The 112,156-nt window shown below is 64.8% G+C and carries 111 protein-coding genes and 2 tRNA genes (2 of these 113 running past the window's edge); 68 read left to right on the top strand and 45 right to left on the bottom strand.

Features of this window, described 5'->3' with window-relative positions; translation table 11 throughout:
- On the top strand, positions 1-152 hold the 3' portion of the coding sequence (locus M2335_RS11385; RefSeq protein ID WP_264594756.1) for an FAD-binding oxidoreductase. Its footprint begins 1,288 nt before the window's first position; the window shows 152 of its 1,440 coding nt (coding positions 1,289-1,440); the start codon falls outside the window, past its left edge; its stop codon occupies positions 150-152.
- A gap of 86 nt (positions 153-238) precedes the next feature.
- Positions 239-1,018, top strand: coding sequence for a SapC family protein (locus M2335_RS11380; protein ID WP_181559273.1), 780 nt, complete (start codon positions 239-241; stop codon positions 1,016-1,018).
- 258 nt (positions 1,019-1,276) lie between these two features.
- Here M2335_RS11380 and M2335_RS11375 read toward each other — a convergent pair whose 3' ends face one another.
- On the bottom strand, positions 1,277-2,110 hold the full coding sequence (locus tag M2335_RS11375; protein WP_264594755.1) for an N-formylglutamate amidohydrolase: 834 nt from the start codon (positions 2,108-2,110) through the stop codon (positions 1,277-1,279).
- A 210-nt stretch (positions 2,111-2,320) separates the two neighbouring features.
- Between M2335_RS11375 and cpdR the strand changes: the two genes are divergently transcribed.
- Together cpdR and M2335_RS11365 are read left to right on the top strand one after the other, a co-directional pair.
- Complete coding sequence (cpdR, locus tag M2335_RS11370) at positions 2,321-2,698, top strand: cell cycle two-component system response regulator CpdR (RefSeq protein WP_181561372.1); 378 nt, start codon at positions 2,321-2,323, stop codon at positions 2,696-2,698.
- A 53-nt stretch (positions 2,699-2,751) separates the two neighbouring features.
- Positions 2,752-2,826: transfer RNA gene (locus M2335_RS11365), tRNA-Val, on the top strand.
- 91 nt (positions 2,827-2,917) lie between these two features.
- Here M2335_RS11365 and M2335_RS11360 read toward each other — a convergent pair.
- Positions 2,918-3,349 carry a DOPA 4,5-dioxygenase family protein gene (locus tag M2335_RS11360; protein ID WP_264594754.1) on the bottom strand — a complete coding sequence of 144 codons (432 nt, stop codon included), beginning with the start codon at positions 3,347-3,349 and terminating at the stop codon, positions 2,918-2,920.
- Positions 3,350-3,535: 186 nt separating this feature from the next.
- Between M2335_RS11360 and M2335_RS11355 the strand changes: the two genes are divergently transcribed.
- From M2335_RS11355 to bioB, 3 genes are read left to right on the top strand one after another with little or no spacing between them, the layout of a single operon-like run.
- Positions 3,536-4,810: an O-acetylhomoserine aminocarboxypropyltransferase gene (locus M2335_RS11355; RefSeq protein WP_264594753.1), complete on the top strand. Its 1,275-nt coding sequence runs from the start codon at positions 3,536-3,538 to the stop codon at positions 4,808-4,810.
- 31 nt (positions 4,811-4,841) lie between these two features.
- Positions 4,842-5,660: a DUF3445 domain-containing protein gene (locus tag M2335_RS11350; protein ID WP_264594752.1), complete on the top strand. Its 819-nt coding sequence runs from the start codon at positions 4,842-4,844 to the stop codon at positions 5,658-5,660.
- Between the two features lie 16 nt (positions 5,661-5,676).
- The gene (bioB, locus tag M2335_RS11345; protein WP_264569965.1) at positions 5,677-6,708 is read left to right on the top strand and encodes a biotin synthase BioB; all 1,032 of its coding nucleotides are present in this window, start codon (positions 5,677-5,679) and stop codon (positions 6,706-6,708) included.
- 27 nt (positions 6,709-6,735) lie between these two features.
- Here the strand turns inward: bioB and M2335_RS11340 are convergent, their stop codons facing one another.
- Entirely contained in the window at positions 6,736-7,419 is a 684-nt protein-coding gene (locus tag M2335_RS11340; RefSeq protein ID WP_264569966.1) for a CDP-alcohol phosphatidyltransferase family protein, read from the bottom strand.
- A gap of 179 nt (positions 7,420-7,598) precedes the next feature.
- Here M2335_RS11340 and M2335_RS11335 point away from each other — a divergent pair, with 179 nt between their 5' ends.
- The 7 genes from M2335_RS11335 to M2335_RS11305 all read left to right on the top strand — a co-directional run bounded on the left by M2335_RS11335 (position 7,599) and on the right by M2335_RS11305 (position 16,100).
- Positions 7,599-8,960: an exopolysaccharide biosynthesis polyprenyl glycosylphosphotransferase gene (locus tag M2335_RS11335; RefSeq protein ID WP_181559278.1), complete on the top strand. Its 1,362-nt coding sequence runs from the start codon at positions 7,599-7,601 to the stop codon at positions 8,958-8,960.
- 129 nt (positions 8,961-9,089) lie between these two features.
- The gene (locus M2335_RS11330; protein WP_264594751.1) at positions 9,090-10,229 is read left to right on the top strand and encodes a glycosyltransferase family 2 protein; all 1,140 of its coding nucleotides are present in this window, start codon (positions 9,090-9,092) and stop codon (positions 10,227-10,229) included.
- Between the two features lie 66 nt (positions 10,230-10,295).
- Positions 10,296-11,036 carry a class I SAM-dependent methyltransferase gene (locus tag M2335_RS11325; RefSeq protein ID WP_264594750.1) on the top strand — a complete coding sequence of 247 codons (741 nt, stop codon included), beginning with the start codon at positions 10,296-10,298 and terminating at the stop codon, positions 11,034-11,036.
- Between the two features lie 16 nt (positions 11,037-11,052).
- Positions 11,053-12,393, top strand: coding sequence for a hypothetical protein (locus M2335_RS11320; RefSeq protein WP_264594749.1), 1,341 nt, complete (start codon positions 11,053-11,055; stop codon positions 12,391-12,393).
- On the top strand, positions 12,390-13,574 hold the full coding sequence (locus M2335_RS11315; RefSeq protein WP_264594748.1) for a glycosyltransferase family 4 protein: 1,185 nt from the start codon (positions 12,390-12,392) through the stop codon (positions 13,572-13,574). The genes M2335_RS11320 and M2335_RS11315 overlap by 4 nt, the downstream gene beginning before the upstream one ends.
- A 5-nt stretch (positions 13,575-13,579) precedes the next feature.
- The gene (locus tag M2335_RS11310) at positions 13,580-14,344 is read left to right on the top strand and encodes an FkbM family methyltransferase (protein WP_264595405.1); all 765 of its coding nucleotides are present in this window, start codon (positions 13,580-13,582) and stop codon (positions 14,342-14,344) included.
- The gene (locus M2335_RS11305; protein ID WP_264594747.1) at positions 14,328-16,100 is read left to right on the top strand and encodes an MFS transporter; all 1,773 of its coding nucleotides are present in this window, start codon (positions 14,328-14,330) and stop codon (positions 16,098-16,100) included. The genes M2335_RS11310 and M2335_RS11305 overlap by 17 nt, the downstream gene beginning before the upstream one ends.
- Positions 16,101-16,108: 8 nt before the next feature.
- Here the strand turns inward: M2335_RS11305 and M2335_RS11300 are convergent, their stop codons facing one another.
- Together M2335_RS11300 and M2335_RS11295 are read right to left on the bottom strand one after the other, a co-directional pair.
- A complete protein-coding gene (locus M2335_RS11300; protein ID WP_264594746.1) occupies positions 16,109-16,726 on the bottom strand; it encodes a YceI family protein in 618 nt (205 codons plus the stop codon).
- A 115-nt stretch (positions 16,727-16,841) separates the two neighbouring features.
- Positions 16,842-17,591: a sulfite exporter TauE/SafE family protein gene (locus M2335_RS11295; RefSeq protein ID WP_264594745.1), complete on the bottom strand. Its 750-nt coding sequence runs from the start codon at positions 17,589-17,591 to the stop codon at positions 16,842-16,844.
- Between the two features lie 280 nt (positions 17,592-17,871).
- On the opposite strand from M2335_RS11295, the gene M2335_RS11290 reads away from it, so the two are divergent.
- The 3 genes from M2335_RS11290 (at position 17,872) to M2335_RS11280 (ending at position 19,685) form a co-directional block, all read left to right on the top strand.
- Positions 17,872-18,051, top strand: coding sequence for a hypothetical protein (locus M2335_RS11290; protein ID WP_264594744.1), 180 nt, complete (start codon positions 17,872-17,874; stop codon positions 18,049-18,051).
- Positions 18,052-18,054: 3 nt separating this feature from the next.
- Entirely contained in the window at positions 18,055-19,056 is a 1,002-nt protein-coding gene (locus M2335_RS11285; protein WP_264594743.1) for a TerC family protein, read from the top strand.
- A 92-nt stretch (positions 19,057-19,148) separates the two neighbouring features.
- Entirely contained in the window at positions 19,149-19,685 is a 537-nt protein-coding gene (locus tag M2335_RS11280; RefSeq protein ID WP_264594742.1) for a mismatch-specific DNA-glycosylase, read from the top strand.
- Positions 19,686-19,745: 60 nt separating this feature from the next.
- Here the strand turns inward: M2335_RS11280 and ilvC are convergent, their stop codons facing one another.
- The 6 genes from ilvC to miaA all read right to left on the bottom strand — a co-directional run bounded on the left by ilvC (position 19,746) and on the right by miaA (position 26,123).
- Positions 19,746-20,765 carry a ketol-acid reductoisomerase gene (gene ilvC / locus M2335_RS11275; protein ID WP_181559289.1) on the bottom strand — a complete coding sequence of 340 codons (1,020 nt, stop codon included), beginning with the start codon at positions 20,763-20,765 and terminating at the stop codon, positions 19,746-19,748.
- A gap of 156 nt (positions 20,766-20,921) precedes the next feature.
- On the bottom strand, positions 20,922-21,434 hold the full coding sequence (gene ilvN, locus M2335_RS11270; protein WP_181559290.1) for an acetolactate synthase small subunit: 513 nt from the start codon (positions 21,432-21,434) through the stop codon (positions 20,922-20,924).
- Between the two features lie 49 nt (positions 21,435-21,483).
- Entirely contained in the window at positions 21,484-21,846 is a 363-nt protein-coding gene (locus M2335_RS11265) for a hypothetical protein (RefSeq protein WP_264576072.1), read from the bottom strand.
- On the bottom strand, positions 21,846-23,591 hold the full coding sequence (locus tag M2335_RS11260) for an acetolactate synthase 3 large subunit (protein ID WP_264594741.1): 1,746 nt from the start codon (positions 23,589-23,591) through the stop codon (positions 21,846-21,848). Before M2335_RS11260 ends, M2335_RS11265 begins: the two co-directional genes overlap by 1 nt.
- Positions 23,592-23,834: 243 nt before the next feature.
- Positions 23,835-25,040, bottom strand: a complete 1,206-nt coding sequence (locus M2335_RS11255; protein WP_264594740.1) for a collagen-binding domain-containing protein — start codon at positions 25,038-25,040, stop codon at positions 23,835-23,837.
- Positions 25,041-25,169: 129 nt separating this feature from the next.
- Positions 25,170-26,123 (bottom strand): tRNA (adenosine(37)-N6)-dimethylallyltransferase MiaA, encoded by a 954-nt coding sequence (miaA, locus tag M2335_RS11250; protein WP_264594739.1) that lies wholly within the window; start codon positions 26,121-26,123, stop codon positions 25,170-25,172.
- Here miaA and serB point away from each other — a divergent pair.
- The 4 genes from serB (at position 26,122) to M2335_RS11230 (ending at position 29,837) form a co-directional block, all read left to right on the top strand.
- Positions 26,122-27,030 carry a phosphoserine phosphatase SerB gene (gene serB, locus M2335_RS11245; protein WP_264594738.1) on the top strand — a complete coding sequence of 303 codons (909 nt, stop codon included), beginning with the start codon at positions 26,122-26,124 and terminating at the stop codon, positions 27,028-27,030. The genes miaA and serB overlap by 2 nt on opposite strands.
- Positions 27,031-27,130: 100 nt before the next feature.
- Positions 27,131-27,838: a ParA family protein gene (locus M2335_RS11240; protein ID WP_181561377.1), complete on the top strand. Its 708-nt coding sequence runs from the start codon at positions 27,131-27,133 to the stop codon at positions 27,836-27,838.
- A complete protein-coding gene (locus tag M2335_RS11235; protein WP_264594737.1) occupies positions 27,835-28,395 on the top strand; it encodes a hypothetical protein in 561 nt (186 codons plus the stop codon). The genes M2335_RS11240 and M2335_RS11235 overlap by 4 nt, the downstream gene beginning before the upstream one ends.
- A 5-nt stretch (positions 28,396-28,400) precedes the next feature.
- A complete protein-coding gene (locus M2335_RS11230; protein ID WP_264594736.1) occupies positions 28,401-29,837 on the top strand; it encodes an SPOR domain-containing protein in 1,437 nt (478 codons plus the stop codon).
- A 21-nt stretch (positions 29,838-29,858) separates the two neighbouring features.
- Here M2335_RS11230 and M2335_RS11225 read toward each other — a convergent pair whose 3' ends face one another.
- The 5 genes from M2335_RS11225 to M2335_RS11205 are packed head-to-tail and all read right to left on the bottom strand — an operon-like array spanning position 29,859 to position 33,998.
- Positions 29,859-31,082, bottom strand: a complete 1,224-nt coding sequence (locus tag M2335_RS11225) for a dihydroorotase (RefSeq protein ID WP_264594735.1) — start codon at positions 31,080-31,082, stop codon at positions 29,859-29,861.
- Complete coding sequence (locus M2335_RS11220) at positions 31,073-32,062, bottom strand: aspartate carbamoyltransferase catalytic subunit (RefSeq protein WP_264594734.1); 990 nt, start codon at positions 32,060-32,062, stop codon at positions 31,073-31,075. The genes M2335_RS11225 and M2335_RS11220 overlap by 10 nt, the downstream gene beginning before the upstream one ends.
- 49 nt (positions 32,063-32,111) lie before the next feature.
- Complete coding sequence (locus tag M2335_RS11215) at positions 32,112-32,402, bottom strand: DUF1294 domain-containing protein (protein ID WP_264594733.1); 291 nt, start codon at positions 32,400-32,402, stop codon at positions 32,112-32,114.
- A 7-nt stretch (positions 32,403-32,409) separates the two neighbouring features.
- Positions 32,410-32,886, bottom strand: coding sequence for a Holliday junction resolvase RuvX (gene ruvX / locus M2335_RS11210; RefSeq protein WP_264594732.1), 477 nt, complete (start codon positions 32,884-32,886; stop codon positions 32,410-32,412).
- Positions 32,886-33,998 (bottom strand): DUF3089 domain-containing protein, encoded by a 1,113-nt coding sequence (locus M2335_RS11205; RefSeq protein ID WP_264594731.1) that lies wholly within the window; start codon positions 33,996-33,998, stop codon positions 32,886-32,888. The genes ruvX and M2335_RS11205 overlap by 1 nt, the downstream gene beginning before the upstream one ends.
- A 178-nt stretch (positions 33,999-34,176) precedes the next feature.
- Between M2335_RS11205 and M2335_RS11200 the strand changes: the two genes are divergently transcribed.
- The 4 genes from M2335_RS11200 to gatB all read left to right on the top strand — a co-directional run bounded on the left by M2335_RS11200 (position 34,177) and on the right by gatB (position 39,398).
- Complete coding sequence (locus M2335_RS11200; protein ID WP_264594730.1) at positions 34,177-35,997, top strand: DUF4153 domain-containing protein; 1,821 nt, start codon at positions 34,177-34,179, stop codon at positions 35,995-35,997.
- 33 nt (positions 35,998-36,030) lie between these two features.
- A complete protein-coding gene (gene gatC / locus M2335_RS11195) occupies positions 36,031-36,318 on the top strand; it encodes an Asp-tRNA(Asn)/Glu-tRNA(Gln) amidotransferase subunit GatC (protein WP_264594729.1) in 288 nt (95 codons plus the stop codon).
- Entirely contained in the window at positions 36,318-37,799 is a 1,482-nt protein-coding gene (gene gatA / locus M2335_RS11190) for an Asp-tRNA(Asn)/Glu-tRNA(Gln) amidotransferase subunit GatA (protein ID WP_264594728.1), read from the top strand. The genes gatC and gatA overlap by 1 nt, the downstream gene beginning before the upstream one ends.
- Positions 37,800-37,895: 96 nt before the next feature.
- The gene (gatB, locus tag M2335_RS11185) at positions 37,896-39,398 is read left to right on the top strand and encodes an Asp-tRNA(Asn)/Glu-tRNA(Gln) amidotransferase subunit GatB (protein ID WP_264594727.1); all 1,503 of its coding nucleotides are present in this window, start codon (positions 37,896-37,898) and stop codon (positions 39,396-39,398) included.
- 58 nt (positions 39,399-39,456) lie between these two features.
- On the opposite strand, the gene M2335_RS11180 is transcribed toward gatB, so the two are convergent.
- Positions 39,457-39,648 (bottom strand): hypothetical protein, encoded by a 192-nt coding sequence (locus M2335_RS11180; RefSeq protein WP_181559302.1) that lies wholly within the window; start codon positions 39,646-39,648, stop codon positions 39,457-39,459.
- Between the two features lie 129 nt (positions 39,649-39,777).
- Between M2335_RS11180 and M2335_RS11175 the strand changes: the two genes are divergently transcribed.
- The 6 genes from M2335_RS11175 (at position 39,778) to clpX (ending at position 46,174) form a co-directional block, all read left to right on the top strand.
- Positions 39,778-39,862 (top strand) — tRNA-Leu (locus M2335_RS11175).
- 68 nt (positions 39,863-39,930) lie between these two features.
- Complete coding sequence (gene tig / locus M2335_RS11170; protein ID WP_264594726.1) at positions 39,931-41,517, top strand: trigger factor; 1,587 nt, start codon at positions 39,931-39,933, stop codon at positions 41,515-41,517.
- A gap of 198 nt (positions 41,518-41,715) precedes the next feature.
- Positions 41,716-42,648, top strand: coding sequence for a glycosyltransferase family 2 protein (locus tag M2335_RS11165; protein ID WP_264594725.1), 933 nt, complete (start codon positions 41,716-41,718; stop codon positions 42,646-42,648).
- 70 nt (positions 42,649-42,718) lie between these two features.
- The gene (locus tag M2335_RS11160; RefSeq protein ID WP_264594724.1) at positions 42,719-43,912 is read left to right on the top strand and encodes an acyltransferase family protein; all 1,194 of its coding nucleotides are present in this window, start codon (positions 42,719-42,721) and stop codon (positions 43,910-43,912) included.
- Between the two features lie 11 nt (positions 43,913-43,923).
- Positions 43,924-44,556 (top strand): ATP-dependent Clp endopeptidase proteolytic subunit ClpP, encoded by a 633-nt coding sequence (gene clpP, locus M2335_RS11155; protein ID WP_181559305.1) that lies wholly within the window; start codon positions 43,924-43,926, stop codon positions 44,554-44,556.
- 349 nt (positions 44,557-44,905) lie between these two features.
- Positions 44,906-46,174, top strand: a complete 1,269-nt coding sequence (gene clpX / locus M2335_RS11150; protein WP_181559306.1) for an ATP-dependent Clp protease ATP-binding subunit ClpX — start codon at positions 44,906-44,908, stop codon at positions 46,172-46,174.
- Between the two features lie 85 nt (positions 46,175-46,259).
- Here clpX and M2335_RS11145 read toward each other — a convergent pair whose 3' ends face one another.
- The 3 genes from M2335_RS11145 to M2335_RS11135 form a co-directional block, all read right to left on the bottom strand.
- Positions 46,260-46,748: a DUF3237 domain-containing protein gene (locus M2335_RS11145; RefSeq protein WP_181559307.1), complete on the bottom strand. Its 489-nt coding sequence runs from the start codon at positions 46,746-46,748 to the stop codon at positions 46,260-46,262.
- A gap of 94 nt (positions 46,749-46,842) precedes the next feature.
- A complete protein-coding gene (locus M2335_RS11140) occupies positions 46,843-47,334 on the bottom strand; it encodes a DUF3237 domain-containing protein (RefSeq protein ID WP_264572533.1) in 492 nt (163 codons plus the stop codon).
- Positions 47,335-47,362: 28 nt separating this feature from the next.
- Positions 47,363-47,761 carry a nuclear transport factor 2 family protein gene (locus M2335_RS11135; protein ID WP_264569994.1) on the bottom strand — a complete coding sequence of 133 codons (399 nt, stop codon included), beginning with the start codon at positions 47,759-47,761 and terminating at the stop codon, positions 47,363-47,365.
- A gap of 261 nt (positions 47,762-48,022) precedes the next feature.
- Here M2335_RS11135 and M2335_RS11130 point away from each other — a divergent pair, with 261 nt between their 5' ends.
- The 6 genes from M2335_RS11130 to M2335_RS11105 all read left to right on the top strand — a co-directional run bounded on the left by M2335_RS11130 (position 48,023) and on the right by M2335_RS11105 (position 54,409).
- Positions 48,023-48,940, top strand: a complete 918-nt coding sequence (locus M2335_RS11130; RefSeq protein WP_264594723.1) for a MarR family winged helix-turn-helix transcriptional regulator — start codon at positions 48,023-48,025, stop codon at positions 48,938-48,940.
- Between the two features lie 74 nt (positions 48,941-49,014).
- Entirely contained in the window at positions 49,015-50,478 is a 1,464-nt protein-coding gene (locus M2335_RS11125; protein WP_264594722.1) for an aldehyde dehydrogenase family protein, read from the top strand.
- 1 nt (position 50,479) lies between these two features.
- Complete coding sequence (locus tag M2335_RS11120; RefSeq protein ID WP_181559312.1) at positions 50,480-50,986, top strand: nuclear transport factor 2 family protein; 507 nt, start codon at positions 50,480-50,482, stop codon at positions 50,984-50,986.
- Positions 50,986-52,086, top strand: a complete 1,101-nt coding sequence (locus M2335_RS11115; protein WP_264594721.1) for an NAD(P)-dependent alcohol dehydrogenase — start codon at positions 50,986-50,988, stop codon at positions 52,084-52,086. The genes M2335_RS11120 and M2335_RS11115 overlap by 1 nt, the downstream gene beginning before the upstream one ends.
- Positions 52,083-52,931, top strand: a complete 849-nt coding sequence (locus M2335_RS11110) for an alpha/beta hydrolase (protein ID WP_264569998.1) — start codon at positions 52,083-52,085, stop codon at positions 52,929-52,931. The genes M2335_RS11115 and M2335_RS11110 overlap by 4 nt, the downstream gene beginning before the upstream one ends.
- Positions 52,932-52,954: 23 nt before the next feature.
- The gene (locus M2335_RS11105; protein WP_264594720.1) at positions 52,955-54,409 is read left to right on the top strand and encodes a carotenoid oxygenase family protein; all 1,455 of its coding nucleotides are present in this window, start codon (positions 52,955-52,957) and stop codon (positions 54,407-54,409) included.
- Positions 54,410-54,534: 125 nt separating this feature from the next.
- On the opposite strand, the gene M2335_RS11100 is transcribed toward M2335_RS11105, so the two are convergent.
- Complete coding sequence (locus M2335_RS11100; protein WP_264594719.1) at positions 54,535-55,893, bottom strand: MFS transporter; 1,359 nt, start codon at positions 55,891-55,893, stop codon at positions 54,535-54,537.
- 642 nt (positions 55,894-56,535) lie between these two features.
- On the opposite strand from M2335_RS11100, the gene M2335_RS11095 reads away from it, so the two are divergent.
- Complete coding sequence (locus M2335_RS11095; RefSeq protein ID WP_264594718.1) at positions 56,536-59,049, top strand: TonB-dependent receptor; 2,514 nt, start codon at positions 56,536-56,538, stop codon at positions 59,047-59,049.
- A gap of 124 nt (positions 59,050-59,173) precedes the next feature.
- Here the strand turns inward: M2335_RS11095 and M2335_RS11090 are convergent, their stop codons facing one another.
- From M2335_RS11090 to M2335_RS11075, 4 genes are all read right to left on the bottom strand, one after another.
- Entirely contained in the window at positions 59,174-61,336 is a 2,163-nt protein-coding gene (locus M2335_RS11090; protein WP_264594717.1) for a S46 family peptidase, read from the bottom strand.
- 126 nt (positions 61,337-61,462) lie between these two features.
- The gene (locus tag M2335_RS11085) at positions 61,463-63,088 is read right to left on the bottom strand and encodes a GMC family oxidoreductase (protein WP_264594716.1); all 1,626 of its coding nucleotides are present in this window, start codon (positions 63,086-63,088) and stop codon (positions 61,463-61,465) included.
- 3 nt (positions 63,089-63,091) lie between these two features.
- Positions 63,092-63,472 (bottom strand): nuclear transport factor 2 family protein, encoded by a 381-nt coding sequence (locus M2335_RS11080; protein ID WP_264594715.1) that lies wholly within the window; start codon positions 63,470-63,472, stop codon positions 63,092-63,094.
- Complete coding sequence (locus tag M2335_RS11075) at positions 63,469-65,118, bottom strand: GMC family oxidoreductase (RefSeq protein ID WP_264594714.1); 1,650 nt, start codon at positions 65,116-65,118, stop codon at positions 63,469-63,471. Before M2335_RS11075 ends, M2335_RS11080 begins: the two co-directional genes overlap by 4 nt.
- A 135-nt stretch (positions 65,119-65,253) precedes the next feature.
- Here M2335_RS11075 and M2335_RS11070 point away from each other — a divergent pair, with 135 nt between their 5' ends.
- The 3 genes from M2335_RS11070 (at position 65,254) to M2335_RS11060 (ending at position 68,160) form a co-directional block, all read left to right on the top strand.
- Entirely contained in the window at positions 65,254-66,765 is a 1,512-nt protein-coding gene (locus M2335_RS11070) for an aldehyde dehydrogenase family protein (protein ID WP_319801197.1), read from the top strand.
- A 160-nt stretch (positions 66,766-66,925) separates the two neighbouring features.
- A complete protein-coding gene (locus M2335_RS11065; RefSeq protein WP_264572545.1) occupies positions 66,926-67,354 on the top strand; it encodes a MarR family winged helix-turn-helix transcriptional regulator in 429 nt (142 codons plus the stop codon).
- Entirely contained in the window at positions 67,351-68,160 is an 810-nt protein-coding gene (locus M2335_RS11060; RefSeq protein ID WP_264594713.1) for a nuclear transport factor 2 family protein, read from the top strand. The genes M2335_RS11065 and M2335_RS11060 overlap by 4 nt, the downstream gene beginning before the upstream one ends.
- Positions 68,161-68,163: 3 nt before the next feature.
- On the opposite strand, the gene M2335_RS11055 is transcribed toward M2335_RS11060, so the two are convergent.
- Entirely contained in the window at positions 68,164-68,346 is a 183-nt protein-coding gene (locus M2335_RS11055) for a hypothetical protein (RefSeq protein WP_264586003.1), read from the bottom strand.
- A gap of 109 nt (positions 68,347-68,455) precedes the next feature.
- Here M2335_RS11055 and M2335_RS11050 point away from each other — a divergent pair, with 109 nt between their 5' ends.
- Positions 68,456-69,187 carry an extensin family protein gene (locus tag M2335_RS11050; protein WP_264594712.1) on the top strand — a complete coding sequence of 244 codons (732 nt, stop codon included), beginning with the start codon at positions 68,456-68,458 and terminating at the stop codon, positions 69,185-69,187.
- Here M2335_RS11050 and M2335_RS11045 read toward each other — a convergent pair whose 3' ends face one another.
- On the bottom strand, positions 69,188-70,186 hold the full coding sequence (locus tag M2335_RS11045; protein WP_264594711.1) for a DNA topoisomerase IB: 999 nt from the start codon (positions 70,184-70,186) through the stop codon (positions 69,188-69,190).
- A 156-nt stretch (positions 70,187-70,342) separates the two neighbouring features.
- Between M2335_RS11045 and fumC the strand changes: the two genes are divergently transcribed.
- The 5 genes from fumC to M2335_RS11020 all read left to right on the top strand — a co-directional run bounded on the left by fumC (position 70,343) and on the right by M2335_RS11020 (position 73,442).
- Entirely contained in the window at positions 70,343-71,719 is a 1,377-nt protein-coding gene (fumC, locus tag M2335_RS11040) for a class II fumarate hydratase (protein ID WP_413716145.1), read from the top strand.
- 25 nt (positions 71,720-71,744) lie between these two features.
- The gene (locus M2335_RS11035) at positions 71,745-71,870 is read left to right on the top strand and encodes a hypothetical protein (protein ID WP_264594709.1); all 126 of its coding nucleotides are present in this window, start codon (positions 71,745-71,747) and stop codon (positions 71,868-71,870) included.
- Between the two features lie 87 nt (positions 71,871-71,957).
- Positions 71,958-72,326, top strand: a complete 369-nt coding sequence (locus M2335_RS11030) for a PRC-barrel domain-containing protein (RefSeq protein ID WP_181559327.1) — start codon at positions 71,958-71,960, stop codon at positions 72,324-72,326.
- Positions 72,327-72,384: 58 nt separating this feature from the next.
- Positions 72,385-72,567 carry a DUF3008 family protein gene (locus M2335_RS11025; RefSeq protein WP_264572550.1) on the top strand — a complete coding sequence of 61 codons (183 nt, stop codon included), beginning with the start codon at positions 72,385-72,387 and terminating at the stop codon, positions 72,565-72,567.
- A gap of 23 nt (positions 72,568-72,590) precedes the next feature.
- The gene (locus M2335_RS11020) at positions 72,591-73,442 is read left to right on the top strand and encodes an SDR family oxidoreductase (RefSeq protein ID WP_264594708.1); all 852 of its coding nucleotides are present in this window, start codon (positions 72,591-72,593) and stop codon (positions 73,440-73,442) included.
- Positions 73,443-73,444: 2 nt separating this feature from the next.
- Here the strand turns inward: M2335_RS11020 and M2335_RS11015 are convergent, their stop codons facing one another.
- On the bottom strand, positions 73,445-75,337 hold the full coding sequence (locus tag M2335_RS11015; RefSeq protein ID WP_264594707.1) for a hypothetical protein: 1,893 nt from the start codon (positions 75,335-75,337) through the stop codon (positions 73,445-73,447).
- A gap of 187 nt (positions 75,338-75,524) precedes the next feature.
- Here M2335_RS11015 and M2335_RS11010 point away from each other — a divergent pair, with 187 nt between their 5' ends.
- From M2335_RS11010 to ccoS, 13 genes are all read left to right on the top strand, one after another.
- Positions 75,525-76,175: an HAD family hydrolase gene (locus tag M2335_RS11010; protein WP_264594706.1), complete on the top strand. Its 651-nt coding sequence runs from the start codon at positions 75,525-75,527 to the stop codon at positions 76,173-76,175.
- Positions 76,176-76,186: 11 nt separating this feature from the next.
- The gene (locus M2335_RS11005) at positions 76,187-77,086 is read left to right on the top strand and encodes a phosphotransferase (RefSeq protein ID WP_264594705.1); all 900 of its coding nucleotides are present in this window, start codon (positions 76,187-76,189) and stop codon (positions 77,084-77,086) included.
- 17 nt (positions 77,087-77,103) lie between these two features.
- Positions 77,104-78,159 carry a hypothetical protein gene (locus M2335_RS11000; protein ID WP_181559333.1) on the top strand — a complete coding sequence of 352 codons (1,056 nt, stop codon included), beginning with the start codon at positions 77,104-77,106 and terminating at the stop codon, positions 78,157-78,159.
- A gap of 133 nt (positions 78,160-78,292) precedes the next feature.
- Complete coding sequence (locus M2335_RS10995; protein WP_264594704.1) at positions 78,293-78,901, top strand: NAD(P)-dependent oxidoreductase; 609 nt, start codon at positions 78,293-78,295, stop codon at positions 78,899-78,901.
- Positions 78,902-79,010: 109 nt separating this feature from the next.
- Entirely contained in the window at positions 79,011-79,709 is a 699-nt protein-coding gene (locus M2335_RS10990; RefSeq protein ID WP_181559335.1) for a Crp/Fnr family transcriptional regulator, read from the top strand.
- 147 nt (positions 79,710-79,856) lie between these two features.
- Complete coding sequence (gene ccoN, locus M2335_RS10985) at positions 79,857-81,524, top strand: cytochrome-c oxidase, cbb3-type subunit I (protein WP_264572558.1); 1,668 nt, start codon at positions 79,857-79,859, stop codon at positions 81,522-81,524.
- 12 nt (positions 81,525-81,536) lie between these two features.
- Positions 81,537-82,271 (top strand): cytochrome-c oxidase, cbb3-type subunit II, encoded by a 735-nt coding sequence (gene ccoO, locus M2335_RS10980; protein ID WP_264576039.1) that lies wholly within the window; start codon positions 81,537-81,539, stop codon positions 82,269-82,271.
- Complete coding sequence (locus M2335_RS10975) at positions 82,268-82,456, top strand: cbb3-type cytochrome oxidase subunit 3 (RefSeq protein WP_181559338.1); 189 nt, start codon at positions 82,268-82,270, stop codon at positions 82,454-82,456. Before ccoO ends, M2335_RS10975 begins: the two co-directional genes overlap by 4 nt.
- A complete protein-coding gene (gene ccoP, locus M2335_RS10970) occupies positions 82,449-83,396 on the top strand; it encodes a cytochrome-c oxidase, cbb3-type subunit III (RefSeq protein ID WP_264594703.1) in 948 nt (315 codons plus the stop codon). The genes M2335_RS10975 and ccoP overlap by 8 nt, the downstream gene beginning before the upstream one ends.
- A gap of 151 nt (positions 83,397-83,547) precedes the next feature.
- Positions 83,548-85,008, top strand: coding sequence for a cytochrome c oxidase accessory protein CcoG (ccoG, locus tag M2335_RS10965; RefSeq protein ID WP_264595403.1), 1,461 nt, complete (start codon positions 83,548-83,550; stop codon positions 85,006-85,008).
- Positions 85,005-85,460, top strand: a complete 456-nt coding sequence (locus M2335_RS10960) for a FixH family protein (RefSeq protein ID WP_264570021.1) — start codon at positions 85,005-85,007, stop codon at positions 85,458-85,460. The genes ccoG and M2335_RS10960 overlap by 4 nt, the downstream gene beginning before the upstream one ends.
- Complete coding sequence (locus M2335_RS10955) at positions 85,457-87,613, top strand: heavy metal translocating P-type ATPase (protein ID WP_264594702.1); 2,157 nt, start codon at positions 85,457-85,459, stop codon at positions 87,611-87,613. The genes M2335_RS10960 and M2335_RS10955 overlap by 4 nt, the downstream gene beginning before the upstream one ends.
- Positions 87,610-87,765, top strand: a complete 156-nt coding sequence (gene ccoS, locus M2335_RS10950) for a cbb3-type cytochrome oxidase assembly protein CcoS (RefSeq protein WP_264594701.1) — start codon at positions 87,610-87,612, stop codon at positions 87,763-87,765. Before M2335_RS10955 ends, ccoS begins: the two co-directional genes overlap by 4 nt.
- A gap of 163 nt (positions 87,766-87,928) precedes the next feature.
- Here the strand turns inward: ccoS and M2335_RS10945 are convergent, their stop codons facing one another.
- Positions 87,929-88,606 carry an OmpW/AlkL family protein gene (locus tag M2335_RS10945; RefSeq protein ID WP_264586998.1) on the bottom strand — a complete coding sequence of 226 codons (678 nt, stop codon included), beginning with the start codon at positions 88,604-88,606 and terminating at the stop codon, positions 87,929-87,931.
- 134 nt (positions 88,607-88,740) lie between these two features.
- Between M2335_RS10945 and hemN the strand changes: the two genes are divergently transcribed.
- From hemN to fghA, 6 genes are all read left to right on the top strand, one after another.
- Entirely contained in the window at positions 88,741-90,063 is a 1,323-nt protein-coding gene (hemN, locus tag M2335_RS10940) for an oxygen-independent coproporphyrinogen III oxidase (RefSeq protein ID WP_264594700.1), read from the top strand.
- A 3-nt stretch (positions 90,064-90,066) separates the two neighbouring features.
- Positions 90,067-90,765, top strand: coding sequence for a sulfite exporter TauE/SafE family protein (locus tag M2335_RS10935; protein ID WP_264594699.1), 699 nt, complete (start codon positions 90,067-90,069; stop codon positions 90,763-90,765).
- Between the two features lie 98 nt (positions 90,766-90,863).
- Positions 90,864-91,976 carry an S-(hydroxymethyl)glutathione dehydrogenase/class III alcohol dehydrogenase gene (locus tag M2335_RS10930; protein ID WP_264594698.1) on the top strand — a complete coding sequence of 371 codons (1,113 nt, stop codon included), beginning with the start codon at positions 90,864-90,866 and terminating at the stop codon, positions 91,974-91,976.
- A gap of 38 nt (positions 91,977-92,014) precedes the next feature.
- Positions 92,015-92,404 (top strand): VOC family protein, encoded by a 390-nt coding sequence (locus M2335_RS10925; RefSeq protein ID WP_264594697.1) that lies wholly within the window; start codon positions 92,015-92,017, stop codon positions 92,402-92,404.
- Between the two features lie 46 nt (positions 92,405-92,450).
- Positions 92,451-92,834: a VOC family protein gene (locus tag M2335_RS10920; RefSeq protein ID WP_181559349.1), complete on the top strand. Its 384-nt coding sequence runs from the start codon at positions 92,451-92,453 to the stop codon at positions 92,832-92,834.
- A 3-nt stretch (positions 92,835-92,837) separates the two neighbouring features.
- Complete coding sequence (fghA, locus tag M2335_RS10915) at positions 92,838-93,683, top strand: S-formylglutathione hydrolase (RefSeq protein WP_264594696.1); 846 nt, start codon at positions 92,838-92,840, stop codon at positions 93,681-93,683.
- Positions 93,684-93,710: 27 nt separating this feature from the next.
- On the opposite strand, the gene M2335_RS10910 is transcribed toward fghA, so the two are convergent.
- Entirely contained in the window at positions 93,711-94,022 is a 312-nt protein-coding gene (locus tag M2335_RS10910; protein WP_264594695.1) for a DUF3817 domain-containing protein, read from the bottom strand.
- Positions 94,023-94,172: 150 nt separating this feature from the next.
- Between M2335_RS10910 and M2335_RS10905 the strand changes: the two genes are divergently transcribed.
- Positions 94,173-95,168, top strand: coding sequence for a MarR family winged helix-turn-helix transcriptional regulator (locus M2335_RS10905; RefSeq protein ID WP_264594694.1), 996 nt, complete (start codon positions 94,173-94,175; stop codon positions 95,166-95,168).
- 11 nt (positions 95,169-95,179) lie between these two features.
- On the opposite strand, the gene M2335_RS10900 is transcribed toward M2335_RS10905, so the two are convergent.
- From M2335_RS10900 to M2335_RS10835, 14 genes are all read right to left on the bottom strand, one after another.
- Complete coding sequence (locus tag M2335_RS10900; protein WP_264594693.1) at positions 95,180-96,535, bottom strand: VOC family protein; 1,356 nt, start codon at positions 96,533-96,535, stop codon at positions 95,180-95,182.
- The gene (locus tag M2335_RS10895) at positions 96,532-97,824 is read right to left on the bottom strand and encodes an N-succinylarginine dihydrolase (RefSeq protein WP_264594692.1); all 1,293 of its coding nucleotides are present in this window, start codon (positions 97,822-97,824) and stop codon (positions 96,532-96,534) included. The genes M2335_RS10900 and M2335_RS10895 overlap by 4 nt, the downstream gene beginning before the upstream one ends.
- Positions 97,821-99,239, bottom strand: a complete 1,419-nt coding sequence (gene astD / locus M2335_RS10890; protein WP_264594691.1) for a succinylglutamate-semialdehyde dehydrogenase — start codon at positions 99,237-99,239, stop codon at positions 97,821-97,823. The genes M2335_RS10895 and astD overlap by 4 nt, the downstream gene beginning before the upstream one ends.
- 35 nt (positions 99,240-99,274) lie before the next feature.
- Complete coding sequence (locus M2335_RS10885) at positions 99,275-100,324, bottom strand: arginine N-succinyltransferase (protein ID WP_264594690.1); 1,050 nt, start codon at positions 100,322-100,324, stop codon at positions 99,275-99,277.
- Positions 100,317-101,585: a hydrolase gene (locus tag M2335_RS10880; protein ID WP_264594689.1), complete on the bottom strand. Its 1,269-nt coding sequence runs from the start codon at positions 101,583-101,585 to the stop codon at positions 100,317-100,319. The genes M2335_RS10885 and M2335_RS10880 overlap by 8 nt, the downstream gene beginning before the upstream one ends.
- Before the next feature lie 55 nt (positions 101,586-101,640).
- Entirely contained in the window at positions 101,641-101,772 is a 132-nt protein-coding gene (locus M2335_RS10875; RefSeq protein ID WP_264594688.1) for a hypothetical protein, read from the bottom strand.
- A 17-nt stretch (positions 101,773-101,789) separates the two neighbouring features.
- Positions 101,790-102,188 (bottom strand): Na+/H+ antiporter subunit G, encoded by a 399-nt coding sequence (locus M2335_RS10870; protein WP_264594687.1) that lies wholly within the window; start codon positions 102,186-102,188, stop codon positions 101,790-101,792.
- A 3-nt stretch (positions 102,189-102,191) separates the two neighbouring features.
- Entirely contained in the window at positions 102,192-102,461 is a 270-nt protein-coding gene (locus tag M2335_RS10865; RefSeq protein WP_264570039.1) for a K+/H+ antiporter subunit F, read from the bottom strand.
- Positions 102,458-102,949 (bottom strand): Na+/H+ antiporter subunit E, encoded by a 492-nt coding sequence (locus tag M2335_RS10860; RefSeq protein ID WP_181559358.1) that lies wholly within the window; start codon positions 102,947-102,949, stop codon positions 102,458-102,460. Before M2335_RS10860 ends, M2335_RS10865 begins: the two co-directional genes overlap by 4 nt.
- 4 nt (positions 102,950-102,953) lie before the next feature.
- The gene (locus M2335_RS10855) at positions 102,954-104,489 is read right to left on the bottom strand and encodes a monovalent cation/H+ antiporter subunit D (protein ID WP_264594686.1); all 1,536 of its coding nucleotides are present in this window, start codon (positions 104,487-104,489) and stop codon (positions 102,954-102,956) included.
- Positions 104,486-104,836, bottom strand: a complete 351-nt coding sequence (locus M2335_RS10850) for a Na+/H+ antiporter subunit C (RefSeq protein WP_181561385.1) — start codon at positions 104,834-104,836, stop codon at positions 104,486-104,488. The genes M2335_RS10855 and M2335_RS10850 overlap by 4 nt, the downstream gene beginning before the upstream one ends.
- A 5-nt stretch (positions 104,837-104,841) precedes the next feature.
- Positions 104,842-107,691, bottom strand: a complete 2,850-nt coding sequence (locus M2335_RS10845) for a monovalent cation/H+ antiporter subunit A (RefSeq protein ID WP_264594685.1) — start codon at positions 107,689-107,691, stop codon at positions 104,842-104,844.
- A 275-nt stretch (positions 107,692-107,966) separates the two neighbouring features.
- Complete coding sequence (locus M2335_RS10840) at positions 107,967-109,139, bottom strand: acetyl-CoA C-acetyltransferase (protein ID WP_264594684.1); 1,173 nt, start codon at positions 109,137-109,139, stop codon at positions 107,967-107,969.
- Between the two features lie 67 nt (positions 109,140-109,206).
- Entirely contained in the window at positions 109,207-110,076 is an 870-nt protein-coding gene (locus tag M2335_RS10835; protein ID WP_319801196.1) for an alpha/beta fold hydrolase, read from the bottom strand.
- Between the two features lie 259 nt (positions 110,077-110,335).
- On the opposite strand from M2335_RS10835, the gene phaR reads away from it, so the two are divergent.
- Complete coding sequence (gene phaR, locus M2335_RS10830) at positions 110,336-110,890, top strand: polyhydroxyalkanoate synthesis repressor PhaR (RefSeq protein WP_181559362.1); 555 nt, start codon at positions 110,336-110,338, stop codon at positions 110,888-110,890.
- 30 nt (positions 110,891-110,920) lie between these two features.
- On the opposite strand, the gene M2335_RS10825 is transcribed toward phaR, so the two are convergent.
- Positions 110,921-112,156, bottom strand: partial view of an AsmA family protein gene (locus tag M2335_RS10825; RefSeq protein WP_264594682.1) — the 3' portion only. Its footprint extends 627 nt past the window's final position; only the last 1,236 of its 1,863 coding nucleotides appear in the window; its start codon lies beyond the right edge, outside the window; it ends in the stop codon at positions 110,921-110,923.

The raw sequence follows: 112,156 nt of genomic DNA, 5'->3' as shown, positions 1-112,156 counted from the left end.
CGATCTCGGCCGAGCACGGGATCGGCCAGATGAAGATCGCGGAGTTTGCGCGTCTTACGCCACCCGCCCAGCTGAATGCGGTGCGGGCGATCAAGCGGGCGTTCGATCCACAGGGCCTATTCAATCCCGGCAAGCTTGTGCCCCTTGCCTAGGCCCGAGCGGCCCTTTATGGCCGGGCGTCATTCAGCCGGCCCATCGGGAACGGGCTGATCCATGTCCGTTTCAGGAGACCGATGTCATGGCCAGCGCGCCACAAGCCCAGAATTTGCCTCTGCTTTATAACGATCTGGTGCCGCTCAATGTGGAGCAGCACGGCAAGTACACGCTGCGCAACTATGACACCGCGCCGCATATCGTGGGCGTCCACGCCGTCCCGCTGACGCTCGACGAGTTCGCGCAGGCCCAGCGTTTCCTGCCGATCGTCTTCTCCAGCGGCCCCAATCCCGTGCCGCTGGCGCTGATGGGCCTCAACGAGGGCGTCAACACGCTGGTCGACAGCGAGGGCAAGCTGCGCCGCGAGGACGGCTATGTTCCGGCCTATATCCGTCGCTACCCCTGGATGCTGGTGCGCCTGCGTCCGGATTCCGACGAGCTGTCGCTGTGCTTCGATCCGACCAGCGAGATCGTCGGTGAGTATGAGGACGGACGTCCGCTCATCGAAAATGGCGAGGCCAGCGAGCTGACCAAGGAACTGCTCGCCTTCTGCCAGCAGTTCGAGGAAGCGGCGATGCGCACCGGCCAGTTCGTCAAGGAACTGCAGGAGCAGGAGCTTCTGATGGACGGCGAGCTGAGCATCCAGATTCCCGATCAGGAGCAGCCCTTCGTTTATCGCGGCTTCCAGATGGTCAACGAGGAAAAGCTGCGCGAGCTGCGTGGCGATCAGTTGCGCAAGTTCAACCAGAGCGGTGCGCTTCCGCTCATTCATGCGCATCTGTTCTCGCTGCAGGGCATGCGTGAGCTGTTCTTCGCTCAGCGCGCCCTCGGCCTCGGCCCGGTGCCGGCTTACCAGATCAGCTAAATCGCGCCCCTCGCTCAGCCGCTCGATTTTTTCGGCGGGGCGAGGCGATAAGTTGAAAAAATCATCTACCTCTTGCGGCCCGGGCTTGAAAAGGCTCGGGCCGTGCCTTAACTTCGGAATACGTAATGGCTTGTTCCCCCTTTCGAGCCGTTGCGTGGGCGTCCCGCCCTTTCGGGACGTCTCCTCCCTGAACCTGGGCCACCCTGTGCATCGCACGGGGTGGTTTTTTATGGTTAAACGGAGATGGCTCGGTCTGCGCTATTCGGCCGCCAGCGGCCGGGCAAAGTCAATCAGCTCGCGCGAGAGATGCTCGGCCAGTGTCACCAGCAGGCCCTGCACATTGGCAAGGCCAGGCCCCGGTTCGGTCATTGCCGCGTCCAGATAAAGCGACCGATCGAATTCGATCTGAATAGCGTGAACGTCCCGCTCGGGCCCGCCATGTCGCTCGAGAATATGGTTACCCGCATAGGGCGCGTTGATCGCCACCGGCAGGCGGTGCCGGCGGATGACGTCTGCACACAGGTCGGTCAGCCGATCCGTCGCGCTCCGCCCGAATCGGTCGCCGATCACCACGCGCGGAGTCGGTATGTCGGTCGTCGTGGCCTTGAGCGGTGGCATGGAATGAATGTCGAGCAGCAGCGCGATGCCATAGCGCCGGCGCGTCACGTCTAGCGCAGCCGCCAGCGCGGCGTGGTAGGGGCGATGGACCTGCTCGATATGCTGGCACAAGGCAGCGTAGGGCAGAGGATCGCGCCAGAGACCGCCCGTCGTCGCCAGCCGCTCCGGGATCAGCCCCAGGCCACCGCGCAATTTTGCGCTGCTCTGGCCACGAAAGCTCCATGGCGCCCCCTGGATGCCACGCAGATCGACCTCCCGCTCGTCGCGATTGAGATCGATCAGGGCGCGGGGCTGGCGCGCGATCAGCACATGATGGCCTTGCTCGATGAGCCTTTCCACCAGCAGATCGGCATAGCGGTCCTCCAGCCCTTGCAACGCCTTTTGCGAAACGCGGGCCCGCGCAAGCAGGGCGGGGGAATAATCCCGCCCCGCGTGAGGGACGGCGAACACCAGAGGGCCGCGATCACCGGCCACGCCGTAGTGATGAAACGCGTCATGACTCCGGGCAGGCTTGGGTCGCAATGGTCCTCCACAGGGCCGCTTGCGGCTGCGAAATTTTCCGCAATTGGCCGCAACTGATGGAAATTCTTAATCGCTTTTCGCATAAAGCAAGGGGTGACGCCAAGGCCTATCAGGCTTTATGGCGGTGTGATCGACGAGTATCCCGGAGGCTTCGGCACGCGCATGTTTCGCATTTTGTTGGCGGAAGACGATGACTCGATGCGGCAGTATCTCGTTCGTGCGCTCGAACGCTCCGGCTATGAGGTCGTGGCGGTGGACCGGGGCACGGCGGCGGTGCCGATCATCGAGGCCGAGCATTTCGATCTGCTGCTGACCGACATCGTGATGCCGGAAATGGACGGCATTGAGTTGGCCCAGCATGTCGCGTCCGTCTCGCCGCATACGCGCGTGATGTTCATCACAGGCTTTGCAGCGGTGACCCTGCGCGCGGGGCGCGTCGCGCCGGAAGCCAAGGTTCTCTCCAAGCCGTTTCACTTGCGCGATCTGGTGATGGAGGTCGACCGAATGTTCAATCGCACCAGCGCGGAGAACCTTCTCTGATATTTGCGCTTGCGCCGCCCTCGCGCGTTGCGTAAGGGCCTCTCCTCTCAAGTGGGCGTGTAGCTCAGTGGTAGAGCACTGTGTTGACATCGCAGGGGTCGCAAGTTCAATCCTTGCCACGCCCACCATGGAAAACCCCGCCAGGTTCAACGACTTGGCGGGGTTTTTCTATGCTTGTCGCGCCGCTCCGAGAGGCGCTGCGACAGGAATGCTCCTTCGCTAAATGGTGACTCCGGCAACGGGCGCGGAATTGATCTCACCCACATCATTCGGCTCTGCGCCCTCGGTCGGCAGACGGTCTCCCAGGATCGCCTGCGGGGTGCCGATCCACAGCGCGTCCTCCAGATGATCGCGCCGCTGGTTCAGCGTATTGGGATGAATGAGGATGCTCAGTCCGCCGTGGTTGAGCATCAGCCAGGGCACCAGCGTGTCGAACAGGCTGCAGGCGAAGGCGATCTGGAACATGGATTGCGTGTGCGGCCCGACCAGCCGATCGTGCCAACGCCCCAGCCGAACGGAAAATCGATCGGACACGCCCGCGCGCAGGCGCTCCGCCACCGGGCGCGTCGCGGCATCATAATAAATATGCGCATGATAGCTGCCGATCTCGGCGATCTGGCGGGGGCGGGGCGTGGGGTCCTGGATGTGCATGGCGTGTCCTGTCTGTGGTGCCTAGTTGGCGATCGGGAGCCATCTCCGCAAGCAGATGGACGATCATCGGTCTGCAGGCACGCGCTGGCGGTAGGCTTTGCGTTGGCGAGACGCTAAGGAGCCTTCTGTATGGCGGTCCGTGCCGCTGTCGGTCACGCTTCGCGCAACACAAAGGAGAGCAGCCCCGTGAGCCAGAAGATCGATACCCTCGCTGTCCATGCCGGAACCGAGCCCGACCCGACGACCAAGGCGCGGATCACGCCGATCTATCAAACGGCATCCTATGTGTTCGATGATGCCGATCACGCCGCGCGCCTCTTCGCGCTGCAGGAGTTCGGCAACATCTACACGCGAATCATGAACCCCACCAATGGCGTGCTGGAAGGCAAGATTGCGGCGCTTGAGGGCGGTGCTGCCGCGCTGGCCGTGGCCTCGGGTCATGCCGCGCAGTTCCTGGCGTTCCACACGTTGCTGGAAGCCGGCGATCACATCGTCGCGGCCAAGAAACTCTATGGAGGCTCGCTCAACCAGATCGGCCACAGCTTCAAGAAGATGAGCTGGGGCTCGACCTTCGTGGATGCGGACGATCCGGCCAATATCGCCGCGGCGATCACGGACCGCACGCGCGCCGTGTTCATCGAGAGCCTCGCCAATCCCGGCGGCGTGGTGCAGGATATCGAGGCGATCGCGAAGATCGCGCATGATGCCGGCATTCCGCTGATCGTGGATAACACGCTGGCGACGCCGGTGCTGTGCCGCCCGATCGAGCATGGCGCGGACATCGTGGTGCATTCGGTCACCAAGTTCCTTAACGGCCATGGCAATTCCATCGGCGGCGTGATCGTGGATGCCGGCAAGTTCGATTGGGTGAAGTCCGGCAAGTTTCCTGCGCTGACCCAGCCCAACGACTCCTATCACGGCGCCGTGCTGAGCGACGCGGTAGGGCCGATTGCCTTCATCATCGCCTGCCGGGTGCTGGGCCTGCGCGATCTGGGGCCTGCGTTGGCGCCGATGAACGCGTTTCTCGCGCTCACGGGCATGGAGACACTCTCGCTGCGCATGGAGCGGCATTGCGACAACGCGCTGGCGCTGGCGCAGTGGCTGCAGAAGCATCCCAAGGTGGAGTGGGTGCGCTATGCGGGTCTGCCGGACGATCCCTATCATGCGCTCGCGCAGCGTTATCTGGGCGGCAAGGGCGGCGCCGTGTTCACCTTCGGCGTGAAGGGTGGGCGTGAGGCTGGCATCAAGCTCGTCTCGGGCGTCAAGCTGTTTAGCCATCTGGCCAACATCGGCGATACCCGTTCGCTGATCATCCACCCTGCTTCGACCACCCATAGCCAGCTGTCAGAGGCGGAACTGGTCGCAGCTGGTGCCGGGCCGGACGTGGTGCGCGTGTCGGTTGGTATCGAGCATATCGACGACATTATCGCCGACATGGCGCAGGCGCTGGACGCGCTCTGAGGATGGCAGCCGGGCACGGAGGCGGGGCAGCATGACGCTTGGCTTCTCCGTGCCCGATCTGCTGGGCGCAGCGCGGATGGGCCGTGCGATGACCATGGGCCTGCGCCGCGTGCCGGAGGAGGACTGGCTCTGGCCGGACTTCGACCGCGCCGCCCGCGCCGCCGTGTTCGATGCGCACCCGGCGGCGGTGCAGACGCTGCCCGGTGCCTATGGCGCCATCCGCGAACTCGGCGCGATGGTCGGCATTTCAGGAGAGCTGGTCGATATCGCGCGCGGCTGCTGGGAAGACCTGTGCATCATGCAGCAGGCGGAGCCTGGCGGGCCGTGGCAGCTTACCGCCGCTGCGGTGGGCTTCCCGACCGACTGGCGCATTGCGGACAAGATCCGCCGACCGATGGCGCAGATCCATGCGCCCATCCATGGCTATGCCGAGCAATTGGCGCCCGGTGTCGATCATTTCATGAATGGGCTGAAAGCGGGGCCAATTTTCGCGCGGGCCAACTGGTTCATCGTGCCGTCCATGGAGTGGCGCTATCTCCCGACCGTCGATGAGGCCGCCGCGTTTGCGCATGTCACGCCGGACAATGCCGGGCAGACGCTGATCGTCCGCTGCGAACGGCAAACGCTGAGGCGCCTGCCGGAGAGCCGTGCCATCCTCTTCACCATTGGCATCGCTCGAGAGCGGCTGGGCGATCTGCCGGGAGAATGGCCTGTGCGGCTGAGCGCGGCGCTTGCTGCGATGCCCGCCGATGAACAGGCGCGGCGGCTGGTCGGGCGTTATGCGGATGCGCTCAGGCGTTATGCTGATGCCGCCAATGGCAAGAGTAGCTTTTCAAGCGCCTCGGCCTGAGGCAGAGGGGCAGGCTATGACACAGCTTTCATCCGCAGCCGCGCCGGTGACAACCGCCCCCCGAACCGACTGGACGCGCGAGGAAATCGCCGCGCTGTTCGATCTGCCGTTCATGGATCTGCTCTATGAGGCGCAGGGCGTGCATCGGGCCAATCATCCGCGCAACGAGGTGCAGCTCTCGACGCTGCTCTCGATCAAGACCGGCGGCTGCCCGGAGGATTGCGGCTATTGTAACCAGTCCGTCCATGCAGAGACCGGCCTCAAGGCCACCAAGCTGATGGACGTGCGCGCCGTGCTGCAATCCGCCGCCCAGGCCAAGGATGCCGGTTCGGGCCGCTTCTGCATGGGCGCGGCCTGGCGCAACCCCAAGGACCGCGACATGCCCGCGCTCATCGAGATGGTGAAGGGCGTGCGCGAAATGGGCATGGAAACCTGCATGACGCTGGGGATGCTGACGCCGGGTCAGGCCCAGATGCTCGCCGAAGCCGGACTGGATTATTATAATCACAACATCGACACCGCGCCGGAGAAATATGGCGAGGTGATCACGACGCGCAGCTTCGCCGATCGCATCGAGACCCTGGAGGCCGTGCGCTCCGCTGGGATCAACGTCTGTTGCGGTGGCATTGTGGGCATGGGCGAGACGCGGGAGGATCGCATCGGCTTCATCCACGCGCTGGCGACGATGCCGCATCCGGAGAGCGTGCCGATCAACGCGCTGGTGCCGGTGAAGGGCACCGTGCTTGGCGACATGCTCGCCGATACGCCGCTCGCCAAGATCGACGAGATCGAGTTCGTCCGCACGGTGGCGGTGGCGCGGCTCGCCATGCCGCAGGCGATGGTCCGCCTTTCAGCGGGGCGGGAGAGCATGAGCGAGGCCTGTCAGGCGCTCTGCTTCATGGCTGGGGCCAACAGTATCTTTACCGGCGACAAGCTGCTCACCACACCCAATGCCGGCGACGACAAGGATGGCGCGCTGCTCGCCAAGCTCGGCATCGCGGCGATGCAGGCTGCGCCGCATGGTCATCTGGAAGAGGCCGCCGAATAAGGCAGGCCCCGTTCGGCGCGGCGGCGTTTAGCCGCGCCGGGCGTTGTCCGACCGGGACAGTTGACGGCCCGCAACGAGCGTCTGGCTGACGAACAGCACCACGAAGATCACGCCCACGCCGCCGACGATCATGTCGAACGGCGAGATGGCCGGTGCCCGGGTGGGGTCGGTGAGCATCATCCCAATGGTCATACCGATCAGCACGAAGCGCAGCTCCGTCGGCCCGGCAATGCCGTAGGAGAGCTTGAATTCGCCCATCACCCGAGCCGCGAGATAGGCGTGGATGGAGAGCAGCAGATAGCCGACGACCGCGAACATCGCGACGTCCACCCGGACATAGGGACTGAAGCCCATGCCGCCCAGAATGAGCAGGGTCACGATCCCGTCGCAGCTATGGTCGATGAAGTAACCGTAGGACGGCCGCTCGATGTGGCGATAGCGGGCGAGGCTGCCATCCAGCGAGTCGCCGAACCACTGCATCACATAGCCGGCCATCGCCAGCCACAGCCATTGGTCGCCAAAGCTGCTGCCGGCATAGCCGACGAAGGTGGCAAGCCCGCCCACCACGCCCAGCGTCGTGAGCATATCGGGCGTGACCCAGCGGGGCATGATGCTGCACAGCCAGTTCAGCAGACGTCTCTCCGGCGCCGCAAGCAGGTTGTTTTGAATCCTGTTCACGGCTGGCGCTGGTCTGTTGGGGCTATGCTGCATCATCTCTCCGCGGCGTTCTGGGGCGGCCGTCATAAAAGGGTCATACACGATATTCCAGCGATGATCCCGAATTCCTGCCCCGGCGCGGGACATATGTTGCTGGAACTGCGACGGATGCCACCGCGCCGCCCACGCACAATCTCGTTGACGGCCCCCGCGCAGGGGCATAGCGCGCGGCCATGGCAGCCAAACCAGCGCAGTCGAAGGAAGCAGCACGCCTGCGCCTCTATCTGCTGAGCATCATGCTCGACATGCTGGTGCTCGGGCTGGCCTTTGCCTTAGCCAATCTGCTGGTACTGGGGTCCCTCATCGGCGAGCCGGGCAAGCCGCATGGCTTGGTGATGGCCGCGATGATCGTGCCGGTCTACGTGCTCATTGCCGTGCATGGCGGCGTCTACGGGATAAGGATGATCGGCAATCGTCGGGCGAGCGCCGCCAAGGCGGTATGGTCGCTGGCGCAAGCGGTGATGCTGACCCTGTTCATTATCTATCTCGGCAAGATCGCCGAGCAATTGTCGCGTCTCACCTTCATGGTCGGCCTCGCCTTGTCGGCCGGCGGGCTGATCGCGGTGCGTCCGCTGATCGACAGGCTGGCAATCTGGCTGGTCGGCACGGTGCCGCACATCACGGTGCTGCTGGTCGATGGCGTCGAGATCGAAACGCCGCGCGATGCGTGGCGGGTGGATGCGCAGGCGATCGGCTTCGACCCCACCGCGCGGGATGCCAAGATGGCCGAGCGCCTCGCCGATGGTGTCGGCGGCGCCGAGCGCGTGGTCGTCGCGTGCCCGGCCGAACGGATCGCGGACTGGCGCATCGCGCTTACCTCCCTGTCCGCCAAGGGGGAAATTCTGGTGCCGGAGATGCGCCAGTTCGTGCCCGCGAAAGTGAGCGCCTTTGCCGATCATCCGACGCTGGTGGTGGCCGGCGGGCCATTGCTGTTCCGCGACCGGCTGTTGAAGCGGCTGTTCGATCTGGCGATCTGCGTGCCGGCGATCCTGGCGCTCTCGCCGATCCTCATTTTCGGCGCGCTGGCGGTGAAGCTCTCGGGGCCGGGGCCGGTGTTCTTCCGCCAGCAGCGGCTGGGGCGCGATGCGCGGCCGTTCATGATCCTCAAATTCCGCACTATGCATATGGCGCTGAGCGACCTCAAGGCGGACAAGCTCACCGAAAAGGACGATCCGCGCGTGACCCGCATCGGCGCCTTTCTGCGGCGCACGAGTATCGATGAACTGCCGCAGCTTTTCAATGTGTTGAAAGGCGATATGAGCATCGTCGGTCCCCGCCCGCATGCTCCGGCGGCGAAGGCTGCGCAGAGCCTCTATTGGGAGGTCGATGAGCGCTATTGGGCGCGCCATTGCATCAAACCGGGCATGACCGGTCTGGCGCAGGTGCGTGGCCATCGCGGCCCGACCGACCGGCACGAGGATCTCATCAATCGGCTCCAGTCCGATCTTGAATATGTGACCAACTGGTCGATCTGGCGGGATTTGCGGATAATTGTCGCGACGCTGCGGGTGCTGGCGCATGACAATGCATTCTGAGGATGGGCGTTTTGCAGAGAGGCGTTGTACTCCTGCGAAAGCAGGAGCCCAGGGCGGCAAAGTTCATCTGCTGCGCCCTGGACTCCTGCTTTCGCAGGAGAACAGGGAAGCCCGGAGGGGACACATACGATGACGCCCGTCGATGTGATCCTCGCCCTCATCATCGTGCTATGTGCGGTGCTGTTGGTCTGGCCGTTCCTCATCTATCCGCTCATCCTGCGGCTGCTGCCGACCAAGCCGGTCGAGCACGCGGGCGGCGCGGCCCCACCCACCGTCTCGCTGCTCTTCTGCGCTTATAACGAGGCCGCATCGCTGCCCGCGAAGATCGAGAATTTGCGCCTGCTGAAGGCGCGGCATCCGGGTTTGCAGGTTCTCGCCTTCGACGATGGCTCAAGCGATGGGACGGGCGACCTGCTGGCACTGGCTCAGGACGTCCTCACCCTGCTGCGTGGGCCGGGTCGCAGCGGCAAGGCGCACGGGATGAAGCAGCTGGCGGCCATGGCCACGGGCGACATCCTCGTCTTCACCGACGCCAATGTGCTGCTCGATGCGGACGCCATCGATGCGCTGCTGCCTTATTATGCCGATCCGCAGGTCGGCGGCGTGCTCGGCTCGCTGCATTATGATGGCGCGGATCGCAGCGCTTCGGCGTCTGTGGGCGCGCTCTACTGGCGGCTTGAGGAGCATCTCAAGGATCTCGAGTCGCGCACCGGCAATGTGATGGGGGCGGACGGATCGATCTTCTCTATCCGGCGCGCGCTCTATCCTGATTTCCCCGACAGCGTGCTGGACGATCTCACCGTCTCCATGGCCGTGGTCTTCGCCGGCCGCCGACTCATCAAGGCCAAGGACGTGATCGCCCGCGAGGCGATGGTGGCCCAGCGCGCGGACGAATATCGCCGCAAGGTGCGCATCGCCGCCCGCAGTTGGCACACGCACCGGCATTTGCGGCCGGGATTGCGGCGGATGAGCCGGCTCGACCGGTTCAAATATGGCTCGCGCAAGATTGTGCGCTGGTTCGGTGGCCTGTGGATCGCTCTGGCGGTGCTGGCGGCGCTGGCACTGGCCTGGCGGATCACGCCCGTTGCCGCAGTCGCGCTGGTCGCGGCCGGGCTGGTGCTGGCGATGCTGGGCGCGATGGCAAGACGCGGGCCGCTCGCGGCGATCTTCGATCTTTTGCTGGCCTATATGGCGACTTTGAAGGGCGTGCTGCTCGCCATGCGCGGGCAGACCTTCACGCTGTGGACGCCCGCCAAGTCCCGCGACTGAGGCCGTGCACGCAAAGATGTGCGGTTCCTCTCGCTTTCGGGGTGCAGCATTGTATAGGCTCGCGCCATGATCACCATGCAACGCGTGCGCAAGGCCGCAGGTAAGCATCTCTCGAGAGCCGAACTGGCCGTGCGGTCAGCCTTCGGCGCTGCGCGTGACCGGCACTGCCCGGCCTGCCGGCACGATGTGGTGGGCTTCTTCCGCTATGGCGACGAAGCGGAATGGGGGTGCCTCGATTGCGGCGCATCGCCACGCGAACGACTGATGCATCATCTCCTCGATGAAGGCGTCATCACCTTGCCGGCCTGGAGCGCGGTGCTGCATTGCGCGCCGGGCGAGGCGAGCCTGATCGAGCGGTTCGGTGCCCATGCCGGCGATTATGTGCCCGCCGATATCGACCCCTCCCGCTACGCAGTCCCCGGCGTCCAGCACCTGGACCTGATGGCGATGACCGACGAGTCGCGATACGACCGCATCTATGCCAGCCATGTGATGGAGCATGTGCCGGACGACGCCGTGGTGCTGCGCAACCTGCTGCGGGCGCTCAAGCCCGGGGGCGAGGCCTGGCTGCTGGTGCCGCTGTGGGATCGCCCCAGCGAGGATGGCCCGCCGGATCTCTCCGGCCGCGAGCGGGAGCGGCGCTTCGGCCAGTGGGACCATGTCCGCCAATATGGCCGTGACTTTGCCGAGCGCATCCGCGCGGCCGGGTTCGAGGTGGACCTGATTGATGCCGCGTCCCGCCCGCCCGAGGCGGTGAGGCGGGAGGCGCTGGCAGACACGCTGTTCCGCGCCCGTCGTCCGGCATGATGAGCCTGCGGGGGTGATGGCCGGCCTGATTGCGCTGGCGGGGCGTCTTGAGCGTCATTCCGGGCTGCTCGGGCTGGTGAAGCTGGGCAATGTGGCCCTGGCCATGCTGTGGGGCTTCGTCGTCACCTTCGTGTTCGTGCGCATTCTCCCCCTTGAGGAGTTTCGCGGCTTTCTGCTGCTGGTCGCCTTCGCCAACTTCACCGTGTCCGCCGAGCTTGGCCTGAGCGCCATCGCCTATGCCCGGTTGCGGCGCTTGCGGGTGAGCGGGGAGGGCGCGTTCGATCCCGCCGAGCTGGTCGCCCTGCTGTGGATTCTTACTGGTCTCGTGGCCTTGGGCGCCGTGCTGATCGGTGGCGCCATCGCGACGGGCTGGCTGAAGACCGACTATCCGGCGCTGTTCATCACCTTCTATCTCGTCGCCGCCTTCAATCTGCTCACCCTGCTGGCGCGGCGGGCGCTGGCGGCGGTCGATCACAATCTCTGGTGGGAAGCGCTCGACAGCATCCGCCGTATCTCGGGCCTCGCGCTGCTACTGGCCGCGCTCGGGCCGCTGCCGATCCTTGCGTCGGTGCTCATTCAACTGGTCGTCGCGCTCGGGGTGCTGTGCGCCGGGCTTGCGACCTTCCACGCGACATTGGCGATGCGGCGGCGCGACTGGATTGTGCTGGGGCCGGGGCTGGCGGCGGTGCGCGCGCATTATCTCTCCGATTTCGGCCGGACCGGCATTCTCACCCTGTGTGATGTCGGCGCCTATAATGCGCCCTATTTCACCATCGTCGCGGTGACGCCGGACCCACGGCCGCTGCTGCTCTTCGATCTGGTGTTCAAGCTGTCCCGCTCGCTGTCCGCCGTCATTCGCGCGCTTGCGGAGACGGTTCTGCCCGGCCTGACCCGTGCGGCCTATCAGGGCGATGGGGCCGGCGTGCGGCGCGCTGTCCTGCGCTGCCTTGGCTGGTCGCTGGGTGCCACGATGGCAGGCAGCATAGGACTGCTGATCGCGGGAAAGCTGGTCGCCCACATCATATTCGATGGCAATCTCGACCTGCAATATTCTGAAATTGCGATGATGATTGCGCTGCTTTTTGGCCTCAGCCTCATTTGCGTCTCGGTCTATCTGCAGTGGGGACTTGGGCGGTTCGCGGCCTTGCTGCGGCCTTCGATGCTGCTTTTGCTCGGCAGTGTGCTGGCGGTTCCGCTCGCCTTGCCCATGCATGAGAGCCTCGGCTGGACTCTCTCCGCCGGGTTTCTGGCTCTCTACGCCGCTGTTCATGTTTCGCTGGGGCTGGTTCATGGGCGTATGCTGATGCATCTGACAGGAGCGCGGGGCGCAGAGGCGCAGGCAAGGGGCAGCGTGTGAAGATTTCGATGATCGATCCCTCGCTGTTCACGCCGCGCTATGATGATGGGCTGTGCGAGGCGTTGGCCGCGCGCGGCAATGACGTAACGCTGATCGGTCGGCCAATGCGCGAAACCGATGCCATCGTGCCCAAGCGCTACCGCTATGAGCCCCGCTTCTTCCGCATCGGCGAGCGGCTGCGGCCGGTGCTGGGCGATGGCCGGGCCGGGCAGATCGCCAAGGCCGCCGATTATGCGCTGGATGCCCGGCTCGGCCGCCTCGGCTCCCTGGCGGGCGATGTGGCGCATTTCCAGTGGCTGCCACTGGCGATGGTGGACAAGATCCTGCTCGATCGGCTGGCCGGCCGGACGGCACTGGTCCACACCGTCCACAATGCGCGCCCGTTCCATGGCGAGGATCGCTCGGGCGTGCAGGGGCGCGGCTATGAGGCGCTGCTGCGCCAGTTCGATCTGCTGATTGTGCATGGCGAACAGACGCGCGACACGCTGCTCAAGCAGGGGATTGATCCTGCCGACATCGCGCTGGTACCGCATCCGCCGATGACCTTGCGAGAGGCAACGGCGGAAGACCTCGCCGCCGTCCCGCGCGGAACCGTGCCGCGCATTCTCTTCTTCGGCACGATTCGGCCTTATAAGGGGCTGGATTTGCTGGTGCAGGCCTGTCTCGATCTCTGGCGGGACGGGCTTGCCTTCGAACTGGCCATCGCCGGCAAGCCGTTCATGCCGGTCGAGGCGTTTCTGCAGGCCATTCATGGCGGCGGCTTTAGCGAGCGGCTGGTGACCGATCTCGGCTTCCTCACCGAGCATCGGCTCGATGCGCATCTGCGTGCGGCGGACATTCTGGCTTTTCCCTATCGCGAGATCGATTCGAGCGGTGCCTTCCTCTCCGCGCTGCGCTATGGCGCCGCCATGGTGACCAGCGATGCCGGCATGTTCGGCGATCTTCCCGATGCCGTGGCGACGCGCTTTCCGGCGGGCAATGCCCCGGCGTTGGCGGTGGCCCTGCGCCAGCTCATCGTCGATGCGCGCCGTCGGCAGGAGGCGGGGGAGGCCGCGCGCGCCCATGGTCAGGTGATGACGGGATGGGATGTCGCCGCCGCGCAGACGCAGGAGGCCTACCAGACCGCGCGTGAGCGTTTCGCGGCCAGAACGGGGCACACAGTCGGGGAGAGCGCGGGATGATCGACCTGCGCCGCTACCGCCGCGAACTGCGCGACCGCTGGCTGGCCGTGCGGCTGGGCCTTGTCGGCCGCCAGCATCAATATGGCGAGATCGTCTCGCTGCGCCGGCTCATTGCGCATTTCGGCATTGATTGCGTCATCGATGTCGGCGCCAATGCCGGGCAATATGCCACGATGTTGCGCAAGGATGTCGGCTTTCGCGGCACGATCCTCTCGTTCGAGCCGCACCCCGAGGTCTGCGCCAAGCTGGTGGAGATCGCCGGCAAGGATGCGCGGTGGCACGTCCACAATATCGCCCTCTCGGATCGGGATGGGGAGGCGACCTTCCACCTGATGGCCGCCGACCAGTTCAGCTCGCTCAATGCCCCGCAGGACGGCCTCGAGCAGATTTTCGCCGAGCGCAACAAGGTCACGCGCACCGTGCATGTGCCCTGCGCCCGGCTCGATACGCTGCTGCCCGATCTGGAGCCGGCGCGCGATGCCAAGGCGATTCTGCTCAAGATGGATACGCAGGGGCATGACGCGCAGGCCTGGTCCGGGGCCAGCGCGGTCGCCGGGCGGATCACCGCCGCGCAGACCGAACTGTCGGTGCGCCCGCTCTACGATGGCGCGACGGACTATCGCACGATGATCGCGCTTCTGGAGCGCGGCGGCTTCGTGCCCAATGCGGTGTTCGCCAACAACAAGGGCCATTTCCCGCTGCTGGTGGAAATGGACGGCCTGTTCATTCGCGCAGATCTGGCGCGTGAGGGCAATGTCCCGATCGTCTGATCCGGCGCACGGGCGCCCGCTGGCTCTCGCAACGGCGCTGGTGGCGGGCGGTGTGCTGTGCCTCGCGCTGAGCTGGGGCACCTGGATGTGGCATTTGCGCGGCCAGTATGGCCGGAGCATTTCCGAATATCTGTTCGCCCGGCAGGATATGTGGATGCTGGACGCGCAGGCGTTTGGCCTTTTGGTCGCGGGTTTTATCGTTGGCCTCCGGGCGCGGGGCGGTCGGCTGGCTGACCAGCACGCAAGTGGCGGCACCTTCGCCGGGAGGGCGCTGGTTCCCGTCGGCATCCTCATCATTGTCCTGCTCGCCTGGCTAGGGCGAACCTGGGTCTTCCATGGCTACAGCGTTTCGCGCGATGAGGTGATGGTCGAGCTGACGGCGGGCGCGCTCGCCCATGGCATGATCGGCTGGCCGATTCCCGAAGCCTGGAACGCCGTCCGCCATGCGATGCAGCCGGAATTCTACAGTCCCTACGGTTCGGATACGCATTGGACCTCGATCTATCTGCCGGTCCATGCCGCAATCCGCAGCCTGTTTCAGCGGGTCGGGCTGGCTGATCTCGCCGCCCCGCTGACCCTCGGCGCGGGCCTCGTCGCGCTCTGGCATATCACGCGGCACCTCAACCCGGATCGGCGCGATGCTGCGCTGGTGACGATGGTTATGGCGCTCACCTCCGCGCAATTGCTCGTCACCGCCATGACGCCTTATGCGATGACGAGCCATTTCGCGTTCAACATGATCTGGCTGGCGCTGGTGTTGCGTGGCGGGGCGCTGGGGCATGGACTGGCGGCATTGGTCGCAGTTCTGGCCGCGGGGCTGCATCAGTGGCACTTCCCGCTGCTGTTTATCGCGCCGTTCATCCTGTGGATGGCGGCCAATCGCCGCTGGCGTCCGGCGCTGTTCCATATCTGTGTCGCGCTCGCTCTGATGGTGATCTGGGCCCGGCTCTGGCCGATGGCGCTGGCCGAGCTGGTCGGCCCGGCACCGCCAAGCGATGTCCACCGCACCAACAGCATCGTCGACAAGCTGATCAGCCTCTTCGGTCGGCTCGATAATCTCCAGCCGCTGCTGAACATTTCGCGGCTGATGGCCTGGAACAATCTGCTGCTCCTGCCGCTCGCCGGGCTGGCGGTGCTGGGCGTGCGCTGGGGAGGTGTGTGGCGTGACGTGCCGGTGGCTGTACCGCTGCTGCTGGGCGTGATCGCCGGGCTGTGCCTCGCGCTCTATCAGGGCTATGGCTGGGGCTTCCGATACATGCACGGGCAGATCGGTACGCTCTGCCTCCTCGCCGGGCTGGGCTGGCGCGCCGTCGTGCCGCGCGACGCCCGCTACGGCCGTGTGCTGCTGATGGCCGGCGCCCTCTTCGCGCTGCTGGGCACGCTCTGGCAGGCGCGCGATACGGAGCGCTATGTGCGGGGCTATGCCAAGACCATGGCGGCCATTCGCGCGTCCGATGCCGATGTGGTGCTGGTCGATATTCGCGGCGGCTATTTTATGACCGACCTTGTGCGCTTTGGCGCCGATGGCGCGCCGGGCAAGCCGGTGGTGATGGCGCTGCAAATGCTGAAGGGCACCGATCTGGCGGCCCTGTGCGCACACTATGATGTGGCGGTGATGGATTTCCGGCAGTTCCAGCCGCTCGGCGTCTATCCGCTCTCCCCAATCTTCAAGGGTGATGACGGGATCGTCGCGCGGCGCGCCCATCTTGCGCGCATGGGCTGTGACCGGCCGGTGATCGCTTCACCGGCCGGATAGTCTCAGCGCTACTTGGTGAAGCCGGCAACGATCTCGAGCTTCACGGTATCGCCGACCATCGGCAGGCCGTAAGCAACGCCAAAGTCGCTCCGCTTGATCGAGCCGGTGGCGGTGAAGCCGACATTTTCCTTGTTACCCATGCCCATGCCGGCGCCATAGAAGCGTGCGTCGAGCGTGACCGGCTTGGTCACGCCGTTCAGCGTGAAGTTGCCGGTGATCTTGGCAGCCTGACCGTCCACGACGACGCTGGTCGAGACGAAGCGGGCGTCGGCGGGCGCCGGGCCGAAGAAGTCGGCGGCCTTGCCGTCCTTGCCCGCGCGCAGCAGGTGAGCCGTCAGGCCCGCGCTGGCAGTGGTGACCTTGGAGACGGGAATGGTCACATCGACCTTGGCCGCCGAAGGGTTTTTGGGGTCGAGCTGGAGCGTGCCGGTGATGTCACCGAAAATGCCGAAATAGGGCGTGAAGCCCAGATGATCGACCTCCCACTTCACCAGCGTGTGGCCGGGATCGGCGGTGTAGGTGCCGCCGGAAATCGCGGCGGGGTCCGGCTTGCCGGGCTGTGCGACCAGCCCGCCGGTGATGCCGGCAAGAAGAAGAGCGGGGAGGGCAGCGTGAATGAGGCGCATATCTGTGTCTCCTGATCGTCTGCGAGGGGGATTGAGAACGATACGCCTTAGCATAGCGTGCCGCTCGCCGCTGTCATCAGGGGAATGCAAGGGTGCGGCGCGGAGCGCGCCGGACTTAAATCAGCGCATCGGCGAGCAGTTTCACGCCAAGGAGGATCATCAGGACGTAGATCAGCACATAGAAGCGCTCCGGATCGACCTTGCGGACCAGCTTCACGCCCAGCATCGTGGAGATGAGGGCGAGGGGGATCAGCACCCCGGTCGCCAGCAAATTGGCGTGGGTGAACTGGCCGAGCGCGGCATAGGCCGGCACCTTGATCCAGTTCATCACCGCAAAGGCGATGGCGGTTGTGCCGACGAGCGTATCGCGCGGCAGCTTGCGCGGTAGCACCCACATCTGGAAGGGCGGCGAACCGGCATGGGCGACGTGGCTGGTGAAGCCCGATGCGACGCCGAACAGCACGCCCAGCCATGCCGGGGAATTGGAGGGCAGGGTGATCGCATGGCCTCGCTCGACCCACAGGCGCTGCAGCCCGAACAGGATCGAGATCGCGCCGAGCACGCCCAGCACCACATCCGCCGAGACCTGCGCGGAGAAGAAATAGCCCAGCGCCACGCCAATGGTCATGCCGGGGATCATCACCGCGAGCACATGCCCATCCCAGGTGCGGCGGAACGCCCAGACGCCCACCACGTCCTGCACGATCAGGATCGGCAGCAGGATGGCCGCGGCGCGCACCGGATCGATGGCGAGCGCAAGAATGGGCATGGCCAGCGAGCCCGCACCGGAAAAGCCACCCTTGGCAAGGCCGGAAATCACCACGGCGACCACCGCGCACAGAATGTAGAGGGGATCGAGTGGCATGGGGATCGAGACCTCGGGCTTCGCGGCCCGGCAGGCGCGATGTGATCTGGCATAGCGCCTCGGTCGCCGCTCGACGCAAGTTTTTTCGCATCGCCCTCTTGAAACCTGCCGGGATATCTCCAAAATGCGGCCTGCGGACCGGGCCCCTCTGGCGCAGCGCTCAAACATGAGCGCCTCGCGATGTCGGACCGCATCGGGTGATACCGGTGCAGGTTCGGTTTTTCAGGCTCAGGCATCCAGTCATCCGATCACGTGCAAAGCACTTTGGAGGATGACGTTCATGAATATCTTCACGTTCAACTTGATGATCCTGCTGCAACGCGTCGATGATGCGCTGTCCAGTGAACGCGGCAAGGCGCGGCCCGATGGGCGCCTCGTCGCGCGCTTGCGTCTGCGCCGCGACGTGCTGATGAGCCGCTTGCGCCGGTCGCTGGCCGGTCCCCGGGCACTGGGGGCCTAACGCATGGAAGTTCTGGATATTCTCTGGCTCGGCAAGCCGGCGTGGATGTGGCTCATGTTCATGGGCCTTGTGCTGGCCCTGCTGGTCTTCGATCTGGGCGTGCTGCACAAGGAGGAGAAGGAAATCGGCGTGCGCGAGAGCCTCGCCATGTCCGCCTTCTACATCACGCTTGGTCTGGCCTTCGGCGGCTGGATCTGGTGGCAGCTTGGGCCGACGGCGGGCCTGAATTACGTCACGGGCTTCGTGGTCGAGAAGAGCCTGGCGATGGACAATGTCTTCGTCATCGCGATGATCTTCACCTATTTCGGCATTCCGCGCCTGTACCAGCACCGCGTGCTGTTCTGGGGCATTCTCGGCGTCATCGTGCTGCGCGCGCTCATGATCGGCTTCGGTGCCGCGGCCGTTCAGCGCTGGGATTGGGTGCTGTATGTCTTCGCCGCCTTCCTCATCTTCACCGGCATCAAGATGTGGCGCAATGCAGAAGCCGAGTATGATGTCGGCAAATCGCCCGTGCTCCGGTGGATCAAGCGCCGCTTCCGGGTGACGGAGGAGCTGCATGGCCATCATTTCTGGGTGAAGCTGCCTGATGGTGCGACAGGGCGGACGGTCCGTTACATGACGCCGCTGTTCCTGGCGCTGCTGATGGTCGAGTTCGTCGACGTGGTGTTCGCGGTAGACTCGGTCCCGGCGATCTTCGCCATCACCACCGATCCGTTCATCGTCTACACCTCGAACATCTTCGCCATTCTGGGCCTGCGTGCGCTGTATTTCGCCCTGGCGGCGATGGTGCATCGCTTCCACTACCTCAAATATGCGCTCAGCCTGTTGCTGGTGTTCATCGGCTCCAAGATCGTCCTGGCCGATGCGCTCGGCATCGCCAAGATCCCGCCGGTGGTGTCGCTCAGCGTCACCTTCGTCATTCTGGCGGGCGGCGTATTCTACTCTTTGTGGAAGACGCGCGGCGAGCCGGTGGTGCTGCCGCCTGCCGAGGCCAACAACGTCTGACGCGATCCCGAAACGCCTCTCTGCACGACGGGGAGGCGTTTTCATCTCATCCCCTTACCGGGCGGCCCTCTGCGGCCTACATGAGGGGCATGATGGTTTTGCCCAGATCAGGTCCGTTGCCGGATGACTTCACCGTGCCGGACCTGTTGGCGCCGGGCCTGCGGCTGGTCTTCTGCGGCACGGCGCTCGGGCGCCAGTCGGCGCAGGCGCGGGCTTATTATGCCAATCCGACCAATTTGTTCTGGCGCACGCTGCATCAGGTCGGGCTGACACCGGAGCGGTTCTCGCCGAGCGATTATCCGCGATTGCTGGATCTGGGCATCGGCCTCACCGATCTTTCCAAAGGTCATTTCGGCAATGACGCCGAGCTGCCGGCCGACGCCCTGGACGGCGCGGTGCTGCGCGAAAAAATGCTGTGCTATCAGCCCGCTGTCCTCGCCTTCACCAGCAAGACCGGCGCCAGCCGTCTGCTCGATCGCCCGGCGGGCCGGATCGCGCTGGGCGAACAGAGCGAGCGCATTGGGACGACGCGGCTGTTCGTGCTGCCTTCGCCATCCGGCTCGGCGCGGCGCTATTGGAATATCGCGCCATGGCAGACGCTGGCCGATCTGGTGAATGGCAGCGCGTAACAGAAAGGGCGGCGAACCAACGGTCCGCCGCCCCATATCTGGACTAATGCCGGAAAAGGCTCAGTTCTTGGCCTGATCCACCAGCTTGTTGGCGCCGATCCAAGGCATCATGGCGCGCAGCTGGGCGCCGGTCTGCTCGATCGGGTGGGCGGCAGCGGCCTTGCGGCTGGCCTTCAGCTCCGGCTGGCCGGCGCGGTTGTCGAGCACGAAGTTCTTGACGAAGCGGCCGGACTGGATGTCTTCCAGCACCTTCTTCATCTCCCACTTGGTCTCTTCGGTGATGATGCGCGGACCGGTGGTGATGTCGCCATATTCGGCGGTGTTCGAGATCGAGTAGCGCATGTTAGCGATGCCGCCCTCATACATCAGGTCGACGATCAGCTTCACCTCGTGGAGGCACTCGAAATAGGCCATTTCCGGCGCGTAACCGGCTTCCACCAGCGTCTCGAACCCGGCCTGGATGAGGTGGGTCAAGCCACCGCACAGCACAGCCTGCTCGCCAAACAGATCGGTCTCGCACTCTTCCTTGAAGTTGGTCTCGATGATGCCCGAGCGACCGCCGCCAACGCCCGAGGCGTAGGAGAGGGCGATGTCATGGGCATTGCCGGTCGCGTCCTGATGAACGGCGATGAGGCACGGCACGCCGCCGCCCTTCACATATTCGCCGCGCACGGTGTGACCCGGGCCCTTGGGCGCGATCATGATCACGTCGACATCTGCCGGCGGCTCGATGAGGCCGAAGTGGACGTTGAGGCCGTGCGCGAACGCCAGCGCGGCGCCGGGTCGGAGATTGCCCTTGATGTCGTTCTCGTAGATGGCGGCCTGATGCTCGTCGGGCGCGAGGATCATCAGCACGTCGGCCCACTTGGCAGCATCCGCATTCGCGAGCACCTTGAAGCCGGCGCCTTCCGCCTTGGTAGCCGAGGGCGAGCCGGGACGCAGCGCGATCGCGACTTCAGCAACGCCCGAATCGCGCAGGTTCTGCGCATGGGCATGGCCCTGGCTGCCATAGCCGAGGATGGCGACCTTCTTGCCCTTGATGAGGCCGATATCGGCGTCGCGATCGTAATAAACACGCATTTCCCAGAACCCTTCTCTTTCAGTTCGTCGGGCCGACCTGTGTCGGCATCCATGTAAAAATCTCGTGTCGGCCCCCGCCGGCGGACCGCTCCTGCACCTTTCAGCCGGCAAAGCCAAGCCGGTGTCGCGGTTTTCTGCGGGGTGGACTGGCTAAATTCAGGCGGCGGCGCCCCGCAGCATCCCGACAACGCCGGTGCGGCCCACTTCAACGAGCCCCAGCTCGCGCATCAGGCCGACGAACGTATCGACCTTGCTGCTCGGCCCGGTGATCTCGAAAACGAAGCTCTCCAGCGTGGTGTCCACCACCTTGGCGCGGAACACGTCCGCCAGCCGCAGCGCCTCGATGCGCGCCTCGCCAGTGCCGGCGACCTTCACCAGCGCCAGTTCGCGCTCCACGAAGGGGCCGATTTCGGTGAGGTCGGTCACCTTGTGCACCGGCACAAGTCGCTCCAGCTGGGCAATGATCTGGTCGATCACGCGCGGGGGGCCATTGGTCACGATGGTGATGCGGCTGACCTTATGGTCCGCGCTCACGTCCGCGACGGTCAGGCTCTCGATATTATAGCCGCGTGCCGAAAACAGACCCGCGATCCGCGCGAGAATGCCTGCCTCGTTGGTGACCGTGACGGACAGCACATGGCGTTCGCTGTCCTCCTGGCGGATGTGCATCACTCTTCGTCCTCGTCAAGAAATCGCAATGGGTTCAAAATCAGGTCGGTCAGAGACCGGTTGGGTCGTCTGGCGTCCCGGCCGGGCCGTCACTGGCTGGCGGCGCGACCGAGAGCATGCCCGTCATCGCATAATGCCAGCCCTCGGGCGTGCGGTGGGCGATGCGCACCGGTTCGCCCAGCATCGCATCGAACACCCGGCGCAGCGGCTCTCCAACATAGCGGGGCGACACCAGAACGCTGTCATAATCCCGCTCGTTGAATTGAAACCGGCTTTCCAATTCGATCACCCACTCGCCAGCATCCTCGTCGCCATGGTCGCGCGTCGTGCCGAACAGGTCGGCACTCTCATTGTGCCGCTCGAAATCGAACGGTTCGCTGACATGGAGGCGAAGGCGGACGGGCTGGGTCATCAGACCAGCGCCCTGGCCTCGTCGTCCATCGTCCCGGAGACCTGGCTGGGGTCGAGCAGCATATCGGTATGCGCCGCACCAGACGGGATCATCGGGAAGCAGTTGGAGAGCTTGGCCACCCGGCAATCGACAATGACCGGGCCCGGCGTGTCGATCATCCGGCGGATGCCGGGGATCAGTTCGTCCATAGTCTCGATGCGAATGCCGGTCGCGCCATAAGCTTCGGCCAGCTTCACGAAATCGGGCAGGCTGTCCGAATAGCTGTGCGAATAGCGGCTCTCATAGGTCAGTTCCTGCCACTGGCGGACCATGCCCATATATTCGTTGTTCAGGATGAAGATCTTGACCGGCAGGCGATACTGGATCGCCGTGCCAAGCTCCTGGATGTTCATCTGGATCGAGGCATCGCCGGCCACGTCGATCACCAGCGAATCGGGGTTGCCGAGCTGGGCGCCGATCGCGGCCGGGAAGCCATAACCCATGGTGCCGAGCCCGCCCGAGGTGAGCCACTTGTTCGGTTCCTCGAAATGATAGTGCTGGGCCGCCCACATCTGGTGCTGGCCCACTTCGGTCGTGATGATCGTGTCGCGGTCGCGGGTCGCATTATAGAGCTCGGCGATGGCCCGCTGCGGCATGATTTCCTCGCCGGTCTCGACATAATCGAGGCTCTTGCGTGCGCGCCACTCGTCGATCTGCGACCACCAGCCGCTATAATCGGGCTTCTTGAACCCGCGCGCCTTGAGGCCGGCGATGATCGCCTCGATCGCGCGGCCGACATCGGCAACGACGGGCACGTCCACCGGCACGATCTTGTTGATCGAGCCGCGGTCGATATCGACATGGATTTTCTTGCTGAGCGGGGCGAACGCATCCAGCCGGCCGGTCACGCGGTCATCGAACCGCGAACCCAGCGCCAGAATGAGATCGGCCTTGTTCATCGCGAAATTGGCTTCGTAGGTGCCATGCATCCCCAGCATGCCCAGCCATTGCGACGAGGAGGCGGGGTAGGCGCCCAGGCCCATGAGCGTCGAGGTGACCGGCGCGCCGAGCATATCGGCCAGCGCCCGCAGCGCTTCGCTGGCGGCGGGGCCGGAATTGATGACGCCGCCGCCCGTGTAGAGGACTGGCTGCTTGGCATCGAGAATGAGCGCAATGGCCTTGTCGATCATCTCCGCATCCGGCTCGGTTTGCGGCCGGTAGCTGGGATGGGCATTAAGCGAGGGCTTCTCATAGGCGGCGGTGGCAACCTGCACGTCCTTGGGAATATCGATCACGACCGGGCCGGGGCGGCCGGAGGTCGCGATGTGGAACGCCTCGTGCACCGTCGCGGCCAGATCGGCCGGGCTTTTCACCAGATAATTATGCTTGGTGCAGTGGCGGGTAAGGCCGACGGTATCGGCTTCCTGGAACGCGTCCGTGCCGATCAGTGTCGTCGGCACCTGCCCGGTGATGACGACCATCGGGATGGAATCCATCAGCGCGTCGGTGATGCCGGTGATCGCGTTGGTCGCGCCGGGGCCGGATGTGACGAGCACGACGCCGGGCTTGCCGGTCGAACGGGCATAGCCCTCGGCGGCGTGGGCCGCAGCCTGCTCGTGGCGGACGAGAATGTGCTGGATCTTCGGGTGATCGTAGATCGTATCATAGATCGGCAGCACCGCGCCGCCGGGATAGCCGAACACGGTGTCGACCCCCAGATCGAGCAGGCATTGAACCAGAATGTCGGCGCCGCTTCTCTCGGCCACGGGAAACTCCTTGAAAACCATTAGCAGCGCCCTTGGTCGAAAGGAGCTGCCCTGACAAGGTTGGTGCCTCTATGGATTATAAAATGCCGTGTCAAATCAATATTGAGTAATAAAATTACAATAACGGAAAAATTTGCAACATTTTATTGGACGGGCATGTTCTCGCCAGCGGCCCAAATGGAAACGGCGCCGACCGAAGTCAGCGCCGTTCCAGCTTTTCAAGGATGATGAAGATCGTGGCCGTCAGGCGAAGGCGACGGTCTTCGCGCGGCGACGCATCGCCAGACCGGTCAGGCCCAGGCCCATGATCATCATCGCCCACGTGGAAGGCTCGGGCACGGGCACCAGATTGAGGTTGCCGTTGAAGGTGCCGAGGTGGATCTCGCCGCCATTGCCATCAGTATAGCGCCCGACCACGACCGAACCTTCGATCGGGGTGTGGATCAGCAGGCTGGCGCTGGGCGCCAGGACCGAGCCATAAAAAATGTTGCCGGAGAAGTTGAGCGTCTCCGCGTTCACGAAGTTCCAGATGACCTGCTGGTTGTTCGCCTGATTTGCGCCGTTGGAGTTGAAGCCCAGGTTCACATCGGTGCCGAACACATTGATGATGACCGGCGTCGTGCCCGAGAAGTTGTACTTCAGGCTGTTGATCGATGCGAAGTCGGCCGCATTGAAGGAGAACAGCGCATAGCCGGCGCCATTGTCCACGGCGTTCAGCGTCATGGCCGTGCCGGTGATGTCGAAGCCGCTCGGGTTGCTCGCCATGTTGAGCGAGGCGAGTGCGCTCGAGAGCGCGCGCACATCGTCGGAGACCTTGGTCACCGTCGCCGTGATGGGTGCCGAGACCGAGGCCGCATAGCCGGAATTGCCGGAGGCGAGATTGAAGTTGCGCGTGCCGCCGTTGAAGTTGCCAGACGCGGTGCCGCCGACATTCAGCGAGCCGCCACTCTGGTTGATCGTCCCGCCGGAGAAGCTGCCGCCGATCGTATAGACGTCGCCATTGCCGATGTTGGGGTTGCTGCCGGTGAAGTTGCCGCCAACCGTCACGGTGCGGGGCGTCGAGTTCATCGTCAGCCAGCTGTTGCTGACATTGCCGGCGACCGAGGCACTGCCGCCGCTGGCGATGGTGCCGACGCCGCCATTGGATCCGTTATGCACCTTGATATCAGCATTTGAGATATTGCCGCCTACCGTCAGAACGGGAATACCGGCATTCTTTGTCTGGCCCTGGCTCGAATTGCCGATGCCGACTTGGCTCGCGCCGGTCAGGTTGCCGCCGACCAGCATCTTGCCCTCGACATCATGCTTCAGGTTCACGTCACCCAGCACGATGAGATTATAGTTCTTGAGCGCTTCAAGGCCCGCAGCGGCATCGCCGGATGCGAGGGCGGGGGCGCTGGCAAACGCGGCGAGGCCGAGCGCGATGGCAAGGGACGAACGCTTGAGCATGAAACAGGTCTCCGTCGGTGCGGGATGGCGAAAGATGAACGGCCTTTATACCATTTGTCAGAGCGTTGAAGCGTTCATCTTGCACGTCGAAAGCCATGTCCGGTTTTGGTACAGACGAGCAGGTGGCCGTTAATGGCCCTCCGGCGCGATGCTGTTGAAGTCTTCAATGATCACCGCAGCCTGCGGATCGATGGTCGTCCAGCCGGCTTGCCGGCCCCGAGCCCATGTCCGCTGCCGCTTCTGATAGGCGATGGTCTGCTGGAGGATGGCTGCCCGTGCTGTCGCCCGGTCGATTTCGCCCGCCAGCATCGCGGCGAGTTCGCGAACGCCGAGTGCGCGCAGCACCGGTCGATCAGGCGGAATGTCCCGGCGAACGAGCGCTTCGACCTCCTCGATGGCGCCGTGCGCCAGCATGAGATCCAGCCGTTGCTCGGCGCGTTCGGCGAGCACCTCGCGCGGGAGCATCACCACCGCACCGTGAATGCGCATGTGTCCCGCAAGGCCGCCTTCGCGCCGGGCCTGCCATTGGGGGAGCGGCGTCCCGGTCGAGCGGACGACCTCCAGCGCGCGCGCGACGCGCGAGGTATCCGCCGGGTTGAGCCGCCCTGCACTGACTGGGTCTTCCCGTTCCAGCGCGGCATAGCTCTGCGTCACCGGCAGCGCGCGCACGGCCTCGCGGATCGCCGGATCGATGGCCGGGACCGGCGCGATGCCGTGCAGCAGCGTGTGCAGATAAAGCCCGGTGCCGCCCACGAGAATAGCCGGAACGCCTTGCGCATGGGCGGCATCGATTTCTGCCTTGGCGTCCTGCGCCCAGCGCGCGGCCGAGCAATCTTCCATGCCGTCGATATGGCCGAAGAGGCGGTGCGGGGCCTGCGCGAGGTCCTCCTCGGGCGGGCGGGCAGTCAGCACATTCAGGTCCGCATAGACCTGGCTGGCATCGGCATTGATGATGATGCCGCCCGTCGCCCGCGCGAGCCGCATCGCGACTGCGCTCTTGCCGCTGGCGGTCGGCCCGGCAATAAGCGCCACCGGCGGCCGCTCCCGGTCGCGCATTTCGGGCAGGGAATCAGGATCAGGCATGGCTGGCGGCATTTCGAACGGACGGGACATGGTTGCGACCTTAGTCGCGCATGACGGACTTGGGCAGGGGGACGTGACCGCCGCGCGCGATGCGCTGGCGCAGGCGGGTCTCGATGTCGCCGCGCCGGTCTGGATCGAGGCGGGTGAGGCTGTCGACCTGCCCTTCGCCGGTGGCCGGGCCGTTGCGCGCGCGGCGCTGGAAGCGCTGGCGCCGCCCGCCGACCTGTTCGTGCTCGCGGGGGCGAACCGCGATTGCCGTCTGTTCGTGGCGGATATGGATTCGACGATGATCACCGTCGAGTGCATCGACGAGCTGGCCGATTATGCCGGCCTCAAGGAAGAAATCGCGGCGGTGACCGAGCGAGCAATGCGCGGGGAACTGGATTTCGCGCAGGCGCTGACCGGGCGGGTCGCGCTGCTCAAGGGTCTGGACGCGACCATGATCGATCGCTGCCGCGCCGAGCGGGTGCGGCTGATGCCCGGCGCCCGGGCGCTGGTGCAGACCCTGCGGGCACGCGGCGCGCGCACGATCCTGGTGTCCGGCGGGTTCGTGCCGTTCGCGCAGCCGGTCGCGCAGGAGATCGGGTTCGATGTCGCCATTGCCAACACCCTGCACATCGCCGACGGCAAGCTTGCCGGCACGGTCGGCGAACCGATTGTCGATGCCGCACGCAAGCGTGCCGAACTGCTCGGGGCGGCGGAGCAGGGCAGATTGTCGCCCGCGCAATCCATCGCCATCGGTGACGGGGCGAACGATATTCCGATGATCGAGGCGGCCGGGCTAGGCGTTGCCTATCATGCCAAGCCCAAGACACGCGCCGCTGCCGATGCCGCCATCGAGCGGGGTGACCTCAGCGTCCTGCTGCATGCCCTGGGCATCGCTCGGGCGCAGTGGGTGACGGGCTAGCCGGGTCGCGGCCTATGCAGGCCGGGCAGCGCACTTAACCGAATCTTAGAAGGAAGCGTGAGATTTCCTTGCCCGATCCATGATCGAGCGGGGGAATGTCGTGCGGATATTGGCGCTAGCATCTCAGAAGGGCGGTTCGGGAAAGACCACGCTGTCTGGCCATCTTGCGGTTCAGGCGCAGCGCGCTGGCGCGGGGCCGGTCGTCCTTATCGATATCGATCCGCAGGGTTCGCTCTCCGATTGGTGGAACGAGCGCAGCGACGATTATCCCGCCTTTGCTCAGACAAGCGTCGCGCGTCTCGCCGGCGATCTTGAGGCGCTGCGTCAGCAGGGGTTCAAGCTGGCGGTCATCGATACGCCGCCGGCGATCACCATGGCCATTCAGAGCGTCATCGGCGTCGCCGAGCTGATCGTGGTGCCGACCCGGCCCAGCCCGCACGATCTGCGTGCCGTGGGCGCGACGGTCGACCTGTGCGAACGCGCCGGCAAGCCGCTTATCTTCGTGGTCAATGCGGCAACGCCGCGGGCGCGCATCACCTCGGAAGCCGCGATTGCGCTGTCGCAGCACGGCACGGTGGCACCGGTCACCATTCACCAGCGCACCGACTTTGCGTCCTCGATGATCGATGGGCGCACGGTGATGGACTTCGATCCCAAGGGACGCTCGGCGCAGGAGGTCGAGCAGCTCTGGAGCTATGTGGCCGATCGGCTCGAGCGGAATTTCCGGCGGACGGTGTTCTCGCCCACGCATGTCGCAGCGGCGATGTCGCGCCAGACGGGCTTCGGTCGTCGGGTGGTGCAGGGATGAATCGCGATAATTCCATGACCGAGCCGCGCCCTGCGGCATCGCTGACGGCGAGCCTGCTCGCGCGGCGGGGCACTGCGCGCCCGGCCATGCGTCGGCCGGCGCTGCCGGGTCTTTCGACTGCCCCGACCGTCCATGATGACCTTGGCTGGAATGACATGGGGGAGGGCGCTGTCCCTCACATGACAGCGCCGACCACCGGGACGGACGCTGCGGTGCCCATCAACGCCAATGTGTCCGTGGCTGCTGAGAGCGACCCGGCGCCGGTCTCCCCGGCCAAGCAGCAGATGCTGGCTCTCGCCGAGCAAATCAGCCTGCGCGTCACGCCGCCGAAAGTCACTTCCAAGCGCCCGGCCAGTCTGGCGGGCGTCGGCCGCAAGGCGGCGTTCACGCTGCGGATCGATAGCGAGAGGCACCTGCGCCTGCGCCTGCTGAGCGCGGTCTCGAAGCGCTCCGCCCAGCAGCTTCTCATCGAGGCGCTGGATCAGATGATTGCCGCCGACGCGCATGTGCAGGCGCTCGCCGAAGAGATTGAATCCAGCTCGGGACTGGAGGCGTGAGGCATATGGCGCGCTCCGTAAAAATGCCTTTGCTGCTGGTGACGGTGGCGCTCTCCAGCGTGACGCTGGGCGGCTGCGCACAGCTGGGTCTCCAGTCCCATAGCGCGCGCGCGACGCCCTCGGTTGCGCAACTTTCGCCCAAGATCGAGTCAGCGCTCGCGGATCGCAAGTTCGCCCACGCGCTCGACCTTGCCGAGGCGCTGGTCGCCGCCGACCCGGCTACTGCAGGCCATCGCGTCTTGCTGGGCCGTGCCTATCTCGCCAATGGCCGCTATCGCTCGGCACAGGCGGCGTTCACGGACGCCATGGCGCTGGGCAACAGCGATGTCCGCACGATCATCAGCCTGGCCTTGTGCGAGACCGCGCTGGGCAATGACAGCACGGCCCAGGCTTTGCTCGCCGACAACGCTGCCACGCTGCCCGCCTCGGACTATGGTCTCGCCATGGCCATGGCTGGCGACGTGCAGGAAGGCGTGCGCGCGCTCGTTTACGCCGCGCGCCAACCTGACGCCTCGGCACAGACACGGCAGAACCTCGCCTTTGCCTTGGCGCTGGGTGGCGCCTGGGGGCAGGCACGGCTGATCGCCGGGCAGGATCTGTCCGCCAAGGAGGCCGAGCAGCGCATCGGGCGCTGGTCTCAGGCCGTGGCGCAGGCTGAACCCGGCGCGCGGGTGGCTGCCCTGACTGGGGTTGCGCCCCGTGCCGACGATGCCGGGATGCCATCTCGCCTCGCGCTGCGTAGCTTCGAGCTCCCCGCCGTTGCGGAACTGGCACCTCCAAAGGCTGTCGCCCCGTCGCCAGCGAAGACGGCTGAAGCGGCTGCACCAGCGGCAGCGGCCGATGCTACGCGCGCAGCACCCGCCGTTCAATCCGTCGCGATCCCGACCTCGAGCCGGTCCTCAGACCCGGCTGGCCCGGCAAAAGCCAATCCTCCCGTCGCGTCCCCGGCGAACGCGCCCTACGGCGCGCCGTCCGCCGAAATCCTCTCAGCAGCGCCTTTGCTGGTCCTGCAGCCAGGGCCAAGGGCGCCCGACATCGCTCAGATTGCCTTTGCGCCGGCTGCATCCAGCCCGTCGATGGGGGTAAAGATCGCCGCCGCGTCTCGCGCGGTGCCGGCCAGGCCGGGTCACGCTTCGGGCGATTGGGTGATCCAGCTCGGCGCCTTCGACAGCGCAACGATGGCGCGAGTGAAGTGGCAGGATATGCGCCGCAACCCGCATCTGGCTGGCTATCGCGAGATCGTTGCCGCCGCGAGCGTCAATGGGCGCACCTTCCATCGCGTGGCGGTGGGTGGGTTTGCCAGCCGGGGCGCGGCCGGTTCCCTGTGCCAGACTTTGCGCGGCGAGGGGCAGGCTTGTTACGTGCGCCGCGATGACAGCAATGCATCGCGCATGGCGCGCGCTGGCGCCTCGGCCGGCGGGTCGCAATTCGCGTCGCGGTGATGGGGCAGTTGGGCGATCCGCTCAGCGGATCACGCCGCCTTTCATGATCATCCGCGCCCGGCCCTGAACCGGCAGCTTGTCGAACGGCGTGTTGCCGGCCGCCGCTGCCATTTTGGCCGAATCGACGATCCAGGGCGTATCAGGCGCGATGAGGATGAGGTCCGCCGGCGCGCCCGGCGCCAGCCGTCCCGCGTCGAGGCCGAGGAGTGCGGCGGGATTGGCCGCGAGCAGGGCCATCATCCGGGTTTCGGTGATCTTGCTTTCTCGCACCAGGTTGAGCGCAAGGGGCAGCAGCGTCTCGGCGCCGGCGATGCCGGGCAGGGCGTCCGCGAAGGGCAGGCGCTTGTCTTCCGGGCCGCGCGGATCGTGGCCCGAGCACAGCACGTCGACGGTGCCATCCGCGACCGCCTCGATCGTGGCAAGCCGGTCCCGCTCATCGCGCAGTGGCGGGGAGAGCCGCGCGAAGGTGCGGAAATCGCTCACTGCCGCATCGTTGAGGAAGAGGTAGGAGGGGCTGGTGCCGCAGGTCACCTTCAACCCTTCGGCCTTCGCCGCGCGAATGAGCGCGAAGCCCGCCGCGGTGGTGACGAGGCGGACATGCAGGCGTGCGCCCGCCTCCCGCGCCAGCGCGATGTCTCGCGCAATAGCCATCGCTTCGGCACTGGCCGGGGCACTGGGCAGGCCGAGGCGCGAGGCTGTTTCGCCATCCGTCGCCACGGCATTGGCCGTCAGCCCGCCATCCTCGGCATGGGTAATGACCACCAAGTCGAGCGCAGCGGCATAATGCAGGACGCGCAGCATCACGCCCGAGTCGGCAATCCAGCGCCGGCCCGTCGCGATGGCCCGGGCGCCAGCGGACTTCATCAGCGCCATTTCCGCCAGTTCGCGCCCCTCGAGGCCGCGCGTCGCGGCGCCGAGCGGATGTACCCAGAAGTCCGGCTTGCCGGCCCGCGCGGCGTGCTGGATCAGCCCCGGCTCATCGAGAACGGGCGACTGGTCCGGCATCAAAGCGGCGCGGGTGATACCGGCGAAGTGGAAGGCCGGCTTGTCGGTGCGGAACACGCCCAGATCAATGATGCCCGGTGCGAGGATCATGCCCTTGGCATCAACGACTTCGGCGCTGTCAGGCACCTTTACCGCGCCGACCGCAGCGATTGTCGCGTCTTCCACGAGCAGCGTGCCTTCGGAAAGGGTGTTGGCGGTCGGATCGCACAGGCGTGCGTTGATGATCGCGGTCAGGCCCATCCTTCGACTCCCCGGGCTGTGCGGGTGAGGACATCGAGGCAGGCCATGCGCATCGCAACCCCCATCTCGACCTGCTCGGTGATCGCCGAGCGATCCGGATCGTCCGCCACGCTGCTGACGATTTCCACGCCCCGGTTCATCGGGCCGGGGTGCATGATGATCGCGTCCGGCTTGGCACGCTTCAGCCGCTCGGGCGTGAGGCCATAGAGCGCGTGAAATTCGCGCGCGGAGGGGATGAAGGCGCCATCCATCCGCTCATTCTGAATGCGCAGCATCATCACCACATCCGCGCCATCCAGCGCGGCGTTGAAATCATGGAACGGCGTGACCCGATAGCGCTCCACTGCGGGGGGCATAAGCGTCGGCGGCGCGCAGACGCGCACCTGCGCACCCAGTGCGGTGAGGCAGAGCATGTTGGAGCGGGCGACGCGGCTGTGGAGGATGTCGCCGCAGATGGTGACGATCAGCCCCTCGAAGCTGCCCTTGCGCCGCCTTATGGTGAGCGCATCGAGCAGTGCCTGCGTCGGATGCTCGTGGCGCCCATCGCCGGCATTGAGCACGGGGCAGTCCACCATGTCGGCGATCAGTTGCACGGCGCCCGAGCTCATATGGCGGATCACCATCACGTCGGCGCGCATCGAGTTGAGCGTCACAGCGGTGTCGATGAGCGTCTCGCCCTTCTTCACGCTGGATTGGGCAGCGTTCATGTTCACCACGTCCGCGCCCAGCCGCTTGCCCGCCACCTCGAAGGAGAGCAGCGTGCGCGTGCTGTTCTCGAAGAAGGCGTTCATCTGCGTGAGGCCGGCGAGGCGCCCGTCATGCTTGCGGCTGCCGGCGCGGTTGAGCGAGGCCCATTGCTCGGCTTCATCCAGTAAGAAGCGGATTTCATGCGGCGCCAGATTGGCGATTCCCACCAGATGCCGGTGCGGAAAATTGTCCCGGCCGATGAGGCCGGTGGCGGGAGAGGGCGATATTGTCATTAAAGCGCCTCGTTAGTGGAGCGGCGGGGCGGACTCAAGCGCTGATGTATCAGGCATTGACCGTCCAGGCATTGAGATCGAGCAGGATGATGAGCGCGCACTGGGCGGCGGCGATGAGGAACAGCGCGCGGGAGAAGTCCCGCTTGCGGGTCTTGTGCCGGAAAAGCAGCATGGCGAGCCAGGCGCCAATCGTCCCGCCGATCGCCGCCAGGGTCAGCAGATCGCGCTCGCGCATGCGCGGTCCCCCGGCAATGGCGCGCTGCTTGTCATAGCGGAAGGCGGCGAGGGTGATGAGGTTGATCAGCACCAGCCAGCCCCAGATGATGTGCGTTTCCGTCATGCGCCGGTCAGCCCATCGTCAGGCCGTCAATGGCCCCCTGCAGGATGAGGGCGGCGGCGTGGGCGTCGATCTTCTCTGCGCGCTTGGCCCGGCTCATGTCCTGCGCGATCATCGCCCGCTCGGCAGCGACGGTCGACCAGCGCTCGTCCCACAGCAGCACGGGCAGGCCGAGTACGGCGATGTTGCGGGCAAAGGCGCGTGCAGCCTGGCTGCGCGGGCTCTCGCTGCCATCCATATTGAGCGGCAGGCCGATGACGAGGCCCTTGACCGACTGCTGGGCGATGAACTGGGCGAGCACCTCCCGGTCCTTGCTGAACTTGCTACGCTTATGCGTGTGCGCCGGGCTGGCGATGCTCCAGCCGGCATCGCACAGGGAAAGGCCGATGGTCTGCGTGCCAAGGTCCATGCCGAGCAAGCGTCCGCCAGCCGGCAGCGCCTGCGCGAAGGATGCCTTGTCGAGCGTGATCAGCGTTTCCCCGACCATCAGCGCTGCCATGCGGCCAGTCGACCGAGCGCATCGGCGCGGATGTTCGCCCAGAACAGGGGATAGTCGTACACGTGGTAATTGTTGCCCGGGAGCACGAAGGTGCCGAGCTTGGGCGCGCTGTCCAGCATCAGGAAGCCACGGCCAGCGCAGCGCGCGCCGATCTCGCCGGGCGTGAGCAGCACGGTCGACGCCGCCTCGCCATCACCGCGCAGTACGCCCAGATTGGCATCGCCCGGCGCGTCCGGCGCCGCGCCGCCATTGAGCGGATTGGTGCAGAGCATGGCCGACCCGGCGCGCGATTGGCCGTCCAATCCACGCTCGCGGTCGAACGTTGCTTCGACGGCGGAGGTGTCTGCCGGCGCAGCGAAGCTTTGCCAGCTCAGCAGGCAGCCGGTCGTGCCCGGCCCCGTGCAGGCGGGCAGGCCGAGAGCGGGCAGATCATGCTCCACGGAGACTGGCCAGCCGACGACATAGGCTGCGACCAGCCGGGCCTTGAGTGCAGTGTTGCCGGCCTCCTCATGGAGCAGCCGCAGCAGGTGGCGGCTGCCCTGGCTATGGGCGGCGAGAATGACCGGCCCTTGCGGATTGGCGACGAGGAATTGCGCAAAGGCGGCCTTCACATCCGCATAGGCGCGCTCCATCGCCCGCGCGGCATCGGCCTTGTCGGTGAGGAAGGCGCCGAACACCGCCTGCCGGTAGCGTGGCGCCCAGATGTTTCCGGCTGCGGCAAAGGCGCTGGCCTGAATGCGCACGAACCGCCCGGCCTGCGCCTTTGCGATGCGGTCGTTGATCGGCGCGTTCCAGTGGAGCGTCTCAAAGGAGCTGGTGGGATGAACGAAGAAGATCGCGGCCTTCTGGGCAGGCGCCGCTTCGGCCAGTTTTGCAGCCGGTTGCCAGCGGGCGGGATCGTCGGGGCGCCCGTCCGGTCGGCTGATCCATCCATCGCCACTTGCGTAAAAATTCGCGGGCAAGGCAGGCGGTTCGCTGAATGCGACGTGCGGCACCAGCGCCCTCTGCATCAGCCGGGGGCCGAAGAAGGAGAAAGCGATCATTCCCGCGATCGCCAGGGCTGTGAAAAACGCGACGACATACAGGAACTTCCGGGCCAAAGGGGCACGACTCCATCTCTGTGGCAAGCTGGGCAGTGGCATGGCTCATGCCCGCTTGGGTTGCGCGAGGCAAGCGAAGGCAGCACGCGAGGGTCCAACAGGCGAAGGTCCAATTTGCCTTGCGAGCGGATCATGATAGGTCGGACGCGTTCAGGGACGGACGCGGCGGGAGAGCAGGATGATGGCCAGCAACGCATCGAGCGCGCAAACGCTATGGCCGCTGCGCACCTGGGTGCTGTGTGTGCTCGGCGCGCTTGTCGCTCTGGCGATCGACCGGTTTTCCGATCCGGCACCAATCGAGCCTGAGTTTCTGCGGCGCGTGATCGCGGCGCTGCCCATGTTTCTCTCCACCGCCGCGCTCGCCTTTGGCCTCAGTTGGCGCCGGCGGCGACCGGTCGCGGCGCTTGTCGTGGCGCTGATCTGTGGTCTCATCGGCGGCGGCGTCTTTCTGTGGAACGGCGTGCCCGGCCATGGATCGAGCGTCGATCTCTGGCATCTCGTCTGCGGCGCCATTGCCGCGGCTGCGCTGCTGGTGCTGTTTCAGGCGGCGCAGGACCGCAGTGTGGCCGGCGGCGCGCCCTCCGCGCCGGCCGGTGTGTTGCCCCGCGCCGTGCGGGCATGGTCGCGCCAGGCCATCCATTATGAGGATGTTCACGGCCATTTGTGGACGAATGCGCTGCTGATCGGCGCAAGTGCGCTGTTCATGCTGCTCAGCTTCGGCGTCGCCCATTTGCTGGCGCAGATGTTCATGCTGGTGAAGCTCGCGTTCCTGCGCGATGCCCTGCGCGAGTCTGCGGTGGTCGCCATGCTGTGCGGTGCCGCCTTCGGTGCGGCGCTCGGGCTGTTGCAGGATCGCGGGGCGATCATCGCCGCCTTGCAGCGCGTGGCCATGCTGGTGCTGCGCGTGCTGGCGCCGGTGGTGGCGCTGGCGATCGGAGTCTTCTTGGCGGCCTTGCCTGTCACCGGCCTGGCTCCGCTCTGGGCGACAGGCGGCACGACGCCGATCATGCTGGCCGGAGCGGTGCTGGCGCTGTTTCTCGCCAATGCGGTGGTGGGCGACACGGCACTTGAGGAAACCCGCTCAGTGTTGCTGGGCGCCAGCGCGGCGGCGCTCGGCCTGTTCCTGCTGCCGATGGTGGGGATTGCGGTCTTCTCCTCGGGCCTGCGCATCCATCAGCATGGCCTGACGCCGGAACGGCTGTGGGCGCTGGCCTTTTTGGTCGTGGCGAGCATCACCGCCATTGCCTATGCCGCCGCTATCCTCGGTGCACGCGGCTGGTTTGCGCGGCTGCGGCGGACCAATCGAATGCTCGTATTCGTGATCGCCGGCATTGCGCTGCTGCTCTCCACGCCGATCTTCGGCTTCGAGCGGATTGCGACCGCGCATCAGCTCCAGCGCCTCGCGGGCGGGCAGGTGGCGCAGGACAAATTCGATTACCGCGCCCTGTGGTTCGATTTCGGGCCGGAGGGGCGCGCTGCGATTCGACGGTTGGCGAGCGGCTCGGCGGACGCGACGATCCGCCGGCATGCCGCCGAGACGATGAAGCTGACCGACCGCTGGGCCGTGCCGCCCATGGTCGTCGCCGCGCGCAGTGGCGAATTGCTGGACGAGCGGCTAACGATCCTGCCCATCCCGGTCGAATTGCCGGCAGCACTGCGCAAGCGGCTGGTGCAATATGATGCCTGCGAGGAGACCGGCCCGTGCCTGTTGCATTATGTGCCGGGCGAGGATCTGGCGATCGTTGTGAAGCTGCCCGCCCCGGAATGCGGCGATTGCGCCCCAATCGTGCGCCTCATCCGGCAGGAGAATGGCGAATGGACCAATGAGAGCCGCTATCTTGCCCAAGGCGATGCCGCTCGCCGGCTGGTCGCGCAGATCCGCGCCGGCGCCGTGGACCTCCGCCCCGTGATGGCGCGACAACTCTACATCGGTGGCGAACCGGTCGGCGAACCGCTGTCGACGGCCGCCAATGGGGCCGAAACGGCGGAAGCGCCTTGATGACCGCCGGAGCCAGTGCTAGCGCGCGCTCCCATGAGCGTAGACCTGACAACCGTAAAAAAGATCGCCAGCCTCGCGCGCCTCGCTGTCAGCGAGGATGAAGCGCAGGCGTTGGTGCCCGAACTCAACGGCATTCTCCACTGGGTGGAGCAGCTGGGCGAAGTGGACGTGACCGGCGCCGAGCCGATGACCGCCGTCATCCCCAACACGTTGCGCCTGCGAGAGGACGCCGTGACCGACGGCAATGTCCGCGACAAGGTGCTGGCCAATGCGCCTCAGGCCGAACATGGCTTTTTCGCCGTGCCGAAGGTGATCGAATGATGACCGATCTGACCAACCTCACTGTCTCGCAGATCCGCGATGGCTTCCGTGCTGGTGACTTCTCCGCGCGAGAAGTCGCCGAGGCCTTCAACGCCAATGTCGCCGCCGCCAAGGCGCTCAACGCCTTCATCGTCGAGACGCCCGAGCATGCGCTGTCTGCCGCCGATCAGGCGGACAAGGATCGCGCCGCCGGCACGCTCAAGCCGCTTTCCGGCGTGCCCATCGGCATGAAGGACCTGTTCTGCACCGAGGGCGTGCAGACGACCGCCGCCAGCCACATGCTGGAAGGCTTCACGCCCACCTACGAGTCCACCGTCTCGCAGAAGCTGTGGGATGCCGGCGCGGGGATGCTCGGCAAGCTCAATCTCGATCAGTTCGCCATGGGGTCGTCCAACGAGACGAGCTATTTCGGCAATGTGATTTCGCCCTGGCGGCGCAATGACGGCAGCAATGCTGCGCTGGCGCCGGGTGGTTCCTCGGGTGGCAGCTCGGCGGCGATTGCCGCACGGCTCTGCCCGGCGGCGACCGGTACGGACACCGGCGGGTCGATCCGCCAGCCTGCGGCCTTCACGGGCATTTCCGGCATCAAGCCGACCTATGGCCGCTGTTCGCGCTGGGGCATCATTGCCTTTGCCAGTTCGCTCGATCAGGCCGGGCCGATGGCGCAGGACGTGCGCGACTGCGCGATCCTGCTGGAGAATATGGCGGGCTTTGACGCGAAGGACTCGACCTCGCTCAACCTGCCGGTGCCGCAGTGGGAAGCAGGATTATCCAGCGATCTCAAGGGCAAGCGCATCGGTATTCCCAAGGAATATCGCGTCGAGGGTCTCGATGCCGATGTGGCGCGGGTGTGGGACGATGGCATTGCCTGGCTGAAGGATGCCGGCGCCGAGATCGTCGAGGTCTCGCTGCCGCACAGCAAATATGCTCTGCCGGCTTATTACATCATCGCCCCGGCGGAAGCCTCGTCCAATCTCGCGCGCTATGATGGCGTGCGCTATGGCCTGCGCGATTTGCCCGATGGCGCGAACCTGCAGGATATGTATGCGGCGACGCGCGCCGCCGGCTTCGGCCCGGAGGTCAAGCGCCGCATCATCATCGGCACCTATGTGCTCTCGGCGGGCTTCTACGATGCCTATTACACGCAGGCGCAGAAGGTGCGGGCGCTGATTGCGCAGGATTTCGCCAAGGCTTTCGAGGCCTGCGACGTCATCCTTGCGCCCACTGCGCCCAGCGCAGCCTTTGGCCTCGGCGAAAATGTCGACGATCCGCTGAAAATGTATCTGAACGACGTGTTCGCGGTGCCGGCCTCGCTGGCGGGTCTCCCCGCCATGTCCGTGCCCGGCGGGCTCAGCAAGGATGGGCTGCCGCTCGGCCTGCAGATCATCGGTCCGGCCTTCGATGAGCAAGCGGTGCTGAACGCGGGTTTCGCCATTGAGCAACGGGCGGGCTTCACCGCCCGGCCTGAGGCGTGGTGGTAGATGTTTCGTGCTCCTGCGCAGGCAGGAGCCCAGGGCAGCCAAGGGCTGCACTCCCCTGGATTCCTGCCTTCGCGGGAATACTGTAAGGACTGAAGAATGACTGAGACGAGCTATCGCATTCGTGGCGCCACTGGAGACTGGGAGGTCGTGATCGGCCTTGAGGTCCATGCCCAGGTGGTGAGCCAGGCCAAGCTGTTCTCCGGCGCGGCGACGGCCTTCGGCGCGGAGCCGAACACGCAGGTGAGCCTTGTCGATGCCGCGATGCCCGGCATGCTGCCGGTGCCCAATCGCGAGTGCATCCGTCAGGCAGTGCGCACCGGCCTTGCGATCAATGCGCAGATCAACAAGTGGAGCCGGTTCGACCGGAAGAATTATTTCTATGCGGACTTGCCGCAGGGCTACCAGATTTCCCAGCTTTATCATCCGCTTGTCGGCGAAGGTTCGCTGACGATCGAAGCCGACGAGAAGGCCGGCATTCCCGCCGACAAGGCCATTGGCATCGAGCGCATCCATGTCGAGCAGGATGCCGGCAAGCTGATGCACGATCAGCATCCGACGCGCTCCTATGTCGATCTCAATCGCTCGGGTGTGGCGCTGATGGAGATCGTCAGCCGCCCGGACATGCGCTCGCCTGCCGAGGCCGGGGCCTATCTGCGCAAGCTGCGCGCGATCCTGCGCTATGTCGGCTCGTGCGATGGCAATATGGAGGAAGGCTCCATGCGCGCGGACGTGAACGTCTCCGTGCGCAAGCCCGGTGAGGAATTCGGCACGCGGACCGAGACGAAGAACGTCAATTCCGTGCGCTTCGTCATGCAGACCATCGAATATGAAGCCCAGCGCCAGGTCGATGTGATCGAAGGCGGCGGGCGGATCGTGCAGGAAACGCGGCTGTTCAACCCGGATACCGGCACGACGCGCTCGATGCGCTCCAAGGAAGACGCGCATGATTATCGCTACTTCCCGGACCCCGACCTGCTGCCGCTGGTGCTGGAGGACAGCTTCATCGAGGATTGCAGGCACTCGCTGCCCGAACTGCCGGATGCCAAGCGCACGCGCTATGTCGAGGTGCTGGGGCTCTCCGATTACAACGCCCGCGTGTTGACCGCGGAGGCGGAAACGGCCCGCTGGTTCGAGGCTCTGCTCGCGGAAAGCGCGCGCATCCAGAAGAAGAGCGAAGGCGAGGTGGCCAAGGCCAGCGCCAACTGGCTGCTCTCCGAGCTTTACGGTGCGCTCAATCGCCTCGGCAAGACGCTTGAGGACAGCCCGGTCAACCCGGAGCGCGGCGCGGAATTGCTCGCCTTGGTGGCCGATGGCACGATTTCGGGTAGCATCGCCAAACAGGTGTTCGAGATCATGCTGGAGACCGGCGAAGCGCCTGCCGAGATTGTCGAGACGCGCGGCCTCAAGCAGACCACGGATACCGGCGCGATCGAGGCGGCCGTTGCGAAGATTCTCGCCGACAATGCCGATAAGGTCGAGCAGTACAAGGGTGGAAAGGAAGCTTTGTTCGGCTTCTTCGTCGGTCAGACGATGAAGGCCATGCAGGGCAAGGCCAATCCGCAGATGGTCAACGAGTTGATCAAGAAGGCATTGGCCTGATCGCATCCCGGCCGCGCCTCCACGAGGTGGGCCGGGAAGCTGAGATCAGTACCTAAGATCAGTCTGGCGGCGGCGCGATGGACGGCAGTTCGTCGGGGCCGCGGCCGGGTTCATCGATATTGGGCGTTTCCGGCGCGATTTCCGGCGGTTCGCGAAACGGCGTCTCGTCCGGCGATTCCATGGGCGGAAGCTCGTCAGGTGACTGCGGGGTGATGGTATCGGGGGGCGGAATTTCCGGCTGGCTGGCCATGGCTTTGCGTCCTTTCGTTGCTCTTTTCAACGGGCGGCGTGAGGGATCGTTCCGGATCGACACGGCAAGGCGCGCACAGCCTTGCCCTTTCCCAGGCTTTGCACTATGGCCCGCCGACCGGCGACCGATGCGGGCGTGGCGAAACTGGTAGACGCGCCAGATTTAGGTTCTGGTATCGCAAGATGTGGGGGTTCGAGTCCCTTCGCCCGCACCAGTTGCGCAGCCTGGCCCCGGTCGTTCCAAGAGATTTCATCCTAGCCTGGAAAGCGTCGAGTTAGAGATATGCAGATTGTCGAGACATTGAATGAGGGCCTCAAGCGCGCCTATACGCTGACCGTCACGGCCAAGGACATCGACGCCCGCGTCGAAGAGGAAGTGAAGTCGATTGCGCCGCAGGTGCGGATGCCCGGTTTCCGGCCCGGCAAGGTGCCTGCCAACCTCGTCCGCAAGATGCACGGCCCGGCCCTGCAGCGCGAGGCGCTGGACAAGTCCATCCGTGAGGGCGTCGAGAAGGTCATCGCCGAGAACAAGCTGCGTCCCGCGATGCAGCCGAGCGTCGAGCTGACGGCCGACTATGAGGACGGCAAAGACGCCGAGGTCAAGGTCGCTCTGGAAATCCTGCCGGAGGTTCCCGCGCCCAAGATCGAGGGCATCAAGCTGGAGCGGCTCGTCGTCGACGTGACTGACGAGCAGATCGACGAGGCGGTTGGCCGTCTCGCCGCGCAGAGCCAGCGTTATGAGGACGCGCCCAAGTCCGCTAAGGCAAAGGAAGGCGACCAGGTCGTCATGGATTTCGTCGGCAAGGTCGACGGCGTGGCCTTCGAGGGCGGCACCGGTTCGGACATGGCCATCGCCATCGGTTCGGGCAATCTCATCCCCGGCTTCGAGGACCAGCTGGTCGGTGTGAAGACCGGCGACGAGAAGACCATCAACGTGACCTTCCCCGCCGCATATGGCTCCAAGGAGCTGGCCGGCAAGGATGCGACCTTCGATCTCGTCATTAAGGCGGTCAAGAATCCCGTCGACAAGCCCGCTGATGACGAGTTCGCCAAGCAGCTCGGCCTTGAGAGCCTCGAGAAGCTGCGCGAGCTGTTCAAGGCGCAGATCGAGCAGGAGCACGGCAATCTGACGCGCACCTACATGAAGCGTCAGCTTCTCGATCAGCTGGCTGCCGGCCACGATTTCGAGGTGCCCCCGGGCATGGTCGAAGCCGAGTTCGGCCAGATCTGGCAGCAGCTTGAGCATGAAGCCGGTCACGAGGAAGATCCCGAGGCGGCGCTCAAGGAAATGGAAGCCGACCGCGACGATTATCGCAAGATCGCCGAGCGTCGCGTCCGTCTGGGCCTGCTCCTCTCGGAAATCGGCCAGGCCAATGGCGTGGAGATCACGCAGGCGGAAATGAACCGCCTCGTTGCTCAGGCCGCGCAGCAGTACGCCCCGCAGGACCGCGAGCGGTTCGTCGAATATGTCCGCAACGAGCCGATGGCCGCCGCGCAGCTGCGTGCCCCGCTCTACGAAGACAAGGTCGTCGATTATCTCTTCGAGAAGGCCGATGTGAGCGAGCGCACCGTTGCGCGCGCCGATCTGGAAGCGGCGATCGAGAGCGAAGAGGGCGGTCACGTCCACGGACCGGATTGCGGCCACGATCACAGCCACGACGCCAAGCCGGCCAAGAAGGCTGCCGCCAAGAAGCCGGCTGCCAAGAAGGCTGATGCCGAGACTGAGGCCGCTCCGGCAGAAGAGGCCAAGGCACCTGCCAAGAAGGCTCCGGCCAAGAAGGCCGCGGCTGCCAAGGCCGACGAGGGCGACGCGGCTGAGAAGCCGGCCAGGAAGCCCGCTGCCAAGAAGGCCAAGACTGCCGAGGCCTGAGGCCTCACTGCAGATCGCATGAACTAATCAGAAGCGAGCCGGAGCGGGATGCCGTTCCGGCTCGCTTTTTCTTTGGATGCATGGCGGCGGGCTCGTGCAGAAGGTGCCGCCGGGCGCTGGGGTCGCAAAAGACCATTGCAACCATGCGATCTGTTGCCATAAGCCCGCAGTCCCATGCATCCAGACCCGTCAAGCCCGATGACAGGCGTGCGCATCGCCGTCCTGCTGCCCTGTTATAACGAGGCGGTCGCCATCGGGCAGACCGTTACCGCGTTCGCGCAGGCCTTGCCGCAGGCAGCCATCTACGTGTTCGACAATAACAGTTCCGATGATAGCGTCGCCGTGGCGCGCGCCGCCGGGGCGATCGTCTACAGCGTGCGGCAGCAAGGGAAGGGCCATGTCGTGCGGCGGATGTTCGCGGACGTCGATGCGGACATCTACGTGCTCGCCGATGGCGATGCGACCTATGATGCGAGCGCGGCGCCGGCGCTGGTCAGCGCGATGCTGGACGGGCCGCTCGACATGGTCGTCGGCGCCCGCAAGTCGGAGGTGGAGGCGGCTTACCGTCCGGGGCACCGGCTCGGCAATCTGCTGCTCACCGGGCTGCTGCGGCAGCTTTTCGGGCGCAGTTTCACCGATATCCTCTCAGGCTATCGGGTGTTCTCCCGGCGGTTCGTCAAGAGCTTTCCGATCCTATCGGAGGGCTTCGAGATCGAAACGGAGATGTCTGTCCACGCCCTCGAGCTGCGCATGCCGGTGGGCGAGGTGATGACCGCCTATGCGGCGCGGGCGGAGGGCTCGCTCTCCAAGCTCAACACCTTCCGCGACGGCTGGCGCATCCTGCGCACGATGATCCAGCTCTATCGCGTGGAGCGGCCCTTGTGGTTCTTCGGTTTCATTGCGCTGGTGATCGCGCTGGTTGCCGGGCTGATGGGCGTGCCGGTCGTCCTGACCTATCTGGAGACGGGGCTTGTGCCTCGCTTCCCGACCCTCATCACCATCGTGGGGATGGGCGTCTTGTCAGCCTTGTGCCTGCTTACCGGCCTCATCCTCGATACGGTGACGCGCGGCCGGCAGGAAATGAAGCGCCTCGCCTATCTGGCGCATACCGCGCCGGGGATGACGCGTTAAATTTCATTAACCCAGTTGATCATGAATAATTGAGTCCATAAACTTTCCCGACAGGCTCGGGGGGGCAGGTATGGAGGGGGTTGGTTCATCGCGGCACCATTATAAGGTGCTTGATAGCTTGCGCGGCATTTGCGCGTGCATGGTCCTCCTTCTGCATGTGAAGACGCAGGGAAGGATTTCGAACGCAGCGCTGGTTGAGCATGCGTCCCTTTTCGTCGATTTCTTTTTCGTGCTGTCCGGCTTTGTCATCGGCGCGAGCTACGGGAAGAGGCTCGTGGACGGTTATTCCGTCGGCCATTTCATGCGCAAGCGGATCGCCCGCGTCTATCCGCTGCATTTTGCCATGCTGGTCTGCTTCGTCCTGTTTGAGCTTTGTCTCCTGATCTTCGGTGGGGATAGGTTAGGCAGGCCGGCCTTCGAGGGCCTGCAATCGCCCAAGAATCTGATCGATGCCCTGCTGTTGATCCAGATTTTCCCGGGCGGCGATCCCATGGCGTGGAATTTTCCCAGCTGGTCGATCGCAGCGGAAGTCTGGATTTATCTGGTCTTTGCGTTGGTTCTGCGAACCGCTGGGCGTCACTTGGTGCCAATTTGTCTGGGCATTGCGGTCGCCGTTCCGTTGCTGCTCCTTAGCCAGCCGGATTTCAGTCCGGTCATGTACCAGAACGCGCTGCTGCGTTGCGCGATGGGCTTTGCGCTCGGCCTCGTCGGTTGGCGCTGCATGAATCGGATCAAGGCGATGCAGCTTCCAGCTTGGACTGATCATGGACTTGAGCTGGTGACGGCGATTGCGCTGGTAGCATTCATATCCTGCCTGGGAGGAGGGAGGCTGTCCGTTCTGTCACCCTTTCTCTTTTTAATCGCGGTACTCGTGTTCGGGCGGGAGAAAGGCGTGGTGAGCGACTGCTTGAAAAGGCCCAAGGTGGTAGAGATCGGAGCACTCTCCTATTCGATCTACCTTATCCACATCTTTCTATATTACCGCCTGCTCAACTTGTTATCGGTCATCGAGCGTCATGTCGCTGTCGATCTGGTGGTCGATACGCAGACCGGGAAAGCCATCGGCGGCGGGGTCTGGATCGGCGATGGGATCAGCATCCTCTTTCTGATCTTCGTCATGGGCTGTGCCTCTCTGAGCCGGCGACTGATCGAAGGGCCTGGGCGCGCGCTTTTCGAAACGTACCTGTCCGCACCCGGTGCCCAGCCTGCGCATCTTGAAGTCAGTGCCCAAACGTCCGATGTAGTGGCCGCAGACGGCCAGTAAGAAAGAGAATCATGACCGATAATTTTGATCCGCTCGGGGCACTTGTTCCTATCGTTATCGAACAGTCCAATCGCGGCGAGCGCAGCTTCGATATCTACTCGCGCCTGTTGCGGGAGCGGATCATTTTCGTGACCGGCCAGGTCGAGGATCACATGGCCTCGCTGATCGTTGCCCAGCTGCTGTTTCTGGAATCGGAGAACCCGAAGAAGGACATCTGGATGTACATCAACTCGCCGGGCGGCGTGGTGACCAGCGGCATGGCGATCCATGACACCATGCAGTATATCCGCCCCAAGGTCGGCACGGTGTGCATCGGCCAGGCCGCGTCGATGGGCAGCTTCCTGCTCGCGGCCGGCGAGCCGGGCATGCGCTTTGCGCTCAGCAACGCGCGGATCATGATCCACCAGCCGTCTGGCGGCGCGCAGGGCATGGCGTCGGATATCGAGATCCAGGCCAAGGAAATCCTCCGGATCCGTCGTCGCCTGAACGATCTTTACGTCAAGTACACCGGCCAGCCGCTGGAGAAGATCGAGGCCGCCATGGATCGCGACACCTTCCTGGAGGCTGAAGAAGCGCTCGCGTTCGGCCTTGTGGACAAGGTGTACGACAAGCGTCCCGGCACCAGCGAAGAAACGCCGGCTTGATAGGGTCGGGCCGGCCGCTCACGCGGTCGGCCTTTGCATCCCGGCGGCGCCGTGCATCGTCGCCGGACTTTGGGCTGTGCCGTGGTCGAGTGAGCGGCCAGCTTATTTCCGCCGCTAAAATCTCTCTGTTCGCAGCCTGGCCGATTCCGGCCAGCATCTCCCATTGCAAAGCCGGACCAGCCCTCCCATCTTCTTTCCATTATGGCTTTTGAGCCGGCAATGTCTGGTTTACGCTATTTGGCGACATTTTCGGCACTTGTGATGCTGCAAGAAGGCGGTCTAGGATGACCGACGGAAAGAGCATCTGGGCAATTGGCGCGAGACGGCGCCAGACCAAGGAAGAGATTGAATGACAAAGCTCACAGGATCGGATTCGAAGAGCACGCTCTACTGCTCGTTCTGCGGAAAGTCGCAGCACGAAGTGCGTAAGCTCATCGCCGGCCCAACCGTGTTCATCTGCGATGAATGCGTCGAATTGTGCAACGATATCATTCGTGAAGAGACCAAAGGTGGTCTGGTCGGCCGCAAGGAAGGCGGCGTGCCGACGCCCCAGCAGATTTGCGATGTGCTGAGCGATTATGTCATCGGCCAGCAGCGCGCCAAGCGCGTGCTCTCGGTGGCTGTGCACAATCACTACAAGCGGCTGGAGCATGGCGGCAAGGCCGGCGATGTGGAGCTGGCCAAGTCCAACATCCTGCTCATCGGGCCCACCGGCTGCGGCAAGACGCTGCTGGCCCAGACGCTCGCCAAAACCTTCGACGTGCCGTTCACCATGGCGGATGCGACGACGCTGACCGAAGCTGGCTATGTCGGCGAGGACGTCGAGAACATCATCCTCAAGCTGCTCCAGGCCTCCGACTATAATGTGGAGAAGGCGCAGCGCGGCATTGTGTATATCGACGAGATCGACAAGATCAGCCGCAAGGCGGAGAATCCCTCCATCACCCGCGACGTGTCGGGCGAGGGCGTGCAGCAGGCGCTGCTCAAGTTGATGGAAGGCACCACCGCCTCGGTGCCGCCGCAGGGCGGCCGCAAGCATCCGCAGCAGGAATTCCTGCAGGTCGATACGACGAACATCCTGTTCATCGCCGGTGGTGCCTTTGCGGGGCTGGAAAAGATCATCGGCGACCGGCTTGAGGGCAAGTCGATCGGCTTCGGCGCGCATGTCGCAGCGCCGGACGAACGGCGTACGGGTCAGCTGCTCAAGCAGACCGAGCCGGAAGATCTGCTCAAATTCGGCCTGATCCCCGAGTTTGTCGGTCGTCTGCCGGTCATCGCGACGCTGGAAGATCTGGACATCGCCGCGCTGGTGCAGATCCTCACCGAGCCCAAGAACGCGCTGGTGAAGCAGTATCGCAAGCTGTTCGAGCTGGAAGACGTCGAATTGACGTTCACGGACGAAGCGCTGACGGCGATTGCTCAGCGCGCCATCGAGCGCAAGACCGGCGCGCGTGGCCTGAGGTCGATCATCGAGGCGATCCTGCTCGACACCATGTTCGATCTGCCGACGATGGAAGGCGTGACCGAAGTCGTGGTGGACAAGGATGTGGTGGAGGGCCGTAAGGACCCCGTCCGCGTCTTCGGTGCGGAAAAGCGCCAGGCGGGTGACGCGGCCTGATCGGATAATCTGACCGGCATGAAAAACGCCGCCGCCGGGGCCTGAGGGCTCCAGCGGCGGCGTTTTCGTTTGTTCAGTCAAATGCTCAGTCGAGCGTCTGCTTCACCGCATAATAAGTGAAGATGGAGTGATCGGGGTTGGACCGACGGCTGCCCGTGCCGATGATCAGCGTCTTGCCCATCCAGTCATGCGGCCCCTCGGGCACCACGAATGTGGGCGAGAAGCAGAAATAGGCCGGCTGCGGGGTGCCGTCATCCAGTCGCGCCTCGCCCGGCTTGGCCGGGATGAGATAGCCATTGTTGTTGATGTAGATCTTGGTGCCGTCATCGGCCTGCAGCATATAGTGCGACTTGATGACGATGGTGCCGTCGCCCCGCACGGTGGCGTAATCGGCGCCGCTGTCCGGGATGATGATGCCGGACAGGCGTGGCCCGTAGATCGTGCCGCTAGCGCAGGGCGTGTAGCCCTGATAGCCACCACCCGGCAGCGGGCCGACAGTGCAGCGTTCGGGGCGGAAATTGACCCGCATCTCGAACACATATTCGAGATGGGCGGGGACTTGCGGATCGTTCATCGCATGCTCTCCTCTTGGCTGGATAAGGCACTGCCGCCGCCCTGCGGAAAGTGCAAGGCGGCGGCAGCTGGATTTCTTTGGAAGGCGTCAGCCGTCAGAGCAGCATGAAATAGTGGATGCGGTTGGCCTTCGGGATCTTCTCGGCAACGCCGACGAAGATGTGCTTGCCCAGCCATTCGTGCGGGCCTTCCGGCACGTCGAACTTGGGGCTCACCCGCATATAATATTCGTCCGGCCCCACATCTTCGTTGCGGGCCATGCGCTCCATGGCGTCACCTTCGGCCCAGCGATAGCCGCGGCTCTGCAGATAGATCGGCGTGCCGTCATCGGCTTCCAGCATGTAGCGCGCGTCGAAATCGATCACGCCATTGGGGCGGGACAGCGGATAGTCGCCGCCGCTCATCGGGATGACCCGGCCGCGAATGCGGGGGCCCTCGAAGGTGCCTTGGGCCGCCCACACGGCAGCGCGGGTCGCGCCCATGCTGGTGGGGGAAATCCACACCGCCGGTGTCAGGTCGATCGACACCGTAAAGGCGAATTCGAACTTCGGCGCGAAGGGATGGGGGGCAATCTCGGGCGTTACCATGAAGTGCAATCTCCTTTTTCGATGACTATCAAACAGCAGCTGTGGCGGGCAGCGTCTTGTACCGCGCGCCGAGAATCTGCGCGAACTTGCCGTCGCGCAGATAATAGAAGCCAAGGCTCTCGATGTTGAGGGTCTGGCCCTTCATCAAGGGGCCGGCGATGAAGTCGGGCCAGTCTTCCAGGCCATAGAATTCGGTGCGAACATGGCAGGCGAGGGTGTCCGGACCGGCTGCGACGGCGAGAATGTCGAGCGTTTCGCGGACCTTGGACTTCACGTCGCGGTAGAAATCCAGAATGGCGGAACGTCCTATGATCTGGCGCTTTTCGCCCAGGTTGAACACCACGTCATCGCAATAATAGCGGCCGAAACCTTCGAAATCGTTCGCATTGAAGCGGGCGATGTAGTCGGCATAGTCGTCCTCGGTCATCCTGCGCTCCAAGAAAATTCTTGTTGTTGATTCTTCAACAGCTAAGCGGGTGGCCGCTCAGGTTCAACTGAAAAACGTCGATCTGCTCGACCGACATGCTTGCCAAGCCCCGGAATCTGGCCGATTGTTGCGCATGATAACATTGCCCATCACGGGGTCCGCCTGTTTGTGACGATGCCTGCAAAACAAATTGCCATTGCTGCACCTGAGATTGATTGGGCCGTAGAAAGACCGCGTGTTCCGCTCGATCAGGTCATGCGGGTGTTCCTGCGCAAGCCGGGGTTTCTGCTCAACCGCATCGATCAGATCGCCAATGCCCTGTACGGATCGGTGGCCTGCGGGGGCGAGACCTTGTCGCAGGCGGAAATGATGCTCGCGATTGCTGAGCGTCCGGGGAGCGATCAGGTCCGCCTCGCGCGGGCCTGCGGCAGCGACACGTCGACCACGGCGATCGTGCTGCAGAACCTCGAATTGACCGGCCTTATCGCCCGCCAGCAGGATGAGCGGGATCGGCGGCGCAGTCTGCCGGTGCTGACGGCGGCCGGGGAAGCCCGCATGGACGAAATCCGGTCGTCTTTCGCCCAGCTTCAGGCGTTGCTGCTCGATCCGCTGAGCGATGACGAACGCGCGGTGGCCATGGCGCAGCTCTCCAGCCTGGTGGAGGCCGGCAATGACGGCGCGCCGCGATGGGACAGGCAGGACTCCTATCTGGCCAATGTGCCCAGCATGTTGTTCCGCCGCGCGCTGCAGATCCTCCATGCGCATTTCAGTGAGCAGGTCGCGCCGATGGCGGTGACCCTGCGCCAGTTCTCCGCGATGGTGATACTCGATCTGCATGGCGGCCTGAGTCAGGTCGAGTTCGCGCGTGTCTATGGCCTGGATCCCTCCACCTGCGCGATCGTTCTCAAGAAGCTGGCCCAGCGGGGGTGGTTGCAGGCTGTGCCCTCGCCGCAGGATCGTCGCAAGACGCTCTATTTCGTCACCGATGATGGCCGGCACCAGATCGACCGTCTCCAGACCAGCGCGGATGCGACCGAAGATGCGGTGCGATCCAACATATCCGCGCGCGCCTTCGAAGCGCTGCTCCCGCCATTGCAATCCGTGGTGCGCGCGCACTCGGCGATCCTGCGCTATCCGGGCTTTTTCCCTTGGGACAATGAAACGCCGCAATCCTGTTGATTGCCCGTCTAACATCGATATACAACGACGTCTGACTAATTGAGGCGAGTCTCTCGCCTTCGGGGAGGACGTTCATGGCGGATATCGAACGGCGCAGCGTGCCCGTGCGCAACCCACGCAGCGGCGCGATCGACTTTATGATGGAAATTGCGACGGCGGAGGACGTGGCGGCGAAGGCTGACCGTCTCCGGCGCAACCAGCAGGCTTGGGGTGCCAAGCCGCTCGCAGAGCGCATCGGCGTCATGCAGCGCTGGCTGGGCGAGGTCGCCAAGCGCGCCAGCGCCATCGCCGAGGCTGATGCGGTCGATACCGGAGGGTGCCATACCTCCTATCTCCAGGGCTTCATCACCATGGGCAATATCGGCGGCTGGATCGAGGACGCGCAGGCCGCGCTCGATGCGGCAAGCTATACCGGCCCCTCCAAGGCCATGCCGCAAGTGGAGGTACGCACGCAGTTCGTGCCCTATCCGCTGGTCGGCGTGATCGGCCCCTGGAACGCGCCGATGATGCTGGTGCTGCTCGATGCCATTCCCGCCCTGTTCGCCGGTTGCGCTGTGCTTATCAAGCCCTCGGAAGTGACGCCGCGCTGGGTGCAGCCGTTGTTCGAGGCCGTGGCGCAGGTGCCGGAACTGGCCGGCGTGTTCGATTATGTTCAGGGTGATGGCGAGACGGGCCGGGCGATCATCGACACGGTCGATCTCGTCTGCTTCACGGGCAGCGTGCCCACCGGTCGCAAGATCGCCGTGCAGTGTGCCGAACGCCTGATCCCCTGCTATCTGGAACTGGGCGGCAAGGACCCTGTGATCGTCACGGAGACCGCCGATCTGGAGCGGGCGACCACCGCCGTCCTGCGCGGCGCGGTTCATGCCAATGGCATGGTCTGCTTCTCGGTCGAGCGCATCTACGTCGCCGAGGCGATCCACAATGCCTTCGTCGCGCTTCTCGTTGAGAAGGCGCAGAAGGTCCGCCTCAACAGCGACGATCCGCGTGCCGGGCATCTCCATCCCTTTACCTTCGCGCCGCAGGCGCAGATCGTCGAGCGGCATATCGCCGACGCGGTCGGGAAGGGGGCGAAGGTCCTCACCGGCGGGGCGGTCGAGCAGATCGACGGCGGACTCTACATGCGCCCGACCGTGCTGACCGGCGTCACCCATGACATGCTGGTCATGCGGGACGAAACCTTCGGGCCGATCCTGCCGGTCATGCCGTTCAAGACGGTAGAAGAGGCGATTGCGCTGGCGAATGACACCATTTTCGGCCTTACGGCGAACGTCGTCGCCGGAAGCCCGGAAGAAGCGATGGCGATCGGCCTGCAGATCAATGCCGGCTCGGTATTCATGCAGGATACTTTCCTGACCTTCGCCAAGAACCGCACGGTCGGCAGCAATGCCTTTGGGGCGTCCGGCGTGGGCGGCGGCTCGCGCACCGGACCGGAGGCGATCCTGCGCTATGTGCGCCGCAAGGCCCTGCTCACCAATCATGGCGAGCCGGCCGACATCCAGAACGATCACCATCTTGGAAAACCGGGAGGACACTGACATGGCATGGGAACTGAGCGCACTCGACCGGCTCGAAATTCAGGAGCTTTATTCGCGCTACGCCTGGGGCATCGACCTCGCCGATGAAGAGACGGCGATGTCCACCTTCGCGCAGGACGCCTGGTTCGATCACCTCTGGCAGGGCCGGGTGCAGGGCCATGAGGCGATTCTGGAGAATCTGCGCTCGCTGTGGAACGACCGGCAAAGTTGGTGGTACGGGCGCCAGCACATCATGAACACGCTGATCATGGACCCACGCCCGGAGCAGGGCGAGGTGGACGTGCGCTGCTTCTTCCAGATTCTCCAGTTTCAGACCGATTATCACACCAACTTCGTGTTCGGCATCGGCACCCGGCAGGACCATGTGACCAAGAAGGAAGGCGTGTGGCGGTTCCAGTCGCTGCACGTCAACGCCTGGACCGCCGCCGATCAGGTGCCGTGGAAAGGCGAGATCCTGCTCAAGAAAAAGCCGAGCCATCAGGCTCCGCCGGTCGCGGGGAAGAAGTGATGCAGATCACCGCTGCCGTCAGTCGCGGCAATCAGCCGGCGCCCGTGCTTGAAACGCTGGAGCTGGAAGCACCGCGCGCGGGCGAGATGCTCGTGCGTATGGTCGCTGTCGGCATCTGCCACACCGATTTGCATGAGCATCCGGGGCGTCACGCGCCGCATCCCATCGTGCTCGGCCATGAGGGCGCGGGCGTGGTAGAGGCGCTGGGTGAGGGCGTGCGCGGTTTCGCCGTGGGCGATCATGTGCTCCTCTCCGGCAGCAGCTGTGGCGTCTGCCCCAGTTGCGTGGCCGGTCGCCCGACCTATTGCGATCTCGCGATGCCGATGAACTTCGGCGGCAAGCGCCTCGATGGCTCGACGGCGCTGGCGTGCGGCGATGAGCGCATCCACTCGCATTTCTTCGGCCAGTCTTCGTTCGCGACGCACAGCATCGTGCCGGAGCGCACGGCGGTGAAGGTGGACAAGGATATTCCGCTGGAATTACTGGCCCCGCTCGGCTGCGGAGTTATCACTGGCGCCGGATCGGTGATCGAGGCGCTGAAGGTGGGGGCAGGGGATACCATCGCCATCTTCGGGGTCGGTGGCGTCGGCCTCTCTGCGGTGATGGCCGCCAAGCTGGTGGGCGCGAAGCGGATCGTCGCGGTGGACATCAACCCGGGCCGGCTGGAGCTTGCGCGCGAACTGGGCGCGACCGATGCGATCCGCTCCGACGGCGAGGACGTCGCCAAGCAGATTCGCGCGGTTACCGGTCGCGGCGTGGACTTCACCTTCAACACCACCACCGTGCCAGCCGTCCACACCATGGCGCTGGAATGCCTCGCAATGAACGGCACTGCCGGCTTCGTCGCGGCGCCTCGTGGGGAGTGGGCGCCGGCCATGTTCCCCATGCTGGCCGGTGGCAAGCAGTTGCGCGGCATCCTCGGCGGCGACGCCAATCCGCGCACCTTCCTGCCGATGCTGATCGATTACTGGCGGCAAGGGCGCTTCCCGTTCGATCGGCTGATCGAGACCTACGCCTTCGATGAGATCGGCAAGGCGTTTCATGATTGTGAGGCGGGCACGGTGATCAAGCCGGTGCTCAAGGTTGGAGATGCTGCATGACTCCCGAAATCCGCAAACAACTTAAAGCATTCGGCACGGAACTGACCCCGGACATGATGGGCGGCACGCAGGGAATTTACCGTGCCCTGCAGCCCGGTATTCCGGCTGGCGCCAGGGTGACGCGCGACCATCAATATGGTCCCGATGCGCGCAACCGGCTGGATATCTTCACACGCGACGGGCTTTCCGGCGCGCCGGTGCTGGTGTTCGTCCATGGCGGCGGCTTCGTGATGGGCGACAAGACCACCGAAGGCTCGCCCTTTTACGACAATATCGGCAGCTTCGCCGTGGATGAGGGCTATGTCGGCGTCACCATGACGTACCGCCTCGCGCCCGCCGCCACTTGGCCGGCCGGCGGTGAGGACGTGGCCAATGCCGTCATCTGGCTGCGCGAGAATGTGGCGCAATTCGGCGGCGATCCGGACCGCATCTTCGTGATGGGCCAGTCGGCGGGCGCGGTGCACGTGGCCGATTGCGTCGCGCGCTTCTCCCCGCAGATTGCCGGCGCGCTGATGTGCTCGGGGATTTACGACGTGGCCGCGGCCGAGCCGAACCAGTTCCAGAAATCCTATTATGGCGAGGATCCGGCAGGCTGGGCGCAGGCGTCCACCGTGGCGGGGCTGCTCACCAGCAAGATCCCGCTATTCTTCTCGGTCTGCGAGTTCGATCCGGTGCCGTTCCAGCAGCAGGCCGCAAGCTTGGCTGCCCGCTACGCCATAACCAACAAGGCCTTTCCAAGGCTGCATTGGCTGGGAGGCCACAACCACCTGTCACCTGTGCTCGAGATCGGGACGCCAGACAGCGACCTTGAGCATCACATCATGAACTTCATCGCCACCGTCTGAGGCAGATTCTTCAGGAGGACCCCATGGTCGAACCCATTCAATTTCCGGACGTCGAGCTCTATCGCGGCTGGGGCGAGCCGATGCGCGCCAATATCGAGCTGCGTGGGCTGGAGCTGATTTCCGGCGCCATCCCCGATGGGCTGGAAGGCGGCCTGTATCGCGTCGGTGCCGACCGGCAATATCCCTCCGGCCGCACCGATGACATCTTCATCGATGGCGAAGGCCAGATGCACATGATCCGCTTCAAGGACAATCAGGCGGATTATGTCGTCAAATGGGTCGAGACAGATCGCTACAAGGCGCAGAAGGCCGCCCGTCGCGGGCTCTTCGGCAGCTATCGCAACCGCTATACGGTCGATGAAAGCGCGAAGGAAATCCATCTCGGCACGGCCAACACCACGGCGATGTTCCATGCCGGCCATCTCTATGCGTTGAAGGAAGACGACCTCCCTTACGAGATCGACCCCGACACGCTGGAAACCAAGGGCCGCGTGGATTTCGACGGACAGATATTGTCCGAGACGTTTACGGCGCACCCGAAAGTAGACCCGATCACCAACGAATTGCTGGCGTTCGGCTATCAGGCCAAGGGCGATGCTACCAAGGACTTCGTGTTCTACGTCTTCGGGCCGGATCGCAAGATCAAGACCGAAATCTGGTTCGAGATGCCCTATGCGGCCTGCGTCCATGATTTCGCCATCACCGATGAATGGGTGGTCGTGCCGTTCTTCCCGCTGATCACCGATCTCGATGTGGTGAAGCAGGGCGGGCCTTATTATCAGTGGCATCCCGACCAGCCGGTGCATGTCGCGCTGGTGCCGCGTTATGGCAAAGCGGAGGATATTCGCTGGTTCAAGGGGCCGACCGGCAGCGCCGGTCACATGATGAATGCCTATCGCGAGGGCACGAAGGTCCACCTCGACCTGTGCTATTATGATGGCAACTGCTTCCCCTTCTTTACCACGCCGCAGGGTGAGGAGACGGCGCCGGTTCCGCCATTCCTGACGCGCATGACGTTCGATCTTGCCAGCAATGAGGACAGCTTCACCACGCAGCGTCTGCTGAACATTCCGGGCGAGATGCCGCGCACGGACGATCGCTACCAGGGGCGGCCCTATCGCTATGGCTTCCTGCTCGCACGCGCGCAGGATGGATCGAGCGGCACGGCGCGGTTCGACAATCAGACCGGCGAGTTCCAGATCTGGAAGCCGGGGCCGGGCGACAGCGTGCAGGAAGCGCAGTTCGTGCCGCGGACGCCTGATGCGCCGGAAGGCGACGGATGGCTGCTCGTGCTCGTGGCGCGCGCCTCGAAGAACCGCAGCGATCTGGCGATTCTCGATGCGCAGAATCTCGCGGCGGGGCCGGTGGCGCTGCTCAAGCTGCCGATCCGGGTCCGCTCGACGTTCCATGGCACATGGGTGCCGGAAGAGACGCTCAAGAGCGGACAGTATAATATGAAGCTCAGCTCGGCGGCCTGATCCCTTACCCCTATCGGCTGACCGGTTTCCTGTAGACCGGGCGGACCTCAAACAGAAAGGGCGGCCCTCGCATCATCGCGAGGCCGCCCTTTTCCTTTTCGCCCGACAACCGTCGAGCGCGCCTATCAATGTGCGAGCGTGACGGGCTCTCTATCCTTCGCCTCTTCATGGCGGCGGATATAGGCGAGGGCGAACATCAGGATCGCCGTGCCAAGCGGAAGCGCTGCCGTCAGCGCGAGGGTGAGTTGCAGCGAATAATGCTGCGCCAGCGCAAAGCCGCCCGCAATCGGCGCCACGATGCCGCCGATGCGTCCGGCGCCACCGGCCCAGCCCAATGCCGTGCTGCGCATCCGGGGCGGATAGACTTGGGCGATCATCGTGTTGAGGCCGGACTGTCCGCCGGTCTGGAAGAACTGCCAGGTGAGCAGCGCGACCACGAAGAAGGCGGAGTAGAAGGGCACCCAGCCCAGCAGGTTGATGGTCACGGCCAGCATGACATAGAAGCAGGCGATGAGTAGGGCAGGGCGCATCCGGTCCATCAGCCAGCCGATGGAGAGCGTGCCCGCGACCCCGCCGAGATAGCCGATCATGGCGACCTTCGCGAAATCCTGGATGGGGACGCCCGCCATTTCGAGGAAGAAGGTCGGCATCCAGGCGCTAAGCAGGGCCGTGTTGGTCATGCTGAGGGTGCAGGCAGCCCAGACCAGTGCCGTCATGGTCAGGCGACCCTCGGAGAACACGTCGGACAGCTTGGCCTTGCGCCCCTTGGCGCCACCGCTCTCGATCACGAACAGTTCGTCGCCCCGCAGGTCGACATTGCGGTCGATCTTGCGGATCGTGGTCGCGATCCGCTGATCGGATGGGTTGCGCTCGGCCCGGAACTTAAGCGATTCCGGCACGATCAGGAAGAGCAGCACCGCGCAGGTAATCGGCACGAGGCCGCCGATCCAGAAGCCGCTTTCCCAGCCATAGCTGTCCAGCAGCCACGCCGCGACGACGCCGCTGGCGGCACTGCCGGTCGAGAAGCCGACAAGCGCCAGAGAGATCAGCGTCGAGCGTTTGCGTTTGGGGGTCAGCTCGGAGATCAGCGCCATGGCCATGGGCAGGCCCGCCGCCATGAACACGCCGGCAATGCCGCGCAGAACAGCCAGCTGCGTGAGCGTCTGGGCATGGATGCTGCCGATGGTGATCGTGCCGAAGATGAGGCAGGAGACCATGAGCATGAACCGCCGTCCGAACCGGTCCGCCAGCGGGGCGATGCTGAAGGCACCAATGGCGAGGCCGATCTGCTGATAGACGAACACCTTGGTCATGGCCTCGGAGGTCTCTCCGAAATCTGCAGCGATGGCCGGCGCGATCTTGCCGATCATGAAGATATCGAACCCGTCGATGAAGCAGACCAGAACGCAGACGAGCAGCGCCATGATCTGGGTGGCGCTGATCCGCGACCGATCGATGAAGTCTTCGACGTCAAACCTGTTCATATTCAGCCATCCCGCATCCATCCGGCCGACCAGCCGGGCTTTTTATCGGATTGCACCAAAACACGGTGTTGATGGGGAATCAACATCCTTATAAAGCAAAGCTGCAGATTAGCGGTTGTGATGGGCGGCAATGTCGCCCATGGGCGCCGCGTAAGAGCGGGCGCGACGCGGCTTCGACGTGATCGGAACAAGAGGCGCCACCGGCCCGCAGGCCAGGGTCCATCGTGGCATGCATGCGACACTTTCTGACAAAGTCATCAATATTTCCTGCTCGATGAGAAATTTTCTTGTTTTCTCATCGGTGCTCTTCCAATGGCGCAGGCTGGAGTATCGGGCAAAGTCAATATCTCGGAGTATTGGCGATGCTCGGCTGGTCTTATGCCAGCGGGAGAAGGATGCAGTACAGGCGAAGCCCGTGGCTTCGATCAGGCCCTCATCGTGCCTGATCGCCTCACAGGCAAAGGCGATCTCGTTCGTCTTGGCGCATAAGTCCAATCCCTGCTGATCACTCCACTAACGCGGTGAAGCTGCGTGGTGTCCTGGCCCGTTTGCGGGCGGCGCTGTCTCCGGGCGGCGCGGGGATGCGGCGCGGCATTCACCCATCGATCAATGGGCCTGCGCCCGCGTTTTGGGAGATTTGGAATGTCGTTTTCGTTGAGGAACAAGCTTCTGGGCATGGCGGGTGCGTCCGTCTTTGCCATGAGCATCGCAGCGCCCGCACAGGCGCAGGACGATGCCGCTGCCCAGGCGCAGCCCCAGCGCGCCGGTGTCGAAGAGATCGTCGTGACCGCGACGCGCTCGGCCACCAACCTGCAGGAAACGCCGCTGGCCATCACCGCCGTGACCGCTAATGCGCTGACCGATCGGGCGATCAACAACATTCAGGACGTTGCGGCCATCGTGCCGAACGCCAGCTTTGCGGCAGCGAACGCCTCTTTTGGCCGCGCCGTGCAGGCCTATATCCGCGGCATCGGCCAGTATGACTTCAACTTGGCGTTCGAGCCGGGCGTGGCCTTCTATGTTGATGACCAATATTATGCGCTGCTCGCCGGCTCGACCTTCGATCTGCTCGACCTTGAGCGCGTCGAAGTGCTGCGCGGTCCGCAGGGCACGGTGTTCGGCCGCAACGCCATTGGTGGCGCCGTCAACCTGATTTCCAAAGCACCCGATGCCACGCCTTCGGCCTATGTCGAAGCGACCGTGGGCAGCTACAACCGCACCGACCTGCGCGCCGGCTTCAATGTGCCGCTCTCGGAGAACCTCTTCTTCCGCGTTTCGGGCGTGTCGAAGAAGCGCAAGGGCTACCAGAAGCTGCTCGACTTTCGTTGTGACATGGTGCGTCAGGGCACGCCTGGCCTCGCCGGCAGGTTCCCCTCGCTCGATCCCTCGGACGGCTTCCTCTCCGGCGCCTCGCAGACCGATTGCGAACTGGGCCGTTATGGCGGTGAAAGCGTCGTCGCCCTGCGCGGCGCGCTGCGTTACGCCGGCACCGGCATCGACCTGACGCTCTCGGCGGACTACACCAACGATGATTCCCCGGCGGTGGCGAACAAGCAGCTCCGCATCGTGCCGAGCGCAGCCACGCAGGCGCTTGATGCGGCCGTTTATCAGCCGCTTTGGGGGGTCAGCTATGACAGCCGCTTCCTCACGAACAGCCCTTACACCACCTATGCCACCTATTGCGATCCGATCCCGGCTGGTACCAACATCGCCGGCACTTATTATAACGGTGGGTCGGACCGTGGCGGCCAGTGCTTCGATCGCAAGGCTGTGATCGAGAATTACGGCTTCAGCGGCAAGGCCGTGGTCGATCTGACGCAGGACCTGACGCTCACCGTGCTGGGTAGCTATCGCAATGTCTTCACGACGGCCATCAACGATACCGACGGGTCGCCGCTGAGCCTGCAGACCACCAAGTCCATCATCACGCATGAGCAGTGGACGGTCGAACCGCGCCTCAACTACACCAGCCCGTTGTTCGATGTGACCGCCGGTCTGTTCTACTACAAGGGCAAGGGCCTCACGACGTCCAACGTCTCGATTCCGTTCCTCAACTTCCAGCAGAACGCCCGCATCAGCGTGGATAGCGAAGCCAAGGCGGCTTATGCCCAGGCGCAGGTTCGTCCGCTCGATCGCCTGCAGCTCACCGCTGGCCTGCGCTACTCGGAAGATACCAAGGACACGCTTTTCAACAACGGCCAGGGCGGCATCATTCGCCCCGTGCTCGTCAAGGACGACCGCATCGATTACCGCTTCGGCGCGGACTACAAGCTGACCGATTCCGTGATGGTCTATGGCTCGATCGCTTCGGGCTATCGTCCCGGTGCGTTCAACCCGCGTCCGTTCCAGGCCTCGCAGCTCGTGCCCGTCGCGGCCGAGGAAATGGTCGCCTATGAACTCGGCTTCAAGGGTGACTTCTTCGACCGTCGCCTGCGCCTGAACGTGGCCGGCTTCTATTCGGACTACTCCTCGCGCATCGTCTCGCAGAGCGGTTCTGAGTGCATCAACAACGGCACGACCGGTGTCTGCACGCTCGCCGGGACGCAGGTCGATCCGGCTGTGACCGGCGGCAGCGAGCTGTGCCGCGCCTATAATCCGGCGACGGACGGTGCGGTCAACCTCGCGCAGGGCATTGGCGTGGCTTGCATCTCCAAGACCAACTACGTCAATTCGCCGGGCAAGGTGAAGGGCTTCGAGGTCGAGCTGGAGGCCCGTCCGGTCGATGGCCTGACGTTCAACCTCGCGGGCGGTTACACGCATTTCGATGCGCCGGAACTGCGCAACGATCCGCTCGTAGTGAACCAGACGCCGGTTTACGTGCCGCAGTGGACGGGTTCGGCTGGTATCCAGTACGAGATCCCGGTCGAGCAGCTGGGTGGCTCCATCACGCCGCGGATCGACGGCTTCTACCAGTCGAAGATCTCGTTCAACTCGCGCAGCCCGATCGCCCAGATCCCCGGCCGCGCCGTGTTCAACGGGCGGATCAGCTACCAGAACGATGCGGGCGACCTGACCGTGGCGGTCGGTGCGACCAACCTGTTCAACAAGCAATATTACTACAACATCTTCGATCTGGTGCCCTTCGGCCAGCCCACCACGGAAGCCCAGCCGGGCCGTCCCCGCGAGTGGTATCTCTCGGTGCGCAAGAGCTTCTGACGCGCCTGACAGCGTCAGGCTGACATAAGGAAAGGCCGCCCCGGAGACATCCGGAGCGGCCTTTCTCTTTTGGTGCGTGTGGGGACAGGGGGGCAGGGCGGCCGCGCCGCCCCATCCTTCCGCCTCAGCGGCTGGCGACGGGCGTGACGCCCATTTCCTTGAGCAGCCGCTGCGCGCCGTCGACCTTGTCCATCGTCCAGAGCATGAAGCGGCTGTCGACATGGATCGTGCGGTTGCGCTCGGCCACATAGGCCCAGTCGGAGATCACGCCTTCCAGCGTGCCGTCGAAGGCCAGGCCGACGAATTCGCCGCGCGCGTTCAGCGTCGAGGAACCCGAGTTGCCATTGGTGATGTCGACATTGGACATGAAGTCGACCGGCAGCGTGCCCAGCTCTGTCGCGGCATAGGGGCCGTAGTCCTTGGCCTTGATCGCATCGATTGCGCCCTGCGGGGCATTGAACTCGCCCTTGCCGGTCTGCTTGGCGAGAAGGCCCTCGGCGGTGGTGAAGGCGGTCCAGATCTGGCCGTCCTTTTCCTTGCCCATGACCTTGCCCCAGGTCAGGCGCAGCGAGCTGTTGGCATCGGGATAGAGGGGCAGGCCGGCCGCTTGCTTATAGGCCATCAGACCCTTCATATAGCCAGCCCGCGCTGCCTGCGTGCGACCCGAGCGGGCCTTGGCGGCCTGCTCGCTCTCCATGTCGCCGGCATAGAGCGCGATGGCGAGCTTGATGAACGGATCGTCCGAAGTCTCGAAGGCGGAGGCGGGCTTGTCCAGCCAGCCCAGCCGGGTCGGCGTGTCGCCCAGCTTGGTCTCGCCATAGAGCCGGTCGAAGCCGATCTGCGTCAGCGCGGCCTCAAACTTGGCATCGCGATCCGCCACGTCGAGCTGGCGATATTCGACGAGCGCAGCCTCGAACAATTGACGATCGATCTTGGGCAGAAAGCGGCGCTCGACCTGACGGAGCCGGTCGACAATGCTCTCGCGGTCACGCTGCTGGAATCCGCTCTCGCGCTGGGCGTCGGGCTTTTCCTGCTCCTTGGCCCAGCGATACAGGGTGCGGGCTGCGCCGAGCAGTTGCGCGCGGTTGAGCAGGGACGTGCGCAGGCCGGTGAGGGAAGCCTTGTTATTCTCGATGACCACCGCATCCAGCGCCGCAATGTCCGCCCCGTAGCGCGTCTGACGGGCCGCGTCGGCAGCGACCCAGTCGCGGAAGGCCTTTTCCTCGGCCGGCTTGCGCTCATCAAGGCGGATGGCGTCGGCACCGACGAGGTCGCCGGCGAGCTTCTTCTCGTAATTCTCGGCCCCCGCGAGGATGGAGGCGTAGCGGATCTGCGCCTCGCGATCGCCTGCCGTGACCTTGTCGATCTGCGTTGCATAGTCGCTCAGCAGACGCTGCCAGAGCGGCTCATATTCCGCGAAGTTGAACAGCACTTCATCGCTGGTGCGCAGGCGGTTGGTGGTGCCGGGGAAACCGGCGACCATCACGAAATCGCCTTCCTTCACACCCTGCGAGGCAATGCGCACCCAGGATTTCGGGCGGTAGGGGACGTTCTCCTTCGCGAAAGGCTTTGAGCTGCCGTCCGGCCCGACATAGGCGCGATAAAAGCCGAAGTCGCCGGTGTGGCGCGGCCACATCCAATTGTCCGTCTCGCCGCCAAAATTGCCGAGCCCTTCGGCCGGCGCGTAGACGAGGCGCACGTCCTGAATCTCAAGCTGCTGCTGGAGATAATAAGCCGCGCCGCCATAATAAGGCCGCACGTCGCAGCGGCGGTTGGCCTGCTTCTCGCACGCCGAGATCAACGCCTTGCGATTGGCGTCCAGCTTCTCGTAGCGGGCGAGGCCATCCAGGCGGGGCGTTACGCCGCGCATCATCGCGCTGGTCACGTCGCGCAGATCCTCGATCACATAGATGCGCGATCCGGGCGCGGCGGGCAGTTCCTCGCCCAGCTCCTTGGCGAGAAAGCCATTGGTCAGATAATCCCGGCCTTCGCCGCTATTATACTGGATCGACCCCTGCACGCAGTGATGGTTGGTCGCGACCAGCCCTTCGGGGCTGAGGAATGCAGCCGAGCAGCCGCCGAGCGAAACGATGGCGTTCAGCGGCGCGGCATCCAGCCGTCCCAGCTGATCGGGTGAGAGCGCCAGGCCGTCGGCCTTGAGCGCGGCGCCAATGTCCTTGATCTGGCCCGGCATCCACATGCCTTCATTGGCAGCGGCCGGTGCGGCGAGGGCGAGGAGGGCGGTGCAGCCCGCGAGAGAAACGATATGATGGACACGCCGAGGCATGAGGCAAGGCTCCTGCAAATTTTGAGGTTGCCCTGCCTATCGCGCCATGAATGGGCGAACGCAAGCCGGGGCAGCCCGTTCGACCGGGCCGCCCTGAGCTGACGTTACGTCACCGGCAAGGTCGCCTCAGGCCTGCAGGCCGTTGTCCGCCTTGATCATGTCCGCAGCCTTCTCGCCGATCATGATGCTTGCGGCATTGGTGTTGCCACCCACGATTCGCGGCATGATGGCGGCATCGGCCACGCGCAGGCCCTGGAGGCCGTGGACGCGCAGGCGCGGATCGACCACCGCCATGTCATCCTGCCCCATGGCGCAGGTGCCGACCGGGTGCAGGGCGGTGTTGATTGCGCTGCGCACCCAGGCATCGATCTCCGCATCGCTCTTCACATTCGGGCCGGGCATCACCTCCCCGCGCAAAACGTCGCTCAACGGTGCGGTGGAGAATATCTCGCGCAGTTGCGGCACGAGGCGGCGGAAGAAGGCCCGGTCTATCTCGGTGGAGAGCACGTTGGAGAGGATGCGCGGCTTTTCCGTCGGGTTTGCCGAGCGCAGCTTCACCCAGCCGCGACCCTCGGGCCTTAGCAGCACGCAGGCCATTGCCACTACGTCCGCCTTGGGCTTGCGCCAGCCGGGGAACCAGGTCTGCGCGCCGATCATCGTCGGCTGGAACAGGCACTGCGCATCCGGCCGCTCAAGCTCGGGCCGGGTCTTGATGAAGCCGTTGGCGGTCACCGGCATATCCGCGATCATGCCGCCGCGCGTCAGCAGCCATTGCAGCGCGGCAAGGGCGGAACGGTCGATGCGCAGGCTGTCGGTCAGCGTCACGCTGCGCGCCGCTGCATTGACCATCGCGACGGAAGGGTGGTCCTGCAGGTTCATGCCGACGCCGGGAAGGTGATGCACCACATCGATGCCTTGCTCGGCGAGATGCTCGGCCGGGCCGATGCCGGAGAGCAGCAGCACCTGGGGCGAATTATAGGCACCGCCCGAAAGGATGATTTCCTGTCCGGCGACGACCCGTTTGTCCCGGCCTTCGCTGTCGCGATAATGGACCGCGACCGCGCGGCCGTTGGCGACCTCGATGAGGGTGACCAGCGCGCCGGTCTCAACCGTCAGATTGGGCCGCGACATCGCCGGAATGAGGAAGCGCGCGGCGGTGCTGGCGCGCGTGCCCTCATGGATGTTGAGCGGCGGCGGTCCCCAGCCTTCCTGCTCGGCGCGGTGGAAACTGTCGCGCTCGTCATAGCCGAGCGATTTCACCGTGCTGATGAACCGCTGGTAGAGATCGTTGGTCTTGGGCTGCTGCTTGACGCTGAGCGGTCCGCCCTTGCCATGCCAATGGTCCTCAGGGCCCCAATGATTTTCCGATTTCTTGAAGTAGGGCAGCACATCGTCATAGCTCCAGCCCTCGTTGCCGAGCTGGCGCCACTCGTCATAATCCCGCGCATGGCCGCGCGCGTAGAGCATGCCGTTGATCATCGAGGAGCCGCCCAGCGCCTTGCCGCGCGGCTGGCGGATCTGGCGGTTATCTGCGAACGGTTCCGGCTCGCCCATATAGCTCCAGTTGAACTTGGGATCGGCCATGACGAACGGGAAGAGGATCGGCATGGTCAGGCGGATGTCGCGCTCGCGGCGTCCGGCCTCCAGCACGAGGACCTTGGCATTGGGATCTTCCGACAGGCGGGCGGCGATGACTGCGCCGGCCGAGCCGGATCCGATGACGATGAAGTCGGGCGTGGAGCTGTTGGCCAAGACTCAGAGTTCCTTGAAGCGGGCGGATTTGATGTGGGTGAACTTGCCGTTCGCGATACGGTACAGGATGATGCTCTCGATCTCGCGCACATCGCCCTTCTTGGTCGGCCACATTTCGAACTCGGGCCAGTCCTTGATCGTCTCGAAGCGGGTGTGGACCCGCAGCGCTGCGCCGTCATCGGCGAGAATGAGATCGAGGATGGTCAGCGTCTCCTCGAAATGCGCCTTCACGCCGCGATAGAACTCGCCGATCTTCTCCTGGCCGACGATGTGCATCCGGTCCCCAAGCTGAAAATCCACGTCATCTGCGTAGAAGCTGGTGAAGCCATCGAAATCATTGGCGTTGAAGGCGCCGATATAGCGCTCGAAATCCTCGCGGGTCATGCGGCATACTCTCCTGTGTGAACCAGTTCGTCAGCGGGCAGAACCTTGCCCTTGAGGATGTCCGCCGCCCGCTCGGCGAGCATGATGGTGGGCGCATTGATGTTGCCGCCGGTCTCGTCCGGCATCACCGAGGCATCGATGACCCGCAGGCCCTCCATGCCGATCACCCGCAGCTGCGGATCGACCACCGCCATCGGGCCTGTGCCCATCCGGCAGGTGCCGAGCGGATGCTGCGTGGTCGTCGTGGTGGCGCGGATATGCTCATCCAGCGCTTCATCGCTCACCACCTCGGCGCCGGGCGAGATTTCCTTGCCGGTGATCTCGGCTTGCGGCGAAGTGGCATAGATCTTCCGCGCAATGCGGATGCCCGCCCGCGCCGTCGCGAAATCGGCCGGCGCGCTGAACAGGTTGAGGAAAATGCCGACATGATCGTCGGCCTTGGGCGATTTGAGGAATACCCGGCCCCGGCTTTCCGGGTGGAGCAGGATGACGTCGGCGGTCAGCTTGTGCGGCGGACGCTTCTTGATGCCGGGGAACCACAAATGCGCATCCAGCGTCACCGGGTTGCACCAGAGTTGAATGTCCGGCTGGGCGAGGCGCGGGTCGGTGCGCAGCACCGGGTTGGCGCTGTTCACCTGCCGCGCAAAGGGGCCGGTGCCCATGAAGTACCAGCGCAGCACGGAGAGCGTCGCCTTGTCGAAGCGCAACTCGTTGACGAAGGTGACCGGCGAGGCCTCGAACAGCACCGGTGTGCGGGGGTGCTCCGAGAGATTCTCGCCGACGCCGGGCAGATCATGCACGACCGGGATATCCATCTCGCGCAGATGCTGCGCCGGGCCAATGCCGGAGAGCATGAGCAACTGCGGCGAATTGTAGCTGCCGCCCGAAAGGATGACCTCGCGTCGGGCAAGGGCGGTCTTGAGAATGCCGTCGTGGCGATACTCCACGCCCGTCGCCCGCTTGCCTTCGGTCAGCACGCGCTGGGTCATCGCGTTGGTCAGAACCGTCAGATTGGGCCGATCCATAGCGGGCTTGAGATAGGCGGCATAGGTCGAGGCCCGGCGGCCATTCTTGTCGATGGTCAGCTCGACGCGGCCTACGCCTTCCTCATCGCCATCGTGAATGTCGTCGGTGATCGGGAAGCCGGCGTTCTTCGCGGCGGCCATCAGTTCGTCATGCAGCAGCCATTTCGTCGCGTTCGGCGTGACGCTCAGCGGGCCGTCGGCGCCGTGCAGATCGGACGCGCCGCGCCAGCTGCGCTCCATCTTGCGGAAATAGGGGAGCACATCGGCATAACTCCAGCCCTTGCAGCCCATCTGCGCCCAGCGATCGAAATCGGCGCTGTGACCGCGCATGAACACCATGCCGTTGATCGAGCTGGAGCCGCCGAGCAACCGTCCACGCGGCAGGATCAGCTTGCGGTTGTTCATGTGCGGCTCCGGCTCCGTCCAATAGGGCCAGGTGTAGCCGGGCTTGAACAGCGCCTTGAGGAAGCCGAGCGGCATCCGAATCAGCCAGTCATCGCCACCACCGCCTGCCTCCAGCAGCAGGACGCGCACATTCGGGTCCTCGGTGAGTCGCGCCGCGAGCACCGACCCGGCGGACCCCGCGCCGACGATCACATAATCAAAGGAATTTTCGGACAAAGTCACTCTCCATGGACTTCCGGCGCGCTAGAGTTGGCGTGGACGCATGTCTGCTGTTATTGAGGAGATCATGATGATTCAACATGATCTCTGCCGTCAGGGTGCCGACGGCTGCTGGAAAGGATGTCTGTTTCGATGAATGCGCCTTACAATCCCGGTCTGCTTGAGCAACTGCGTATGCGCTACGCCAACGGCCCGGTCAAAATGTTGATCGGCGGGCAGTGGGTCGAGGCCGCATCCGGCGAAACCTTCGAAACGCTCAATCCCTCGACCGGCGAACTCATCGCAAATGTCGCCAGCGCCGGCGAGGTCGATGTGGACCGGGCCGTCGCCGCCGCGCGCAAGGCGTTCGAGGGTGCCTGGTCGGGCGTGAAGCCGACCGAGCGGACGAATCTGCTGCTCAAGCTCGCCGATCTGCTCGAAGCCAATGCCGAGGAACTGGCTCTGCTGGAGACGCTGGACGTAGGCCGCCCCATCCAGTTCTCGCGGATGATCGACGTCGCGGGTGCCGTCGGCCAGCTGCGCTACAATGCCGGCTGGGCGACCAAGATCTTCGGTGAGACCGCAGAGATCAGCGCACCCGGCGAATGGCTCTCCTATGTGCTGCGCGAGCCGGTTGGCGTGTGCGCGCAGATCGTGCCGTGGAACTTCCCGCTGGTCATGGCGATGGGCAAGCTCGCGCCAGCGATTGCGGCGGGCTGCACCGTGGTGCTCAAGCCGGCCGAACAGACTCCGCTCAGCACGCTGCGGCTGGGTGAGCTGGTGCTTGAGGCGGGTTTCCCCGAGGGCGTGATCAACATCGTCTCGGGCTTCGGCCGGACCGCTGGCGCGGCGCTGGCTGCGCACCGCGATGTCGACAAGGTCTCGTTCACCGGTTCGACGGTGACCGGCAAGGCGATCATCGAAGCCTCCAAGACCAATTTCAAGCGCGTGCAGCTCGAGCTGGGCGGCAAGTCGCCCACCTATATTTTTGCAGATGCGGATCTTTCCAAGGCCATTCCGGCGGCGGCGATGGGTATCTTCTTCAATGCCGGTCAGGTCTGCGCGGCGGGATCGCGCCTGTTCGTGCATGAGAAGGTGGCCGATGCCGTGCTGGAAGGCGTGGTGAACATGGCGCGGGGCATGAAGGTCGGCCAGACCCTCGATGCCTCGACCATGATCGGCCCGCTGGTCAGCGCGGCGCAGCTTGACCGCGTGACCGGTTACATCGAGTCCGGCCGCCAGGAAGGCGCCAGCGTGCTCGCCGGCGGCGATCGCCTTTCCGGCGAGGGCTATGAGGGGGGCTATTTCGTCCAGCCCACCGTGCTAGTGGATACCAAGCCCGACATGCGCGTGCGTGCCGAGGAAATCTTCGGCCCGGTGCTCTGCGCGATGCGATTCACCGACGAGGACGACGTCGCGGCGCTGGCGGCGCGGGGCAATGAGACGGAGTTCGGCCTGTCCGCATCCATCTACACCCAGAATATCTCCACCGCGCACAAGCTGGCCCGGCGCCTCAAATCCGGCACCATCCGCATCAACGGTTCGGGCGGCGTCGATCCCGCGCTTCCGCTCGGCGGCTACAAGGCCTCCGGCTGGGGCCGCGAGAATGGCAAGGCCGGCGTCGAGGCCTATACCGAGCTCAAGGCGGTCAGCGTCGCCCTCTAAGGGCGCGCAGCGAATTATAGTGCCGCCTCGGGTCTACCGGGGCGGCCCGAGGAGAGGGGGAGCGCAATTGAGCGCAAAGGATAGCAGCAATGGGGCGGCGGGGCCTCTCGAAGAAGCCTGGCGCATCTTCGATTCCCGCCACCTTCCTTATCGTCTGCTTATGCTCGGCAAGATGCTGGACCGGCTTTCGGTCCAGCACATCCGGGACAATGCGGGTGTCTCGCTGGCGGAGTGGCGGGTGCTGGCGCATTTGGCCGTAATGGGCACCAAAAGTGCCAGCGAAGTGTCGGCAGCCGCGCTGGTGGACCGGGCGGAAGTCAGCCGGGCGGTGCGGGTTCTGGAAGAAGAAGGCTTTCTGCGGCGCGAGGAAAACCCCCGAAACCGCAAGAGCAGCCTGCTGGTGCTGACCGAAAAGGGGCAGGACAGCTACAAGCGGGTCCATATGGACCGGCGAAAGTTCTTCAGCATGTTGACGGCCGATTTCAGCGAGTCCGAACTGTCGGACCTGGACGGCATGTTGCTGCGCATGGCCAAGCGGGCCGATCAAATGGGGCGTGAAGGCGTTCCTTCAGCGAGGAAAAAGCCTTGAATTACGACGATTACGTCGCCGACTTCAACGAAGGTCAGGATGATCGCCTTGTCGAGCGGTGGTTCGCGCCGGATTGCGTGATGTACAGCAGCACCCGCGTCTGCCGTGGGCGCGATGGCCTGCTCGATTTCCTCGACTGGGCGCATGACGGCGTACGCGAGGTCATCCGGCCCCGGCTGGTGCTGCAGGAGGGCAACCGGCTGTTCGTCGATGTGGACATGGATTTCATCTGCCACGCGCCGCGCCCCGATTTCCCCTTCGCGCCCTTGCTGCCGGGCGACATCCTGACGGTGCGGTTCTTCGTGACCTATCTGTTGAACGAGGCCGGGCAAATCCAGGAACTGTGCTCCATGACCTGGCCGGCGGAGCAGGGCGTCACCAAGGCGCCGATGCTCTCATCCCATGCGGGCGGGCGTGCGGCCTATCATGCCTATGCGGCGGCGTTCAGCGCTGGCGATATGGAGCGAGCGGGGCGTTACTACACAGAGGACTGTGTGCTGCGGCTACCCTCAGTGCCTGTCATCAACGGACACGATGGCATCTGCGACTTCTATCGCACGATGTTCCAGACGGTACGGGAAGATCTCACCATCCATGGGCTGGTGATCGACGATAATGGGATTGCGGTGGACTGCACCAGCACGTTCACGGCGCAGGAGGACGCGCCCGATTTCGTGGTCGCGCCGCTCAGGCGGGGCGAGAGCGTTCAGGTGCGTGTCTTCGTCGTGTACGGATTGCGCAATGGGCAAATCGCGACGATCGACGTGGCGCGGGCAGGCGCCGTGGCACCGCCCGCGTCCGCCTGATCTTCAGGTTATCGACGGCTGGAATGCTGGCGGGTCGCTGGCGGGAAAGGACTCGTCCGAGGCTTCGTCAATCTCGTCCCATTTGCCCGGAGCGGGCTTGTGCTTCATCGCATCCGGCCCGGCATCGCGAACCTCGGGGTTTTCGTCCGTCTCGGTATTCGTCTTGGGGTCTTCGGGCATCGACATCTCAAATCCTTTCGTGATTTCCTTGTCGTCTGATCGATCAACGCCTGCGTGCGCCAGCAGTTGCATGGCCCTGTCGGAAGCGGAACGCGTCCTGCCGCGTTAGGCAGCTATGAAGGCATCCGGTTTTTATCGCGCGATCCGCTGGCTCGTCTGGGCGGGCGCTCTGATTCTGGCAGCGTTGCTGGCGTTCGCACTGTTCCGCCCGGCCCCGCAGGATCTTCCCTGGACGCCGCTTTCGCTCGATCAGCCCATCGGCCTGTTCACGCGGCACAAGCTCTCGGGATTGCGGGATGATGCGCCACAATGTCGCGCCTTGCTGCATCGCGCCGGGTTGGAGACGACGGCGGTCCCGGCTTTCGGTAATGAACAATGCCGGGTCACGACCGCCACCCGCCTCGCGGCGGGGCAGGACATGCTCGCCCTTTCGCCGACGGACGTTGCCCCGGCCTGTACCGTTATGGCCGCCACCGCGCTCTGGACCTGGCAGGTCGTCCAGCCTGCCGCGCAGCAAATCCTCGGCGCGTCTTTGGTGCGCATCGAGCATTTGGGCAGCTATAGTTGCCGGCGGATGTACGGGCGCGGCGAAGGTGCGTGGAGCGAACATGCCACCGCCAATGCGCTGGACATCGCCGGCTTCGTGCTAAGCGACGGCCGCCGGATCTCGGTGCTGCGCGATTGGGACGGGGAGGGCGAAGAGGCCGCCTTCCTGCGGACCGTGCGCGATGGCGCATGCCGCGTGTTTTCGACCGTGCTCTCGCCGGATTATAACCGCCAGCATGCCGATCACTTTCACTTCGATCAGGCGGATCGGGGCGGGGTCAGCTGGGGCGTTTGTCGCTGATCAGCCGGCCTCGACCTGCTGCTCTTCCAGCCAGGCGATCAGGCCGCGTTCGGGGCGGCTGAGCCATTTGGTCTGGCGCGGCAGGTGCGTCTGCTTGCGGAATTCGCCCGCCCCGTCGCGCGCAAGGGCGACGAGATTGGGGTGGATGTAGGATTTGCGGGCTATGGCCGGCGTATTGCCCAGATGTTCGGAGACATGGGTCAGCATCGCCGTGAGGGTGGAGACCTCCTGCTCGTGCAGCAGCCAGTCGAACGCGAGCACGCTCGCCCGCCATGTCCGGAAGTGCTTGGCGGTGAAGTCCGCGCCCATCGTCTCGCGCAGATAGCCGTTCACATCCGATGAGGAGACCGGCGAGGCAGTGCCGTCGTCGCGCAGATACTGGAAGAGGTGCTGGCCCGGCAGATCCTGCATCTGGCGAACGAATCGAATGAGGCGGCGGTCGGTCATGCTGACTTCGCTCAGCTTGCCCGACTTGGCCTTGAACCGCAGGGTGAGGCGGCTGCCGGTGACCTTGGCGTGGCGCCGGCGCAGGGTGGTGGCGCCAAAGCTGCGATTGCTCTTGGCATAGGCCTCGTTGCCCACGCGGATGCGGCCGCTGTCGAGCAGCTGGACGACCGAGGCGATGGCCCGCTCGGCCGTCAGACCGCGCCCGGCGAGATCATCCTCTACCCGGCGCCGCAGCAGTGGCAACAGCGCGCCGAAAGCGGCGCAGCCCTCATATTTGCGCGCGTCCCGCTCGGCGGTAAAATCGGGATGGTAACGATATTGCTTGCGCCCGCGCGCATCGATGCCCGTCGCCAAAATATGGGCATGGGCATTGGGCGCGAACCAGGCATCGGTATAAGCCGGCGGCAGGCCGATGCGGTTGAGCCGGTCGATCTCCGCCCGTTCGGTGATGCGCGCGCCTTCCGCATCGAAATAGGCCCAGCCGCGTTTTCCACTCGGTCGACGGCGGATGCCCGGCATGCTGTCGTCGACGAAAATCAGCGCGTGTGTCATGCTCAGGGTCCGCTCCTTGCCTATCCACGGGGCCTATCCACGGGACTTGTCCATGGGCATGGACGAGCGCACAACGCGCAAGCTGTGGGTTTGGAGCCCGCCGGTGGCGCACACGGACCGGCACGGCAGATGACAGTGGAGAAACCGGTGACGAAGATGCGGGAAGAACGCGACAGCCTGGGGCCTATCGACGTGCCTGACGCGGTCTATTGGGGCGCTCAGACGCAGCGCAGCATCGAGAATTTTCCGTTCGGCCCGGCCGAGCGAATGCCGACCGGCATCGTCCATGCGCTGGCCATCGTGAAAAGCGCCGCCGCGCATGTGAACCGCGCGCATGGACTGGCCCCGGACATCGCCGATGCCATCGAGACGGCGGCGGCCGAGATCGTGGCCGGCAAGCTAAACGATCAGTTTCCGCTGGTCATCTGGCAGACCGGCAGCGGCACCCAGACCAACATGAATGTGAACGAGGTGATCGCGGGCCGCGCCAACGAGGCGCTGACCGGTAAGCGTGGCGGCAAGGCGCCGGTCCATCCCAACGACCATGTCAATATGAGCCAGTCGTCCAACGACAGCTTCCCGACGGCGCTGCACATCGCAGCGGCCCGCGCGCTGGTCGATCGGCTGCTGCCGGCGCTCGATCATCTTGCCGATCTGCTCGGCGCGATGGCGAAGGCTTGGTCCGGCATCGTCAAGATCGGCCGGACGCATCTGCAGGACGCGACGCCGCTCACGCTGGGGCAGGAGTTCTCCGGCTATGCTCAGCAACTGCTCAACTGCCGCAGCCGTCTCTCCCGCGCCCTGGAAGACGAGCTGATGCCGCTGGCGCAGGGCGGCACGGCGGTCGGCACGGGCCTGAATGCGCCGCAAGGGTTCGGCGAGGCGGTGGCCAAGCAGATTGCGGCGTTGACCGATCTTCCGTTCAGGACCGCGCCCAACAAGTTCGAGGCCTTGGCCTCCAACGATCCGCTGGTCCAGCTCTCCGGGGCGCTGGCAACGCTCGCCGTCGCGCTGACCAAGATCGCCAATGATATTCGCCTGCTGGGTTCAGGGCCGCGTTCGGGGCTGGGCGAACTGGAATTGCCGGCCAATGAGCCAGGCAGCTCGATCATGCCCGGCAAGGTCAACCCCACCCAGTGCGAGATGCTGACGATGGTTGCCGCGCAGGTGATCGGCAATCATCAGGCCGTGACGGTCGGTGGTTTGCAGGGGCATCTCGAACTCAACGTCTTCAAGCCGATGATCGGTGCGGCGATCCTGCGTTCCATCGATCTGCTGAGCACGGGAATGGAGAGCTTTGCCGAGCGCTGCGTGGAAGGCATTATCCCCAATGAGGCGCGCATCGCGGACCTGGTCGAGCGCTCGCTGATGCTGGTCACCGCGCTCGCGCCTGAGGTCGGCTATGACAATGCCGCCAAGATTGCCAAATATGCCCATGAGCAGGGGCTGAGCCTGCGCGAGGCGGCTTCTGCGCTCGGCCTTGTCGATGCGGCGACCTTCGATCGTCTCGTGCAGCCGCAGTCCATGATCTGACCGGACCGGCCTTCTGGACGCCGATGTGACACGGCGTGACTCGCTGTCGATCGGTTTGCCGCTTTACCCGGAACTCCTGCGCTATCTGGCCGTTGGTTTGGCAGATGGCGTCGCGCTGATGCGCGGCCTCAAGACCCAAGGGCCGGCATAGGCCGGCATTGGCACCTTGGTCCCGGTTGGATCGGCAAACCCCTTCCGTGGATCGAGGCCCACCTTCAACAGGAAGAGGACCAGGCTCATGGCTACCGAAATCGCAATTGACGAAACTCAGCGCCTCATCTCCTCAGACAAGGTCGAGGGCACGACGGTGTACAACCGGCAAGGCGAGAAGCTCGGGACGGTGCGCAACTTCATGGTCGATAAGCGGAGCGGCAAGGCTGAATATGCCGTGATGTCGTTCGGTGGCCTGTTCGGCCTCGGCAGCGATTATTATCCGCTGCCGTGGGACATGCTCGATTATGATACCGAATATGGCGGCTATGTCGTCGATATCGAGAAATCCCGTCTCGAAGGCGCGCCGCGATATGCGCAGGAAGACCCCGTCTACGACCATGGCTACGGCCGGCAGGTCTACGGATATTGGGGCATCCCTTATCCCTTCGTCTGATCGACAGGCACAGGCCGCCCGGAACGAACGGGCGGCCTTTTAATTTGGAGGCTTACTCATGCCAGCCAAATCCAAAGCGCAGCAGAAAGCCGCCGGGGCAGCCTTGTCTGCCAAACGCGGTGACAGCGCCAAATCCGATCTCAAGGGCGCCTCACGCGAGATGTATGACTCGATGAGCAAGAGTCAGCTTGAGGATTTTGCCTCCGGCAGCCGCAAGGGCAAGCCGGACCACGTCAAGTGACGTGCTGAACGGAAGAATGATCCATGACTGACACAATCGAGATGATCCACGAAGACAATTTGCCTGGTGACGAGCATAAGCTCGATCCCCAGCCGGAGTTCATGCCGCGCTACCCCGGATCGGGCCGACTGAAAGGCAAGGTCGCGGTTGTGACCGGGGCGGATAGCGGGATCGGCCGCGCGGTCGCGGTGCTGTTCGCGCGTGAAGGCGCCGATGTCGCCATCGCCTATTTGTGCGAGCATGAAGACGCCGCCAAGACGCAAAAGCTGGTCGAGCAGGAAGGCGCTCGCGCGCTGGTATTCGCTGGCGATCTGGGTGACAAGGCTGTCTGTCAGGACCTGATCGATCGCACAGTGGGCGCGTTCGGGCGTCTCGACATCATCGTCAACAATGCCGGCGAGCAGCACCCGGACAAGGCGATCGAGGACATCACTGAGGAACAGCTCAAGCGGACCTTCCAGACGAACATCTACTCGATGTTCTTCGTCGTGCAGGCGGCGATGCCGCATCTTCGCGAGGGCGCTGCAATCGTTAATTGCACGTCCGTCACGATGTATCAGGGCTCCAAGGAACTGCTCGATTATTCGAGCACCAAGGGCGCCATCACGGCGTTTACCCGCTCGCTCAGCGAAAACCTCATCGAGAAGGGCATTCGCGTCAACGCGGTGGCGCCGGGGCCGATCTGGACGCCGCTCAACCCGTTCGGCGGTGCCACCAAGGAGAAGCTCGCGCATTTCGGCGAGAGCACGCCCATGGGTCGCCCGGGCCAGCCCAACGAAGTCGCGCCGTGCTTCCTGTTCCTCGCCTGCGAGGATTCCAGCTATATGAGCGGGCAGGTGCTCCACCCCAATGGTGGGATGGTCGTCGGCTCCTGAGTTCAGCGCCTCTGCCTGTCCGTTCGCGCCGCTGTGAGCAAAGCCTTGTCCACAGCGTCGTGACGGCCGGCAGCGTCCTGCTCAAGGGCAGCGCAGATGGCGCTGCTCGCCATCGGCGCTGCTTCCATCAACTTGCCCATCCGGGCCGGCAATCTGGCCGCGGTGATGCCGGCATACCAACAGGTCTGGGCAAGACTGACATGACCCATCAAATCCGGCTTGGCATCATAGAGCGCCATCTCATGAAAGCGAGGCGCGATATCCAGCGTGTCGGCATAGACCGCCATGGTCGCGGCGCTGGCGAGCGCGACCTGATCCCCGATCATGAGTGAGCCATATTGATGGCCCATCGCCGCATCGGCAAGCAGCGTGGGCGTCGCCCGGCAAGCGGCCAAGGCGTCGCCCCAGCGGAACGCTTTCGCGCCGATAACCTTATCCGGGCGGATGCGCAGGATGAGATCGAATTCGTCGCCTCGGGCCGTCGCCATGTCCGACGCGGCCTTGAGCTTGTAGTGCATCTTGCGGGGGTTGGACCAACCCGCAAAATCCGGGTCGCTATCGTCCTCCAGCACCACATGCTCGGTGCTATAAAAGGCTTCGAGTTCAGCCTTGCTGACGACCCCGCCATCCGCCAGCGCGGCGAACAGCGCGGGGTAGCGCTCGGCCATGCCGGGCATGCCGATGCGCCCGGCGTGCAGGCGCCACGCTTCGCAAAAGGCTTCGCCGGCGAAGGGCAGATAAGCGCGGAACGGCTCTGCGCCCGAGCGCCCGATCTTGCTCCAGCTATGGATGAAGAATTGGCAGTCCGCGTCCCGCAGCAAGCTGGCCTGCCAGGTCGGGAAGGCCGCGCGGTAGCCACGCAGCTGGCCCGAAACGCACACGGCAATGCGCGGACGGCGCCGCCCGAGCTTGAGGAAAGGCGCCTTGCCCGTGACCTTGTCCTCCACGAAAGCGGCCGCCTGCCATGGCCTGGAGTCCAGCCGGGCAAGCGCTGCGTTCGACCGAGCGCGATCAGCAGTCGAGCGCAGCTTGAGGCCCGGCTGCGCCAGCGCGGCCAGGTCCGGACCGAGGGCCGTCGTGACTGCCGCTGCGCTCGCGGGACCATCCGGCGAAACCGCCCATCGCAGCGCCAGAGAGCGCGCCGCCGCGCCATCGTCCTCATCGGTTGCACCACCCGGATATGCGCTGCGATAGGCCGCCAGCCATGCGGCAAGTTGCGCGTCTGCACGGCGTGATCCCGTGATCCACAGGAAGAGCAGCAACTGCCAGGCGGGGAAACGGCGCACCAGCGCATCGGGCGGTGTGTTCTCGGCGAGACCGGCCAGATCGGCGATGTTGCCCTGAAAATGCACCGCATCGAACATGCCATTATAGGGAAGGCTGAGTTCGTGTCGGTCCAGTTGCGGCAGCAGGTCGAGATGCCAGCGCGAGATCGCGGCTTCGTCCTGCCAGCCCTGCAGGGGGTGGCGCAGCAGCAGTACGGCGATCAAAAAGCCGCGGTCGCGCGCGCCCTCATCCCACAAAGCTGTCAGAACGGGCCGAAGAAGCTCGGCCGCCTTCTGGAGGACGCCCTGATTGCCGCCGGCATGGGCTGCTGCGATCCGCGCGCACAGGGCAGGGGGCGTGCCGTCGCGATCGCGCTCAAGGACGAGGATGCGGAGGAGATCGTCCAGCCGCTCCCGACCCCAGTCCGTCGGCAAAGCCTCGTCCATCAGCGCGCCGGTCACCGCGCGTCCGGCGCCCTCAAAGGCGCGGTGGGCCGTTATGCCCTCCTTAAATATTGCCTCGTAAATCTCCAAGGCAGGGGTATAGTTTGAGGCCTCGGTCAATTCTTTGGCTGCGGCAAGCCGATTGTCGAGGAACTCGCTTGCAGGTTTTCCATTTACAGACTTCACGGGTTTTCCTCGATGGCCAATGGCGCGCGCGTTCAACCTAGCAAGATTTCGGATTAAGAATTCAACCCATTTCCACATTCGCATGACGGCCAGCTGAGAGAATGCTCGCCAGCGCGATAGATGTGCGTCGATTGCAGGGGGTTATTTGAAGGTCGATGGTCGTTTTAGTTAAGTCGCGGGGCGGGAAATGACGCCAGACGTGTCCGTGGAGCCATGGCCGCTCGGCGTGGACCTCTCCGCCTATGACGCCCTGCTATTCGATCTGGATGGCACGCTGGTCGATACCATGCCGCTCCACGGCCTCGCCTACGCAGCCGTGTTCGATGCGCGCGGCTATCGCTTCACCATGGATGATTATCTTGCAAATGTCGGTCCGCCCGCCCGGATCGCGATCCCGGCTTTTGCGGCAGCGGCGGGCATGGGTGAGATCGACGATGCGATGATCGCCGCCCTCCATGCCGAGAAGAAGGCGCATTTCAAGACCGTGCTACGGCAGGAGAAGGCGCCGGCACTGACCGCGTCACACTTGCTGACGCGTCATGCCGGCACGATCCCCATGGCGTTGGTGTCGTCGGGCAACCGGGACGGCGTGGAAGCGATCTTGGAAACGATGGCGTGGCGCCCCCATTTCGGCGCCGTGGTGAGCGGCGATGATGTGGCGCAAGGCAAGCCGCATGCCGAACCTTATCTCACCGGCGCGGCGTTACTGGGCGTGGCGCCCGCACGCTGCCTCGTGTTCGAGGATACGCCGGTCGGGATCGCGTCCGGCCTTGCCGCGGGCATGACTGTCATCGACGTGACCCAAGCCGGCGTCATCCATCGGCCGGGCAAATCATGACAGGACCAGAGTTGACCCTCGACAGCCACCCGGCTTTGCGGATGTTTCGCGAGGTCATTCCGCTCTCCGGCTTTTCCGGCGCGACCGTCGCGTTGGTCCGTGATAGCGGACAGCCCTTCGTGCGCAAGGCGGCCAATCTTGTCGATGCCAACGGGTCGTTGCGCGATCAGGCGGTGCGGCAGCAGGCGCTGGCTGGGCTGGTGGAAGGCTGTGCCGGGATGCCTGAGGTGCTCGACATGGGCGAGCAGGACGGGCTTTTCTATTTCGACATGGCGTTCATCCCGTCGCGCGATGCGGTCAATTTCCTTTCCAATGGCACCTTTGATAATGTCGCCGATTTCGCCGACCGCGTGGAGCGGCTGATGAGCCGCCTGGCGGTTTCGGTGCCGGTCAGCCAGCCGCCACTCGCCCCGCGCAAGAGCCTGCTGGTGGACAAGCTGCAGCAGATCGCCGACAAGACTGGCGCGATGCACGAGCAAGCACTCGCCCCTCTGGTGGAGGCGGTACAGCGCATGGATGTGCTGGTGGCGGACGAAAAGCCCACCGCAGCGCATGGCGATCTAACCTTCGAGAACATCCTCGTCGACCGGCGCGGCGCCTTGTGGCTGATCGATACGATCACATCGCCCTTCGATCACGTCTGGATCGACTGGTCCAAGCTGTTTCAGGAATGCGAGGGGCTTTGGCACGCCCATCGCGGCCGGCCGCTGGCACGGGGCGTGACATGGTGGCTGCGGCAGCGCTTCCATGCTGCCGCGACAGCGCTGGACCCGGCGTATCCCGCACGCCATTACATCCTGCTCGGCCTCACCTTCGCGCGCATCCTGCCTTATGCGAAGACCGACGAGGACCGGGCCTTCGTTGCCCGGCGGGTGGCCGAATGCGGCCGTGCTGCCCTGGACAATCTTTGACGCGAGAGAGAAGACCCATGAAGATCATCGTACCCTGCGCCGGCCGCTCCTCCCGCTTCCCCAACATGGCGCCTAAGTGGATGCTGCCCGACAATGATGGCCTGCCCATGGTCTTCAAGGCAGTACAGGGCCTTGGCGCCAATGTGGATGATTTCATCTTCACGATCCTGCGCGAGCATGAAGAGCGCTTCCAGGCTCAGGAAGGTCTGCGCGCCGCCTTTGGGCAGAAGGTCAATTGCGTCATTCTGGACGAGCCGACACGCAGCCAGTCCGAGACGGTTGCCCAGACGCTGCTCAAGAGCGGCATCGACGAGCCCTTCATGGTGAAGGACAGCGACAATTATTTTGAGGTGCCGCACCTCTATCAGACATACAATTATGTCTGCGTCGCCTCGCTCAGCAGCTTCAGCCAGGTCAATCCGCAGAACAAGAGCTATGTTCAGGTCGATCAGGAAGATGTGATCGTCAATTTCCGCGAAAAGCAGGTCATCTCCGATCTGTTCAGCGTCGGCGGCTATTATTTCTCTAGCCCGCGCGAGTTTTTGACGGCCTATGACGAGCTGATGGGCCAGCCGCGCCTGTCCGCCGGCGAGCTCTATCTCTCCGAGATTATCGGCTATCTGGCGATGCAGGGCTCGGTGTTCCGCATCCAGCGGATCAAGCAGTATCAGGACTGGGGGACGGTCCACGAGTGGCGCGAATATCTGCAGGGCCACCGGGTGTTCTTCATCAGCGTCGATGGCTTCCTGTTCGAGCAGGGGTCGCTGTTTTTCAAGCCCGGCTTCGAGGAAGTGAAGCCCAACCCGGTGGCGATCGAGACGGTGCAGAAACTGGCGGCGGAGGGGCAGAAGATCTTCTATCTCTCCATCCGTCCGCAGGAGCTGGAAGCGCTGACCAAGAGCCAGCTTGCCGCCGCTGGCTTGCCGGAGCGGCCGCTGCTGCTCGGCTGCGATCTCGCGCAGTGGACGCTGCTGACTGCGCCGCATTCCAATCAGCCGTTCCGCACCTCGCATGCTGTCGAGATCGCTGCGGATGACCCGAACATGGCGGAAAAGCTGGCCGTTGATCGCTGACGTCGGGAAACGCGGCGCTGGTCTCTTGCCTTTGTCCGGCTTGACCCTAAGAACAGGCCCTTAGAATAGGCAAAGTCAATTTGGGTGTCGCGGGCTAGGCGCGCGATGTGCCCGATAAGAGAGGAATGCAGGCATGAAGATCGCAATCATGGGTGCCACTGGCAATGCAGGCCAGCGTCTGGTCGATGAGGCCGTGAGTCGCGGGCACAATGTCACAGGCATTTCGCGCAGCGCAGACACCCAAGCCCCGCGCGAGGGCGTGACGTGGGTGAAGGCCGACATCAATGATGTCGACGACATGGCGAGCAAGATCGCCGGCCACGATGCGGTCATTCTCTCCATGCCGTTCAAGTCGCTGGATGCGGACAATGTGTTTGCCGTGGCCCGCAAGGCCGGGTGCTGGCTGCTGGTCGTCGGTGGCGCGGCGAGCCTGCAGACCGAGGATGGCGTGGTGCTGCTCGATACGCCGGGTTTCCCGGACTTCATCAAGGTCGAGGCCGCGCCGGCGCGAGATTTCCTTAACCAGCTGAAGGCGGGGCCGGGCTTTGATTGGACGTTCCTGTCGCCGGCCATGATGTTCGGACCGGGCGAGCGCACCGGCACCTTTCGCCTCGGCACCGAAACGCTGCTGACGGCGCCGGATGGCAAAAGCTCGATCAGCTATGAGGATTTCGCCGTCGCGATGATCGACGAGATCGAGACGCCCAAGCACAAGAACATGCGGTTCACCGTCGGCTACTGACGACGGTGTCTTCCGTGAAGGGTGAGGGGCGGGACTGCCAATGTGTCTTTGGCACAGATGGCCTGCTTAGGCCGTTGGAAAGTCTCGACGACTGCTGTAAAGAGTCGCGGTGACTAGCTGCCAACAGTGTGTCGTGCGGAACCGCGCGATCTGTTCATCTTTGGATACCTCCGAGCTGGAGGTGCTCAACAAGATCGGTCGTCGCGTGCCCGTGCATCGCGGGCAGACGCTGATGTGGGAAGGCGATGACAGCTTGCTGGTCGCCAATGTGATTGACGGCGTGCTCAAACTGTCGACCTCGACGGCGGATGGCCGCGAGCAGATTGTTGGCGTCGTCTATCCCTCCGATTTCATCGGGCGACCGTTTGGCAGCACGACTCAGCACAGCGTCACCGCGCTGTGCGATGCGCAGGTGTGCCTGTTCACGCGCTCCTCGTTCGACGATTTTGCCCGCACGCATCCGGAGCTGGAGCACAAGCTGCTCCAACGGACCCTCACCGAATTGGATCGCGCGCGTCACTGGATGCTGCTGCTGGGACGCAAGAGCGCCGGAGAGCGTGTCGCGACCTTCCTGCTCGAAATGGCGCAGCGGCTTGCGGATGCAAGCTGTAGCGGCAGCGATCTTGTCGAGCGCTTCGAACTGCCGCTCACCCGCCAGCAGATGGCCGATCTGCTGGGCCTGACCATCGAGACTGTGAGTCGCCAGCTCACCCGGCTCCGCCAGGCCGGGATCATCGATCTGCCGGATCGGCGGACTGTCGTCATCCTAGATCATGACGCCATGGAGGCCGAAGCCGGCAACGGCTGAGCTCCGCGCTCCTCGTCGGCGCGCATCGTGGCGCGCCGGCCACCCCGCAGACCGCATTCTTCCCGTTGACCCATGTCAATGATGCCGAGCCCCCGCTGATCCACAGCGACAGCACAGTCCCAGGACTGTGCTGCTCAAGGGGTTTCTATGACCGGTCTAACAATGAAGGCGGGAGGCTGGCTTCTGCTCGCCATTCTCGCGATGCTCGCCTCCGCGCTCGCCGTGGATTCCGGATTTGCCATCCACATGGTCATTGCGTCGCTTGCGGCGCTGCTCGCCATGATGGGGACGCTTCGCTCCGCCGATTGGGGCGGTATGGCGCGCGGCATTCTGCGCATGCCCGATCAGGGGCATTATGATGACGATCCGGTGCGCTGGGGCGTTATCGCCACGGTGTTCTGGGGCATGGCCGGTTTTCTCGCCGGGCTCTACATTGCCTTGCAGCTTGCCTTCCCGGCGCTGAACCTGGGGCTGGAATATACCAGCTTCGGGCGCCTGCGGCCGCTGCACACCTCAGCAGTGATTTTTGCCTTCGGTGGCAATGCCCTGATCGCAACGAGCTTCTATGTCGTGCAGCGCACCTGCCGCGCCCGGCTTGCCTTCCCCTCGCTCGCGCGCTTCGTCTTCTGGGGCTACCAGCTGTTCATCGTGCTCGCCGCGACCGGCTATCTCCTCGGCATCACCGAGGCGAAGGAATATGCCGAGCCCGAATGGTATGTCGACCTGTGGCTCACCATCGTCTGGGTCGCCTATCTCGCGGTCTTCGTTGGCACGATCGTCAAGCGCAGCGAGCCGCATATCTATGTGGCGAACTGGTTTTACCTGAGCTTCATCCTCACCATCGCGATGCTCCACATCGTCAACAACCTGTCGATGCCGGTCAGCCTGCTGGGCTCCAAGAGCTATAGCGCCTTTGCGGGCGTGCAGGATGCGCTGACCCAGTGGTGGTACGGCCATAACGCGGTAGGCTTCTTCCTCACCGCCGGCTTCCTGGCGATGATGTACTATTTCGTGCCCAAGCAGGCCGAGCGGCCGATCTACAGCTATCGCCTGTCGATCATCCACTTCTGGTCGCTGATCTTCCTCTACATCTGGGCCGGTCCGCATCACCTCCACTACACTGCGTTGCCCGACTGGGCGCAGACGCTGGGCATGGTCTTCTCGGTCATGCTGTGGATGCCGAGCTGGGGCGGCATGATCAATGGCCTGATGACGCTGAACGGCGCCTGGGACAAGGTCCGCACCGATCCGATCATCCGCATGATGGTGATGGCGCTCGCCTTCTACGGCATGAGCACCTTCGAAGGGCCGATGCTCTCGATCAAGAGCGTCAACAGCCTCTCGCACTATACGGACTGGACCATCGGCCACGTTCACTCGGGCGCGCTCGGCTGGAACGGCATGATCACCTTCGCGGCGATCTACTATCTTACGCCGCGCCTGTGGGGCCGCAACCGGCTCTACTCGCTGCGCATGGTCAACTGGCACTTCTGGCTCGCGACCGTCGGCATCGTCTTCTACGCCTCGGCCATGTGGGTCGCTGGCATCATGCAGGGCCTGATGTGGCGGGAATATGGGGCGGACGGCTACCTCGTCTACGCCTTCTCTGACACCGTCCGTGCGATGTTCCCGATGTACGTACTGCGCGCCTTCGGCGGACTGCTCTACCTCTCGGGCGCCGTGTGCATGACCATCAATGTGTGGCGCACCATCCTCGGCCACCAGCGCGTCGAAGCGCCGATGAGCGACGCTGCCTACGACGCCGCCAAGGACCGGCCGATCACCCACAAACCTGCTGCGGTTCCCGCGGAATAAGGACGGAAAACCATGTCGAGCTTTGCACAGAAGCACAAGAAGCTGGAGCGGAACGTCACGCTCCTTGCCGTCGCTGCCTTCGCCGCGGTTACCGTCGGCGGCATCGTGGAGATCGCACCCCTCTTCTGGATCGACAACACGATCGAGAAGGTGGAGGGAATGCGTCCCTACACGCCACTGGAGCTGGCGGGCCGGAACATCTACATGCGGGAGGGCTGCTACAACTGCCACTCGCAGATGATCCGCCCGTTCCGCGACGAGGTGGAGCGCTACGGCCATTACAGCCTCGCCGCCGAAAGCATGTATGACCACCCCTTCCAGTGGGGCTCCAAGCGGACTGGGCCGGACCTGGCCCGCGTCGGCAAGCGCTACTCGGATGAGTGGCACGTCCAGCACCTCATCGATCCGCGCAGCGTGGTGCCGGAATCGATCATGCCGACCTATGCCTTCCTCACCAAGCGTGAGCTGAAAGCGGGCGACATGACGGCCCATCTCACGGCGCAGCGCCGGGTTGGCGTGCCCTATAGCGATGAGGACATCGAGAAGGCGAATGCCGATCTCCTGGCGCAGGCCGATCCCGAGGCCGACACCGCCGATCTCCTCAAGCGCTACCCCAAGGCGCAGGCCCGCGATTTCGACGGCAACCCGGCCAAGCTGACCGAGATGGATGCCCTCGTCGCCTATCTCCAGATGCTCGGCACGCTTGTCGATCTGGATAGCGCCGCGCCGCAGGAGGTGGAGCGATGAGCTATAATGATCTGCGCCACTTCGCGGACAGCTACGGGCTTTCGGCAATGGTGGTGCTCTATTTCGGCCTGTGCGCATGGGCGTTCCGTCCCGGCTCGCGCCGGAGCAACCAAGACGCCGCGCACCTGATCTTCGCCGAAGATGGCGAGGCCGCAGCCCATGACAGGAAGAACAACCATGGCTGAGAAGAAACGCATCGACGCGCCGACCGGTACCCAGACCGTCGGCCATGAATGGGACGGGATCGAGGAGCTCGACACCCCCATGCCGCGCTGGTGGGTCTGGACTTTCTACGCAACGATCGTGTTCGCGATCGGCTATGTGGTGGTTTATCCCGCTATTCCCTTCGCGCATGAAGCCAGCAAGGGGCTGTTCGGCTGGTCCAGCCGTGGGCAGCTCCAGCAGGTGATGGACGCCGAGACCGCGCGCCGCACGCCGATCCTCTCGGCCATCGCTGCCACGCCCATCGAGAAGCTGGTCGCCCAGCCAAAGCTGATGGAAGCGGCGATGCAGGGGGGGGCAGCCGCGTTCAAGGTGCATTGCGTGCAGTGCCATGGCTCGGGCGCTGCAGGCGCCAAGGGCTATCCGAATCTGGTGGATGACGACTGGCTGTGGGGTGGCGACCTGCAATCGATCGAATATACGATCACTCATGGCGCTCGGAACCCGGATGAAGCGCAGACCCGCATGAGCCTGATGCCCGCCTTCGGCAAGGACGGCATTCTCACCGGCACGCAGGTTCAGGATGTAGTGAGCCATGTCCGCGTGATCAGCGGGCAGGAGAAGGCCAGCGCTTCCTCACGGCGTGGCGACGTGCTGTTCCAACAGAATTGCGCGGTTTGCCACGGCCCGGCCGGCAAGGGACTGCGTGAATTCGGTGCGCCGAACCTGACCGACCCGATCTGGCTCTATGGCGGCGATCGCGAGACGCTGACCCAGACGGTGACGAACAGCCGTCGGGGTGTGATGCCCGCCTGGGGCCATGCGCTCGACAAGGCGACGATCCGCATGCTGGCCGTCTACGTCCACGGCCTTGGCGGCGGCGAGGCGACGCCCGTCGCAGCGCAGATTGCCGCTCAGGCTGCCGGGGCACCGGAGGCGCAGGCCAACGCCGCAACACCATAAGGCGGAGCCGGCCCTTCCTTCGCGCGTCGGGGGAGGGGCCGGCTGCCGCTCATTTCGTTGATCCTGCTCAATGTCGTTTGAGCCGACTGCGCCTAAGCGAAGATCGATCGGAGGCAATCTGATGCCGAAGACGCCAACAACGGACGCTGCCATGTCCCCCGTGAATGATGTTACCGCGCCAGCGGAAAGCCTCTACGCCAAGCGCAAGTCGGTCTTCCCCAAGCAGGTCGATGGGCCGTTCCGCCGCTTCAAGTGGCTGGTGATGGCCGTCACCCTGACGATCTATTGGGCCACGCCCTGGATCCGCTGGGACCGCGGGCCGCACGCGCCCAATCAGGCGGTGCTGGTCGACCTCGCCAATCGCCGCTTCTTCATGTTCGGCATCGAGATCTGGCCGCACGAATTCTATTACGTCGCCGGGCTGCTCATCATGGCGGGCGTCGGCCTGTTTCTGGTGACCTCGGCCGTCGGCCGCGCCTGGTGCGGCTATGCCTGCCCGCAAACGGTCTGGACCGATCTGTTCCAGCATGTCGAGCGCTTCCTCGATGGGGATCGCAACGCGCAGATCAGGCTGGAGAAAGCGCCCTGGACTCCGATGAAGGTCTGGAAGCGGCTGCGCAAATGGGCGGTCTGGCTCGTCATCTCATTCCTGACCGGTGGCGCGTGGATATTCTACTTTGCCGATGCGCCGACGCTGCAACACCAGTTCTGGACCGGGCAGGCGCCGTTCGTTGCCTATGGCACCACCTTCGTGCTGACCATGACGACCTTCATCTTCGGCGGCTTCATGCGCGAGCAGGTGTGCATCTACATGTGCCCCTGGCCGCGCATCCAGACCGCGATGACGGATGAGAAATCGCTCATCGTGACCTACAAGCACTGGCGCGGCGAGCCCCGCACCAAGGGGCTGAAGAAGGCGCAGGATGAAGGGCTGCCGACCGGCGACTGCATCGACTGTCTGCAATGTGTGCAGGTCTGCCCGACCGGGATCGACATTCGCGAGGGGCCGCAGATCGGGTGCATCACCTGCGCTTTGTGCATCGATGCCTGTGACAAGGTGATGGCGCAGATCGGCCGTCCGCGCGGCCTGATCGATTATGCGACAGAGATCGACTGCGAGGCCGAGATGAAGGGCGAGGCGCCGGCGCCCGTGCGCAAGCGCCTCTTCCGTCCGCGCACAATTGCCTATTTCGCGATCTGGGCGAGCATTGGCCTTGCCATGCTGTTCGCGCTGGGCGTGCGTTCGCGCATCGACATCGCGGCCAATGCGGAGCGCAATCCGGTCTATGTCCGCCTGTCCGACGGGTCGATCCGCAACAGCTATCTGATCAAGGTGCGCAACATGCAGAGCCGCGCGCGCCCTATGGCCATCGGCCTCGATGGGCTGGACGGCGCGCTGATGTGGCGTGAGGGCCAGACCCGCGATCAGGCGAGCCGGACCCTGCAAATCGACGTGCCGCCCGATCAGGTGCTCAAGGAACGCGTGCATGTGGTTGCGCCGGCGCAGGGCGTTGCCCGCCAGGATTTCGCCTTCACGTTGCGCACGCTCGACGAGCAGAAAGAGGCAGCGCAGGATGATGAGAGCTTTGTTCGCCCGGAGGTAGGCCAATGACCCGCAAGTTCACCGGACGGCATATCACCGTCATTCTCGTCAGCTTTTTCGGCGTGGTCATGGCCGTCAATTTCACCATGGCCTTCCTCGCAAGCTCCACATTCGGCGGGCTGGTGGTGCAGAACAGTTACGTCGCCAGCCAGGAGTTCAACAAATGGCTGGCGCAGGCCCGCGCCGAAAACGCGCTGGGCTGGGCGCTCACGCTGAATCGGACTGCGGAGACACGGCTGAGCGCGACGCTGCGCAGTGCGAATGCGCCGATGAACGATGTGGCGCTGACCGCCACCGCCCGCCACCCGCTCGGCCGCAAGCCCGATATCGCGCTGCAATTCCGGGCGCTCGGCGATGGCGTGTATGAGAGCCTCCAGCCCCTGCCGCAGGGCCGCTGGATCGTCCATGTGCGGGCCCGCGCCCATGGGCGGGAGATCAACCGGGTGGTCGATCTGTCATGACCTATGTGGCGCCAAGGCCCGATTGGTCGGCGGATGCGGTGGAAACCCGCCTCGCCGTGCCGGACATGCATTGCGCCGGCTGCATTTCCAAGATCGAGCGGCTGTTGCCATTGCAGCCGGGGGTCCACGCGGCCCGCGTGAATTTCTCGGCCAAGACCGTGATCGTCTCGCATGCCGCCGATCTGGCCGAGCCGGACCTGCTGCGCGCCTTCGATGCGATCGGGTTCGAGGCGCAACCGCTGCACAGCGCGGCGGCGCATGAGCGCAGCCAGGCGCTGCGTAAGTTGATCCGCGCTCTTGCCGTGTCAGCCTTTGCGGCGATGAACGTCATGCTGCTCTCGGTCTCGGTCTGGTCCGGGGCGGATGGCAGCGCGCGCGAATTGTTCCACTGGATTTCCGCGCTGATCGCCATCCCGGCGGTGGCCTATGCGGGACAGCCCTTCTTCCGCTCGGCCTTCAAGGCGCTGCGGGCGGGCACGACCAATATGGATGTGCCGATCTCCATCGGCGTCATTCTGGCGACCTCGATGAGCCTCTACGAGACGATCATCGGCGGTCGCCATGCCTGGTTCGATGGCGCGTTGATGCTGCTCACCTTCCTGCTCGCCGGCCGGGTGCTGGATGAAATGATGCGCGCGCGCGCCGCCAGCGGAGCTGAAGCGCTGGTACGCCGCACCGCGCCCGGTGCCATGCGGCTGGCCGAGGATGGCGCGAGCCAGTGGGTTGCCGCCGATGCGCTGGCCGTAGGCGACCGCGTTCTGGTTGCCGCCGGCGAGCGGCTCGCGGCAGATGGCATAATCGAGCAGGGCAGCAGCCGGTTCGATCTCTCCTTGCTGACCGGCGAAAGTGCGCCTGTCACGCTGCGCGCGGGCGACATGGCGACCGCCGGCACGCTCAATCTCGACGGCCCGGTGACGCTGCGCGTGACGGCCGTAGGCGAGGGGCGGGCGATTGCCGAGATTGCCCGGCTGATGGAAAGCGCCGGCCAGGCCAAGTCCCGCTATGTCCGCCTCGCCGACAAATGCTCGCGGCTTTACGCGCCGGTGGTGCATCTGCTCGCTGCCATCACCTTTGCCGGCTGGATGATCGCCGGGGCGGGCTGGCACCAATCGCTGCTGGTCGCCATCGCCGTGCTGATCATCACCTGCCCCTGCGCGCTGGGCCTCGCCGTGCCGGTGGCGCAGGTGGTGGTCTGCGGCGCGATGATGCGCGCCGGGCTGCTGGTGAAGGATGGCAGCGCGCTGGAACGCCTCGCGCAGGCCGATCAGGCCCTGTTCGACAAGACCGGCACCCTCACGCTCGGTCGCCCGCGTGCCTCTGGCGTCGAGGCGCTGGACGAGGAGGAGCGGAGCATCGCCCGCGCGCTGGCCATGACCAGCCGCCACCCCCTCGCGGTGGCGCTCCGGCAAGCGCTGGGCGGCGAGCATGTCGGCCCGGCGGTTCTTGCTGACGTCGAGGATATTCCCGGCGAGGGCGTGCGCGCGCGTTGGCAGGGCCAGCCCGTTGCGATGGGCAAGCCGACACCGCAGGATCTGAGCGATCAGGCTGGCGCAAGTGACGATCCGACCATGGCGGTCGCGCTGGAGCTGGCGCACGGGCGCCGTCACATCACCCGCTTCGCCGATGCGCTGCGCCCGGATGCCGCGCGGGCGCTGGCGGACCTGCGCGGCCTTGGTCTGCCGCCGGCGATCATGTCGGGCGATCGGGAGGAGGCGGTCCAATCGCTAGCCGATCAGCTCGGCGTGCCGGCCGAGGGCGGGATGCGCCCGGCCGACAAGCTGGCGCGGCTGCAGGCGCTGGCCGAGGCCGGACACAAGCCTTTGATGGTAGGCGACGGACTGAACGACGGCCCGGCACTTGCCGCGGCCCATGTCTCCATGGCGCCCGGCTCGGCGAGCGATGTCGGCCAGCAGGCGGCGGACATCGTGTTTCTGGGTGACAGCCTCTCGGGTATCCCCAAGTCGGTGCGGGCCTCGCGCGCCACCATGCGCATCGTGCGGCAGAATATCGGTCTGGCGATCGGCTATAATGCGCTGGCTGTGCCGCTGGCGATTGCCGGCTATGTCACGCCGCTGATTGCTGCCGTCGCGATGTCGAGCAGTTCGCTCATCGTGGTGGCCAATTCCCTCCGTCTGCGCTGGGCTGTCAAATGAACGGATTGATCTTCCTCATCCCCGTCGCCCTGCTGCTCGGCCTGACCGGCTTGGTCGCGTTCATGTGGTCGCTGCGCAATGGCCAGTTCGACGACCCGGATGGCGCTGCCTTGCGCATTCTGATCGAGGATCAGGATAAGCCGTCGGACTGACGCGACTTGAGAATACCGCGAAGATGCTCCCCTCCTCTTCAGAGGAGGGGCGAGCCCCAATGAGCTGCCGATCCTGCACTAGGGGTACGAGCACAAAAAAACGGGCCTGCTCCGGGAGAGGGAGGAGCAGACCCGCCTTGCCGGCGCGTGCCGGGAACTGGGCTTAGAAGCGGTAGCTGACGCCGCCGCTGACGACCCAGGGATCGAGTTCGTGCCGCGTCGCCAGGACGGTGGCGCCGGAGGCATTGTAGAATTCTGCGGTGGGCCGGACGAAGTAGCGCTTGGCGTCGAACGAGATGCCAAGGCCGGTATCATTCACCGGAATGTCGACGCCGGCCTGCAGCGCGAAGCCCACCTTGCTCTTGAGCTTGGCGCTCGCGGCGCCCAGCGCGGCAGTGCCGCCCGCGCCCACCTTGGAGTCCACCACCCAAAAGTAGCTCGGCCCGGCGCCGATATAGGGTTTGATGGGGCCGGCGTTGAGGTGATATTTGAGCGTCACCGTCGCCGGCACGATCTTGATGTCATCGAGCAGCCGGTTGACGCCCTTGATCGCGCCCGCGCCATCCACATGGTGCGCGGTCATGCAGCAGATCGTCTCCACCGAGACGGCATCGCTCAGGAAATATTCGATTGCGGCGGTCGGCACCCAATTGTCGCTAGCGGCGGTGTCCGTGCCGGCGGGCAGCGTCACCGTGGCGGATTTGACCGTATCGATCTTGCCATTGGGCAGCACGCCGGTTGCCATCAGCTTGACCTGCACCTTGCCTTGTTGCGCCTGCGCGACCCCGGGGGCAGCGAGCATCGCAAGACCGGCGACACAGCTGAATAAACGAGCATTCATGGGTTCTTTCCTTTCTTTCCCTGAACCTGCATCGCTCATTAGGATTGGGTTGGGCGCCGCTCATTGACCCAGCGCAAGACTTGGCTTGATCGAGGTCAAGGGCAGCCAAGGCTCGACAAAGTAGAGCCATTTCCATGTGGTCCTATTATCCCGATCTGCTCGCCCGGCCGGTGCCGCGCTACACCAGCTATCCGACGGCGGCCGAATTCACGGACCGGGTGGGGGAGGCATATCTCGGCCATGCGCTGGATGCGGTGCAGCCGGGGCAACCCGTCTCGCTTTATGTGCACATCCCCTTTTGTGAGGAGATATGCTGGTATTGCGGGTGCAACACCGGGCGCTCCAACAAGGCGCAGCGGCTGACCAGCTATCTCGATGCGCTTCATGCCGAAATTCGCACTGTCGCCCAGCGCCTCGGCGGACGCGCCCGCGTCGAGCGCATCGCCTTTGGCGGCGGCAGCCCCAATGCCATCCCGCCGCTGGAGTTTGCCCGGCTGGTCGATGAGATGATGCTGGCCTTCAACTGTGGCGCGCCGGTGCTCTCGGTCGAGATCGATCCGCGCGGATTCGACCAGCGCTGGGCGATGACGCTGGGCGTCTCCGGCACCAAACGCGCCAGCCTTGGCGTGCAGACCTTCGATCCCGCCATTCAGGCCGCAATCGGGCGGGTCCAGCCGCGCGACCTCATCGTCAGCGCGGTTGATCGCCTGCGCAGCAACGGCGTGCGGTCCATCAATTTCGATCTGATGTACGGTCTGCCGGGGCAGGATCGCGCGTTGCTCGAGCAGACGCTGGACGAGGCCATCGCTATGCGGCCAGACCGGATCGCCCTGTTCGGCTATGCGCATGTGCCGCATATGCTGCCCCGCCAGAAGCGGATCGATGCCACCCATCTGCCTGATCAGGCCGAGCGCTTCGCCATGGCGGCGCTGGGGCATGATCGCCTGGTTAGCGCGGGTTATGTCCCGGTCGGCTTCGATCACTTCGCGCTGCCCCATGACGATCTCGCCAAGGCACAGCTGCAGGGCAGGTTGCGGCGCAATTTTCAGGGCTTTACCGAGGATCGAGCTGATGTGCTGATCGGCATCGGCGCGACGGCCATCGGCCAGTTTCCGCATCTCGTCGTGCAGAATGACAAGAATAGCGGCCGCTACCGGATGCGCGCTGGCGCCGGTCGCCTGACCGGCGAGCGCGGCATCCTGCGTGACGCGGATGACCAGCGGCGTGGCGCGATCATCGAGGATCTGCTGTGTGGCCGCGCTGCCGATGTCGGGACCGATCTGCACCTGACGGACCTGCGTGCCCGGCTCGCGCCCTTCCTGGAGCGGGGCCTCGCTACGCTGGAGGGCAATAGCCTGCGCATCGCCGAACAGGGCCGGCCTTATGGGCGCGCCGTCGCAGTGCTGTTCGACCGCCATCGCGCCCTGTCCCAGCAGCGGTTCAGCAGCGCGATCTGAGCGATGGCCGATCCGTGGACCTTTGGCGGCGGATTTCTGCTCGGCTTTGCCTCCAGTCTGCATTGCGTGGGCATGTGCGGCGGCATCGCGCTGCTGCTCGACCAGGCGCGGGGAGAGGGGGACCATCCCGCAGCCTTTGCGGCGCGGCTCCATGCCGGTCGTATCGGGGCCTATATGGTGATGGGTGGCGCGGCGGGGGCGCTGGGCGCACTGGCGCTGGGCGGGCTGGATGCGAGACTCGGCCATCTGCTCCTGCGCTGGGCCGCGGCGATGAGTCTCGCCTGGGTCGGCTTCTCGATGCTGGGCCTTATGCCGAGCCCCGCTGTGGTCGGTCACGCGATCCGGGGGCAGGTGCATGTGCCGGCTTACGTCGCAGGCGCGGCGCGATCGATGCTGCCGCCGCGCCTGCGCATGGTCGCCACCGGCTTTGGCTGGGGCATGATGCCGTGCGGAATGGTCTACGGTGCGTTGCTATATGCGGCCTTTGCCGGGTCGCTCACCGGCGGACTGCTGGTCATGGCGGGCTTTGGCATCGGCACGCTGCCGGCGTTGCTTGCGGTACAGGTCGGCGCCACGATGCTGGCCGGGCTGGCCCGTAAGCCCGGCGTGCGGACGCTCGCTGCCCTCGCGATCCTGCTCTGCGCGCTGCTCAGCCTCGGCGCCGGGGAGGCCGGCCTGCTGGCCCTGTGCCGCGCGAAATAAGCGTTCGACCGGCTTGGGCGGGGTTGCAAGAATCAGTCTCAGGTTCCAACAAGCGGCAACTGGCGCGTGAGCGCCGTTCCTTGCTGGAGAGATGGGGCATGAAAACGCGGGCTGCGGTAGCATTTGAGGCAAAGAAGCCGCTGGAGATCGTCGAGCTGGATCTGGAAGGGCCCAAGGCGGGCGAGGTTCTGGTCGAGATCATGGCTACGGGCATCTGCCATACCGATGCGTACACGCTCGACGGCCTCGACAGCGAAGGCATCTTCCCCAGCGTGCTCGGCCATGAAGGCGCGGGCATCGTGCGCGAGGTCGGCGCGGGCGTCACCTCCGTGGTGCCGGGCGACCATGTCATCCCACTCTACACGCCGGAATGCCGCCAGTGTAAGTCCTGCCTCTCAGGCAAGACCAACCTGTGCACCGCGATCCGCGCGACGCAGGGCAAGGGCCTGATGCCGGACGCCACGACGCGCTTTTCCTACAAGGGCCAGCCGATCTACCATTATATGGGCTGCTCGACCTTCTCGAACTTCACTGTTCTGCCCGAGATCGCGGTCGCCAAGATCCGCGAAGACGCTCCGTTCAAAACGAGCTGCTACATCGGCTGCGGCGTGACGACGGGCGTGGGCGCGGTTATCAACACCGCCAAGGTTCAGGTCGGCGACAATGTCGTGATCTTTGGCCTCGGCGGCATCGGCCTCAACGTCATCCAGGGCGCGCGCCTGGCTGGCGCCAACAAGATCATCGGCGTCGACATCAACCCCGATCGCGAGGAATGGGGCCGCAAGTTCGGCATGACCGACTTCCTCAATTCCAAGGGCATGAGCCGCGAGGATGTGGTGGCGAAGATCGTGGCGATGACCGACGGCGGCGCGGATTATACCTTCGATGCGACCGGTAACACCGAAGTGATGCGCACGGCGCTCGAGGCCTGTCACCGCGGCTGGGGCACCAGCATCATCATCGGCGTGGCGGAAGCGGGCAAGGAGATCGCCACGCGGCCATTCCAGCTCGTTACCGGCCGCAACTGGCGCGGCACCGCGTTCGGCGGCGCCAAGGGCCGCACGGACGTGCCCAAGATCGTCGACATGTACATGACCGGCAAGATCGAGATCGATCCGATGATCACCCACGTCATGGGCCTTGAAGAGATCAACACCGCCTTCGACCTGATGCATGCCGGCAAGAGCATCCGCTCCGTGGTGGTGTTCTAAGGTCCGCAGGGCGGCGGTTGCGCTCGGGAGCGGCACCCATGTTCAGGCATCTGGTCCTCGGCACCGACGACATCGAGCGGGCGCGCATCTTCTATGATGCGACGTTCGCGGCGATGGGCATCGCGCCGGCGCAGGCCGATGCGAAGGGGCGGCTTCTCTATCGGGATGGTGGCGGTCTGTTCATCGTTGGCCACCCTATCGATGGCCAACCGGCCTCCCATGCCAATGGCGGGACCGTCGGCTTTCTGGCGCCCACACCGGAGGCGGTGAAGGCCTGGCATGCAGCCGGCCTGGCGCATGGCGGCCAGGCGTGCGAGGGAGAGCCGGAGAACCGGATTTCGCCCGCCACCGGGGGAGGTATCTGGGTCGCATATCTGCGCGATCCGGATGGCAACAAGCTTTGCGCGGCTTGGGACGAACCCCAGTGATGCTCCGGTGCGCGCAGGATTTTGAGTAACCAAGAGGAGAGTTACAATGTTTACGCATATCATGGTTGGCGCGAAGGACCTCGCGCAGAGCGCGAAATTCTATGACGCCGTGCTCGGCGCACTGGGCGCTGGCGCCGGCCACAACATCGGCGATCGCGCTTTCTATTCGCACAATGGCGGCACCTTCGGCATCATTTCGCCGATCAACGGCGAGCCGGCGACCCATGCCAATGGCGGCACGATCGGCTTTGCCGCTGCCGACAAGGATCAGGTCGATGCGTTCCACGCGGCCGGTGTGGCCAATGGCGGCACCAGCGAAGGCGAGCCGGGCAAGCGCCCGCAGGCGCCGGGCAACGCCTATGGCGCCTATCTGCGCGACCCGACCGGCAACAAGATCTGCGTCTTCTGCCAGCTGCCTGAAGGCGCCTGATCGATGACGCTGGAGACGCTCTCGACGAACAAGGCCTATGGCGGCGTCCAGGGCGTCTACCGGCACACATCTTCGGCGACGGGGACGGCGATGACATTCGCCGTCTTCGTTCCCGAGCATGAGCCGGGCGAAACCTTGCCCGTGCTCTTCTACCTCTCCGGCCTCACCTGCACCCATGCGAACGTCATGGAAAAGGGCGAGTATCGCGCGGCCTGTGCGGCGGAGAAGATCATCTTCGTGGCGCCGGACACCAGTCCGCGGGGCGAAGATGTGCCCGACGATGCGGAGGGCAAATATGATTTCGGCCTGGGCGCCGGCTTCTATGTCGATGCAACCCAGGCACCGTTCGCGACCCATTATCGCATGAAGAGCTATATCGAGCAGGAACTGCCGGCGCTGATCGCCGCAAATTTCCCTGTCGATATGGCGCGGCAGGGCATCACCGGGCACAGCATGGGCGGCCATGGCGCGCTGACCATTGCGCTGCGCAATCTTGAGCGCTTCCGGTCCGTCTCCGCCTTCGCGCCGATCGTCGCGCCGAGCCAGGTGCCGTGGGGCCAGAAGGCGCTCGGTGGCTATCTGGGAGACGATGCATCGGCCTGGGCGCAGCATGATGCCGTGGCGCTGATCGAACGCGGTGCCCGACTGCCAGACCTGCTGGTCGATCAGGGCGGCGCGGACAATTTCCTCGAGCAGGAGCTGCGCACGCATCTGCTGGGCGAGGCCTGCGCCAAGGCCGGTCAGCCCGCGACAATCCGCATGCAGCCGGGCTATGATCACAGCTATTATTTCATCTCGACCTTCATGGCCGAGCATGTCCGCTGGCACGCCGAGCGCCTCAAGGCCTGATTTTCGCGCTCTCTTTGGCGCGGGGGGTCAGACCGACCGCGCGCGCCCTTGGGTGAGGGCGGCCTCTTGCCGCCTGAGATAGGGATCGTTGAGGAACGTGCCGAACGGGAAGAACGCCGCCAGCGTCGTCCGCAACCAGCCCAAGACTCCAAAGCCCTTGCCCGGCAGCACGAACAGCATCGCGCCGATGTAGAGCAGGAAGGCGATGCCGTGGGTCATCCCGACCGGACGGATCAGCGCGGGATTGTCGAAGCCATATTTGAGCGGCATCGCGATGAGGAACAGCGCGAGGGTCGTGATGCCTTCCACCAGGGCGATATAACGGAAAATCCTGAGCATGGTGTCTCCTGAGCGGTCGATGACCTGTCGCGTCGCGATCACAACCATGTCGCAAGACTCACACGATAGCGTCGCGCCGGTTGCCTGATCGGGTTCGATGGGCTTTATCATGCAGACGACAGCATGCCAGGGGCGAGGAGCAAAAATATCGTGACGCAAGAGGCGGATATCGGTCCCGCCCAGCTCGATGCCGGGCTTCTGGGGATGCGCCTCATGCTGCTCATGCGCGCGATCCGCGAGGGCGGCCTGCCGCTGTTCGAGGCGGAGGTGGGTTACAAAGAAATCCATCGCCATTTGCTGCTGCTGCTCGGGCTCTCCGGCGGCATGACCTCTCAGGACATCGTCGGTTTTGCCGGCTACGAGAAGGCGCAGGTCAGCCGCGCGATCAAGCCGCTGGAGCGGGACGGACTGATCGTGCGTGAGAAGCTGCGCGCCAAGCTCACCCTCTCCCCGTCGGGGCGGGTGCTCTTCGAAAAGATTCGCGCCATCGTCCGCGCCCGTGACGGCCAGCTGGTGGCCGGACTGGGGCGCGACGAGCTCGAACGCTTCGGCCTGCTCACCGACCAGTTGGCGCAGAAGGCCGCCCGCATCTACAATCACGAGCGCTGCCTGAGTGTCGAGGCGGGGATCATCGGCGCGGCACCGGGCGGGGCCGGCACGCCCTCATGGCCTGTGGGGCCGGAGGGCAAGAAGATTGAGCCGCCGCCGGACCTCATCGCGCCCAAGCTGGTCGGACTGGTCGCCTATCTCAAGCGCAGCGCGATGCTCTCCTGCCAGCGGATGCACGGCCTGTCGAACTTTCAGGGTCAGGTTCTCGCGCTCATCGGCCTGTATGCGCCGCTGCCGATGGCCCAGCTGATCAAGGCGATGGGGCGGGACAAGAGCCAGATCGGGCGGACGGTCTCGGCGCTGGAAGAGAGCGGGCTGATTGAGCGATTCAGGCCGACCCGCCGCCGCGATATCGTCCTGCAACCGACCGAGGCCGGTGCCGTGGTGTACAAGGCGCTCCACCACGAGGCCTCCGTGCGCGATTCCAGCCTCTGGAGCGAGGCAAGCGCTGAGGATCGGGCATTCTATCAGGGCATTGTGAGCCGCCTCATGGTCCGCGCTCGGGCATTGAGCGGCGAGAGTTCGGCTGCGGCGTGAACGCTGGTCTGCTATCCCAGCATGTCAAGCGAGGCCTGTTCCTGATCGAGATATAATCCGAACGGGTCGAGGCACGGGACGCCGAGCGCGGCCTCAAACTCATCCTGCGATGAGGCGCCGGCGCGCGATCCAGCCTCTGCATCGGCGAGATTGGAGCGAAAGATGCCGGCGGCACTGACCGGCAGGAAATCCTCATAGGTGATCGGGCTCGCTTCCAGCCAGCCATCTGCAACCAGCTCGTCTGGGGCGCCGGATGGCAGCTGGCGTCCCGCAGGAAGCATAGCGGCCTTGGGCGTCGGCGCATAAGTGAAATAGGCCAGCCCCTGTTCGCGGATCGTATCCAGATCGTCGGGAAAGCGCTGGAAGATCTCCGTCAGGCGCGCTTCATAGCCTTTGCCGCCCAGGCTGCGGGCCTGCTCGGCTTCCGCGAGGATCGCATCGTAAAGCGCGCGGCCATGTGGCGTCAGCGCAATCCCGCGTTGCTCGATCTCGCCGAAGCGCGCGGTGTGGACGCCGGCCACGCTCTCGTCGCCATCGCGGAACAGGATGGCCTCTTCCAGCGCCTGAAAGCTCGTCTGGCGCAGCAGGATCGGGACAGACCGGCGTGGCGGGCCTTCGATCACGGCCTTGGCCTTGATGCCGCGCGCGATCATCTCGGCCTGAACCGCATCGATGTCGAGCGCGCGGGGCGTCAGGTGATTGATGTGCGGACCACGGAAGCACACAATATCGGCGATCAGCCGGTGTGCGCGACTGAACGCTTCATAGGTCGCATGATCCACCAGCGCTTCGCCATGCCAGCGGAAGGTTTCCAACGCCTCCAGCACGAAGGCTTCTGCCTCTTCGGTGCCCAGACCGCCCTCCCGCTCGACGCGGTCGATCAGCGCCAGCGCGCCATCGGTGACGATGCTGCGTCGAGCGAGCAGCGCCTGGGCCTGCTTGCGCAACGTAACATCCTCGATCAGCTCAAGCCGCAGCAGCGAGCAGAAGATACGGAAGGCGCAGCGGTTCAGCGATGCCGTGTCGATCGGCCGAAATGCAGTCGAATGCACCGGCAGCCCGGCGACGCCCAGATCATAATAGCCCACCGGCACCATGCCCATCACGGCGAACAATCGCCGCATGAGATGCAGTTCTTCTGGCGTGCCGACCCGGATGGCGCCGTGGCGCTCGGCACTGAGCCGGTCGAGTTCGCCCTGCGCTGCGAGCCGTTCGTTCAGCGCGGGATTGTCCTGCAGCACGCGGGCATTGCTCGTGGCGACGATCTCCAGCAGCGTGCCGTAGAGCGGCACCTCGGCCCGGTACATCGCGGACATCGCCTCCGAAAAGGCGAGGCGAATGTCAGCAGGATCGACGAAGCGGGTCATGGGAAGGCTTGCTCCAATGCATGGCGCAAGGCCGTCCGCGCCGCCTGTGCCTGCGCCCAGAGGTCGGGCAGGCCGAGATCGGACGGGGCGAGGCGCTCGGGCCAGTGATTGCCGACGATCGTCTCCAGGCGGTCCAGTCCGCGCTCGTCGAGCAGATGGGCAGGGTGAACCGCCTGTTCCGCCTCACGTGAGAGCAGCACGCGCAGGCGCAGGCATGCAGGGCCACCGCCATTGTGCATGGATTCGCGCACATCGACGAAATGGGCGGCGTGGATCGGGCCGTTGGCACCGACATTGCTGTCCAGCCAGACTTTCACGGCGGGGGTTTCCCGGCACTCCATCGGGAGAATCAGCGCTCGCTGCCCGTCCGGCAGTGTCACCAATTGGGAATTGAACAGATAGGAGGCGATGGCGGCTTCCAGCGAGACCTCGCTGGCCGGCACCTCCAGGATGATCAGGTCCGGGCAGCGCTGCGCCAGCGCGGCATAGAAGGCTGGCTTGTCCGCGAAGGCCTGCTCGTGAGCAAAGAGGATGTTCTCGTGCGCGACGGCGACGACATCATTGTGGAACGCGCCGGCCGCAATGGCCTCGGCGGATTGCTGCACGGTCAGGCCGTCCTCAATGCCGTGCCGGCGGAAGATCGCGCGGCAGGCTTCGGCCGATTGGCGCGCAGGAAAGCGCCCGCCCGGTTCGCCATAGACCATGACCTCGACGCCGGGTCCGTTCATAGGGGAAGCCAGCCGCATGAAGTTGGCGGCGCCTTCATCGCCGAAACGAGCCGGGACCGGATCATGGACTGCGAAATAGCGCTCATCCGCGAAGATGTGCCGCAATTGCCGCAGCGTCTCGGGCCATTCATGGCTGCGGTGCGCCATAGTCGCGAGATTGGCGACGGTGAAGTGCGTGCGCCCGTCCGCGGTGTCCGGGGCAGGGGAGACGGTGGCGGCATTGGCGGCCCACATTGCCGATGCGCTGGTGGCTTGAGCGAACAGCAACGGCTCTTCCGCCCATGCGCGGGCACAGACCTGCGCATCCGACCCGTCGAAGCCGAATTGGCGCAGCCAGTCCGCGTTGGGTCGATCGTGCGGCAGGAAGAAGCCCTGTCCCAGCCCCAGCCCGTGCAGCGTGCGCATCTTGGCGATGCCTTGCAAGGCTGCCTTGCGGGGCTGGGAGACCTCGCCGGCGTGGAGCGTGGCGGCCAGATTGCCGAGGCTGAGGCCCGCATAATTGTGGATCGGGCCGATCAGCCCATCGAAATTGACCTCGCGAAAGGCGGGCGCGGCGCTCATGCGCGCAGTCCGGTGGAAAGCGTACCGTCCAGCGCTGGGGCCTCCATGCCCGCGACCGGGAAGGCACAATAATCGGCGGCATAATAAGCGCTGGGGCGCAGGTTGCCGCTGTCGCCGATGCCGCCAAAGGGCATGGCGGAGCTTGCGCCATTGGTGGGCCGGTTCCAGTTGACGACGCCGGCGCGAGTGGCGGCGCGAAACTGCTCGAACTGCGCCCGGCTCCCACCCAGCATAGCGGCGGAGAGGCCAAAGCGCGTGGCGTTGGCGCGGGCGATGGCGCGGTCGAAATTCGTCTCGCGCCAGAGCTGGACCACCGGGCCGAAAATCTCCCCGTCAGGAGCGGTCTCGATACCGGTCATGTCGATCAGCGCCGGGGAGAGGAAGGGCAAGCCGGGATCTCGTCGGACCAGCGGACGGATCGGGCGCCCGCCGAGCGCAAGCAGATCCGCGACGCGCGCCTCGACCAGATCGGCGGCGCGATTATCTACCACCGGTCCCATGAAGGGCTGCGGATCGTCAAAGGGCGCGCCGACGATCAGCCTGTCCAGTGTCGCCGCGACCCGCTCGATGAGCGCATCCGCGATCTCGTCCTGCACGATCAGCCGACGCGCGCAGGTGCAGCGTTGCCCGGCGGAAAGCCAGCCGGACTGGACGATGAGCGCAACGGCAGCGTCCATGTCGGCCTCGCCGATCTCCCAGGCGAGCAGCGGATTGTTGCCGCCCATCTCCAGCGCGAGAATGCGCCCCGGCGTATGGGCGAAGGCGCGGGCGAGGAGCTTGCCGGTGGTCGAACTGCCGGTGAACAGCAGACCATCCGTGCCCGGATGCGCGGCCACTGCCTTGCCGGTCTCGCCGCCGCCCTGCACGATCTGCAGCACGCCGTCGGGCAGGCCAGCCTCCCGCCACAGCTGGCCCATCAATTCCGCCGTGGCAGGCGCCAGTTCGCTGGGCTTGAAGACGACGGCATTGCCCGCCAGCAGCGCCGGAACGATGTGCCCGTTGGGCAGATGCGCCGGGAAATTATAAGGCCCGAGCACCGCCAGCACGCCATGCGGCCGGTGGCGCAACGCCAGCGCGAACCCGTCTCCATCTCGCAGCGTCTCGCCCGCCCGGTCCGCCTGCGCGGCGATGGAAATCTCCACCTTGGCAGCGACGCTGGCCGCCTCAGTCCTGGTTTCCCAGAAGGGCTTGCCCGTCTCGCGCGAGATTACCCGGGCGACGTCGTCTGCATGGGCCTTCACCGCGCTGGCATAGGCGCGCAGGATGGCGATGCGCTCTTCCAGCGCCGTGCGCTCCCAGCCGGGCTGGGCGGACCGGGCCTGCGCGACGGCGGCATCGACGGTAGCTGCATCCGCAGCAACGCCCCGCCAGACGACGTCTCCCGTGCACGGGTCGGTGGAAATCAGGTCGTTCATGGCTCTTCCGCTCGTTTCGTCTCTGGTCTGTTCGGTCAGTCGGTCGTCAGATAACGGGCCGTTGCGCCCTCGCTCAGGCGGCCGAGCGCCATCGCATCCGCTGGCAGGGTCAGGCGCTCTCCTTCGGTATCGATCTGCCCGGCGGCGCGCCAGGCGCGGAAATCCAGCAAATCTCCGGCGGCCAGCAACATCGGGCGGGCCTGGGTCTGAGATGCAGGTGCATCGCTGAAGGCAGCCGCCTCGCGGCTTTCCTTCACTGCCCGCAAATCATCGACATCGGCCTGCATGGTTGGCCCGGCGTCGAACAGATCGACATAGCCATCATAGCGGAAGCCCTCGGCCGCGAGCAGCTTCATGGCCGCAGCGCCGCTGGCGTGCGGCTTGCCGATAGCTGCCTGCGCCTCGGGTGGCAGCAGGGTGGTGTAGATCGGGTGCTTGGGCATGAGGTCGGCGATGAATTGGTTGCCGTTGAGGGCGTGGAAGCGGTCGGCATCGGCGAACTCCAGGTCGAAGAAACGCCGGGTCAGCCCTTCCCAAAATGGCGAGACGCCTTCGGGCTCCTGCCAGCCCCGCAATTCGGTGAGCACCTGCTGGCCGAAGCGCGCGCGGTGCATGGCCATGAACAGATAGCGGCTGCGCGCGAGCAGCACACCAAGCCCGCTGCGCCGCAGTTCGGGTACCAGAAACAGGCCGCCAACCTCGCTCGCGCCGGCAAAGTCGTTCACCAGATTGAGCACGTTCGTCGTGACGATCCGGTCCAGCTGGCGCGAATGCTGCGAGAGGCGGGTGAGCTTATAGGAATAAAAGGGCTTCTTGGTGCCGACGCTGGAGAAGATGAGCGCCGTTCCGCCGATCCGCTCGGTGCCAACTTCTTCCAGCGCGAACATGTACAGCTCATCATCGGGCTGGCTCAACTGCGCCTCAAAGCTGCGCTGGGATCGTTCCAGGCGTGCGAACAGGGCCTCGCGATCATGAGGCAGATTGGTGAAGCCCGGCCCGGTCTGGCCGGCGAGCGTGTAGATGGCGTCGATATCCGCGGTCGTTGCAGGGCGGACGAACCAGTTGTTGAAAGAGCCGTCAGTCATGGGCGACCCCTGCCATATCCGGCGCGGAACCGAGGGCGTGGTCGAGCCGTCCTTGCGCGATCCGCAGCATGGTGATGGCGGCAAGCGCGGCGCGTTCGCTCAGTGAACTCAGGATCATGAACTCCTCATCGGTATGGATGGCGCCCCCGCGCACGCCCATCGTGTCCACCACCGCGACATTCTGGGCGGCGATGTTGTTGCCATCGCAGACGCCGCCGCTTGGCTGCCAGTCGATGGCGAGGCCCAGGTCCGCGCCGGTCTCCCGGACCAAGCCGAACAGCGCCTGATGCTTCGCGTCGAAGGGCTTGGGCGGTCGCGCAAAGCGGCCTGCGAGCGCGATCGTCACGCCATGATCCGCACTGACCTGCGCAATGATCCGGGCGATAGCCTGCTCGGCGACCTGCTGGCCGGCCAGGTCCACGGGCCGCATGTTCCAGCTCAGCAGCGCCCGATCGGGCACGACATTGTTGGCGCCGCCGCCGGACAGACGCGCGACATTGACGGAAAGCCCCTCGATCTCGTGCTTGAGCGCATCCAGCCGCACCGCGAGATCGGCTGCGGTCACCACGGCATTGCGGCCATCCAGCGGATTGCGGCCGGCATGGGCGGATCGGCCGGTCAAGGCGGCGGTGAAATTGCCGCTGCCCCGCCGGGCGCTCGCCAGCGTGCCATCCACCGTGACGGAAGGCTCGAAGGTCATGCCGGTCTGGCAGCGCCGCGCCGTCTCGCGCAGCAGCGCTGCCGACCCCAGCGAGGACACTTCCTCATCGGCATTGACCACCACATCCCAGCCGAAATCGGGAATGGCATTCGCTGCCTCCAGCGCAGCCAGCGCCTCGATCATCACGAGGAGCCCGCCTTTCATATCGGCGGTGCCGGGGCCGTTGAGGCGGTCGTCTTCGATCAGGCGACAGATCTGGAACGGGTGATCGGGCGGGAAGACCGTATCCATATGCCCGGTGAGGATCATGCGGCGGGCGCAGGCGACACGCTTGCGGGCGAGCAGATTGGCGCCATGAGCGAGCGCAACGGTGCGGCCTGCCTCATCCAGCGTTTCAGCGGGCTCTGGCGCAACGGTTGCGACCGTATCGGCAATCTCCGTCAGTCGGGCCGCGATATGCTGGCGCATCTGCTCCAGCCCGGCGAGATTGCGGCTGCCTGAGTTGACCTGCGCCCAGTCGACGACTTGCGCCGCCATGTCCGCCTGTCGTCTCCTAAGATGCTCCACGATCCCGATTTCGGTCGGTGAGAGTCCTGTCATGGCCCGATGCTAGACCAACTGGCCGCCCGGGGCTAGGGGCGCGCCGGATCGATGGTCAGAGGACGTCGCCGAACATCAGCCACAGCATGACCAGCCAGGCGATCAGACCGCCCGCGCCGATGACGATATGCAGCCGTTCGCGCAGCCAGTGGAGAAGGCCGCCGGGCGTCTCGTCGTCCGGATTCATGCAGCGAAACCCATAGCTCAGCGGCCCTCCGGCCGATCGACGCCGAATGTCGCCCATTCGGTATCGCCGCCCGGCTCAGGCAAGGCATCCCGTACACCGTCCATTGGCTCCACGTCGGTATTGGTCCGCTGCCGGTGCAGATGCGCCTTGGCAATGAGGTTGGCGGACACCGGCGCCGTGATGAACAGGAACAGAGTGATGAGCAGTTCGTGGGCCGACCAGGTGCCGTCCTGGAACGGAAAGTAGACCATGGATGCCACGAGGCAGCTTCCGACACCGAGGGTGGTTGCCTTGGTCGGGCCGTGCAGCCGCGTCATCAGGCTGGGCAACCGGGCAAGGCCCCAGCTTCCGATCAGCGCGAAGGCGCCACCGAGGACGATGAGAGCGGCGATCAGGATTTCTGCGATCACTGCCATGGCTTACTCCACAATGTCGCCGCGCAGGAGGAACTTGCAGTAAGCCACCGTGCCGACGAAGCCGACCATTGCGAGGAGTAGCGCCGCCTCGAAATAGGTGGTGCTGGTTTCGTAGATGCCGAACAGCACGATCAGCGCGATGGCGTTAATCACCATGGTATCCAGCGCCAATATCCGGTCGCACCGCGTCGGGCCGCGCAGCAGCCGGTAGAGGTTGAGCAGCACGGCCAGCGCGATGCAGGCGAAGGCGAAGGTCAGCGCGAGCGCGATCATCGGAAAATCCTCTGCAGCCGGGCCTCATAGCGCGCCTTGATATGGGCAATCTCGTGCGCGACATCGCCCGTGTCGAGCGTGTGGACGAGCAGATAGCGCCCGTCCGCGGACACGTCGGCAGAGACGGTGCCGGGCGTGAGGCTGATGGTGCCGGCCAGCACGGTGATGGCTTCTGCCGAATGCAGGTCGAGCGGGATGGTCATCCAGCGGGAATTCAGATCACGGTTGCGCCGGAACAGGATGAGCTTGGCGACATGGAAGTTCGCCACGACAATATCGTAGAGCACGATCCCGAGATAATCGAGCATCGCCCAGCCAAAGCGCAGGCGTGGGCGATTGGGCCAGAATGGCGCAGTAAAGACCGGAATGACGGTGGCCAGAAGAAGGCCGAGGAGAAAGCCGCCGGCCGTCAGGCTGTTCTGGATCAGGATCCAGACGATGAGCAGCATCACCGTTAGGCCGGGATGGGGGAAGAGCTTGGTCAGCATTGCCTCACCCTCCAGCTGCCGGGCCGAGAACGGCCTCAATGTTGTGCGTCGGCGCGAAGAGCTGCTGGGCCGTTGCGTCCATGTAGCGCGCGACCGGCCCCGCCGCGACGGTGAGCACGACCAGCGTCGCGAGCAAGGCGCAGGCGGGCAACATCTCGACCAGACGCGCATCGAGCTTTGCCGTCGCGGCATCTTCCCGGGGATTGTCGGGGTGCGCCGCGCTCTTCCAGAAGATGGCGCCGCCGGCGCGGGCGAGGCCGAGAATGGCGAGGAGTGTGGTGCCGAGAATGACCGCCCAGATCCACGCCGCCCAAGGGTCCGCCAATGTCGCCTGCAGGATCAGCAATTTGCCGATGAAGCCGGAAAGCGGCGGGAGGCCGGCCAGGGCCATGGCCGCCAGCAGGTAGAGCGCGGACAGTGGCTCGATGCCGGCAAAGCGTGGGGAGGGGACGATCGTGTCGCCGTAACGACCGCGCCGCAGCCGGATGAGATCGACGACGAGGAAGAGCAAGGCCGCAGCCAATGTCGTGTGCGCCAGATAATAAAGTCCCGCCGTCAGCACCGTGCGGTCGAACGCCGCAATGGCGACCAGCAATGTCGCAGTGGAGCCGAGCAGGCCGAATGCGGCAAGATCGCGCAGGGAGCGCGCCGCCAGCAGGCCGGCAAAACCGATCACCATCGTCGCCAGTGCGGCCGGCATCATCCACACCTCCGGCGCCCATGCCGCCGCGCCGGCCTGATCGCCGAAGATCAGCGAGGATGTCCGGATGATCGCATAAGCGCCGACCTTGGTCATGACGGCGAACAAAGCCGCCACGGGCGCGGAGGTGCCGGCATAGGTGCGCGGCAGCCAGAGTTGCAGTGGCAGCAGGGCCGCCTTGAGTGCAAAGACCAGCGTCAGCAGATGCGCGCCGGCGCGCAGCAGGCCCTGATCGGCCGCCGGCAGCGCCGGGATGCGGGTGGCCATGTCCGCCATGTTGAGCGTGCCGGTGATGCCGTAGAGCAGCCCGATCGCGAAAAGGAACAGCGTCGAGCCGATGAGGTTGACGATTACATATTGCACGCCGGCTTTCAGCCGCTCCGGGCCCTGGCCGTGGAGCATCAGGCCGTAGGAGGCGATCAGCAAGACCTCGAAAAAGACGAAGAGGTTGAACAGGTCGCCTGTCAGGAACGCGCCGTTGATGCCGAGCAACTGGAACTGGAACAGCGGGTGGAAGTGCCAGCCCTTGCGGTCCAGCCCGGTCAGCACCGCGTGGCACAAGACGGGCAGGGCGAGCAGAGCGGTGATCAGCAGCATCATCGCCGAGAGCCGATCCAGCACCAGCACGATGCCGAAGGGCGCAGCCCAGTCACCCAGTGCGTAGACGGAGATCGTGCCGCAGCTGGCGACGCTCAGCAGATACACAGCGAGGGCGAGAAGGCCGGTCGCGCCGGCAATGGAAATCGCCGCGCCGATCCAGCGGTGGCGGCGCATGAAGATCAGCGTCGCTGCGGCCATGAGCGCGGGCAACAGCAGGGGGGCGGCGATCAGCGCGGTCATGGCACGATGTCCTCCGGCTCGTCATCCGGTTTGCCGTCGACCTGGTCGGTGCCCGTCTCGAGGAAGCTGCGCAGGGAAAGGACCACCACCAGCGCCGTCATGCCAAAGGCGATAACGATGGCGGTGAGGACCAGCGCCTGCGGCAGCGGGTCCGTATAATCCGTAATGCCTTTCTCATAGATCGGCGGGCGGTCCACGACCAGCCGCCCCATCGCGAATAGAAACACGTTGATGGCGTAGGACAGCATGGCGAGGCCGAGCACCACCGGAAAAGTGCGGCCGCGCAGGCACAGGTAGATGCCGGCCGCCGTGAGGATGCCGATGGCGCTGGCGACGAGCATTTCCATGCTGATCATGCCTTCGCCTCCCGGTTGCGCGCGGGGTCGACATCCATGGGCGCGTCGTCGCTATGATCTTCCTTGTCGGCGCGCTGGGCGATGTGGCTGAGTTCGGCCAGCGCGAGCATGACCGCGCCGATCACGGTCATCGCCACGCCGATGTCGAACAGCATGGCGGTCGCCAGCTCGAAGGTGCCGATGACGGGCAGGGTGACATAGCCAAAGGCACTGGTGAACAACGGCGCGCCGAAGACGAGCGAGCCGATGCCCGTAAGCGCGGCGATGATGACCCCGAGGCCGATCATCAGATGCTCGTCGAACTTGCGGCGCTGTTCGGCCCATTCGAAGCCCGACGCCATATATTGCATCAGCACGGCAATGGAGATGATGAGCCCGGCGATGAAACCGCCGCCCGGCAGATTATGCCCGCGCAGGAAGATGTAGATGCCGACCATCATCGCAAGCGGCAGCAGGAGGCGCGTGGCGACGACGAACATCATCGGGTGCCGTTCGGGCGAGCGAATGAGGTCCGGGAGCCAGGCCCGCAACCGCGCGCCGGCCGCGCCGCGCGTCGCGGGCTGCAGCAGGGCGAAGATGGTCAGCGCGGCAATGCCGAGCACGATGATCTCGCCGAAGGTGTCGAAGGCGCGGAAATCCACCAGCGTCACGTTCACGACATTGGTGCCGCCACCGCCCGAATAGCTGTTCTCCCAGTGGAAGGTCGAGATGGGCTGATTGGGCTCGCGGGTGAGCACGGCCCACGCCCCGAGCCCGGCCACGGTGCCCCCCACCAGGCCGAGCAAGCCGTCCCGCAGCCGCAGTCCATTGCTGGAGAGCCGGGCGGGCTTCTTGGGCAGCAGGTTGAGCGCCAGCAGCAGCAGCAGGATCGTGACCGTCTCGACGGAAATCTGGGTCAGGGCGAGATCGGGCGCGGAGAGATAGACGAAACCGAGCGAGACGATGAGGCCGATGACGCTGATAAAGACAAGCGTGAGGTAACGCTCGCGCTGGGAGATGACGACCGCCACCGTCGCGCCGACCAGCAGCAGCCAGCCGATGATAGCGAGCGGCGAGGCCGGCAGCGTCGCGCGCGGACCGGTGCCGCTGCCGCCGCCGACCAGCACCCCCTCAATCGCCAGCGCAATGGCAAGCACGAAGATCAGCGCAAGCTGCCGTTGCAGCGAACCATTGTGCACGGCATGGGTGAAGCCGCGGGCGGCGTCCACCAGCGTCGCAATCCCGCCGTCGAACAGGCGCTTGGCTTCCGGCAGTGGGAGCGCTTGCCAGATGCGCTCGGCGAGGCCGAACCGCCAGAGCATCAGCGCGCCCACCGCCACGGCAAACAGGCTCATCAGCAGAGCAGCATTCACGCCATGCCAGAGGGCCGGCGCGAATGTCCCGGCGCTGCCTGCGGTGACGGTATCGGCGACCGGTTGCACGAGCCATGTCGTCAGCGTGGCGGGGAACAGGCCAACGAGGATGACCAGAAGGACGAGCAGCCCAGAGGGCGCCCAAAGGCCGAAGGGCGGATCATGCGGCGCATGGGGATAGTCATCGCGCTGGCGGCCCAGATAGACCTGGAAAGCGTAGCGCAGCGCATAAGCGACCGAGAGCGTCGCGGCGACCACCGCGATGGCTGGCACCAGCCAGCCCATCCCCAGCCAGGCGGTATGCGCCGCCTCGTCGAGCATCATTTCCTTGGATAGGAAGCCGTTGAAGGGAGGCAGGCCGGCCATCGATCCCGCCGCGATCATGCCCAGCGTCGCGGTGATCGGCATCAGCGTGGCGAGGCCGCCCAGCCGGCGGATATCCCGCGTGCCAGCCTCATGGTCGACAATGCCGGCATTCATGAACAGCGCCGCCTTGAAGATCGCGTGGTTCAGGATGTGGAAGACGCCGACCATCGCCGCCGTGCCGGTACCAAAGCCAAAGAGCATCGTCAGCAGCCCGAGATGGCTGACGGTCGAATAAGCGAGGATGGCCTTGAGGTCGGTCTTGAATAGCGCGATGGCGGCGCCGATCAGCATGGTGACGAGGCCAGTCGTCGCGACGAGATAGAACCACAGATCCGTACCCGCCAGCGCCGGCCACAGGCGCGCGATCAGGAAGACGCCGGCCTTCACCATCGTCGCGGAATGGAGATAGGCGCTGACCGGCGTGGGTGCCGCCATGGCGTGCGGCAGCCAGAAGTGGAACGGGAATTGCGCGGACTTGGTGAAGCAACCGAGCAGGATGAGCACCAGCGCGACCGGATAGAGCGGCGAGGCCTGAATCAGGTCACTGCTGGCGAGTATGGTGCGGATATCGGTGGAGCCGGCAATGCTGCTCAGCAGCAACAGCCCGGCGATGAGCGCCAGCCCGCCGCCGCCCGTCACCACCAGCGCCATGCGGGCGCCCTGCCGGGCCTCGGCTCTATCGCGCCAGAAGCCAATCAGCAGGAAGGAGGAGAGGCTCGTCATTTCCCAGAAGACGAGCAGCAGCAGCACATTGTCGGAGAGGGCGATGCCCAGCATGGCGCCCTGGAACAGCAGCAGAAAGGCCAGAAAGCGCCCCATCGGGTCTTTCGCTGCCAGATAGAAACGGGCGTAGACGATGATGAGCAGGCCGATGCCGAGGATCAGCCCCGCGAACATCGCGCCCAAAGGATCGAGGAAGAACCCCAAGGATAGGCCGAGGGCCGGCACCCAGTCGATCTGCATCGTCGGCGTCTGCCCGGCGAGAGCGGCCGGCATGAGCGCGATGAGGATAGCGAGCGCCGCGCCGGTCGTGCCGGCAGCAATCCACGCCTGAAGGTTTCGGCTGGTGCCGCTGAGTATCGCCAACAGCAACGCGCCAAGAAATGGCAGCAAGGCGAGTATCAGCAACAAAAATCCGCAGCTCCCGTGGTCCGTCGGCAGGTGATTGACGATCCGATGGCGATCAGGATCTGGCGATCCTCAAAAGGTCTGTCCACCTTATCCAGACATTGCGGCAGGAGGACAACCCGAAAGCGCCTAATTTTCGGCCTTCGCTGCCGATTTATAGCTGTCGGGGCGCGGGGCTGACGGTCTGTCAGAGCAATCTTCAGTCAGGCGCCGTGGCCATTAAAAAGGCGCCAGCCCGTGCGAGAGCTGGCGCCTGTGATGAGGATATGCGTGGCTTAGCGTTCGACGCACATGGCGATGCCCATGCCGCCGCCGATGCAGAGCGTTGCGAGCCCCTTCTTGCCGTCGCGGCGAGCGAGTTCGTAGAGCAGCGTGGTGAGCACTCGCGCGCCCGAGGCGCCGATGGGGTGACCAAGCGCGATGGCGCCGCCGTTCACGTTCACGATGTCCGGATTCCAGCCCAGTTCCTTGCCGACCGAGAGCGCCTGCGCCGCGAAGGCCTCGTTCGCCTCAATCAGATCGAGGTCGGCGAGCGACCAGCCGGCTTTGTCCAGCGCGATGCGGCTGGCCGGGGCCGGGCCGATGCCCATGATCGAGGGATCGACCCCGCAGGTCGCCCAGCTGGCGATGCGCGCCAGCACCGGCGCGCCGCGACGGGCGGCCTCTTCGGCGGTCATCAGCACCAGCGCCGCGGCGCCATCGTTCACGCCGCTGGCATTGCCGGCGGTGACTGTGCCGTCCTTCTTGAACGCAGCGCGCAGTCCCGCCATCGCCTCAACGGTGGCGCCGGCGCGGATATACTCGTCGGCATCGACGATGGTGTCGCCCTTGCGGCCCTTGACCGTGACGGGCGCGATCTCGTCGGCAAAGCGACCCGCGGCGCGGGCAGCTTCCGCCTTGTTCTGGCTGGCCGCTGCGAACGCGTCCTGCTCTTCGCGGGTGATGCCGTACTTTTCGGCAAGATTCTCCGCCGTGATGCCCATGTGGTAGCCATTGAAGGCATCGGTCAGGCCGTCATTGACCATGGTGTCGACCAGCGTGATCGGTCCCATCTTGGTGCCCGCGCGCATCATCTGGGCGTGGGGCGAGAGGGACATATTCTCCTGACCGCCGGCCACCATGATGCTGGCATCGCCGCAGCGGATCGCCTGCGCGGCGAGCGCGACGGCGCGCAGGCCCGAGCCGCAGACCTGATTGATGGTGATTGCCGTGCGGTCGATCGGGATGCCGGCGTTCACCGCTGCCTGCCGTGCCGGGTTCTGGCCCTGCGCCGTGGTGAGCACCTGGCCGAAGATCAGCTCGTTCACCTCATCGGGGGAGACGCCGGCCTGCTCCAGTGCCGCGACGATGGCAACGCGACCGAGTTCATGCGCGGGGGTGTTGGCGAAGCTGCCCAGAAAGCTGCCGACCGGCGTGCGCTTGGCGGCGGTGATGACGATATCGGTCATGGATTGGCAAGTCCCTCGATTGCGGCGCCAGGGGCGCAGGTTGCTCTCTCGTGCCCGGCCTCTAGCATCAGCCGCCACAGCGCGAAAGCCAGTCGCTCAATCCTCTCCAAAGTTGCGCTTCGGCACGGCTGCCGATCATCATGCCGACATGGCCGAGCGCAAGGTCGATCCGTTCCGCCGCAGGTGGCACGGCGGAGGCGGGCACGATCCGGTCCGTGGTCGAGGCGATTGCGAGCGTCGGGCAGCCCAGCGCTTGCGGGTCCGCGACGGTGCCGTAGATGGACCATTGACCGCTCGCTGTCATATTGGCGCCATAGCAGCGCTCGGCAAGGTCCCGTCCGCTCGCCAGCGTCAGCGGTGCGCCTTCATTGGCCCAGTCCTCAAGCGCGATGAAGGCCTCGAAGGCCGGACTGTCAGCCTCCATCTCGGCGAAGGCGGCATATTTGCGAATGGTACGATCGGGATCGAGCGACCAGAAGCCGGTCTGGAACACTTCCATCGGAACAAGGCCCAGCGCCTCGCAGCCGGGCTTGGCCTTGGCCCAGATTTCGGCAAGCTGGGACTGAAAGGGGCCGTCATAAGCGGAAAAGTCCCACGGCGCCGCGATGGTCGCGACGGCGGCGACCGGCTTGCCCAGCGCCTGCAGCCGCGAAGCCGCGCCGATGGCAAGCGTCCCGCCCAGGCAATAGCCGACGAGCAGGGGCGGGCGATCCAGTTGCTGCAACAGGGGTAGCAGCAGGCGCTCGACATGATCGGCCAGATCGACGTCGCGCTCGCCTTCATCCGGCGTCCCCCAGTCCAGCAGCAGGGCATTATGGTCCTGCTGTCCAAGATAGCGCAGCAAGGAGCGCTGTTCGGAGAGGTCGAGGACGTGGGGCGGGTTGATCAGCGACGGGATGAGGATGACCGGCGCCCGGTCTCCGCCAGCGCCCCTCATGCTGCGTTGTGCATTGCCGTTTCGCGTGAGCAAAGCCGCGCGGCCACTTTGCGCAGCAATTTCCGGCAGGTCACTCGGCGCAGGTCGCGATGCTGTCTGAAAACGGCGCAATCCCGTCAATGCCTTGCGCCGTAATTGGGCATCTTGTGCCGTCACCTGCCACAATATGGAAAGAAACAGCGGCAGCGGACGCGGCCCATGTTGCGGTGCAGAAAGAAACGATGCTATGTTGCGCCCAACGGAGGGTGGAGCATCATCTATGGCACGATCGAAATCAGGTGGCGAATCAGGGACCATTGTCATCAAGAAGTACGCCAATCGGCGTCTCTATGACACGGAAACCTCCAGCTATATCACACTTGAATTGCTCTCGCAGATGACGCGCGAGGGGCGTGATTTCGTGGTGGTCGATGCCAAGTCCGGCGAGGATATCACGCACAATGTCCTCACCCAGATCATCATGGAAGAAGAGCAGCGCGGCGAGAACATGCTGCCGGTCAGCTTCCTCCGCCAGCTCATTTCGCTCTACGGCGACTCGATGCAGTCCATGGTGCCGCAATATCTTGAGGCGAGCATGGAAGCATTCCGCAAGAACCAGCAGCAATTCCAGGAAGCCATGCAGGGCGCATTCGCCGGCGGGCCCTTCGCCGAGATCGCCAAGCGCAACATGGAAATGCTCAACGCCGCAGCAAACGCCTTCAAGCCCGCTGCACCTGCCGCACCCGCGAAGGCTGGCGACTCTGCCGATGAAGTGTCCGAGCTCAAGGCACAACTCGCCGCGCTCAACGCCAAGATTGACAAGCTGGGCGGCTGACCAATCTGGCGCGGTCGGGATGGCTGCGCCTTAACGGCCCACGGTCCGAGCGATCAGCGCCGCGCAATTGGCATCCGGTGCGGTTTCCGCGCGACCACCGATCGCTCGACCGACTGCCTTCAGGATGTTGCCTACCGAGCGCGTGTTTTCCGGCACGACCAGATCGGGATTGCGCAATGTGCCCCGCAGATGGGCATTGCCGGGCAGCTGCAGCGCATGTTCGTTCTTGGCGAGGCCCTTGAGGGTCAGTTCGAGACGTTCGGCGGGGAAGCTGACTGTGCCGGTGCCACGTGACTGGCTGACCGGCGTGTCGACGACCAAGGTGCGCACAACGCCGCGTCCGCCCCGCATATCGAGCAGGACCACACCGCAGCGCAGCGCTTCCCGCCCGTCCTCGTCCGCAAACAGGCCCTTGCCTATGTCGAAGCCGAGCAGGCCGGCCAACCGCGCCGGCATCGATCCGCCGCGGGTGACTGCGCCTACGGTTCCGTTCGATTGCCCGACAGCCTCGCGGATCGTGTCGCCCACGCCGGTCAGGCGCGCGCGGGCATCCACGCGGCCCTGCACGTCGCCCTCGCTGTTGCCGTCCCCGCCCGCAAGCGCTGCGATGCTGCTGTTGCGCATGTCGAGCGCCAGCGTGACCGTCGGCTTGGGCTGGCCCTCCCGCTGATTGACTACGGCCCGCCCGGTCATCACGCCTTGCGTCAGGCCGATGCGCAGCGGATCGACGGTGAGGATGCGGTTATCAAGATTCAGCACCGCGCTGGCATTGGTGAGGGAGGAGGGGCGCCGCCCGCCCAAAATCCGGTCGACGCGCACCGATATGCGCCCGTCCGTCTTGTCGATCTTGCGGATATTGATCCGCGTGTTGGGCACCAGCCGCTGGCCCTGCGCCCGCTCCAGCGCGACTGCCTGCGCATTGCCCTTGTCGTCGGCCAGATCTTCGAAATCGAGCTGGCTGAAGCGCGCCTCGCCATCCAGCTTGGTGCGGCCATCCACCTTGCGAACCGTGAGCGCGCCCGTGAACCGGCTACGGCCGACGGTGCCGCCCAGATCGGCCACGCTCCACACGCCATCGCGCCGCTGGACATTGGCAGCGATATCGACCGGCTGCGTGCCGAACAGTCCCGCCTCGATGATCCGGTCCACCAGTTTGAGCGTGCCGGCACGGGCGGAGACCTTGAACGTCATGTCGTCCGTGCGCATCGGTCCGGCCATCGTGCCGCGCGCGTGCATGGTGAGGGCGTCCCCCATGATGCGCGCATC

This window comes from Sphingobium sp. B12D2B, assembly GCF_025961775.1.
Lineage (GTDB): Bacteria > Pseudomonadota > Alphaproteobacteria > Sphingomonadales > Sphingomonadaceae > Sphingobium.
This window is presented reverse-complemented; position numbering and strand designations above follow the sequence as displayed.

Excerpts from the sequence above, each read along its gene's own strand:
- M2335_RS11380 (WP_181559273.1), top strand. The coding sequence starts at position 239 with ATGGCCAGCGCGCCACAAGCCCAGAATTTGCCTCTGCTTTATAACGAT.
- cpdR (WP_181561372.1), top strand. The coding sequence starts at position 2,321 with ATGTTTCGCATTTTGTTGGCGGAAGACGATGACTCGATGCGGCAGTAT.
- M2335_RS11360 (WP_264594754.1), bottom strand. The coding sequence starts at position 3,349 with ATGCACATCCAGGACCCCACGCCCCGCCCCCGCCAGATCGCCGAGATC.
- M2335_RS11350 (WP_264594752.1), top strand. The coding sequence starts at position 4,842 with ATGACGCTTGGCTTCTCCGTGCCCGATCTGCTGGGCGCAGCGCGGATG.
- bioB (WP_264569965.1), top strand. The coding sequence starts at position 5,677 with ATGACACAGCTTTCATCCGCAGCCGCGCCGGTGACAACCGCCCCCCGA.
- M2335_RS11340 (WP_264569966.1), bottom strand. The coding sequence starts at position 7,419 with ATGCAGCATAGCCCCAACAGACCAGCGCCAGCCGTGAACAGGATTCAA.
- M2335_RS11335 (WP_181559278.1), top strand. The coding sequence starts at position 7,599 with ATGGCAGCCAAACCAGCGCAGTCGAAGGAAGCAGCACGCCTGCGCCTC.
- M2335_RS11330 (WP_264594751.1), top strand. The coding sequence starts at position 9,090 with ATGACGCCCGTCGATGTGATCCTCGCCCTCATCATCGTGCTATGTGCG.
- M2335_RS11325 (WP_264594750.1), top strand. The coding sequence starts at position 10,296 with ATGATCACCATGCAACGCGTGCGCAAGGCCGCAGGTAAGCATCTCTCG.
- M2335_RS11320 (WP_264594749.1), top strand. The coding sequence starts at position 11,053 with ATGGCCGGCCTGATTGCGCTGGCGGGGCGTCTTGAGCGTCATTCCGGG.
- M2335_RS11305 (WP_264594747.1), top strand. The coding sequence starts at position 14,328 with ATGTCCCGATCGTCTGATCCGGCGCACGGGCGCCCGCTGGCTCTCGCA.
- M2335_RS11300 (WP_264594746.1), bottom strand. The coding sequence starts at position 16,726 with ATGCGCCTCATTCACGCTGCCCTCCCCGCTCTTCTTCTTGCCGGCATC.
- M2335_RS11295 (WP_264594745.1), bottom strand. The coding sequence starts at position 17,591 with ATGCCACTCGATCCCCTCTACATTCTGTGCGCGGTGGTCGCCGTGGTG.
- M2335_RS11290 (WP_264594744.1), top strand. The coding sequence starts at position 17,872 with ATGAATATCTTCACGTTCAACTTGATGATCCTGCTGCAACGCGTCGAT.
- M2335_RS11285 (WP_264594743.1), top strand. The coding sequence starts at position 18,055 with ATGGAAGTTCTGGATATTCTCTGGCTCGGCAAGCCGGCGTGGATGTGG.
- M2335_RS11280 (WP_264594742.1), top strand. The coding sequence starts at position 19,149 with ATGGTTTTGCCCAGATCAGGTCCGTTGCCGGATGACTTCACCGTGCCG.
- ilvC (WP_181559289.1), bottom strand. The coding sequence starts at position 20,765 with ATGCGTGTTTATTACGATCGCGACGCCGATATCGGCCTCATCAAGGGC.
- ilvN (WP_181559290.1), bottom strand. The coding sequence starts at position 21,434 with ATGCACATCCGCCAGGAGGACAGCGAACGCCATGTGCTGTCCGTCACG.
- M2335_RS11265 (WP_264576072.1), bottom strand. The coding sequence starts at position 21,846 with ATGACCCAGCCCGTCCGCCTTCGCCTCCATGTCAGCGAACCGTTCGAT.
- M2335_RS11255 (WP_264594740.1), bottom strand. The coding sequence starts at position 25,040 with ATGCTCAAGCGTTCGTCCCTTGCCATCGCGCTCGGCCTCGCCGCGTTT.
- serB (WP_264594738.1), top strand. The coding sequence starts at position 26,122 with ATGGCTGGCGGCATTTCGAACGGACGGGACATGGTTGCGACCTTAGTC.
- miaA (WP_264594739.1), bottom strand. The coding sequence starts at position 26,123 with ATGCCTGATCCTGATTCCCTGCCCGAAATGCGCGACCGGGAGCGGCCG.
- M2335_RS11235 (WP_264594737.1), top strand. The coding sequence starts at position 27,835 with ATGAATCGCGATAATTCCATGACCGAGCCGCGCCCTGCGGCATCGCTG.
- M2335_RS11230 (WP_264594736.1), top strand. The coding sequence starts at position 28,401 with ATGGCGCGCTCCGTAAAAATGCCTTTGCTGCTGGTGACGGTGGCGCTC.
- M2335_RS11225 (WP_264594735.1), bottom strand. The coding sequence starts at position 31,082 with ATGGGCCTGACCGCGATCATCAACGCACGCCTGTGCGATCCGACCGCC.
- M2335_RS11220 (WP_264594734.1), bottom strand. The coding sequence starts at position 32,062 with ATGACAATATCGCCCTCTCCCGCCACCGGCCTCATCGGCCGGGACAAT.
- M2335_RS11215 (WP_264594733.1), bottom strand. The coding sequence starts at position 32,402 with ATGACGGAAACGCACATCATCTGGGGCTGGCTGGTGCTGATCAACCTC.
- ruvX (WP_264594732.1), bottom strand. The coding sequence starts at position 32,886 with ATGGTCGGGGAAACGCTGATCACGCTCGACAAGGCATCCTTCGCGCAG.
- M2335_RS11200 (WP_264594730.1), top strand. The coding sequence starts at position 34,177 with ATGATGGCCAGCAACGCATCGAGCGCGCAAACGCTATGGCCGCTGCGC.
- gatC (WP_264594729.1), top strand. The coding sequence starts at position 36,031 with ATGAGCGTAGACCTGACAACCGTAAAAAAGATCGCCAGCCTCGCGCGC.
- gatA (WP_264594728.1), top strand. The coding sequence starts at position 36,318 with ATGACCGATCTGACCAACCTCACTGTCTCGCAGATCCGCGATGGCTTC.
- gatB (WP_264594727.1), top strand. The coding sequence starts at position 37,896 with ATGACTGAGACGAGCTATCGCATTCGTGGCGCCACTGGAGACTGGGAG.
- M2335_RS11180 (WP_181559302.1), bottom strand. The coding sequence starts at position 39,648 with ATGGCCAGCCAGCCGGAAATTCCGCCCCCCGATACCATCACCCCGCAG.
- tig (WP_264594726.1), top strand. The coding sequence starts at position 39,931 with ATGCAGATTGTCGAGACATTGAATGAGGGCCTCAAGCGCGCCTATACG.
- M2335_RS11165 (WP_264594725.1), top strand. The coding sequence starts at position 41,716 with ATGACAGGCGTGCGCATCGCCGTCCTGCTGCCCTGTTATAACGAGGCG.
- M2335_RS11160 (WP_264594724.1), top strand. The coding sequence starts at position 42,719 with ATGGAGGGGGTTGGTTCATCGCGGCACCATTATAAGGTGCTTGATAGC.
- clpP (WP_181559305.1), top strand. The coding sequence starts at position 43,924 with ATGACCGATAATTTTGATCCGCTCGGGGCACTTGTTCCTATCGTTATC.
- clpX (WP_181559306.1), top strand. The coding sequence starts at position 44,906 with ATGACAAAGCTCACAGGATCGGATTCGAAGAGCACGCTCTACTGCTCG.
- M2335_RS11145 (WP_181559307.1), bottom strand. The coding sequence starts at position 46,748 with ATGAACGATCCGCAAGTCCCCGCCCATCTCGAATATGTGTTCGAGATG.
- M2335_RS11140 (WP_264572533.1), bottom strand. The coding sequence starts at position 47,334 with ATGGTAACGCCCGAGATTGCCCCCCATCCCTTCGCGCCGAAGTTCGAA.
- M2335_RS11135 (WP_264569994.1), bottom strand. The coding sequence starts at position 47,761 with ATGACCGAGGACGACTATGCCGACTACATCGCCCGCTTCAATGCGAAC.
- M2335_RS11125 (WP_264594722.1), top strand. The coding sequence starts at position 49,015 with ATGGCGGATATCGAACGGCGCAGCGTGCCCGTGCGCAACCCACGCAGC.
- M2335_RS11120 (WP_181559312.1), top strand. The coding sequence starts at position 50,480 with ATGGCATGGGAACTGAGCGCACTCGACCGGCTCGAAATTCAGGAGCTT.
- M2335_RS11115 (WP_264594721.1), top strand. The coding sequence starts at position 50,986 with ATGCAGATCACCGCTGCCGTCAGTCGCGGCAATCAGCCGGCGCCCGTG.
- M2335_RS11110 (WP_264569998.1), top strand. The coding sequence starts at position 52,083 with ATGACTCCCGAAATCCGCAAACAACTTAAAGCATTCGGCACGGAACTG.
- M2335_RS11105 (WP_264594720.1), top strand. The coding sequence starts at position 52,955 with ATGGTCGAACCCATTCAATTTCCGGACGTCGAGCTCTATCGCGGCTGG.
- M2335_RS11100 (WP_264594719.1), bottom strand. The coding sequence starts at position 55,893 with ATGAACAGGTTTGACGTCGAAGACTTCATCGATCGGTCGCGGATCAGC.
- M2335_RS11095 (WP_264594718.1), top strand. The coding sequence starts at position 56,536 with ATGTCGTTTTCGTTGAGGAACAAGCTTCTGGGCATGGCGGGTGCGTCC.
- M2335_RS11090 (WP_264594717.1), bottom strand. The coding sequence starts at position 61,336 with ATGCCTCGGCGTGTCCATCATATCGTTTCTCTCGCGGGCTGCACCGCC.
- M2335_RS11080 (WP_264594715.1), bottom strand. The coding sequence starts at position 63,472 with ATGACCCGCGAGGATTTCGAGCGCTATATCGGCGCCTTCAACGCCAAT.
- M2335_RS11070 (WP_319801197.1), top strand. The coding sequence starts at position 65,254 with ATGAATGCGCCTTACAATCCCGGTCTGCTTGAGCAACTGCGTATGCGC.
- M2335_RS11065 (WP_264572545.1), top strand. The coding sequence starts at position 66,926 with ATGCTCGGCAAGATGCTGGACCGGCTTTCGGTCCAGCACATCCGGGAC.
- M2335_RS11055 (WP_264586003.1), bottom strand. The coding sequence starts at position 68,346 with ATGTCGATGCCCGAAGACCCCAAGACGAATACCGAGACGGACGAAAAC.
- M2335_RS11050 (WP_264594712.1), top strand. The coding sequence starts at position 68,456 with ATGAAGGCATCCGGTTTTTATCGCGCGATCCGCTGGCTCGTCTGGGCG.
- M2335_RS11045 (WP_264594711.1), bottom strand. The coding sequence starts at position 70,186 with ATGACACACGCGCTGATTTTCGTCGACGACAGCATGCCGGGCATCCGC.
- fumC (WP_413716145.1), top strand. The coding sequence starts at position 70,343 with ATGCGGGAAGAACGCGACAGCCTGGGGCCTATCGACGTGCCTGACGCG.
- M2335_RS11030 (WP_181559327.1), top strand. The coding sequence starts at position 71,958 with ATGGCTACCGAAATCGCAATTGACGAAACTCAGCGCCTCATCTCCTCA.
- M2335_RS11025 (WP_264572550.1), top strand. The coding sequence starts at position 72,385 with ATGCCAGCCAAATCCAAAGCGCAGCAGAAAGCCGCCGGGGCAGCCTTG.
- M2335_RS11020 (WP_264594708.1), top strand. The coding sequence starts at position 72,591 with ATGACTGACACAATCGAGATGATCCACGAAGACAATTTGCCTGGTGAC.
- M2335_RS11010 (WP_264594706.1), top strand. The coding sequence starts at position 75,525 with ATGACGCCAGACGTGTCCGTGGAGCCATGGCCGCTCGGCGTGGACCTC.
- M2335_RS11000 (WP_181559333.1), top strand. The coding sequence starts at position 77,104 with ATGAAGATCATCGTACCCTGCGCCGGCCGCTCCTCCCGCTTCCCCAAC.
- M2335_RS10995 (WP_264594704.1), top strand. The coding sequence starts at position 78,293 with ATGAAGATCGCAATCATGGGTGCCACTGGCAATGCAGGCCAGCGTCTG.
- ccoN (WP_264572558.1), top strand. The coding sequence starts at position 79,857 with ATGACCGGTCTAACAATGAAGGCGGGAGGCTGGCTTCTGCTCGCCATT.
- ccoO (WP_264576039.1), top strand. The coding sequence starts at position 81,537 with ATGTCGAGCTTTGCACAGAAGCACAAGAAGCTGGAGCGGAACGTCACG.
- M2335_RS10975 (WP_181559338.1), top strand. The coding sequence starts at position 82,268 with ATGAGCTATAATGATCTGCGCCACTTCGCGGACAGCTACGGGCTTTCG.
- ccoP (WP_264594703.1), top strand. The coding sequence starts at position 82,449 with ATGGCTGAGAAGAAACGCATCGACGCGCCGACCGGTACCCAGACCGTC.
- ccoG (WP_264595403.1), top strand. The coding sequence starts at position 83,548 with ATGTCCCCCGTGAATGATGTTACCGCGCCAGCGGAAAGCCTCTACGCC.
- M2335_RS10960 (WP_264570021.1), top strand. The coding sequence starts at position 85,005 with ATGACCCGCAAGTTCACCGGACGGCATATCACCGTCATTCTCGTCAGC.
- M2335_RS10955 (WP_264594702.1), top strand. The coding sequence starts at position 85,457 with ATGACCTATGTGGCGCCAAGGCCCGATTGGTCGGCGGATGCGGTGGAA.
- ccoS (WP_264594701.1), top strand. The coding sequence starts at position 87,610 with ATGAACGGATTGATCTTCCTCATCCCCGTCGCCCTGCTGCTCGGCCTG.
- M2335_RS10945 (WP_264586998.1), bottom strand. The coding sequence starts at position 88,606 with ATGAATGCTCGTTTATTCAGCTGTGTCGCCGGTCTTGCGATGCTCGCT.
- hemN (WP_264594700.1), top strand. The coding sequence starts at position 88,741 with ATGTGGTCCTATTATCCCGATCTGCTCGCCCGGCCGGTGCCGCGCTAC.
- M2335_RS10935 (WP_264594699.1), top strand. The coding sequence starts at position 90,067 with ATGGCCGATCCGTGGACCTTTGGCGGCGGATTTCTGCTCGGCTTTGCC.
- M2335_RS10930 (WP_264594698.1), top strand. The coding sequence starts at position 90,864 with ATGAAAACGCGGGCTGCGGTAGCATTTGAGGCAAAGAAGCCGCTGGAG.
- M2335_RS10925 (WP_264594697.1), top strand. The coding sequence starts at position 92,015 with ATGTTCAGGCATCTGGTCCTCGGCACCGACGACATCGAGCGGGCGCGC.
- M2335_RS10920 (WP_181559349.1), top strand. The coding sequence starts at position 92,451 with ATGTTTACGCATATCATGGTTGGCGCGAAGGACCTCGCGCAGAGCGCG.
- fghA (WP_264594696.1), top strand. The coding sequence starts at position 92,838 with ATGACGCTGGAGACGCTCTCGACGAACAAGGCCTATGGCGGCGTCCAG.
- M2335_RS10910 (WP_264594695.1), bottom strand. The coding sequence starts at position 94,022 with ATGCTCAGGATTTTCCGTTATATCGCCCTGGTGGAAGGCATCACGACC.
- M2335_RS10900 (WP_264594693.1), bottom strand. The coding sequence starts at position 96,535 with ATGACCCGCTTCGTCGATCCTGCTGACATTCGCCTCGCCTTTTCGGAG.
- M2335_RS10895 (WP_264594692.1), bottom strand. The coding sequence starts at position 97,824 with ATGAGCGCCGCGCCCGCCTTTCGCGAGGTCAATTTCGATGGGCTGATC.
- astD (WP_264594691.1), bottom strand. The coding sequence starts at position 99,239 with ATGAACGACCTGATTTCCACCGACCCGTGCACGGGAGACGTCGTCTGG.
- M2335_RS10885 (WP_264594690.1), bottom strand. The coding sequence starts at position 100,324 with ATGACTGACGGCTCTTTCAACAACTGGTTCGTCCGCCCTGCAACGACC.
- M2335_RS10880 (WP_264594689.1), bottom strand. The coding sequence starts at position 101,585 with ATGACAGGACTCTCACCGACCGAAATCGGGATCGTGGAGCATCTTAGG.
- M2335_RS10875 (WP_264594688.1), bottom strand. The coding sequence starts at position 101,772 with ATGAATCCGGACGACGAGACGCCCGGCGGCCTTCTCCACTGGCTGCGC.
- M2335_RS10870 (WP_264594687.1), bottom strand. The coding sequence starts at position 102,188 with ATGGCAGTGATCGCAGAAATCCTGATCGCCGCTCTCATCGTCCTCGGT.
- M2335_RS10865 (WP_264570039.1), bottom strand. The coding sequence starts at position 102,461 with ATGATCGCGCTCGCGCTGACCTTCGCCTTCGCCTGCATCGCGCTGGCC.
- M2335_RS10860 (WP_181559358.1), bottom strand. The coding sequence starts at position 102,949 with ATGCTGACCAAGCTCTTCCCCCATCCCGGCCTAACGGTGATGCTGCTC.
- M2335_RS10855 (WP_264594686.1), bottom strand. The coding sequence starts at position 104,489 with ATGACCGCGCTGATCGCCGCCCCCCTGCTGTTGCCCGCGCTCATGGCC.
- M2335_RS10850 (WP_181561385.1), bottom strand. The coding sequence starts at position 104,836 with ATGGAAATGCTCGTCGCCAGCGCCATCGGCATCCTCACGGCGGCCGGC.
- M2335_RS10840 (WP_264594684.1), bottom strand. The coding sequence starts at position 109,139 with ATGACCGATATCGTCATCACCGCCGCCAAGCGCACGCCGGTCGGCAGC.
- M2335_RS10835 (WP_319801196.1), bottom strand. The coding sequence starts at position 110,076 with ATGAGGGGCGCTGGCGGAGACCGGGCGCCGGTCATCCTCATCCCGTCG.
- phaR (WP_181559362.1), top strand. The coding sequence starts at position 110,336 with ATGGCACGATCGAAATCAGGTGGCGAATCAGGGACCATTGTCATCAAG.